The sequence below is a fragment of the Pedobacter miscanthi genome, from assembly GCF_032678605.1.
Lineage (GTDB): Bacteria > Bacteroidota > Bacteroidia > Sphingobacteriales > Sphingobacteriaceae > Pedobacter > Pedobacter miscanthi_A.
The window spans coordinates 173,015-288,357 of record NZ_JAVTSU010000008.1 but is presented as its reverse complement, the minus strand read 5'-3'; the positions used below and the strand labels follow the sequence as shown (position 1 = coordinate 288,357).

The window sequence follows — 115,343 nt, the reverse complement described above, 5'->3', positions numbered from 1 at the left end:
GATTCCGGTATTTTTTCTAATATAACCAGGGAAACCAAAACGCTCAAAATCGTTCAGGTCAGTAAATTCCCATGGGTGGAAATAAATATTCAGGTATTTATCTTTTTTATATGTCCAGCTGGCCAGTGTTTTATAAATACTTAACGGTAAATTATGGAACGATAGCCAAAATAATGGAAACCTTACGAGTGGACTTACCGATGCGGGAATCTGCAAAACATTGTCTTTAATAAAATGCGTTCTGGAGATGTTAAAATTATTATACCTACCGGGTAAATAGGTTGGGTTAATCGAGGTATTATAAGTATATCCAGCTTTTTCTATTTCTTTTTCATCCACAGGCATCATCCTCGCCATGCGGTAACCGGTAATTTCTTTGCCCGATAGCTCTTCGAGTTTGAGCTTCGATTGGCGTAAATGCTCGGGTTTAAAATCAGAATGATAATAACCATGTGAGGCCAGTTCGTGACCGGTTTCTGTAATGCGTTTAATCAGATCAGGGATATTTTCGGCAAAAGTTACAGTACAAAAAAACGTAGCTTTTACCTGGTATTTATCCAGAAGATCTAAAATAGCAATGGTACCAGCCCTCGATATGGCAATCTGATCTTCAAAAGAAATAATTTTTCCATATTCAAAAGGCATATCAAATTCTTCGATATCAAAACTTAACAGTACCATTTTTATTGAGGTTGAATATTGGTTGAACGGATGATGTAATTAGGACGGTTTTTAGACTGCATGAACATTTTACCCACATAAATACCTATAATGCCTAAAATAATAAGCTGTAGGCCTCCAAAAAAGACAATAGTCATAATTACCGATGCCCAGCCAGAAACCTCTACGTGGTTTACAAATGCATAAATAATGTAAGGTATATAAAGTACCGATGCAAATGAGAGGATGAAACCAAGATAAACAGCAGAATACAGTGGTTTTATACTAAAAGAGGTAACACCATGCAAGGCAAGCCTCAGCATTTTTTTAAAGGTGTATTTGCTTTGTCCCGAAAAACGTGCAGCAGGATTGTACCGGATGGCAAACTGTTTAAAACCAAGCCATTTCACCAAACCACGCAAAAAAGGTTCGTTTTCGTGGAAATTCCTGAAAACACTCACTACTTTCTGGTCAAGCAAACGAAAATCGGCTGCTCCTGGCTCTAAATCGATATCAGATAACCAGTTTAGGGTTTTATAAAATAAGTTTGATGAGCTTCTTTTACCCTTTGACAGGTTTTTATCTTCTTCCCGTATGGTATAAACCACTTCAAATCCTTCCTGCCATTTCTGTAGCATTTCGGGGATCAATTCTGGCGGGTGTTGCATATCGCAATCCATGGAAATTACGCAGTCTCCAAAAGCATGGTCCATACCTGCTTTTACAGCCAGTTGATGCCCAAAATTTTTAGAAAACTCGAGAAAGAAAATGTTATCAGCTTTTGCCGCATAATCTTTTATTTTTTCAAGGGTATGATCGGCACTTCCATCATCAACCAGGATAATTTCGTAACGGTAATCGATCGTAGAAAAAACATGCTTAATGCTTTCGGCAATTACGAAAACATTATCGGCTTCATTGTAGGCAGGTATTACTATAGAAACTAGTTTATTCATTAATCGGCAATCAAATAAGATTCAAAATCTTCTTTCATCATTTGATAAATTATGGTTAGCCAAATGATTACGCAAGGTAGGGCTTTAAGCGAATATAGACGAATAAATTCTTTAACAGCCCTTGGGAAAATGTCGGTTGGTGATAAGCTGGTGAGTATAAAAGCGAAAATAAATAAAGCAATTATCCACCCTTTTTTAGGGTTTTGCTGCACTATAAACCAGATGGCCACCCCTGCAAAAGCAATGATGTAGGTTGGCGATTCTGATCCACTGCTAAATATTACCGTAAAAATAAGTGTAGAGGCCAGCAGCATAAGCCTAAACCCTAGATGTTTGTATTGGTTGATGCGGGTATAAGGCAAACCGAACAATATTAAACCACCCAATAAAAATGGCATGTTCGGAATGTTAATATTGCCTGTAGCCCTTCGTACAATTCCCATTAAAGAAATATCCTGAAAAGATGTTAATGAGGCATTCAGGTCATTTTTATGTGCCAAAGAGTGGTACCAATCACTGTAAGACTGGATCACAAATGCCGGAGAGGAAATCACCATAGGCAACGCAAATAACAGTGCGAATGCGATAAAGCAGCCAAGAATGAATTTTACTTTGTTTTTGGTAAAAAAGAAAAAGGCCAGCCCAACAATTCCGTAAAGTTTTACTAAGGTACCAAAAGCGATAAAAAAAGCCGACTGTACCTCTTTTTTCTTAATCAGGTAAGAAAAACTGAGTAATATGATTCCCGTTAACGCAATATTAAACTGGAAACTGAAAAGTGCAGTTAGCGCCTCATGCGCACAAATCCAGGCAATAATGGTTCTTTTATTAAGCGATATGGGCAGGCTGTAAATACCCCAAAGCAGTACGCACACATTGGCAATGTTCCAGAGAATACTGCCCAATCCATCGGGCAATAAGGCAAAAGGTGCAATAAAAACTGAAAATACAGGTCCGTAATGATTGCTGTCTAAATATTCTGGATAATTGTTATACAAATTTTGCAGATCCGTAGTATGCCAATATACATATTTAAAAATAAGGTAATTGTTGTAGGTATGATGGTGATATTGCTTAAAACCCGATACTATGGCCAGTATAAGGTAAATGGCAATGACACATTCCTTTTTTAAAAGAAACGAGAATACTTTGTTCGGATAAGCGTTTTTAAAATTGTTCATTATGATTAGTGCCGCTAATATAACCATTTTTACAGCTTGCTTAATCATCTATTCTTTTGAAGATTTCTTTTTTCAAAAGGATAGCAGGTGTACTTTAAGGTAGATCCGGGTTAAAACTTTTCACCTGTTTTTAAATCAGAAAGGTTAAAATTTTTGAACGAGCCGATTCCTGCGAAAACAATTTTAAAGCCCATCAATTTTCCAATCGGTGTATGGTATTTGGTTTTAAATATTTCCTTATTGTCGATAAAAACAATCACATGCTGATTTTCGATTCGTAATTTGACCCTACCTCCGCCTGTAAGATCATCACCAAACTTTCTCAAATCATCTTTTGCTCCACTTTTAGCTATTTCCGAAAATTTATAAGAAACCCAGGCCGTGCATTCAGGTTTAATAATACTTAGATAATGGCTGTCGTTTTCTCCGAATACAACGATATCAACCTGAGAGCAACGTACACCCGGGCGTTCTGCCGAGGTAGTAATGTCAGCATAAAATTCAAAATTATCGGCACTGATGTGTGTCGGTTTTACGTTGGCAAAAGAGACAAAGAATGTTTTACTGGTATCAATTCCTGCATCCAATAGCGCGCTCGTTGTTACATGCGAATCTAACGTATTCGTATGCTTTCTTAATATTGGATATACCCTCGTAGTATCGTGTTGCATTGTTGCAATAATATCCCAGCCTTTACTCTTCAGGTATACGTAAGCGGTATCTATAATGGTATTTTTATAATAAAGTATAGGAAAATATCTTCCAGGTGTTTCATAATAATGGTTAACAATGGTATCGCTAAAGTTAGATCGCTTTGGTTTGTTATCCGCAAAGTCTACCGTAAAATTAGCCCGGTCATCTGTAAGCTTTCCATTAACTTTAAGTTTAAAAATTGCTGAGTGTGGACTTTTCCCTTCAGGATTTAAACAGGTTAATTTAACATTGATAACCTCGTCTTTATGATTAATAAAAAAGCAGATCCCGATAACAGTCATTATAATTACCGATAACGCAAAATAGATATAGTTCTTTTTCTTATTGCTAGTTTCTTTTGGTTTCGAATCTACCTTAACTGGCGTGGCAGTTAAATCTGCTTTTTCGGTAAGGGGATGTAAAAGTTCAAATTCGTACCAATCCCTAAAACCAATAAATTGTGCAAGCGCATCCCTCGTTGCTTTTTGAGGATAATAACGGGTAGGTTTTTTAAGCTTACCGAAAACCCGTTTGAGTGTATTTTCACTTAAATGAACCTTCGTTTTCCGATATAATAATCCACTAAGTTTAATGTAATCGCTGTTTTTCCATTCCGAAATGCTTTTTTCACCAACCTGATCTGCTACTTTTTTACAACAGATATCCAGCTGTTTAAAAAACACAGAGTTTTCGGCCTGTACAAATTCACTATTCATTCGGTTTAAGTGGGTGATTATTAGTTTGTTGTCTTGTCAATAATATTGGTAAACATTTGTATAAATGGTTATCGTTTGGGGATCTGGATCATTGTCTAAGTTTAGGTTAGCAAATAAGTGAAGAAATATCACCGCTTGCAAAACAAACTAATTTCTATAAAACTAGCCAAATTTAATGAAAAAAAAACTACTCTTAATGGTGTTCTTTTTGTGTACTTACTATGCACTTAAGGCACAAACCAAACCGATTACCGGAAAAGTAATTGATGCAGGTACAAAAGAAAGTCTGATCGGGGTAACCCTAAGCATTCCCGGTACGAAAACAGGTACTACAACCGATGCTAACGGCCAGTTCAGTTTAAATGTTCCGGCTGGTACCAATAAACTGTTGGTTAGCTATATCGGCTATCAGGAACAAACTGTTTCGATTAGCGGAACAAACCTTGTGATTAGCTTAGCCGCCGACACCAAAACCCTGAATGATGTGGTGGTTGTAGGTTATGGTACACAGAAAAAGAAAGATTTAACCGGGGCAATAGCTACAGTTAGCGGGCAAGACATTACAAACCGTCAAACCTTGCAGGTATCAGAAGCTTTGCAGGGTGCAGTTCCTGGTGTAAGTGTTACCCGTAGCAGTTCGGCACCGGGGGCAGGCGCTACGGTACAAATTAGAGGGGTAACTACCCTTAATACCAATGGGCCTTTAGTGGTTGTTGATGGAATACCTGTGAGCAGTATGGATTTGGTTAACCCAAATGACATTGAATCATTAAGTGTATTAAAAGATGCCGCTTCGGCCGCAATTTATGGCTCCAGGGGTGCGGCAGGGGTAATTTTAATCACAACCAAACGTGGCGCTAACGGGGCGTCCAATATAGATTACAATTTTGAGTATGCCTTGCAAAAGCCAACGGCCCTGCCTGAATATGTAAATTCGCCCAAATATATGCGCTACTTTAACGAGCAGGCCGTTAATGATGGTGCTGCAACAGGCCCATATGCGCAGGATGCGATTGACAATTTCGAAAAGAACAAATTGGCTACTCCGGATAAATTTCCCTTTGCGGATACGGATTGGCAGGACTTAATTATGACCAATAAGTATGCACCAAGAAAACAACATGATTTGGTGTTTACTTCGGGAACCGAAAAGTTAAAAACAAAAGTTTCGTTGGGCTATCAGGATGTAGGGGCATTTTACGACAATTACAATTACGAACGTTATCAGTTCAGGGTAAATAACGACATTAAAATCAGTAATAAATTCACTGCAACTGCAGATTTGGCCTTTCGCCGATTAAACAACCTTGCTCCGGTGGATAACCCTTTTAGTGGACAAACCCCTATTTACGAAGCCAGGGTAATGCCCCCAATATATGCGGCTTATTACACAAATGGCGCTTATGCCCTTGCCAAAGATGGAAGAAATCCGTTGGCACAATTAAATGAGGGAGGCACCACTACTTCAAAATCTAACCAGCTTCAGGCTAGATTAGCATTAAACTTTAAACCCATTAACGATTTAACATTAACTGCGGTTGTTGCACCAACTTTCGATTTTAACAAGAGCAAAGCATTTTCAAAGAAAATTGCCTTTACGAACCCCGATGGTAGCCCAAGTGCCGCAAGCAATACATCGCTTACCACATTAGATGAGACCCGGGATGAAATTTATCAAATCACCGGGCAGTTTTTGGCTAATTATACCAAAACCTTTAACAGCAAACATCATTTTAGTGCTTTGGCAGGTTATGAAAGCATTTACTCCAATGCCGAATCGCTTAGCGCAGGCAGAGATGGTTTCCCGTTATTAGATTTTCCTTATTTAACGGTCGGTTCAACTGCATTACGCGATAATGCCGGTGGCGCAACCGAAGAAAGTTTACATTCGGTGTTTGGCCGGGTTGCTTACGATTATATGGGCAAGTATCTTTTTCAGGCAAATTTAAGGCTGGATCAATCTTCAAGATTTGCACCAGGTTTTAGAAGTGCAACTTACCCTTCGTTCTCAGCTGGCTGGGTGCTTTCAGAAGAAAATTTTATGAAAGAGGTAAAATGGGTTAATTTCTTAAAATTGAGGGCGTCGTATGGCGAGGTTGGTAACCAGCGGATAATTGATCGAAATAACAATAATGCACAGGTTTATTATCCTTATCAGGCCAATATCGATCTTCGAAATGTTTTATTCTACCAAAATGGTGTATTAGTTCCTTTAAGTTCTGGAAGCCAATCCGTTTATGCTGTAAGCAATATCAGATGGGAATCAACCCGTTCTACAGATGTAGGTTTGGATGCCACATTTTTAAACAACAGGCTAAATGTTACTGCTGATTATTTCAAAAAAAGCACAAAAGATATTTTATTGCAGTTAGACATCCCGTTAAATATGGGTTATAGTAAACCCCAACAAAATGCCGGAATACTTGATGTAAGTGGTTGGGAGTTAGGTTTAAACTGGAAAGATAAAATTAACGATTTTACCTATAGCGCTGGTTTTAACATTTCTGATGCTAAAAGTAAAATAAAAAACATGAGTGGTACACGCCAGGAAAGTGGCAGCACATTAGTTAACATGGAGGGAAGCCAGTTTAACGAATGGTATGGCTATCTGAGTACAGGTATTTACCAGACTGCCCCAGCAGCAGGTACCGCAAAAACCAGTGCAGCAGTAACTGCTGGCGATATTGGCTATAAAGATATAGATGGCAATGGAATCATTAATGCTGATGATAGGGTATTGTTAGGAGGCTCGTTGCCGCGTTACCAATACGGCGGTAATATAAATTTAGGTTATAAAGGCGTTGATTTTGGCATTACCTTTCAGGGAGTAGGTAAAAAATTAAGCCGGTTGAACAATGATATCGTTCGGCCTTTCCAAGAGCAGTTTGGTAATTTTCCAACTTATTTAGAGGGTAATTTTTGGAGCAAAACCAATACACCTGAGCAAAACTTAGCCGCAACCTTACCCCGGTTAACCAATACCAATGCCACTAATAACTATGCCTCATCAGATTTTTGGTTGTTCGATGGCTCTTACTTCAGGTTAAAAAATGTTACGCTTGGTTATACTTTTGATAAATTGAATATTTTTCAAAAAATAGGGCTTAAATCAGTGCGTGTATATGTTTCTGCTAACGATTTCTTAACCAGCAGTAAATATCCTAAATATGCCGATCCTGAATCTGGCAATGCAAACTATCCTATCGTTACTACATTTTTAAGTGGTATAAGCGTTAAATTTTAATCTATACAAAATGAATAAGACCATCATATATGCATTTTTGGCGATAGGCTTTGTTACTGCATCGTCATGCAAAAAACTTGATTTAACTGATCCCTCAAGTCCTTCAACAGGTAGCTTTTATGCTAATCAAAATGAGTTGGAGTTGGCGGTAAACGATTTATACCGTTTAGAGTTTTGGACTGCGCAAACGGCAACTACTATCTCCTCTACTACAGGAAAAGAGGTGCCTGCTGCATCGGTAGTAGAACTTACCGGTGCTTTTGAAGAATTTTTCTCTGATAATTGTTTTTATCGGGGTGGATCAGGCGGTAATCCGGTAATTGCAGGGAGTTTGGCTTCTGATAATGCCAATGTACAAGCCTATTATCTAAACTGTTACAAAGCTATTGCCAGGGCAAATGCCTTTTTGGAAAATAAAGATAAAGCTGCCGCCAACACACCTCCGGCAATAATGACCCGATTAGAAGCAGAAATGCGCTTGATCAGGGCTTACCAATATGCCAAATTAATAACCCACTTTGGCGATGTGCCTTTAAATATCAAAACTTTAACCATAGAAGAGGCTAAAAATGTAAATAAAACCAGCAAAGCTGATATTTATACTTTTTTAAAGGGTGAGTATGAGTTTGCCGCACAAAATTTGCCGCAAACGTATGGTACTGCCGTAAAAAGATTAACCAAAGGTGCAGCATTGGCTTTAGAAGCACGTACTGCTTTATATATGGGCGATTGGGAAACTGCCAGGGTAGCATCATTGGCGGTAATGAATTTAGCAGGAGGTTATACTTTGAATGCTTCTTACGATAACCTTTTCCAATTGGCCGGAGAGCAAAGTGCAGAAATTATATTCAGCATACCCAGAGATCAAACCCAACAGATATTTGGTGTACCCGATGATATTATAACACGTAATGCTGGCGGTTTTGGCGCTACTTTACCCACCCGCGAATTGGTTGATGCATTTGAATGTACAGATGGAAAACCAATTGACGAGTCTCCGTTATACAATCCATCAGATCCTTTCACCAACCGCGATCCACGATTAATTGCTACAATAGTACCTTTTTATAATAATACACCTTCAACTGTGGTGCCGCGTACGAGTTATTGGTTAGGTTATAATTATAACCCACATCCCGATTCGGCACAGGTATGGAGCAATAAGTTAGGCCGAAAAGTAACCAATAACGATACGCGTGCTGTCGCACCTTTTGCAAGTTTTACTGGTTTTGTATTTAAAAAAGGTGTATCGCAGAGTTGGTCTGATACACATAAAGAAGATAATGATGCCATTATTATCCGCTATGCAGAAATACTACTTACCTATGCGGAAGCAAAAATTGAACTGGGGCAGGCTGATGCTACCGTACTTGATGCCATTAACAAAGTTAGGGCCAGGGCTTATGGCGTACCGGTTACCCAAACCGCTGCTTATCCAGCAGTTACTACTTTAGATTTAACCCAGCTAAAAAATGTGGTAAGAAGAGAGCGTAGGGTAGAGTTTGCTTTTGAAGGCCTGCGTTACATGGATTTAATCAGATGGAAATTAGCAGAAAAAGCATTAACACGTCCCGTTATTGGCCTGCCAGATCCGGTAAACCAAAATAGAGCGAAATGGCCTTTCCCTGGCGTAACACCAATAGATGATGACGGTATTGCCGATTACAGTGGTTTTGGTGCAGATGTTAAAGTTTTATTTCAACGCAGCTTTGATAAATCCAAACAATACCTATGGCCCATTCCAGCTGTTGAAGTAAGGGCAAATCCAAAATTAACACAAAACCCAAATTATTAATACATAATAGCCGGAAGCATTTTCTTTCGGCTGTTTAAACTACATTTATGAAACTGAGATTAAAACTTGGTGCTATAATCAGCACCGCCATTTTTACTACACAACTGGCTTATACCCAAACAAAACCTTTACAGGTAAGTGGCATTTACCCGCATCTGGCCACTTTTAATGAAGGCTGGCCAAAAAATGAAAATCAGAATAACGGGTTTGGGCAAGGCTATGAAAACGGTATTGGCGCCATTACCCCCTGGGCTGGTCAACTTTGGCTGGTAACTTATTCACCACACCAGCCTAAAGGAAGTGCTGATAAATTATACAGTATTGATAAAGACCTCAATGTTACCATCCATCCAGAAAGCATTGGTGGTACTCCGGCAAACCGGATGATCCATAAAGAATCCAACCAGTTAATTACCAGTAATTATTTTATCGATGATAAGGGAAAAGTAAGGGTAATTCCGTTTTCAAAAATGGAAGGAAGGATGACGGCAAATGCTCGCCATTTAACAGATCCCGCCAATATGGTTTATTTCTATGATATGGAAGGAAAAGTTTATGAAGTAAATGTACATAGCCTCGCTGTAAACAAACTTTTCGAAAAACCAGTACCCGGATGGCATGGAAAAGGTGCTTATACTTCCCAGGGTTTATTTGTGGTAGCCAATAATGGAGAAGACGAAGTTTTTAAATGGACTAAGGATATGCTAAAGGTAGGTGATGTACCCAAAACGCCTGAAGAAAAAGGTGTTTTAGCAAGCTGGGACGGAAAAGACTGGAAAATAATTGAGCGTAAACAATTTACAGATGTAACAGGTCCGGGAGGCATTTATGGGGCACCGAATGATAAAAGTCCGCTTTGGAGCATTGGATGGGATAAACGCTCGGTCATTTTAAAGCTGTTAGATGGGGGGCAGTGGTATACTTATCGTTTACCAAAGGCCGCACATACTTATGATGGCATTGGAGGTTGGTATACCGAATGGCCACGTATCCGCGAAGTAGGTAATGGTAAAATGTTAATGGATATGCACGGCATGATGTACGATTTTCCTAAGGCCTTTTCCAGAAGTAACAGTGGTGGCATTTCTCCTTTAAATACACATTTACGTTACATCCCTGATTTTTGTAACTGGAATAATCAATTGGTTATCGCCACAGATGAAACTACCGTATTGCAAAATCCATTGGCCGGGCGATCGCAATCTAACCTATGGTTCGGGCAATTTGCCGACCTTAAAACCTGGGGCGCAGCAACAGGCTGGGGAGGGTCGTGGGAAAATGATGAGGTAAAAGCAAACACAGCGTCGGATGCATTTTTAGTAAATGGCTTTGATCGGAAAGTATTACACCTTAAAACTGATCAAGCAGCTTCCATCACCATAGAAATAGATAAAATAGGCAATAACAAATGGCAACCTTATAAAACCATCAAGCTAGTGGCCAATAAATACCAATATTTTATATTCCCTGCCGATTTTAAAGCTACCTGGGTCCGTTTTAAAACAAATGTAAATTGTACCGCAACAGCGTTTATGCATTTTACAGGAAAAACACAAGCTAAGCAAGAAACATTATTTAAGGCTTTAGCGAATATTGATGATAAAGGAACGATTAACGCTAATATCATACGTCCGGCTAATTTTAATAAAAATTTGCAGGTATTAAATACCAACCGTAATCAATATACTGAAATTGACGAAAAGTTAACAGCCGTAGCACCTGCAGTAGACAGTACGGCACAAATGTTACGGTTAGGTACATTAAAGAAAGGTTATACGGTTGATGATGCTTCCATCATTATTAAAGATAAAACCGGAACTTTTCGTTTGCCAAAAGGATCAGGCGAATATGAAAAAATGTCTTACCGCGATAGGCGTGAAATTGAATCAGAAAGATTTATGCTAAACATCTCCGGAACTTTTTATGAAGTAGGCAGAGAAAGCGGTTTTATTGCTTTGCGCCCGGTTACTACCCACAATAAAAAAATAGTAGATTTCTGTACCTGGAGGGGATTATTGGTGTTGAGTGGTACTAAAACAGACGCTAAACCTGATGCACAGTATTTTGGTAATGATACAAATGGTTTATGGTATGGCGGAGTTGATGATCTTTGGAAAATGGGTAAAGCTGTTGGACAGGGTGGGGTTTGGAAAAATACGGCTGTAAAAGCAAATGAACCATCACTTCCCTATATTATGACGGGTTACGATGGTAAAAAGGTTAGCTTAACGGCAGATAAAGATGTAGCCATTACCTTAGAGGTTGATTTCGATTTAACGGGCTTTCATCAATACAAAACATTCGCGATAAAAGCTGGTCAAACTATAGATTATACTTTCCCCGATGGTTTTAGTGCTCACTGGGTAAGAGCGATAAGCAATAAAGACTGCCAATCTACAGTAACATTTACGTATTTCTAAAAAGACTAAGTCAAAAATGTAGTTTATTAGGGTGATTATGAGTTTTTTATCCGTTCATAGTTTTGGATAAGCTTTGGACGGGGTCAAATTATAATTTCTCTGGCTTAGCTACTATCATTGTAACGCAATGAGATATTAGGGATATCTAATGTGCGAAGTTTAGGGATAACTAACGCAATCGATGCAGGGGCGCCTGCCCTTGCATTTGATTTAGCCTACATGATGAACCATAAATATCTAGTTAGTATTTATGAGGTTTAGTTGATTAGTATAAAGCCACTGTGTATAACACTGTGGTTTTCTTGTTTTAGCGCGCTTCATTCCAGTAATTATTTTCTGATCGAACATTGAAAAGGATTTAAGTTATGCCAGATATAAGAGCGCTATTTATTGACCGCCCTAATTCTCCTGAGATCAACTTACTTTCCAACAATTTAATGCTTATTCTGTACAGCCAGTTACCCATTAAATTAAAAAGGTATTATAAAATTGTTAAGTGTATCGATTTAGTAAAACCTTTTACTAACTTTAAGATACTGAACCAAATAGATCATCAATCTTCCTTAAAAACTATGAAAAAATTACAACTGCCACTTTTTGTGGCGCTGGTACTCACCTTTAGTGCCTGTAAAAAAGAAGAACAACTTAAAGAAAATTTCTCAAATCCGAATTTAAAAGATGGCACAAACCCTAACGCTCAACTGTTAAGTTTTTCATTAAACAACTGGATGAGTGTGGTAACCGATCAAACCAGTATTGCTGCCATCTCTATCCCGGGTACACACGATTCAGGTGCTACAATAGAACCTGTTGCAGGTACGGCTAAATGTCAGAATCTGAGTATTGCCGATCAGTTGAATGCGGGAGTTCGTTACCTCGATATCCGTTGCAGGCACATCGATAATGCTTTTGCCATTCACCATGGCGCCATTTACCAAAACCTCAATTTTAATGATGTGCTGAATGCCTGTATCAACTTTTTGAACAGTCACCCAACCGAAGCCATTATCATGAGTGTTAAAGAAGAGCATACATCCTCAAACAATACACGTTCATTTGAGCAGACTTTTGATGCCTATGTACAGCAAAATCCTGGTAAATGGGATTTGGGGAACAACATTCCAAACCTGGGCAGTATTCGTGGAAAAATCAGGTTGTTGAGGCGGTTTTCGGGTTCATCACCAAAAGGTATCGATGCTACTGCATGGGCCGATAATACCACTTTCGATATCAGCAATTCGGCAGCCAATTTAAAGGTTCAGGATTTTTACAATGTTAACGATGTAAATACCAAATGGACAAGAATTGAAACTTTATTAAATGAGGCAAAAAACGATACCTCAAACAAACTTTACCTTAACTATGCAAGCGGTTACAAAGCCGGTGTTTTCAGTATTCCGAGTATTACTACGGTTTCAAACGCTGTTAATCCAAAAATCACTACTTTTTTTACCAATAATACCCACGGTAAATTCGGTATTATCCCGCTTGATTTTGTTGATTCGGGCCGGAGCCAATTAATTGTAAATACAAATTTCTAATCCTAACCTCTTGATTTATTGGTTCAGGTAATGGCGGTACATCCAAAAAGGGTGTACCGTTCTGTTTTTGAGAATAAAAAAATATTAAATGGTAATTTAGTTGTGATAGCTAAAACATTAGCTGATATTTGAATATCAATTATTGCTATGGACATCAAAGATTTAACCAAAGTAGAAAACCAGCTGATGCAGGTACTCTGGAAATTGGAAAGGGCTTTTGTGAAAGAGATTATTCACGAACTTCCTGATCCTAAACCCGCCTACAGCACCGTTTCAACCATTATCAGGATATTGGAAAGCAAAGGGGTAATCGGTTACGAAGCCTTTGGCAAAACCCACCGTTATTACCCTTTAATCAGTCGTGAAGAATATATGCGCCACGAAGCGGATAAATTCCTGGGTAATTATTTTTCTAATTCTGTGCAGGATATGTTTTCTTTTTTCATCCGTGAAAAGAAAATCGACTTAAAAGACGCGGGTGAAATACTTAAAATGATCGATCAGATTAAAGATTAGGTTATGGCAGTATCATTTTATTTATTGTGGGCCAATGCATCGCTCATTATATTTTACCTGTTTTATCTGGTGCTTTTCAAAAAAGAAACATTTTTTGTCTTCAACAGAATCTACCTGCTTTCGGCAATAGTTTTATCGTTATTAATTCCCTTAATTGATTTGTCAAAAGTGATAAAGCTCCAAATGGTCGATATTGTGCTAGGAGATATTTCTACTGTAGCGAGCGGATATATTTCAACTGTTGCCAAACAAAAATTCGACTGGTTTTTGATGACTTATTGGAGTGGAGTAGTGCTTAGTGCTATAAATCTTTTGATCAAACTAATCGGGGTAAAAAAAGAGATCCATTCGCCAGAAAACGGTGCTGCTTTTTCTTTTTGGAGAACAAAAATAATCGATCCCGCTTTAAACGGAATAGAAGTGATTAATGCCCATGAATCTATACATGTGCGGCAGCTACATACCATTGATGTACTTTTAGTGGAACTGGTAGCTGTTTTTTTCTGGTTTAATCCTATTATTTATTTTTATAAAAAGAGTATAAAATTTATTCATGAGTACCTGGCTGATGAATATGCAGCAAGACTTTCAGGAAGCAAGAAGCAATACGCCATGACTCTTTTTTGTCAGAATTTTAAAGCAAATCCTAATCTTGCGAACACTTTTTTTACGCCGTCAGCGCTAAAAGCGAGAATAGCCATGTTGAACCAGAAAAGATCGGCAAAAAATGCTTTATGGAAATATGCATTGTGCCTACCGCTCATTTGCATGTTGATGTTATGCTCTTCATTTAGGGCAACGGATTTTTCTGTTTCCAGTAGTCCTGATCGATTGGCCAGTCTTCCGGGTGGTTTTCGTGCGTTTAGGTCTTACCTCATCAGTTCAACCAGGAAAATCAATGGCAAAAACGGAAAAGTAATTGTCAGTTTCATTGTAGAAACAGACGGAAGCATTACAGGCGAAAATATTGTAGAGGGATTGGATAAAGTAAGCAATGATGAAGCGATCCGCGTGATCCATCAGAGTCCTAAATGGGAACCCGCGATACAAAATGGAAAAAAAGTAAGATCATCTTATCGGATAGGAATCAATTTTTTAAACTGAAAATCAGTTATTTAAAACATTTGTAGATTTATATCTAATTATTTAGTTGAAATATCTAATTTATTAGTTGTTTGACTAATTAATTAGTTTTATGTTTGAATTATATTTTAATTCAAACATAATATGCTATTTTCAAAAACTAAATGTTTCAATTTCCTGATTTTTCTATTGCTTTTAAACCCCATTATCAGTTTCGGGCAATCACTTAATACACAGGTAAAAGGAACAGCTGCTGACGAAAACCGTTTGCCGCTTCCTTTTTCGCAGGTAAGCTTAAAACAGGGTACAGATTCCGTTACGGTACAAACGCTGTTATCTGATGAGAAAGGAAGCTTTCAGCTAACAGCACCTTTGGCAGGGAAGTATTTTGTGGAAGTAAAAATGATGGGCTATCATACCGGAAATTCAAAAGTTTTTGAAGTTTTAAATAAAGAAACGATAGATCTTGGCCTGCTACAGTTAAAGCCCCAAGCTAAACAACTTGGCACCGTTAATATTTCTGGTGTACTTCCTTTTGTAGAGCGCAAGGCCGATAAAATTGTTGTTAACCTGAACGGTCTTGGTGCCGGCGCACCAATTTTGGATGTGATGAACCAATTACCGGGTGTTACTGTTACGCCTGATGACCGCCTGAGTTTAAACGGAAGAAATGTACAAGTTTATATTGATGGAAAAGCAACAACACTTTCTGCAGATGCCCTTGCAGGTTTGTTAAAGGGAATATCATCTGCCTCCATCCAAAAAGTAGAACTTATTGCACAACCATCAGCCAAATATGATGCCGCCGGAAATGGAGGAATCATTAACATTATACGGAAGAAGAATTACAAAGCAGGTTTAAACGGGAATGTGTATGGTGGTGGGGGTAAAGGGCAGTTTGGTAAGGCCAATGGTGGAGTAAACCTGAACTATAAAGGCAAAGCTTATAACCTGTTGCTCAATATGGATTATAACTATAACCGCTATTTTAATAACAGCGATATTACTTCTACTTTTCTCAATCCCAATGGAAGCATTTCCGGCATCTCTGTTTCTAAGCTTACCAGTACAAGAAATAATACCATTTATACCCCAAATTTAGGCTTAGATCTTTATCTCTCCGAAAAAACTACGTTATCTGCTTCCATTAAACCGGGTTACCAACTTTTTGAAAAGGATGCCGAAGCCAATATCCGTTCTACTGGCCCATCAGGGAATTTTACAGCGGGATCTAATTTTCTTAACCTGGTACATACGCCATCTACGAATTTTTCTTCAGGAGTTCGTCTCCAACGGCAAATTGATACTGCAGGAAGAGAATTTAGCGCAGATTTTGATTATTACCGCTATAGTAATATTAATGAGCAGGATAACAGAACGATTGAATTATCCGAAAATGGGAATATGCTTGCCGAGACACCCAGTAAACTTAAACAGGATAGGGGATTTGATGTATATGCTGTAAAAATCGATTATACACATCCCATGGCAAAAGGTAAAGAGATCACCATGGGACTAAAATCTAGCTATGTGGTATCAGACAATTCAAATGAATCACTTATTGGTGTATCCGGTGGGATTGATCAATCAGATACATTTCTTTACCGTGAAAATATTTCGGCCGGCTACATTACCTATGGCCGAAACGCAAAGAAGTTTTCCTATCAAATCGGGCTTCGTGGCGAACATACCTGGGGTAAGGGTAACCAGCAAAATGGGATGGGGGCTATAGGCCGGAATTATTTTAATATTTTTCCATCATTTCATGGCGAATACAAAATTGCGAAAAACCATAGTTTATCATTAGGGCTTAATAAAAGGATCGAGCGACCGGGATACGAAAATTTAAATCCACTGGAACGCATTGTCAGTTCGAATAATCTGCAGCAAGGGAATCCGAATTTATTACCTGTGTACGCTTATAACGCCGATTTTTATTACAGTTACAAAAGTGATTTTTGGTTTGGCCTTACCTATAGTTTAAGCTTTGATGATTTTACTTCTATAAGTGTTCCACTTGGAAATGGAGTTGTATCAGTAAAGCCGGGCAATGCAGATTATTCAGGTTATAAATCGGCTCAGCTTGCATACAATAAGCAGGTATTGCCATACTTATTCACTTCTACCGTTCTTACCTTATCCCGAAGATCGTTTAAAGGTGAATTAAACGGAGAACTGTTACAAAATAATGGGATTACCGCCTTGTCTGCTACATCTTACAACAGCTTTTCATTAACAAAGAATTTTTCTCTATCGGTACTTTTCAACTACAGGGGTAAAAGTATGGAACGTAACATCATTAATAACCCATATACCTATCTTACAGCGGGAACACGTTACAGCTTTCTTGCTAAAAAGGCATACGTGCAGTTAAATTTTGTCGATATTTTTAAATCGTATAAAAATATATACCAGCAGAATAGCGGTCCAGTGCTTCAGCTTTGGCAAAATCAGTTCGAAACACGAATGGTTAAGCTAAACCTGAGTTATAGTTTTGGCGGAGCGATTAAAAACACCAAAAAAAGCAATAGTGCAGAAGACGAAAAAAAACGGACTAATATGAATGAAAATTAATAAATCTGTAGATTTTTTAATCGTACATTTTAACATGCACTTGTCGGTTTTTAACAATAACAGATTTTTTTAACGGTCTACCTTTGAGGTATAAATTTTTAAAGATATGTCAGCTATTAAACCAAAATCAGTTGCCGGAATTTCCATTCCAGATAGTGCCATTGCCAACCAGGCTACCGAACTTTTATTGGAACACGGAACCGAATTTATTTACAACCACTCTTTGCGTGTGTTTCTTTTCTCCGCCTTAAATGGAAAAAGAAATAACCTTAAATATGATGCTGAACTGTTGTATGTCAGCTCGGTATTTCATGATCTGGGCCTTACTAAGAAGTATAGCAGTGCAGATTTGCGTTTCGAGGTTGATGGTGCAAATGCGGCCAGGGATTTTTTAAAAAGCCATGGTTTGCCTGCAGCATCTTTACAACTGGTTTGGGATACCATTGCCCTGCATACCACCATTGGGATTGCCGAACATAAAGAAGCTGAGGTGGCATTAATGTACAGTGGCGTTGGTTTGGATGTAATGGGCGAAGGTTATGAAAATCTTTCAGCATCCAATCGATTGGAAATAATAGAGGCTTTTCCCAGGAACGATTTTAAGAAAAAGATTATCCCAACATTTTTTAGTGGTTTCGAACATAAAACTGAAACCACTTTTGGCAACATTAAGGCGGATGTATGTGCTTACATGATCCCAAATTTTCACCGTAAGAATTTTTGCGATTGTATTTTGCATTCACCCTGGAGTGAATAAATAAGTGTCGCCATTTCGACCGGAACTTTTTTAAGCAGACCGTCATCTCGATTGAAGCGTAGCGGAATGGAGAGATCTATATCGAGACAGATTTCTCGACTCCGTTGCATTTCCCTCGAAATGACGGGACTTTGGGATGCCTTTTTAAACCCCAATATTAACAAAGTGCAACCGGTAATCCTGAGGAGAAATAGCAGTATTTTTTTTAAAAAAATGGCTAAACTGATCCGGGGAGCTAAAATTAAGCTGATAGGCGATTTCTTTTACCGGTTTTGATGAAAATTGGAGTGCACGTTTGGCTTCAGCAATTAATTGACCGTTAATAAGGTCTTTGGCTCCTTTACCACTGCATTTTTTAGCGATTTCGGTTAATTTTCTGGCCGATATGCCCATTAAATCTGCATAATCTCCAACTTCATGCGAACTTTGATAATGCTGGCTGACTAATTCGATAAAATTACGGTAAAGTTTGTTTTCGTGGTGATCAATTCCGGCTGTTAATACGGCATTTACATTTGCAATTTTAATCATGATGATTTTCAGATAAGCCGCAAGGGCATCTAATTTATTCACATAATCTGCCGAAGTAAATTCATTATGCAAACTGCTAAACAGTGTAATTAACTGTTGATAATCATTTTCGTTTAAGGAAAGTTGCTGGTTGTTTGCCGCATTATTAAACAGTACTGCTTTACAGTTGTTGGCACTTGATGGGCTTCTTTCCCAAAAACAATCCCCGAAAAGCAATTCAAAACCCGAAAATTTAGTGTTTTCATTCAAACGGATAACCTGTCCTTTTGCCATTAAAAAGATTTCCCGGCCAGTTAACTGGAAAATCTGATCATCAATCTGAATTCCTCCTGAACCTTCTGACAGGAGTAAAATCCGGTGATAAGCCAGCCGATGTGCGCGTGTTTCTACACCAAAATGATCCTTAAAATGGTTAATAGAAAAGGAATCCTTTATTTCTTTTTCGAGTTTAACGTGCAACAACCCTTTTGTCATGATCTATACCGCATGATCCAAAGATAAATAATCCAATTTATTTATTATTAACACAGGCTTTAAATGGCAATTGGATGTTCGGTTGCTTTAAGCAATTCTTTGCTTCTAATTCGGCTTAAAGTTTCTAACCGCATGCCCAAATAACTGGCCAGGTAACGGAGCGGAAGTTTATTCAAATCGATTTTTTTGGTTTCGTCTAGTTTCCTGTACCTGCGCAGCGCATTAGGGATCCGGGCCAGGATTGATCTTTCGGAAGCCGCGTAATAGTGTAAGTCCAAAAGTTTTCTGCCAATAATATTGGCTTCTTCGAAATTGGTATAAGCATATTCAATCAAGGTATAAGGTACCCGGATCAGTTTACAATCTTCGAGTGCCTGTAAATACTCAACAGAGTGGTTTGGTTGAAGGTCAGGGTGACGAATGGCGCCAACAATATTGTTCCCGAAACAGAACCAGGTCGTAATATCTTTATCGCTATCTTTTATAAAGCCCCGCACAATACCGCTTACCACAAAATACAGTGCTGCATTACTATCAACCGGAGAAATAATATGTTTATTTTTCTTAACCGTTAAAAGTGTACACTGCTTTGCGTAATGCGCCGCAAGAATAGGAGAGATGGGATGATATTGCTCCATATATTTAATAAGAGGTTGAACAAAAGAGCTGCTGTCGGGATTGGGCACCATATCAAAAGGTTTAGGTCAAAAAAAGGGATCTTAGAATATATAATATACAGAAAAACTTGCATGCTTTGATAGCTATCTGTATTAATGGTTTAATATGCCGTTAATTTCATCAGGATATTCCTGTTAGGTTTAAATACATACGTTGAATTGGTGGAGAAGGTTTTCTGTGTATTTAACTATAAAATTGATTATGATATGCCAAAATGGAATTAAGCTTTTCATTTTGGTAGGGTATAGTTAAAATGATCATGATCCCGAAAAAAAAATAAAGGCCAAAGGTTTATTTAAAATGCGACTGACCTCCTGTTAAAGATTTGCGGTATCTGTTTTGTAATAGGCGCGGCATGAAATTTTAATCATCATGGATAACCAGATCATTTTTGTACGTATCGCCAATCATGGAGATGCACCTTACGCAGAAGAAATTATAACAGAAACAGAACAATCGGCCATTATACGTGGCTCAGGGATTGCCAAAAGAACGGCAGCGTCAGTAATTGAAAAAATGACAGCGGGTAAAGCTGTTATTGCCTTAACCAATACCGGAGAGTGGGTGGGTTTTTCTTACCTCGAAACCTGGGAAAATGGCCGCTTTGTTTCCAACTCAGGCTTAATTGTCGCCCCAAAATTCAGGAACTCAGGTGTAGCCAGATCAATTAAAGACAGGATCTTTAAAATGTCGAGAAGATTATACCCCAATTCAAAAATCTTTAGCATTACCTCTGGTCCGGCCATTATGCGGATGAATTCCAAACTAGGTTTTCTACCGGTCAGTTTTGCCGAGATCACACACGATGAGCATTTTTGGGAAGGCTGTAAAAGCTGTGTAAACTATGATATTCTGGAACGCAAGAAAAAATGTAACTGCCTTTGCACCGCCATGCTTTTCGATCCAGAATATTTTATAGATGCACAGCCGGTAGTGTATCAGCAAGCAGAAATTTACCAGGAAGTTGCCCATTCTTAATCACTAACCACCTCATCATGAATACCATTAGTAAAATGCACCTCACCGAAGGTCCTGATCTTAACCATTTATATCAGGAATCGGTCGAACTCCTTTCTACATTGATCACCATTCCTTCATTTAGCGGTGAGGAAAGGCGCACTGCCGACCATATTGAATCTTTCTTGAATCAACATGGTGTTAACACGTTAAGGAAGCACAACAATGTTTGGTGTTATAATAAATACATAGAGGCGTCAAAACCAACCATTCTTTTAAATTCCCACCACGATACGGTAAGGCCGAACGGCCAATATAGCCGTGATCCTTTTAGTCCAACAATTGAAAATGAAAAATTATATGGCCTGGGCAGTAATGATGCCGGCGGGCCGTTGGTATCGTTAATCGCTACATTCCTTTATTTTTTTGAGCGGAAAGATTTGCCTTTTAACCTATGTTTAGCTGCCACAGCTGAAGAAGAAACTTCTGGTGAGTTGGGTATCCGTGATATTTTGAACGACGTTAAAGAAATATCTTTTGCCATTGTTGGCGAACCCACCTGTATGCAAATGGCCATTGCCGAAAAAGGATCGATGGTGATCGACTGTATTGCTAAAGGCAGATCAGGCCATGCGGCGAGGGAAGAGGGAGATAATGCCATTTACCGTGCCTTAAAGGATATCGACTGGTTTAAAAGTTACTCATTTCCCATTATGGATGGTGAACCACAGCCTGTAAAGATGACGGTGACCGAAATTAATGCCGGGATTCAGCATAATATTGTTCCCGGCGAATGCAGTTTTACGGTTGATATTCGTTTCGACCATAATTATACTGAAAAAGAAATTGTAAATACCATCATCAACCATACTTCGAGTGATTTTACCTTGCGGCCGAACGTATTAAAACCTTCTTATATCGATATTCTGCATCCTTTGGTGGTTGCCGGACTTACACTGGGCAGGCAAACCTATCTTTCTCCAACAAGTTCCGATCAGGGCTGGCTGGATATGCCATCGGTTAAAATGGGCCCAGGCAATTCTGCACGATCGCACACGGCAGATGAGTTTATTGGTGTTGAGGAGATTGAAGAAGGCATTAATATTTATATTAGTTTGTTGGAGTCTTTGGATTTGGAGCAAGGTAAGTAGGTTTCATTCAACACCATCTGTCATTGGTAGCGCTTAGAATTTTGCAAATACATTGGAGGTTTAATGACAGTGCGTAGAATCGTCATTGCCAGCCCGACTGGCAATCGTAATGCCTTGGTAGGGGTTGCAGGTTGCATTAAGATTAGCTTCGCTGAGCACTTCGTGGTTCCCGCGCTGCGCGGGAATGACGACCATTCTTTAGAATCTGTCATTGATAATGCAGTAAAGAATCTCTAAGCGATGAAACACAGTATTCAATTACCCTACGTTCAAAGCTATAGGGTAATTTAAGCAATTCCTAATACAAAACAGATTCTTCACTGCGTTCAGAATGACAGTTACCTGGTCTTAGCGTCTCGCTAAGGCTAATTTTTTGCTACAGAAACTCCCTCTCTAAAACCCTCTCTAAAAGCGGCGTCCTCTCGATTGTAGCGCAGCGGAATGGAGAGATCTATCTTGAGATAGATTCCTCGACTTCGTTGCAGCCGACAGCCTGCCCCGATTTTCGACGAAACAATCTTACAACGATTTCTATTTTCAAACGCTTTAAGATTGTTTCGTCGTTCCTCCTCGCAATGACGAATTAAGTTTCCCCACAATGAAAAAAACCTTTCCAAAATGGAAGGGTTTTTTTATGTCTGAACTTAAATAAGAAAGATGTTTTTTATGTAATCATCTGTTTATTAATTAATTAAACTGTTATTTTCTTTTGTTGGTACAGGTTTGGCTAATGGCATACAAAATCATTAGAATCATGACCATACTACTTTTATTAATCCTCGCTCTGCTCTGCTGGGCTACTTACAAATCAATCGACTGGTTCGAAAAAATCTAACATTATGATCGCATTATTCATTATCGCCATCGCCGTATTTATTTATATGATCTACGTGCTGATCAAACCCGAAAAATTTTAATCTTTTCTCCTTAGTGGAGAGCAATTAACAAATCAAAAAATGAACACTGAATTAACAGGCATTATTGCCACCTTCCTGCTTACCCTGGTTATCGCAATACCATTGGGTAAATACCTGGCCAAGGTTTTTGCAGGAGAAAAAGTCTGGACAGATTTTTTAAAGCCATTGGAAACTGGTATTTATAAGCTTTCCGGAATTAACGTAAAAGAACAAATGAACTGGAAACAGCAGATGAAAGCCCTGCTTACCATTAATATATTGTGGTTGTTCTATGGCTTTTTCGTACTCATCTTTCAGGACAAACTTCCGTTTAATCCGGATGGAAACCCTGGGATGACACCTGATCTGGCCTTTAACACCATTATCAGCTTTGTTGCCAACTGTAACCTGCAGCATTATTCGGGCGAGAGTGGCGTAAGTTACCTCACCCAGCAGTTTGTACTGATGTTTCTTCAGTTTGTAAGCGCGGCAACAGGTATCGCTGCTGCAGTGGTATTCTTTAAAGCTTTTAGAGATAAAACAACTACCCAATTGGGTAACTTCTGGGAGTTTTTTGTAAAATCGATTACCCGTTTATTATTACCATTATCGCTTGTAATAGCCTTAATCTTAACTTTTAACGGCACACCTGCAAGTTACGAGGGTAAAGACAAATTTATTTCTTTACAGGGCGATACCGTAAATGTTTCGAGAGGCCCGGCAGCGCAAATGATTGCCATTAAACACTTAGGTACAAATGGTGGAGGCTATTTCGGCGCCAATTCGGCACACCCATTCGAAAATCCAAGTTACGTGACTAACATGACCGAAATTATTGCACAAACCATTATTCCATTGGCCATGGTGATTGCCTTCGGGTTTTTTATCCGCAGGAAAAAACTGGCCTGGACCATCTTCGGTGTAATGACGATTGGTTTCTTTATGTTGCTCCTGCCAACAATAAGCTCCGAATTGGGCGGTAATCCGGCTTTAGCTAAAATGGGTATCTCGCAAGCTACAGGTGCAATGGAAGGTAAGGAAGTACGTTTCGGCCCTGCAGCTACCGCTTACTGGAGTACCTTAACTACTGTAATTTCTACAGGCTCGGTAAACGGAATGCACGACAGTACGATGCCTTTAACCGGTTTATGGCAATTGTTGGCCATGATGATCAACTCGTTTTATGGCGGTTGTGGTGTAGGTTTATTAAACTACTTCATTTACCTGATTGTTGCCGTATTTATTTCGGGATTGATGGTGGGCAGAACGCCAGAGTTTCTTGGTCATAAAGTAGAGGCAAGGGAGATTAAAATCGCCGCCATTATTACGTTGTTAAGTCCGTTTTTAATCCTTGCCGGTACAGCCATTGCCAGTTATGTTTTTACCAGTCATGGCAATGCCGCCTGGGCTGTTCAGCCTAAAAACTGGCTCAATAACCCTGGTTTTCACGGATTTTCAGAAATGTTGTATGAGGTAACTTCATCCAATGCCAACAATGGTTCGGGCTTTGAAGGGCTTGGCGATAACAATATCTTCTGGAATTTATCAACCGGTATTGTGATTTTCCTTGGCCGTTTCTTACCGATTATCGGTCCGGTGGCGATTGCTGGATTATTAGGTGCCAAAAAATTCATCCCTGAATCGGCCGGTACACTTAAAACAGATACCAAAACCTTTGCCCTGATGACTTTTGCGGTAATCCTGGTATTAAACGCATTATCTTATTTCCCTGCACTGGCACTAGGCCCGTTAGCAGAATACTTTACCATGCTTAAATAAAAATACAAATGAAACCCAATAATAAATTGTTCGAACCTGCCTTGGTGCAGACCGCACTAAAACAATCTTTCATTAAACTTGATCCAAGGGCGATGGTTCGCAACCCGGTCATGTTTACCGTAGAGATCGGAACCCTGGTAATGGCTTACGTTACAGTATATTCTTTCAGCCATAGCGGTCAGGGATCGCCTTTATATAACTTCTTTATCTTTTTGGTGCTATTACTTACTGTGCTGTTTGCAAACTTTGCCGAGGCCATTGCCGAAGCAAGAGGTAAAGCACAGGCAGATAGTTTGCGTAAAACAAGAGAAGAAACACCTGCTAAAGTGCTTTTGGCAAACGGAACCATCGAGATCCGTTCATCTAACCAGTTAAAAAAAGGAGATATTTTTGTCTGCGAAACAGGTGACACCATCCCAACCGATGGAGAAATTATCGAAGGGATTGCCACTATTGACGAATCGGCCATCACTGGTGAATCTGCACCGGTAATCCGCGAATCGGGTGGTGATAAATCTTCGGTTACAGGCGGTACAAAAGTTTTATCTGATGAAATTAAAGTGCAGGTAAGCACAGCTCCGGGCGAAAGCTTTTTAGATAAAATGATTGCATTGGTTGAAGGTGCATCCCGTCAGAAAACACCGAATGAAATTGCCTTAACCATTTTGTTGGCTAGTTTTACCCTTGTATTTATCATTGTATGCGTAACCCTGAAACCTTTTGCCGATTACGCCAATACACCGATTACCATCGCTGCGTTGATTTCGTTATTTGTATGTTTAATTCCAACCACCATCGGCGGACTTTTATCTGCCATCGGTATCGCCGGGATGGACAGGGCATTAAGGGCCAATGTAATTACCAAATCGGGTAAAGCAGTAGAAACTGCCGGTGATATTGATGTACTGCTTTTAGATAAAACCGGAACCATCACCATCGGTAACCGTAAAGCAACCAATTTTTACCCAACTGCAGGTGTAAACATTAAAGCTTTTACCGAAGCCTGTGTATTAAGCTCTTTGGCGGATGAAACCCCGGAAGGAAAATCAATCATCGAGTTAGCTGCTGTGCAGGGTGGTAAATCTGCCGGAACACCAGAGGGATCTACATTTATTAAGTTTACTGCCGAGACCCGTTCGAGTGGGTTAGATACTGCTGATGGAAGAAGGATTAGAAAAGGAGCATTTGATTCGATCAGGAATATCGTACAAAAAGCAGGAAATAATTTCCCTTCCGATATCGAAAACCATGTAAAAAACATCGCTACCAATGGCGGTACCCCATTAGTGGTGTCTGAAAACGAAAAAGCGCTTGGCGTAATCGAATTGCAGGATATCATTAAACCGGGCATCAGTGAACGTTTCGAACGCCTGCGCAAAATGGGTGTAAAAACAGTAATGGTTACCGGTGATAATCCTTTAACCGCTAAATACATTGCTGAAAAAGCAGGTGTTGACGATTTTATCGCAGAGGCTAAACCCGAAGATAAAATGAACTACATTAAAGATGAGCAGGCGCTAGGTAAACTGGTGGCCATGATGGGCGATGGTACCAATGATGCCCCTGCTTTGGCACAGGCCGATGTTGGTGTAGCCATGAACAGCGGCACACAGGCTGCAAAAGAAGCCGGTAACATGGTGGATTTGGATAACGACCCTACCAAACTGATCGAAATTGTAGAAATCGGTAAACAATTGTTGATTACCCGAGGTACCCTCACCACTTTCTCTATCGCGAATGATGTGGCCAAGTATTTCGCCATCGTTCCTGCCTTGTTTATTGCGTCTATTCCTGCTTTGCAAAGCCTGAACATCATGGGCTTGCATTCTCCGGAATCAGCAATTATGTCGGCGGTGATTTTTAACGCCATCATTATCCCGATCCTGATTCCCCTTGCTTTAAAAGGTGTGGCCTATAAACCTATCGGTGCAACCGCTTTATTACGCCGTAACCTGTTTATTTATGGTATTGGTGGTGTAATAGCGCCATTTATAGGCATTAAAATAATCGATTTATTGGTCGGATTATTTGTGTAAAGAAAAATGTCATTCTGAGCGCAGCGAAGAATCTGTAAGCGATAGGGAAGTATCTAAAATCTGGCACTGCCTAATTGGTTAGAGATGCTTCGTGCCTCAGCATGATAGCAATGAAAAATTTAAAATAATAAAAAAATGAAAAAGTACATCATTCAATCCATCCGCTTAACACTTGTATTATTGGTGTTGTTATGCGTAGTATATCCTATTACTGTGGCCTTTATCGGTAAAATGTCTAAAGGAAATGGAGGAGGAGAAAAAATCACCAAAAACGGTAAAATTGTGGGCTATGCCTTATTGGGACAATCGTTTACCAAACCGCAATATTTTTGGGGAAGACCATCGGCAGTTGCCTACAATGCAGCAGGTTCGGCAGGTTCTAACAAAGGCCCATCTAACCCCGATTATTTAAAAGAGGTTCAAACCCGCATTGATACTTTATTGAAATACAATCCGGGCCTTAAAAAATCAGATATTCCTGCCGATATGGTTACTGCCTCAGGAAGCGGACTTGACCCTAATATTTCAGAACAAGGGGCAGCCATTCAGATCCAGAGAGTTGCTGCAGCCCGTAATATCGATGTGAAAAAGGTGAAGGAACTTGTTGCCATGAATACCCTTAAACCTTTCATGGGTGTATTTGGCCCTTCATCAGTAAATGTGCTGAAGTTAAACCTTGCGCTTGATAAGCTTTAATTGAAGCTTTTCCTCCCAAAGCCGTCATTGCGAAACCAATTTTTCATTGGTTGAAGCAATCTTTATAGAAAGCTTATGATAGCAAAAAAGATTGCTTCGTCATTCTTCCTCGCAATGACGACCGCGAGGGAGCTTTAACAAAAACAATTTCCCAAAAACAATAACAATAGCGATGCATTTGGTCCCTGTAACAAAAGAGAGCCTCATGCTTTGCCCAATACAAAACAATCAGATAAAATGAAAAAACTATTATTACTTGCCGCGGCACTTACAACAACAATCTTCGCGAAAGCGCAGGATGAACCTAAAATTAAAGTAAGCGGATACCTTGAGGCCTATTATGGATACGATTTTAATAAACCTGCTGATCATAATCGCCCTGGGTTTATTTATTCGCATAACCGAGCAAATGAGGTGAACCTGAACCTGGGTTTTATTAAGGCTGCTTACGATAGCGGAATGATCAGGGCCAACTTAGCTGTAATGGCCGGAACGTATACCAATGCCAATCTTGCTGCCGAACCTGGCGTTTTAAAAAATATTTTTGAGGCCAATGCAGGAGTAAAATTATCGAAAACAGAAAACCTATGGATTGATGCAGGAATTTTTTCGTCCCACATTGGTTTCGAAAGTGCCATTTCTAAAGATTGCTGGGTACTTACTCGGAACATTGCTTCAGAGAATACCCCTTATTACGAATCGGGTGCGAAAATTACTTATGGTACCAAGGATGGAAAATTTACGGCTACCGCATTGTATTTAAATGGGTGGCAGCGCATTACCCGCCAGAATGGTAACAATAAACCTGCCGGTGGACTACAATTAGCCTGGAAACCAACCAGTAAAATCACGGTAAACTATAGTAATTACCTGGGTACCGAAGGTGCTGATTCGGTTAGGGTAAACAGGTTTTACCATAATATTTATGGTATCTACCAGGTTACCGATAAATTTGGCGTAACCCTTGGTTTTGATTATGGAACCCAGCAAAAACAAAAAGGCAGCAGCGATAAAAATGAAGTCATTTCTCCGGTAGTCATTGCGCAATACAAATTTGCCACAAAATGGGCCGTTGCCGGTAGATTCGAATATTATGAAGACAAAAACGGAATTTTTATCGCCACCGGAACACCTCAGGGTTTCAAAACTAAAGGTTATTCGCTAAACCTTGATTACTCACCAATCACGAATGCAGTAATCAGGTTAGAAGCAAAAGCTTACGATAGCAAAGATAAAATATTTGCAAGGGAAGGTGCTGCGGTTAATGCCAATGCTAGCCTTACGGCAAATATAGCGGTATCTTTTTAGTTCCCCCAAGTTTTCGTCATTGCGAGAAGGCTTTTTCAGCCGACGAAGCAATCTTATAACGATCGCTATCTGGCGTGCGCATTAAGATTGCTTCGTGCCTCGCAATGATGACCCTTTTATTGATTTTGTCAATCGTAGCCTAGCGCAGTCGAGATGACGACACTTTATAAACAAGACTTTGTAAAAACCAATAAACAATGCATCCCTACATAGAAATCTTATTCAGTCTGTTTTTAGCATTCCTTGGCATGTTAATGATGAGAAAATTAAGCTCGTTAAACAATAGGCGAGCATATTCGGTAAAAAAAAGTTATGCCACAGAAAAATATTTTAAGCTGCTTTTTAACAGGATTTCCTTTAGATTTATGATGGTATTATTCACATTGGTGATGATTATTGCTATTACCCTTTTGATAGAAAACGGAATCATGAGCGTTAGCTGGTAAATACCATGGAAGAACAAAAAGAAGAATCGGTAAAGCATTTTTTGGATCTGGTGAAAAAATCCAGACGTGGGAAACTGAAAATTTATATCGGTATGAGTGCAGGTGTGGGTAAAACTTACCGCATGTTGCAAGAATCTCATGCATTGTCGCGCAACGGGGTGGATATATGCATTGGGTATGTAGAAACCCATAAAAGGGCAGAAACACATGCCTTGCTTGAAGGACTTCCGATTGTAGAACGCCGAAAGATCTTTTATCGCGGGAAGGAAATAGAAGAAATGGACCTGAAAGCGATTCTGAACCGCCACCCCGAAATTGTAATTGTTGATGAACTTGCGCATACCAATGCCGAAGGCAGCAAAAACAGCAAACGCTGGCAGGATGTTTTCGATCTGCTGGAAGCAGGCATCAGCGTAATTTCGGCCGTAAATATTCAGCATTTAGAAAGCATTAACGAAGAAATTGAACAGATTACCGGAATTGTAGTTACTGAACGCATTCCTGATAAAATTCTGGAACTTGCCGATGAAATTGTAAACATCGATCTTACTGCCGATGAACTGGTTACCCGTTTAAAGGAGGGTAAAATTTACGATCAATCGAAGATTGAGCGGGCATTGGGTAATTTTTTTCAGCCGGATAAAATCCTGCAGTTGCGCGAACTGGCCCTTAAAGAGGTGGTGCACCAGGTAGAACGGAAAATCCAGACTGAAATTCCAAAATCAATTAAACTCAGGCCCGAACGCTTTTTGGCTTGTATCTCTTCTAATGCAGAAACAGCGGGTGTGGTGATCCGCAAAACGGCAAGGCTTGCTTCTTATTACCGTTCGCCATGGATCGTATTGTACGTACAAAGCGATAGCGAAAGTATGGAACGCATTAAACTGGATAAGCAGCGCCACCTGATTAACCATTTTAAACTGGCTACCGAATTGGGTGCAGAGGTGATCAAAGTAAAAAGCAATGCCATTACGAAAACCATTATTGATATCGCCACTGAAAAAGAAATCACCACCATTTGCATCGGCAAGCCCCATCTTAATATTTTTCAGGTGATTTTGCGTACAGCCGTTTTTAATGGCCTGTTGAAAAACCTGGCCATGAAAGATATTGATTTAGTGATACTTTCTTAGAAGTTAATCATCATTGCCCCGATTGGGAAGCTTATGTTAATGTATTTTGCATTAAGATCCCCGCCTGCGCGAGGATGACGCAGGAGAGGATTATGCGCGGTCGTCATTCCCAACTTGATTGGGAATCTTAATGCTTTCGCTGATTTATTTGTTGCATTAAGATTCCCGCCTGCGCGGGAATAACGACCATTCTTTAGAATCTGTCATTGATAGCGCAGTTGAAGGATCTGCGCAACAATACAAAGATTCTTCACTGCGTTCAAAATGACAAACAGTTATAGTATCGACCGTACCAATCCTCCTTCTACCCTGATGGCTGCGCCATTGGTGCCGGAGGCTAAAGGGCTCGAATAAAAAGTTACTGCATTTGCAATTTCGCTTACATCCAAAAAGCGTTGTAATAATGAAGTTGGGCGCATATTTTTAAAGAAATCAGCCTCTACTTGTGCTACAGAAATATTTCCTTTTTTTGATAAATCCTCAATAAAAGCGCCAACGCCTTTTGATTTGGTCGGGCCAGGCAAAATGGAGTTAACGGTTACTTGTGTTCCTTTGGTGAGTTCTGCCAAACCGCGGCTAACGGCTAGTTGTGCTGTTTTAGTCATGCCGTAATGGATCATTTCATCAGGGATGAATACTGCAGATTCACTGGAAATGAAGATAATCCGCCCCCAATTTTTCGCTAACATTTTAGGGAATAACCCGCGCGACAAACGGATGCCGCTCATTACGTTTACTTCAAAAAACCTAAACCAGTCTTCATCGCTGATTTCTTCAAAAGCTTTTGGTTCAAAAATACCTGCATTATTAATCAGGATATCGATTTCAGGGAGTTGCGCAATCAGCTTGCTTACTTCTTCTGCATTCGAAAAATCGGCAGCTATACCCGAAACGGTTCCAATGCCTGCAATACCTTCCAAAATTTTTACAGCATCATCTACACTGCCTTGCGATCGGCCGTTGATGATTACGTTTACACCTTCTTTTAACAAACTTTCGGCAATTGCGAATCCAATACCTGCGGTAGAGCCACTTATAAAAGCTGTTTTATTCTTTAATTGTAAATCCATTTTTTGTTTTTTAATTCATGTTGATGATCAAACAGTATTGTCCTGAGGGATATACAAACTGAACAATTTTTCGACGAAAAAGTGTCATCAGAATATGCTAAAATAAATTACTGCCTCTATATAATCGGGGCATCATTTTTGAATAAACAGAGATTCGGAAAATAAAAATGAATCTAAAACGTAATCAACCCTAAAACCACTATGAAAAAAACTGCAATTGCCCTCCTACTTGGAGTGGCCCTGGTTTCTTGTAAAAGCAAGGAAAAGAAAACAGAAGAAAATCCTAAAGACAGTATTTCAAAAACAACAACTGTTGAACAACCGAAAATTAATGGAAGCGTTACCACCACAATTGTTAATTGGGATAGCATTCCCGAAGCAAAAGAAATTGGCAACTATCCATTTTTTAAGCCCTCTAAAGAATTTAAAATTTTAGATGAAAAAGACGGACTATCTGAAGTTTTTGAAAATGAAAAACTGGAGAACTATACAGGTAAGGATGTTTACACTGCAGAAGGAAAACTTGGTATATTGGTTTTTGAAAATGTAGATGGACAACATTTCAGCACAAGGTTATTTGAAAAAAATATTGAAGATTATATCGCTAAAATAGGTGCCAAACAATTATATAAAGGTAATTATCCGGCAAATGAAACAGCTAATGAGGCTTTAAGAAATAAACTGAAAGAAAATTTATGGAGCGGTAAGCACCGTACAACCGGTTTATCAGATGATGAACCTTTTGCCGTATATGCTTTTAAGAATAATGGTAAAAAATATGTGGTTAATGTACAGTTTAACTCTGCGCAGGGGGAAATTTTTATTATGGAGCTGAAAGAATAATAAACTGTTGTTAAAAAACAAAACAGACCTTGCTGATGCAAAGTCTGTTTTATTAACTGTTTTTCGGTAGGTGTTGTATTAAGAACAAGCTCCCGTGCATATTGTTTTAAAAATGTGAAATAAACCGCTGCTATTTTAGGCTGTTTCCAATTTAACCAAACGTCTGATCCTGCCAAAGCGTTTTTCAAGTTTTACAGCCTTTTCTTCCAATAATGGCTTGTTGATTAGTTTGCCACCTTTAAGTGTTGCACCTATTAAAATGCCACCAGAAATTAATACAAAATTTTTAATGATATACTGTCCCAGAAGCGTTGGAACCAGTACAGAATGATGAAAGGTTTCGTGCGGAAAAAAGATTAGTGGAAGAAATGTTCCGGCCATTTGCATGTACAACAAAATGAGGGTAAGTCTGAGCCATGCTTTAGTAATTAAGCCCAAGCCAATAATACATTCCCAAATGGCCAGTATGGGCATGGATGTGGATGGCTTTACCCATCCAAAAGTGAGTCTGAGGATAGTGCGGCCTGCAATTTCTTCAGCAGAACTCATGCCCGGAAAAAATTTAAGCACGCCAAACCAAATGAATATAATACCGAGGCAGATCCGCAAAATATTGATGCCGTTCCGTGCCTTCCAGGCCACAATTCTTGCTTCTGTTTTTCCGCTGATACTGAACATGTTTTTAGGTTTTAGTATCAATACATACGGGGATTAACGATGCATAGTTTACTTCAAAAAGGGGTTACTTACGCTTTTGGGATGTTAAAGCATGTCCATATCTTTTTTAGAAGCCTGGTTAAATTCTAAATCTTTGGTTAAATTTGTTAAAGATCTGTGGAGACACAGATCAGGGTACGCTAGTTGCCCTTGCTTAACTGATGATCGACCTTTTTGAGCAGATCGAAAATATCAAAAGGTTTGGCAATAAATTCTTCGGCCTTGCAATTGTGTCGCATTTCGCTGAGGCCTGCATGGGCACTCATCATCATAATGGGAATAAATTTGGTGGCTTCGTTGTTTTTCAGGTCATCGCAAACAGCTAAACCATTACCATCCGGAAGCCTTACATCCAGTAAGTATAAATCCTGCGATGCTTTATCTTCAAAAGCCATAAAGTCTTTCACATTTGAGAAACCATATACTTCATATTGTTCATCGGTCAGTATCATTTCGATAATCTCACGTATTCCCTCATCATCCTCCAATAAACATATCTTTTTTCCCATAATATAAAATTCCTTTACCCATTAAGTGATTAGCAATAAAACGTAACACTAAACAACGGATAAAGTTTTATATTGTTGATGTTTTACTAAACAAATAAAAAAACAGGGTCAAAAATGGTTTAAATCTGCTTTCTGATCCTCGATAAAGATTGTGGGGTTATGCCCAGGTAAGAAGCCGTATCGGTTAAGGAAACACGGCGGGCAATATCGGCCTGCCTCGTTATAAATAAACGGTATCTGTTGGTAGAATCCTGTCCTAAATAAGCATTCCGGACATTAATTTTATTGATCAGGGCTTGTTGGGTAATCTGATCGATTAGTGCCTGGAGATCGGGCACCTGTTGGTACAGGTTTAATAGCGCCACTCTGTTTATCTGCAATACTTCGCAACTGCAGGCCGCCTGGATCCATTCTTCTGCCGGCACCTGGTTATGAAAGCTGTTTAGTATCGTGCAAAACTGATTTTCTTTTAAAAAATAATGGGTTATTTCATTCCCTTTTTCATTGCGGATCACGATCCTGAGCACACCATCAACAATAAAAAAAAGCTCTTTATTAATCGTGCCCGGTCTGGAGAGTTCTTCTCCTTCTTTAAATATAACGGGTTTAAAAGCGGCTTCGATGTATTTTTCTGCCGCTGCTGAAAATGAATGGTGCTGTTTCAGGAAATGGATAAGTGAATTTGGCATTGCTATCGGTGGAACTGAATGGGACAAAAATATAAGCTGATCGATTTTACCAATTGGTAAGTAGATTGGCAACCAATATCCTAAAATTTGCATTCAAATTACAACATCATGAAAATAAAAGCAAATGAATTTACACTGGAAGGCAAAACAGTAATCATATTGGGCGGTAGCTCGGGTTTAGGATTGGCAACAGCAGAAGCCGCAGCGCATGAAGGTGCAAAGGTAGTTATCGTTTCTGGTAATCAAAACAGGATAAACGCAGCCTTAAAATCTCTGCCGGAGAATTGCAGTGGTCTTGCTGTAGATTTGGGTAAAGAAGAAAATATTAAACAGTTTTTTGATTCGGTTGCACCTTTCGATCACCTGGTATATACAGCGGGCGAAAACCTGACTTTGCATGCCATTGATGAAACTGATATTGAAGCTGCCCGTCAGTTTTTTAACTTAAGGTACTGGGGTGCTTTCGCTGCGGTTAAATATGCCTCGAAGAAAATTAAAGCGGGTGGTTCTATTAATTTAACTGGTGGAACGGCCAGTCCGAGGCCAGGCGCCGGTTGGGCCATAGCAGCCAGTATCTGTGCTGCAATGGAAGGTTTTACGCGGGCAATGGCGGTAGAACTGGCTCCCACGAGGGTAAATCTGGTAGCACCGGGTGTTGTTAAAACCAATTTATGGAACAGCATGAGCGAAGCAGACCGAAATAGCCTGTATACCAATGTTGGCGAAAGTTTGCCTGTAAAACGAGTAGGAGAGGCCAGTGATATTGCGCAAACCTTTTTATACACCATGAAACAGCAATACAGCACCGGACAGGTTATGTATGTTGATGGTGGTTCGGTACTGGTTTAACGTGTTCGGCAAGTAAAAAATCTTCATTTCGACCGCAGTGGAGAAATCTTTGAACTATGTCCGAAGATTTCTCCATTTCGCTACCGATAAAAATTGGTATAGGGTACAATATCGTGAGATAGCTATCTGATCGAAATGATGATTTATCGTCCAGTTTTAACCATTAACTAACTTGTCGTTTCACTGCCTTAAGCTGGGTAGCCAATAATACGCCACCGAGTGCTGCCGTTAAAAACACTCCTTCAAAAATCCATAAGCGTTTTTTCTTTTTTAAGCCTTTGTAAAAAGAATGTGCTGCAATAACACCAAGGCCAATAAATTCCATGTTTCTTTGCGTCCGTTTCGAAGGGTCTTTGCTCTTAATTAAAGCAATGCGCAGCAGTTCATCAATTAAACTGAGGTTTTTGGAAACACCTTTTCTAATCTGTTTTTTGCTTGCAGAAGCGCCTAGTTTTTTGGCTGCTGTTTGTAGTCCGGTAGTGGTAATTTCGTTAATTAAACGTGTTTTGGTCTCTTTTTTTTCCATATCGCTTTCCATTGGTACTATTATTTCAACTCAACTTCCGGGATATAGTTTTGATAAAATAAGAAAAATTGTGATTACTTCCTCCTTTCATTCTTGTAAATTGGTGTTGTATCAAGCGAAATTCAGGGTTTTTAACCACAGATGTACATAGATAAACACAGATTCTTATATCTGTGTGCATCCTTTTTTATCTCATGATAATCGGGACATGTAGTGGTTAAATTGACATTGAGCTATTATTAGTATTCAATTGGTTTCGGTTGCCGATAATGAACCTTTGTGGCGTAAACGAGAAAAATTTTATCCACCACCTTTTATCCGGTTCTGAATGTCATCATCGCCATTTTTACGCTCCTTTATATTGAAAGTATTGCCAAAACGGTAAGAAAAGGATAACATCACTCTTCTGCCATCAACATTTACATGGCTGTTCATATCGATGTTCTGATAACGGGTAAACTGTTTGTACTGGCTCGATTGAAAAATATCGTTTACCAACATTTTAAGGTTGGCTTTATCTTTGAACAGGTTTTTTTGAAATGCTGCCGATACGGAATGATATGCTTTTTCGGTAGAGATGCCGTAAACCGATTTCGAATTGAAATAGGCATTTAACTCCGCACTATATCCACTACCTAATTTAAACGAATTCTGCGTATTGATGGTAAAGCTGACCTGGCTGTTTTTAAATGCTCCGGATTCATCGCCGCCACGATATACATGATTATAAATGTTGGCAAAATTGGTGGCTGTCCACCAGTTAAAATAATTGGTTTGACCGGTAAAACTGATGCCATAATTTACCAGGCTTTTCAGGTTTTGCGGACGTTCGTAGGTGGTATTCAGGGTATCAATCTGGCCCGTTACCCAGGTAATTACACCAGTGGTGCGACTATAATTTAAAGCGGTGGTGTATTTGGCTTTAAAAACATGGCTTAAAACAATGTTCTGCGTAAGCTCTGGTGTGAGGTAAGGATTTCCTTCGTAATATAAAAGCGGATCTCTAAATACCCTGAAAGGATTTAAATCGCCATAATCCGGCCGTTGGATCCTCCTGCTATAAGCTAGCTGAAACTGGTTATTTTCTCCGGCAGTTTTGTTCAATGCCACATTGGGGAATAACTGAAAATAATTTCTTTTAAGTACAGCGCCTGTAGTTACCTGATTGCCTAAAGTGTGGGTATATTCTCCCCTCAAACCTAACTGTACAGTAAAGGTTTTAAACTCGCGGTTCAGGTTAAGGTAGGCTGCATGGATTTGCTCTTCGTATTTAAAATAATTGCTGCTGCTCGGATCGTAAACCCAGGCACCATCAGCTAAATTTTGATAAAGGAGGTTATTATCAGCATTAATGAAAGCACTTTTTATACCGCCGTCTATTTTTATGGCCTTCCCCGGTTGATCGCTATAATCTACCTTGGCCACATATACATCGGTTTTGGCCGGAACATAACCTTTTCTATTGCTGGTTTTGGCTGGTGTTGAGGCATTTGGCGCGGTATAGGTATCTAAATTTAATTTTGAAGTAAAACTGTTGCCTGCAAAATCTACATCCGCACTTAGTGTTCGGGCTTCCTTTTTAAACTTGCGCAGGTAATTAAGGTTATAGGTAATATTACTCCAGTTTTGCTGATCGTAATTGGTTGTCGCCATTTCCGATTGGATCACACCACTTTGGTTCTGCAAGATATTGCTGGTTTTACTATCATGAAGGTACTTGCCAATGTTTCCGTTGATTAAAAATCCGAGGGTGTTTTTTTGATCGATATCTACATCCATCCCTGCACGGAAATTGTTGGTATTTAAAGGTTCGTTGGTTTCGGTATGTTGATTGGAAATGCGGTCGTAATTGCCTGTTACAATGCCATTGGTATAAAAGCGCCGGCTAAAATCGAGGTATTCGGTTTCGCCACGGTAAGTGTAATTGTAACTTCCAAAAACATTAACACCAGCATTTTTATAGTTAAGACTGAAACCAGAGCCGTATCGTGCCTTCCTTCCTGCACCGCCATTAATACTAACCGAGCCATTTAAGCCTTTCATCTGGCTTTTCTTCATCACAATGTTAATGATGCCCGCATTACCCGCAGCATCGTATTTGGCAGAAGGATTGGCCATAATTTCTATTTTAGAAACAGAAGCCGAGTTTGTGCCTTTTAGCAATACAGCTAATTCGGCAGGCGAAAGGTAGGTGAGTTTTCCGTTGATCATAACATTTACACCGGTCCTCCCTTTTAACGAAATTTTGCCTTCATCATCAACTTTAATACCCGGCGCACGCTGCAACAATTCTAAGGCAGTATTACCTGCTGATAAAATGCTGTTTTCTACATTAATGGTCATTTTATCAATGCTTTGTTCAATTACTTTTTTCTGAACGGAAATATTTACGGAGTTTAAGGTTTGGGCATCCTCCATCAGTTTTAATTTGCCCAAAATCACCATACTGCGCTGCGCCGTGAGCTGGATAATATTGGTATGGTGGGTAATATAGCCCATGTTCGAAATTTTAATCCGGTATTTACCGTGTTGCAACGCAGGGAAAGAAAAACGACCTAAAGAATCGGTTAAAGTTCCTTTTATGCCCTTACCTTCTTCATTTTGCAACGCAACAGAGGCAAATTCAACAGGGCTGCCATTTTCCATTACCACGGTTCCATTAATTGCCGGATCGGATTGTGCGAAAACCTTATTGCTGGTTAAAAAGCAGAGTAAAAGCAAAAAAATATAAGGCAGTAGTTTACTAACATCAGGTTTTTTACCTGATGCAAGGGATATAAATTTGTACATAAATTATGCTTTTAAGGGTATAGGGATATTTTTCTGCCTGGGTTTCTTCTTCTTTTTGCCCCACCAGATGTAAAATCCGGTAATAGGCAGGCTGGCGCAGATTAAACTGGCAAAGAAGAAAACAATTTTGCTGGGTAAACCAGCAAATGCACCTACGTGCAGGCTGTAATTTAACTTTCTTACCTGATCGGAAAAGGCAAGTTGTGATAATGGTTTTCCGGCCGACTGCGTGAGCTGGAGGGTGGTGGGGTTAAAATATAAATCTCTCCAATAACCATTTATCATATCTGTACAGGCGTAAATTGCTTCGTCGGCTTCATCAGGAAAAGAGACAATGAGCTGATTTTTATTATAAAGTGCGATTGTATGCTGAACTTTTAACCAAACCAGGTCTACATTCGCTAACATGTTATGAGGTGCTGCATTAAAAACCTCGGTTTGCTGCCTACGCGGGTTGCCCATACCACCTGTTAACCAATACACACTTTTGTTAAACCAGCTAAAACTCATAATCAAGCCGGTTATGGCCATTAATAATGCAAAAAGGAGGGAATAAAAGCCCAATACATTATGCAGGTCGTAATTAACCCTTTTAAAACGGGCTTTCCACTTGATTTTAAAACTTTGATCTTTCCCGGTTTTGTTCCATTTTTTTGGCCACCACAATATTAAACCGGTAATGAGTAGAATAAAAAAAATAAAGGTGGCCCAGCCGATTACCTGTTTGCCAATTTTATCTGGGAGCCAAAGCCTCCGGTGCCCATCATCTATAAACTCGAAAAAATCCTCATGATGAACCAAAGCTGTAATTTTTGCAGTATAGGGATTTACATAAACAGTAGAATCAGCATTGATGGTAACTGCTGCAGATCTATTCTCGCCATGATACCAAACGGAGTGGATTTCTTTACCCGGCAACTGGTTTTTAACCGATTGGTAAATTTTAGAAGGTGGGAGTACAACTCCCCCTGCCGGCTTTTCAGCAAACAACCAGGGAGAGCTTAAACTTTTAATTTCCTGCTCAAAAACCAATATGCAACCTGTAATTCCTAAAACCACCACCACAATACCCGAGGCCAAACCAAGCCAGAGATGAAGCCAGGCATTTATTTTTTTTAAGGTTTTTTTAATCATATCAGTATGCTGGCCGAAAACTATTTGATTTTATCTAAACGCGAAATGGCATTAATACCTTCGAGTTTTAAACCTCTTTTAACAGCCTGCGTAGTGATGTTATATTCGTAAATGTAAAGTCCATCGGTAGTTTTAGCGCCAATATAAGCTACGTTTCCATCAACCAATACATTTTCTGAGTAACCACCGCTCACACTTTTTGGGATATTGATTTTGGTTTTGGTCTGGTTCACAACATCAACCACATAATAATCGGTAATGTATTTTGTGCTGTAGGCAGCAGAGCCATCGATCTGTGTTTTATCAAGAATTTTGGTAATGGCCTTTCCGTTGCCCAGGTAGTAAAAACCCAGTGCCTCTTCTTTCGTTCTGTCAGTAAGTTCGTAAAAATAAGAAGCATCAACCTTGGTACTTCCGCTGGTTACTTTATAAACACCGAATGGCTTATTTGTCATGGCAGTAGCCCAAATGGTAGGAGAATTTAAAAAATAGGCCGTTCCGTTATCGGTAAAGGCGCCTGGCGCATGCAGCGTATAATGACTTGGGAAATTAAAACGGGTATCGGTACTTACCACAATGTTGTTCATCGCCGGGAAATCCATCGAAGCCAGGTAGTTTTCGTTAATAGAAAGATCTGTAGCATTTGCATTTTTGGTATAGCTGATGTACAGTTTATTGCCTACAAATGTGGCACTGTTGCCCCAGTAGTAATAATCGCCTGTTGGTTTAGGAATATTAATGTTACCACTCGCGGTGAAAGTCATGGTTTCTACATTCAAAATGGCATACTCATATTGCAGACCAGAATTTACGCTAAAGAAAACAAGTGTTTTATCATCTTTCCATAAATAAAAACTCGACCAATAAGCCCAGCTGATCTGGGTAAACGGAATTTCTTTTACTACGCTTATATTTTTATTGTTTGAAGAGAATTTAACCAGATTACCGGCATCGTTGGTGGCATAATAAAAGCCGCCTTTGGTGGTTAATACGGTTAAGCTGGTTTCTACGCCATTACCGGCTGTGGTTACCGAACCCTCACTTAGTGATGGTGCGTGTAAAATATACATGGCAGAGGGTGTACCTGCCTGGGCTAAAATGCTGAAATCTTTGGTGCCTGTAGTGGGTTCTTCGGTTGGGGTACTGTCTTTTTTACAGGCCGAAAAGCCGGTAACTAAAAGCGTAAGTGCAAATAAAACGAATCGTTTCTGGTTTGTTTTTAACATGATTTTTATTGTTTTTATTGATTTTTATATTATTTGATGAAATATCTCAGTTTCATAAAAAACGATCTTCCGGGTTTCTGTAGCCTGAAATTATCGTAAGTCAGCTCGTTGGTTACATTGAACGATTCGGCAGAAATATTGTACCTGCCGTTTTTTATGGAGTAAGAAAGCGCAACATTATGAATGAGTTGGCTCGGGATTTTATTTTTGGATTCGATACTTCCCCTGCTCTCCCAGTTAAGGTAAAACCAGTTTACATATTGGGTTGAGAGGTTAAGCTGTAAGCGGGTATCTTTCCCCAGCAGGTCGTTTTTACCAATGCTGAAATTTGCATTTCCGTATAACCAGGGTTGGTTAGGGATACGATCGCCATAGGTCATATCTTTTAGGCCCGTACCCAGTTCGTATTCCTGTTTATTGATGGCGTTTTGATAGGTGGCATTTACGCTGAACTCGAACAGTTCGCTGTAATTATAGCGGATTTCGGCTTCTGCTCCGTTAATCTGCGCTTTACCTAAGTTGGTGTAATTAGAAAAAATGCCTCCTGTTGGAATAAAATAAATGAAATCTTTCGCATTGCGGAAAAAGTAAGAGCCCTCAATGGCAAATTTATGCTGGTTGATTTTAAAGCTGTAATAAGCACCAAGGTTGATGTTGTCGCTGTTCTCAGGTTTTAGGTTAACATTAGAAGCGATATCTATCCCGTTACCAAAAAGTTCATCCCCCTCTTGCAATCTGTAGGCATGTTCATAAGAAAATTTTAAGCCCAAAGCCTCTGTAATTTTATACCTCGTGGCCAGGCCATAGCCAAAATAGTTGTTGCTTAACTCTGAGTCTGATTTTACCCAGCTGTTTTCTTTGCTAAAATATACAGCATTGCGTACAAAGGCATTAAAATTATAATATTTGGCAAATGCAGTGGTGTTTAGCTTTTTATTAAACAGGTTGTTTTGAAAGGCAAAACCCAGCATATTTTTACTGATCGTATTCGGAACATCGAAGGCATTGTTTTTAACCACGCCAAGATCTTCGGTTGCACTCCGTCCAAAGTGGCTATAATTGTAATTCAGATTTAAGCTGTTATTGGCATCTAACCCGTAAGCAAAATTTGCACGGGCAATACCTGTCGTATTTTTATAGTGATAAATGCTCTTGATATCGTTCAGTTCGCCCTGGATGGGTTCGTACCTGCCTTTGCCACTCCAGCTGTAGAGGTAAGAAGAAGTATCGGCAACTTTAGAGCGGTTAATGGAATAAGAAGCCATCAGGTTTGCCGTTAATCCGTTTACCAGGAAATTCTGCTTTTTGTATTTAACAGAAGGCATTAAAAACTGCTCCCTGTTGTTTAGGGCGCCGTAAACCTTATTCTGGTTGGTTCCGGTTTGGATTTCCTTAAAAAGGTTGGAATATACCAATCCCAGGGTGATTTGATCGGCCCACGATTTATGGGTTAAACCAACATCAAATTGTCCCATTGTAGCGCGGTAAGCATTGTGGAAACGGCGTACATCACGTTCTACCAGTTCTCCATTTTCGACAACTTTTATGGCCGCATCGTATTGAGGGTTGCTACGCATTAAATAATCATTATCGGAATAATTATGGTAACCGTTAAAATTGAACATCAAACCTGTTTTCTCATCGGTAAAACGACCGGCTATGGCCGTGCGGCTGGTATTAAACGAGCCATAGCTGAAACTGGCATCCAGGTATTTTTTAGTGTGCTGATCGGTAATAATGTTCACTGCGCCACCCAGGGCATCTGCACCTAACTCTACCGGAACCACACCTTTGTACACCTCAATACGTTCGGCAAGGTTTACAGGGATGTTGTTTAAAGACATGGCACTGCCAAAACTTTCCATCGGAATACCATCCAGAAAGAAACGAATCTGCTTGCCCGATAAACCGTTAAGTGAAAAGTTAAAATCAGAACCCATACCACCCTGTTCGCGCACTTTTACACCAGTGCTTCTGTTCAGGACCTGGTTGAGATCGGTTGTGGTGTTCAGAAATAATTTGGTTTCAATACCGTTTACATTAAAGCCTGATTCTTTAAGTGCCGTGCTTTTTGTTTTGGCGGTGATGGCAACAGTACTTAAATGCTGTGGATTTTTGTCCAGTTTAAAATCCAGCTGCAATTGCTCGCCGCTTTTAAGATTGGCCTGTTTTGTACCGGCCACACTGCCCAGATATGAAATTACAATGGTGTAGTTTCCTGCTTTTAAACCTTTAAGATTATAAAAACCATCGGTATCGGTGGTGGTACCAATTTTAGTGTTTTTTATTAAGATTGATACGCCAGCCACCTTCCCGGTACTATCGGTAATGTAACCCGAAATCTGTGCACCCTGTTGTGCATAAACTGTGGCAGAAAAAAGTAGGAATAAGAATAGAAATTTTAAGCGATACATTATTTTAATCTTGTGCATTTACAGGGTAGTAGCACAATTCGCTTTTTCCCGAAGGTGGGAAATGCAAAAAAAGAAAATAAAGTTCTTTGTCATCCCCGACAAATCTATATTTATGATGCAACCTCTTAACCCAGGCCCATTAAAACTTGTGCTAGCGGGTGATTACAGCTTAGATGCTGTCATTTTGAGCCTGTCGAAACACCCTTAAAAGAGTATTTTTAAAAAGATCCTTCAGCAGCTACAAGGATGACAGTTATCTATCAATCCTTCAACCGGTCTATCCGCATAATAAAATCAGTATCTCCCCCCAATTGAAGACCTTTTTTTAGCGCTCCCGTTTTAATGTTGTACAACCAGATGTAGTTGCCTTCTTTGGTAGAATTTACTGAAATATATGCCGTATCCCCCTCCACAATTACACATTCCCTTCGGGTTCCTTTATCTAATGGCAGGTTAAGTTTGGTAACTGATTGCGTGACCAGATCGAGCACATAAAACTCAAAATGTGCCGTGCTGTAATGGTCGCCCAAACCTTTATACAAGTCTTTTCGCTCTGAGCGGATAATGGCTTTATTTCCACCTAAATACCACATTCCGTAGGCATGGTTTTGGATTTTGGAGTCTGAAATATTGAAGAAATAATTAGGATCGATCTTTTTCCCGCCAGCATTGATCTTAAATACTGCGGTTGGAAGATCAGGTCGGTTGCCTAAGGCAATGCCCGGGCACGATTGAAAGTAATAATCGCCTTTTTCATCTTTAAAATTATAAGATTGAATGGTGTTAATTCCACCAGGGTAAGTAGAACGCGTATCTTTTTGGGTGTTTATCAGATTCATCTTCGGGTAACCCAGCTCCGAAACATATAAGGTATCGCTGGTTAAATAATTAGAAACACTTTGCGCTACATGATAGGTATAGCCAACCAGGAGTGAGTTGCCTTTTTTTTCTACAAAACCGATAGAGAGTGTTGTGTATTTACCTGATGGTGCCGGAATTTCCATGTCACCCTTCGCAATGGTTTCCATCTTAGCCGTATTGATGAAATTGTATTTACTATGGTTATACCCTGAAAGATTTAAGCCACTTAACAATAAACTATCTTTTCCGATCCAGTTAAAATTTTCGATGCTGAAATCTTTAAGATCTAAAAAACCACCGGTAACCAGCTTTCCATTTTCCAGTTTAAATTTAGAGAAACGATTGCTTTTGCGGTTCAGGTGATAAAAAAAACCGTCTTTTACAAAAACATCCCGGTCCATATCTTTTGGGTCTAAATATATACCTGCAGTTTCTGGTTTTAATTCGCCGCTATCCAATGTATTACTGGTGAGCAGGTATTCCTTTCCATCTTTCGCCAAAATATATAAACTGTATTTAGCTCCCTTTTGATCTACTGGTTTTGTTTCCTTACAACCAAACAAGCAAAATAAAAAAAATACAGTGAAGAAAGATTTAATGGTACTATCGAGGTTCATGGTAGGATGGAGCGATTAAATATCAAACTGGGTAGAAAGCTGTTTCTGCATTACAGGTGGCAAATCCATTAAATTCCTTTCGCTGATTACGATGATACTTTTTACTCCTGTTTTATTTTTTAGTATAATGTAAGTTTGTCCTTTTAGTAAGGTTACTTTTTTATCTGTTCCTTCAAAAATGAGGTTGATATCTTTTTTAGGTGAAATCAGGATGCTTCCCGTCAGATCGATCATCCCATCATTGTTATTTATTTTGGCAATGGTATTTGGCCCGAGCGATACATTATACCCTGTAGCATCAATGTGTTTTACATGTAATGCAGAAGGATTATTTAGTTCTAAAAATTCAGTTTGTGTAGTGGACCTGTTAGAGAACAGGAAATAAATAACTGTAACGGCCAATGCAATAAACACCGAAGCAGCAATCGCACCTTTCCACATAAAATAAACATGACTTCTTTTGGGTAATGGTTTAACTGCCTTTGGTAAGGTTGTTTCAATTTCCTGCCACATTTCATGCTTAAGGCTGTTTTTATCCCGGGTAAGCATTGTGGTATCCAGGTCATCTACATCAGTATTAAATAGCCATTCTTCTACCATGCTGCGCTCCTCGGCAGTACAGGTATTGAGGTGGTATTTTTCTAAAAGTTCGTTACTAATGTTCATACGGGTAAATTGCCGTTAACAGAAATGCTTATCTGCAAACTTAATATAATTATTGCTTTTAATTAGAAGTAGCCTAAACACCGCTTTTCCGTAAGTGTGATGAATTAAAAAAATTAATAATTTGCCAAACCCATTTTAAGTTTGCCCATGGCTTTGGTAATGTGGTACTCCACAGCACGTTCGGAAATATATAACATATTGGCAATTTCTTTATTGCTCATTCCTTGTTCGCGGCTCATTTTATAAACCCTTTTGCACTGGCAGGGCAATGTATCGACCAACAGGTTTACTTTTTCTTTTAAACTATTAAAAAGTACCTGCTCTTCGGTGCAATTGCTTGATGCTGAGCAATCCATTACATGAAATTCGTTGTGTTTTTGCCTGCTAACCTTATTGCGGATATATTCGAAGGTTTTAAATTTGGCAGACCGAATGAGGTAATGTTCAATTTTTTCTATTTCAAGCTCCGCCCGTCGTTCCCAAAGGGATTTGAAAATCTCCTGTACCATGCCTTTTGCAGGTTCAACCTCTTTAATGTTATTGTAACAAACGGCAAATACCTTTTCCCAATATAAATCATAGGCCATTTCGAACGATTGTTTATCGATCTTAAATAATCCGCCCGAGAAAGGATGACCTGAAGCTTCCAAATAATAATCTGATGATTTGTTGCAAATATAGTTATTTAGATTGATTAAAAATAAGAGCGATTCTGATTTGTTTTTCGTCCTGTCTCGTTTAACCACAGAGGGCACAAAGAGAAAGGCGCATAGGGCACAGCGTTAAGAGCAGAATAAAATTTTATAGCTTATTAATCTATCCACGTTATCATCGGGCCCCGGTCTCCCGACTTCCGGACTTATCCCATCTAAAAATATTTTTTCTTCCTGCGTAGGGGTAAGTGTGTACTTCGTTGTCTCATTTTAAAATTAGACAGAAATGAAAACATCTTTAACACACATTAAAAACAGCTTAAGTGTAAATATCAACTTTAAAAAAGCATTACATGTTATAGCATTAGGCCTGGTAATATTGCTGAGCTCAAGTTTAACTATTTTTGCACAGGAAGGTAAAGCAGGTAAAGTAAATATTGGAATAATATATCCTGTAAGCACAAACGGAACACATGCAGCGCTGGATAGCAATGTATTTTCTTTAAATCTACTCGTTGGCGTTTCGGCAGCAGAAAAAGGACTTTCTTTTGCAGGTTTATCCAATATCATTCGCAAAAATGCAGGTGGAACACAGTTTGCAGGCTTTTCTAACCACATTGGTGGCAAGGCACAAGGCGCACAATTTGCTGGTTTTATCAATACGTACGGAGGAGGCAACGGAGCAGCTGTTGCAGGTTTTGCCAATATTGCGAAAGAAAACAGTGGTATGCAGATATCCGGATTTTTAAACTGGGCGGGTAAAAATGTTTCGGCGGTACAGATTGGTGGTTTTATGAACAAAGCGGCAGATGTAAAAGGATCACAAATTGCAGGTTTTATCAACATTGCTAAAAAAGTAAAGGGTGTTCAGCTTGCTGGTTTTATTAACATAGCCGACAGCAGCGATTATCCTATCGGGATCATAAACATTGTTAAAAATGGCGAAAAAAGTATTGCTTTAACCACCAATCAGAATTTAACCACAATGGCCACTTTCCGCTCTGGTGGTAAAGTATTGTATGGCATTATTGGTGCAGGCTATAATTTTAAAAACAAAGATGAGGTTTATGCCTTCGAAGCCGGTTTAGGTGCACATTTTTTCCAATCGGAACATTTTAGGTTAAATGCCGAACTTACAGGAGGTTCATTACAGGATTTTAAAAGGGGCAACTATTTTAAATCTACTTTCCAATTGATGCCGGCATTAAGAATAGGCCCTCACCTGGAGATATTTGCTGGTCCATCTTTCAACTTTATATCTACCAATACTGAAGAAGGCAAAACCTTACAAAAACACTATGTAAAAACCTGGGACAGGAAAGATAATACGCTGCACGGCATGTTCTTTGGTTATACCGGCGGTTTAGCAGTTAGTTTTTAAAGAAATGATAGAACGAATGAATTTTGAAAGTGAGAATGATTTTTGACTAGTCCATTTTAACACTCAATCATTCATTCAATCTCTCCTTCAACCATTATATTTGACTAGAAATAAACCATTGGAATTAACAGCAGTAGTTTCCGGAAAAATGCATCGGTATGATGATGATACGTCATTTGAACAATTGTTTAAAACGTATTACCATGCGCTGCATGCCTACGCCCAGGTAATTTTAAAAGATGAGGACCTGGCTGAAGAAATTGTACAGGGTATGTTTTTAAAGTTTTGGGAGAAAAGGCAAAACCTGCAGATACAATCCATAAAAGCCTACCTCTACAAATGTGTTTACAACGATAGTATCAATTACCTTAAACAGGAAAAAACCAAAAGCAAGTACCAGGAATTTACGATACATACCATGAATACTGAACATGAGCCCGCAGCTGCAAAAGTAGAACTCTCAGAATTGCAACAGCATTTAAGAATAGCCTTGAACCAACTGCCGGAGCAATGCCGCACCATTTTCCAGATGAGCAGGTTTGAGGAACTGAAATACCGCGAAATTGCCGATCATTTAGGCTTATCTGTAAAAACTGTAGAAAACCAAATGGGTAAAGCCTTAAAAATATTAAGATTGAAACTGGCAGATTTCCTGGTGTTTGCTTTACTTGGATTGTGGTATTATAAAGATTTTTTTAATTAGAAGAAGAAAGCGCATGACTGATGAATTATTGATCAAATTTCTTCTAAAAGAAAGCTCTGAGGAAGAAAACCAGCAGGTAAGAGATTGGCTGAAAGCTGCTGAAGGCAACCAGAAACATTTTACGCAGTTAGAAACCATCTGGCAGGTGAGTAACACCCTAAAAAGCGAAAATAAAAGAGATGTAGAGCTGGCATGGGAAAGTTTTAAAACAAAAAGGGAAAATTTACAACCACAAAATGAAAAAGTAAGAAGTTTAAATGTCCGTAATACCTGTTTCAGGGTAGCTGCCGTATTGTTTATTGCTGTGGGGGGTTGGTTGCTGTATAATTTATATGCAGCGAGAAATTACACCAAACTCACAGCCCATAACCAGGTGCGTACCGAAAGTTTACCAGATGGATCGGCACTTACGCTAAACAAACACAGCAAAATCAGCTATGCCGGTAATTTTAAAAGCAACAGGAAAATGAAGATGGAAGATGGTGATGTGTTTTTTGAAGTGGCTAAAGATAAAGCCCATCCCTTTGTAATCAATATCGATAAGGTAAGTGTAGAAGTGGTGGGTACCTCATTCAACATCAGGCACCTTAAAAACGATACCGAGGTAAATGTAGAAAGCGGCATTGTTAAAGTGCGCCTGGGTAATCAAGAAATTAAACTTCATAAAGGCGAAAAAGTTCTCATCACAGGTCATACCTATCAACTGGTAAAAGAGCAAAGTACCGATCAGCTATATAACTACTACCGCACTAACCTGTTTCAGGCGAACAATGTTTCCTTACCAAAATTAATTAAAGCTTTAAACGAAGCTTATCATACCAACATTGTTTTAGATGAAAAAGTAAAGGGATTAAGCATCAATACTGTTTTAAAATTTGGTTCCATTAATGAAAATTTACAGATAATCTGTGAAACCCTAAAATTAAAATTATCGCGTAACGGCAACAGCATTTTGCTGTCTTATAAAGATTAATGAAAATAAAACTGCTTTTTTTATTACTCTTTATTTCGGGTTTCTGTATTGCGCAGGTTAACACAACAGATTATCGGCGGAATTTATCAAAAGGGGTAAGTTTAACTGTCCGGCAGGAACGTGTAAGTAATGTTTTGCAGATGATTGGCAAGGCAGGTGGCTTCTATTTTTCTTACAATGGGGTTTTATTTAGGCAGGATAGTCTGGTAAACCTGAATGTGAAAAATATTCCGGTGCGCGAAGTGCTGGACCAGCTTTTTGATGGTAAGGTAGATTATAAAGAAAATGGAGAATATATTATCCTGCGTTATGCCGTAAATCATTTAACCATCGAGGCCGAACATATAGGAAGTGGAGATAATGAATATGCCATAAGTGGTTATGTGACTGATACCCGAACGGGGAATAAAATTAAACAAGCGAGTGTTTATGAAAAACGTTTACTTCAGGCGGCACTTACCGATAACAATGGATATTTTACCTTGCGTTTCAGGGGTGAGCATAGTGGCGTAATTTTAACGGCAAGTAAAGAAAGTTATCGCGATACTTCACTGGTTTTTTTGGCCGATATCAATATCAAACCCGGAAAATATGAAGACCCTGATCAAGAGCGTGGTGCATTTTTCTCCAATACTTTTGGAGGAAAGGGATTCTGGCGGTTTTTAGTTTCATCAAAACAGCGGATTCAGAACCTAAACATTCCCGATTTTTTTGCACAAACTCCTATTCAGGCTTCTTTTACGCCGGGTTTAAGTTCTCACGGAAGCATGAGTTCGAGCGTGATTAATAAAGTTTCTTTAAACGTCATCGGAGGTTATACCGCCGGAACAAATGGTTTCGAAATTGCCGGGGTATTTAATTTAACTAAAGGTGATATTCGGAAAATTCAAATGGCTGGGTTATTTAATGTGGTAGGTGGATCGGTAAAAGGCACACAGCTTTCGGGAGCATATAATGATATAAACCTGAATGTGGATGGCTTTCAGGTGGCAGGTTTATTAAATAGGGTAGAAGGAAAAGTAAGGGGTATACAAATGGCCGGTGTAGGGAACATTGCCGGAAAAGAGCTTAAGGGGGCACAAGTAGCAGGTTTGATTAACATGAGCAAAAATACCAGCGGGGTACAGCTGGCTGGTGTGCTTAATAAAAGTTCAGGCCATTTAAAAGGTGTTCAAATTTCAGGCTTGGTTAATTACGCTAAAAAAATGGATGGTTTTCAGTTTGGTGTGGTTAATCTGGCTGATTCATCCTCAGGTGTAAGCATCGGTTTAATCAATCTTTCTAATCATGGCTATCGTAAAATAAGTGTTTACACTAACGAAGTAGTAAATACTAACATCGCTTTTAAAAGCGGAAATGCAAACTTATACACGTTGCTGATTGTGGGCAAAAATTTTTCTGGTACTGCGCAGGTCCTCACTTATGGCTTAGGGCTTGGTCATGATTTTATATTGAACAAACGTTTCGCTATCGCAGCTGAAGGAACCATCCAGTCGATATATCTGGGCAATTTTGAAGAAGCAAATAATTTGTACAGGCTGCAGACACTTCTTCAGGTAAATGCTTTACCGCGGCTTGCTTTTTTTGCCGGACCTGCATACAATTATTATGTAAAAGGATCGTCTGATATCCCTTCGGGCGATAAGTATAAAAAAGAACTCGCACCAAAACAACATCACGATTTTAGCAATGGCGCACAGGGCTGGTTAGGCTGGAATTTAGGTGTTGCAGTTTCATTGTAGCGCGCTTTTAACCACGAAGTGCCATACAATAATTATTGCTGCTCTGCGTAAATCTTCCTGGATCTGCGGGGGAAATTTTTTGCATTTTTGTTCCCGCTGATTTCGCTGATCGCCGCAGAATGACATTCATTTCTGTGTTTAACCACTGAGAGGAACAGGATGCTTCGACTCCGCTATCAATGACAGATGCTAAAGAATGGTCGTCATTCCCGCGCAGGCGGGAATCTTAATGCAACCTGCAACCCCTACCAAGGCATTACGATTGCCAGTCGGGCTGGCAATGACGATTCTACGTACTGCCATTAAACCTCCAATGTATTTAAAAAATGCTAACCTCTACCATTGACAGCTTCTAATAAAATAATAGTCATCCCTGACCGAAACGGCGTGAATTGGAGAGATCGTTGAACCAAATCATTTGCAATCAAATTTATCTTCGGACCTCTGGCCCTGACTTTCGGACTATTTCATTATATTTGATAATAAGCTCACAATCCAAATATGTCGCAAAAATTAGAAGTATGGCAAAGAGGACCACTGCCTGATATCCATCCTTTATTGCAGCCAGTAGCACATGCGCTTTTGCAGGCAAGGGAAGAAATTGAGGAGTACATGTCTGAATTTCCGGTTGCATTGCTTTGGGAACGACCAGCGGGCATGGCTTCTACAGGTTTTCATCTTCAGCATTTAAGTGGCGTATTGGATAGGGTATTTACCTACGCCAGGGCAGAAGGTTTATCCGAATTTCAGTTTGCACAACTGGCTGAAGAGGGTAAGGACAGTGCGGAAGGTTATACTGTAGCCGATCTTGTAAACCGGTTCAATCGTCAGGTTGATGTTGCCATGGAGCAGTTAAAAAATACAGATATCAGTACATTGCCCGATTTTAGGGGGATTGGCCGCGCCAAACTTCCATCAACGGTAATTGGGTTACTTTTCCACGCTGCAGAACATACCATGCGCCATGTTGGCCAGCTGATGGTTACCGCTGTCGTAGTGAAAAAATAAAGCTTTTCTTTAACGCTGATTGACAGGCTCGGTAATTATCTTTGTACCTCCGACATCCAGCTTCAGCCTATTCCTTCTCACATCATCCCTCCTCCATTTTACATCTGGCCAAAATAATCTCCCTGTTCCATATCAGCCAATAATTCTATATGTGTTGGTTTCCAGTTTAAACTTTCCTGGGTAATTTTGCTCGATGCAGGACAATCCATACCTGCGAAACCACCTAACCAACCAAAATGTTCGGCTGCTTCTGCTGCAGGTACCGATATTATGGGCATGTTGAGCTGTTTACCAATCATTTCTGCAATGGCCTTGAGGGTAATTCCTTCTTCGGCCACACCATGGAACCTTGCGCCAGGTGTCGCATTTTCTAAGGCCAGGCGGTAAAGCACAGCGGTATCTAAACGGTGTACGGCCGACCAGCGGTTAAGCCCTTCGCCAATATAGGCTGATATGCCTTTTTCGCGGGCAAGCTTGATCAGCATTGGCACAAAACCATAATCGCCTTCTCCATGTACCGATGGTGATAAACGTACCACAGCTGCTCTTACGCCGAGTTGGGCTACGGCATCGGCTGTTTGCTCTGATACGCGGGGATGTACCGATGCACCAACCGCAGGAATTATATTTTCGGTAGCCAAACTGCCCGGACTTACCAATGCGGTACCCGAGGTTACAATAAACGGGCGGTTAGAATTTGCCAGTTCGGCACCAATTGTTTCAATGGCAATTTTATCTACCTCGCACATTTCTTTATAACGGGTAAAATCGTGGATAAAACCCGTATGGATGACACCATCGGTAGCGGCAGCACCACTACGCAGGCGCTCTAAATCAATAAGGTCTCCGCGATGCACTTCGGCACCAGCTGCAATTAAGGCATTGGCCGATGCATCCGAACGGGCCAAACCCAAAACCTGGTGGCCATTATTTATTAATTCTTTAACGACTTCGGAACCTACAAAACCAGTGGCTCCTGTTACAAATACACGCATGATTGATTTTTATTTAAAACAAATGATTTAATTTTTGAATGAAACAAATATCGGAAGTGTTCGGAAGAAGGATTTAGCCAAATCTGTTGATGTTGTAGCCAAAAACAGTGTTGATGTTTGGTTGCGGATTAATTTTTTGGAAAGCAAAAACAGCAGCTTTCAGGATATGCTAGTCCCGCTCCCGCTTCTGCCGATGAAATATCGGCATTTCGCTTCGATCGGGTTTAGGTGGCAGGGGAGGTGGTGCTCTTTAGGGTTTTAGTTGCATAAAAAGAACATAGAATCACCTGTTTTTAAAAATGCTTCTGCCTATATCTCCGAAATCAGCAGGAAACTAATATCCTTCCGCAAATTTATGTTGATTATCGCTGATGGAATTTGCTGCTGGTATTGGTCGCAAGAAATTTTGTTCTTAAACCTGATTGCAATGAAAGCCCGTAAGCGAGGTACGAGTGCGGACTTGGAATGAAAAGCAGGGAGAACAACTAAAAAAAACTACTGTCCAGGCTTTTCAAAATAAAATAATTATGCTAATGAATTTTCAGCATCCTCAACCACTAAACCCTCCGCTTGATGAATATGTGCCCGGTACATATTCCCCCAATCAGACATGGCGCTAAGCATATCTTTCATGGTACGCCCCAAATCTGTTAACTTATATTCTACCCTGGGTGGCACTTCGGGGAAAACCATGCGGCTAATGATCTGGTCTTTTTCCAATTCCCTAAGCTGTGCCACCAGCATCCTTTCGGATATTCCCTCAATATCTTTTTTTAATTCGCCATAACGCATCGTTCCATAAGACAGGCGACACAGGATTGCAGGTTTCCATCTGCCTCCGATTACGGCCAGTGAAGCAGACATGCCGCAGTTATCGATCATCATTTTTTCGTTCAATGCGTTGGTTGAAGTTTCTTTTCTCATTTCTAACTTTTTTGTTAGTACCTAACAATTTGTTGCCTACTCTCAAATATAAAGTATCTGTTTTAATTTAGCATAAAATTTAGAAATCAGATGAAAAAATTATCAAATAAAATAGCCCTGGTTACCGGTGGCAGCAGGGGTATAGGTGCCGCAATTGTAAAGAGATTAGCTGCCGAAGGTGCAAAAGTGGTATTTACTTACGCCAATTCGCCCGAAAAAGCAGAAGCAGTGGTAGCAGATGTTGAAGCCGCTGGTGGCGAAGCAATAGCCATAAAAGCCAGCAGTAAGGTGCCTGCCGAAGTAACCGCAGCAGTAAACAAAACAGTTTCCGATTTTGGACGTATCGATATCCTGATCAACAATGCAGGTATCTACATCGGTAAAGCTTTTGAGGAACATACGCTTGAAGATTATAACGATATTATGGCGGTTAACGTGCAGGCGGTTTTTGTGGCAGCTTTGGCTGCGGTAAAAGGCATGCCCGAAGGTGGCAGGATTATTACCATTGGCAGTAATATGGGTGATAATGCAGTTGGCCCTGAAACCACGCTGTATACCATGAGCAAATCGGCATTGCAAGGGTTTACCCGTGGTTTATCACGAGATTTAGGTGCAAAGAAAATTACAGTAAACCTGATTCAACCCGGACCAATTAATACCGATATGAACCCGGCCGATGCACCATTGGCAGATTTTTTAAGAACGCGCATGGCCTTACCAGAGTATGGTACGGTTGAGGATATTGCTTCTTTTGTAAACTTTATTGCAAGCGATGAAGCAAAATACATCACCGGTTCGTTTTTAACCATCGACGGCGGATTGAACGCTTAAAGAGAATCGATAACAGATTACCTTAAAAAAGTTGTCATTTCGATCTGATAGCTATTTAGATGAAGCGTAGCCCCGAACTTTCGGAACAGATTTATATAGATTTCCCGGCTGCGTTGCACTCCGCTCGAAATGACGACTTTTTTAAATAAAATACCATAGTTAGTTATGCCACCATAAACCACTTACCCACGGCTTCTTCAAGTCTGTTATAATCTGCTTCACTTTCCAAAACCCAGGCAACAATCCCATCAGGGCGGATCAATAATGCGCTTAAACCTAACTGGTTTTTTACACTACCAGCAATGTGTTTTAATTGATTATACTTAGCTGCTAACGTTTTATGTTGAACATCATTGTTAAAATCAAGCAGCATACCTTTACCATCATACATCAATTCTCCAATGGTACTGCCATTTTCAAATTCGAAATTAGGTGCGCTATAACCCACTAAAGGATGTTGATCGCCAAGATCGTAACGGGTAGAAACACCCCAAACACGTTCAGCCATATAGGTGGCGCCATCACGGGTATTCATCAATTCGCTAACAATGCTGTGCAGTGCCTTGGCCTGTAGGCTGGGTTTCATAATTTCTACCTGTGCCCGCGACCAATCCAGCACTTTTTCGCCAATCGGGTATCGTTCCGTATAATAACTGTCGAGTAGGCCTTCTGGCGCAATGTTATTAATTGTTGCGGCCAATTTCCAGCCCAGGTTCATGGCATCGCCCAAACCTAAATTAAGTCCTTGCCCGCCTAAAGGCGCATGGATGTGTGCAGCATCGCCAGCTAAAAATACCCTTCCAATACGGTAAGTAGTGGCTTGCCTTGCCCTATCGGTCCAGGTGGTGGCGGTATGCAAAGCCGTAAGCGTTACGTCGGTGCCCGAAACACGGCGCAAAACTTCCTGTAGATGTTCGAGTGTAATGGGCTGCTTCGAACCATGAAAAGCACCGCCATCAAAATCCTGAATGGCCATATAGCCCGGCTGCGACTGCATATACATACCTTTTTCGGTTACATTACGGCCGGGGCGGAGTCTTTCGGGATCTAAAATTTCTACTGTAGCCGTGTAGCCGGTAAATTCTGGTTCTGTACCGGCAAATTCAAAACCACCCGCTTTACGTACCATGCTCCGGGCCCCATCGCAACCCACCAGCCATTTGGAGGTAAAAGTTTCATCACCCGATTGTACGGTCACGCCATCAGCATGTTGATCGAAGTGGTGAATCGGATAACCGCGTTTAATGCTCACCCCCAAAGTTTCAGCACGGTGTGAAAAGATTGTTTCCAATTCTGCCATTTCGGAGATTAAACTGGTTTCAGTGGAGCTGGGTAATCTGTATTCCCATCGCGACCTGTCGATATTGCCTTCTAAAAAAGGAATACCGGCAAAATGCCCGGCCTGTTTTTGTGCACCATGTTTATTATTTTGATGCTGATGTGGATTTTTAAGTTGTTGGTGGATTTGGAGTTCGTGGAACAGCCCACGACGGTAAAGTGCTTCGATAGACGGGGCGGATAATCCGCGGATACCAAAAGGAAGTTGTTTTAGTGCGGAATGCGGATCTGTCGCTTTTTCGAGAATCAACACTGAACATTTGGCCAGGGCCAGCTCGCAAGCCAGAAATAGCCCCACAGGTCCTGCACCCGAAATAATAACATCGTAAAGTTTATGATTTTGTGCGGATGTTCCGCTGTTGCTTGTCGTATTCATATTTGAAAATAATTATGATACAAAATTGAGCAATACGGTTTGGTAAGGCTTGTACAAACACGACAATTGTAAGGTATGGGAAATTTAATTGGCGATAAAATCGCCATTTTCATCCCGGTTAAAAACCGGGACGATGGAAGTATAATTTATTTAAAAAAAGCGTATAGATTTCTCTCCCGAATATTCGGGACGATGCTTTATTTAAAATGACGAATTTAGTTGATCGCTATAAAAATCTCAACCTCAGCATGTTCACCATCCTGCGATTTTTCGCCGTAAACTTCCAGGTCGTAAGTGTATTTTCTGTTCAGTTCGCCATCGCTTTTCCAGATATCCATCCAGGTATTTACCACGGCATTGGGCATTGCTCCCTTAGCGGTGAACTTTTGAAAGTTTTCTGCCCCGAACTCACGACCGATCAATCCATCGGGAATGTTTTCGAGTGTAGAAACCGGAACGCCGATAATCGTTGTGTAGGCATCCGTATAATTGCTCACATAATCCGTATAAATGGTGATGATATCGTTGGAAACCTTGTTTGGTATTTTGTCGAAAATGTTTTCCGTATAAAATTGCGACCAGAGTTTGCCCAGATCTTCGGCCGATTGATTGTTTTGGTTGGTGGTGCGGGTAGAAATACCAATAATTTTGAAAGCGTCTCTCATAAGGTGTTTGCCGTTTAGGTAAAAAATAAACTTTTGTGCTTTTCAAAATTAATCAGGAATTACAAATAATAACAGGTTTTTATTTTTTATCCGTTTCAGTAAAAGCAAGTAAGTCATTCGCGTTTTGTTTGCCTTTTCTGGCGTTACGTGCAAAGGCGGCCGGAGTGGTGCCGCTGTAACGCTTAAATTCTCTGCTGAAGTGCGATTGATCGGTATAACCCAATTCATAAGCTAAACCAGCCAGGTTAACATCAGGTGTTGTCCATAGTCGGTTTCTTGCCTGTTCAAAGCGCATCAGGCCCGATACATCTTTAACAGTGTGGCCAGATGATTGTTTAAAGTTCCTTTCCAGTGTGCGCACGGTAACGTGTGCAGCCTCAGCTACTCCGCTAACCGGAAGATTACCCTTTGTTTGCTGCATGGCAATGCCCGCTTTATATAACATGCTGTCGGCAGCAACACCCGAAAGTGCTTCGAAGAAATATTGTTTTACCGCTTCGATTGCTTCTGCTATGTTACCTGCACTAATTAAACTGTTCAGATGGGGTTGCAGTTTTGCTATCGGATGTTCAAATACCTGTACACCTGATTTACCCGCAGGCAATCCGAGTAGATCGAACACCGTCCATGGAAAACACCTGATCCCAATGATTTCCAGTTGCCCTTTGGAAAAAAAATGAACCGGACGATTAAGTAAGCCCATTATAAAAGGTGAAGGCAATGGCTGTAAGCTCCCATTCTTTTCGATAGCGATATTCCCGAAATAGAAGATAATTTCTGCATAACCGTCGGGGATCACCTCATAACTGGATAATTCTTCGCCAGAAATTCTTTTGTTGTACCAAAAACATTTGATGGTATCCAGAAGGGCTTCGGGAGTTTCAAATTCCTGGTGTAACATGTTGAATGGTGGCATATTTAGAGGTTATGGCTATTCAAATTTAAGATGATCTATACAATGGTTGCGAATTAATTATTTCCTGCAAAAAAGATATTCCGGATAGCAATTATGAGGTTATAAATAATACTGTAAGATTTATTCACATTTAATTACAAATTCGGATCTGTGGATATTGGAACTGTGCTAATCTAAAAATAAAAATCAACAAATGTGATATGGATATTCAAGAGAAAAGCCGGTTGGGAAATGAAGATGATGAACAGGTTTCAACTGTTTTTTTGGTTTTATACCTGGCGAAAATAAACCGGATCTAAGAGGTGAGCAGGAGCAAAGGGAACCTGCAATTACCGGATTATCGCTGATTTTTATTGTTCTCGTTATTTTTAGTGCAGTTATACTCTATTGTGTAATAACAACGGCCTTACAAACTCCATTTAACATTAGCAGTACGGTAAAGCGTAATACCTTTTATTTTTTGCCACAGGGCTGGGCATTTTTTACAAGAGATTCAAGGGAGGAAAAACTTTGGGCCTATAAAAGAACCTATAACGGTTCGCTTGTTCCGTTAAGTCCGCCAGGAGGAAGTTTTACTTACCTGTTCGGAATTAACCGCGAAGGAAGAAAATTAACTGCTGAGTATAACCGGCTGCTTATTGGAGTTGATAGTGCTTTAGGCTTGCTTTCCTCGCTGGAGTTAAACCGGGTGCAGATTATGTGTATCTATTTCAGGTTTTTAATAAAAGAAACAATAACTTTTCCGAGCACTGCGTTTATAGGAAGTTCACCGTTAGTATAGGTTTTTAAATTTTCCTCCCTATCCAAAGGTGCATTTTTCAATACATGGTTCATACCTTGTATGGCAAAAAAAGATGCTTTTGAATTGGCTTTAGCTAATCGCTGGCCACTATCAGTACCGATTTGAAGATCGGTACCTCCACTGATAACAAGTATGGGCGCATTTATTTTTTTTATTTCAACTGCTGCGTGGTGCCGCATTGCTGAAATGAGGTATGCTTGCGTTGTCAGGCTAAACAGGTTTTGTATTGCCGGGCTAAGTTCGCCATGATAAAGATTTCCTTTCTTTAGGTTACTGATTATTGTTTTAGCGAGTTTTAAATCTGCAGTTTCCAAAGTTTTAGATAACTGGCCTTCAAGTACAGTTCCAAGATCAGTATCGTAACCGCTCAAACAGATCAGGCCAACCGGATGACTTTTAAGCGCGGAAGTAATGGCTATAGATGAACCCTCGCTGTGCCCCAGAACAATAACCTTTGAAAACCTTTCATCCTTTTTAAGTTGATCAACAAATGCAGAAGCATCATCAACATAGTTATCTACAACAATCTGATTATTGCCTAAAGCCTGTGCACTTTTTGCAACACCGCGTTTATCGTAGCGCAGGCTTGCTATTCCATTTGCAGCCAGGGTGTCGGCAAGCATTGCAAAAGAATTTGTAACTAAGGCATCACCCTGGTTCATATTCCTGTCTGTCGGGCCAGATCCACCTATCATTAACACAATGGGAACTTTTTCTGATGTTTTGGCAGGCAATAGTAAAGTGCCAAAAAGCATAGCTGGCGGTTCGCCTAAGGTATAATTATCAGGACTTGCTTTTCTGGCTGAGCCTGGTGCAGGGGTGGGTCTTGGTAACTGCCTTATGCCTGCAATTTGTCCGTCTTTTATCACCAGCAGGATATCCACCAGGGGGCGTTCGAATGTTAAGTTATACCTTTGCATTTCTGCACCAGCAGTAGATATATTCTTAGTATCGGTAATTTTTCCGAGCTGGTTCATTAACTGTCCGAAAAGATTATCACTCCCGTCTTTTCCAAGGGCTGATTTCATCTGTGGCGACATCATGTTGTAAAGCGAATCTTTTAAATTCTGGTTAAATGCGCCGGTAACTTGCTCAATAGTTATGCTGGTTTTTTGCTGGCCAACTGCGAAAAAAGAAATCAAAATGAAGAGAGGGATAAGCAGGTATTTTTTCATTGTTAAATGTTCTTAATATAAACCGATCAGGCGCATCTTTATGCGTTCCTAATGTAGCAAATTAATAAATCAATCATTTTTTTTCTATATAAAATTTTTTCTTTGTATGGATATTGATATAATTCAGGTTACTTTCTATCGCAAATACATCCGAATAAATAATCCTGATCAACTTTAAGTTATCTTCCCGGCATCAGCCCCTTTAATGGGGTTATCCGGTTCTTCTGGTTTGACGTTGGGGGTGAAGTTTGTCGATGGTTGACATAAATACGGCCAAACTAATAGGCTGTAAATATAAGTTTATTGGTCATTGTCCGCACCTGTTTTGCCAGCTCAAGTCCTGAGATTCTGGGCATATCGATGTCCATAAATATAAGGTCAACTTTGCCATGGTCGCCAAGTGTTCGCATCGCATTAACCGGATCGTTGTATGTACCAACCAGATTAGAAATCCGACGCCCCGCAGGTGGCAGACTTAAAGGGAGAAGAAATCTTCCGTGGTATCTATTTTGGAGAGGGAAAAGTAGCCACAACGTTAAAAGAGTGTCTACCAAACTTTTCTGAATGGCTAGAGGATCGTGATAAAAAACTGCTTTTCGATGCCGGGACTAGATTTATAAACCAAATAAACCAAAAGCATCCTGAGTTTTTCAATCATTTTGAAACCGAAATCAAGAGCGGTGATGTTGGCCGGGTTAAGGTTGCATTAATGGACGCAACAAAAGCTTTGCGCGAGGCTGCAGCATCAAACAGTGATATTGCCGATATCCAGGTGAATAAAGTGCAACAGGCAAAATTGTTAAAGCAAATGGGTGCCTATAATGTTAAAGGAATTAAGAAAGGGCAGTTAACTGCGCTATGGAGTAATATATATAAGGTCTTAACAACAGGTTAAGACCAAAAAAATACCTTAAAACTTTCGTTTTTGATAGGGCGTTCCTTCTCCATCTTCGCAATAACTTTTCAGGCTTAATAAAAACATGGCCCAGTTGTAATTGCACCACCGGTAAAATTCGGTCAGTTCGCGCCAATCAAAGTGTTTCAGTACAATTGCCGTTATTCCATCCTTTTCGGTAAGATCAAAGGAGATGCCGGTTCCTACCCATTCAGGATCTGTGGCGATACATTCCCAAAGTATCCTTTTGTTAGGCAATAATTCTAGCACTTTCATTTTTGTGGCGTAATCATCCCCGAAATCAAACTCATTTGTAAAACCCACTTCTGGTTTAACAATTAATTCCGTTGTCCAAACAGCCCCAAGCCCTTCTTGGGTACTTAATACTTTATAAACATCAGCAATGGGTGATTTGATGTAATTAATATGTTCGATTTTTTCCATTTTCCATTAAAACTTATCCTCGCTAAGATAACAAGTTCAATACTCAGTTTTGTTGGGCAGGCAGGACAATGAAAAGGGCAAACCGGACAATTAAAGCAGCCTTATTTATAGAGGTATTTGATCCAATAAATGGCTTGACTCACTACAAATAATGCCCAAACGATATAAAATGAATTTAAAAAGAACCTGTAATTTTTCGCTGTTAAAATACCCTCACCCCGTAATGAAGCCTTAATTTTTGTTTTCCAAAATGGCGTGAACATTAAAATGAGGGTTAAAAAGAATACGATTATTTGAAAATCGGTTGCCTTTTTATTAAAGCTAAATGCAGCCACGGCACCTACAGTGATTAAAAGCACCACCTGTAAAAAATAAAACAGCCATAATTTTACTTCTTCTACTTTTCTCACTTCCCATTCCTGATCAGAGTAATTTTCTTTTTTCATAATTAGTTTTTTAACTGTGTATCTTTAATTACTCCTGATCTGTTTTTGTTAACGTGATTTAGAAATAGAAATAAGGTATCATTTATATTTCAAATTTCTTTCCTTTAAAAGGGCCTCTAATTCTTTGTTTTTATATTTTGAATTATTTGCCAGTTTATAGGCGAAAAACAAAGGAATGAGGGTAAGAAACCCAAAAGTGTTTTTCATTACGCTGTAAAAGATAACCCCCAGCGAAAATCCAATCAATACCGCATTGGTTACAGCAGCGGTTTTCTGTTTTTTTGCTTCTTGCAGCAACTCCTCGTCTGTTAGTTCAGTTAGTTTTTTCTGTTCCATTAAAATATCCCGTTATTCTGATCTGTTATTATGGTTTTGCGCAAGGGCAACCAACGCTCAAATATATAAAATAGACGCTGCATTAGGGTTAAATTTAAACAAACTGATCGTTCATGTCGTGTAAATTATTTACTTCGACCAGCCAATAAAAAAGAAACTAGTTTTGTCATTAAACATGGTCGTAAAGGCTGATGAAGGCCTTTAAGGCAGGTGATGGTGGAACATCTTTCCTAAAAACCAAAAGTGTTCTCATCATACTCAATTCTTTTGGGATTGGAAAGGTTTTGATCTTCCTGTTGCCATAAAAGTTCGAAATAATATCGTAAGGTAAAAAGCTAAAACCAATGCCCGACTCAATAAAATTCACCACACCTTCAATGGAGTTCATCACCGTTTTATGGTATTGCGAAACACCTTTACTCACCAGCCACGAATCAAGCCTTGCCCTGAAAACGCAACCCTGGTCAAAAACAATAGCCTTTAACGGACTTCGTTTTAAAAGTTCATCGAGGCTCTTGCAATCAGCCGGTACAACAGCAACAATTTCTTCATCCTTTACTTTAAACTGTTCCAGTTCAGGGATATCCAGCGGTGCCGGAACAAATGCGGCATCCAGTCTGTAGTTCATTACGTCGCTGATCAGGGTAGAACGCATGGCCGATTTAAATTCCAGATCGATATAAGGGAATTTTAGAGCCAGCTCATTTACCAGTTCGGGGCCTTTGATGGCCATCATGGTTTCAAGTGTGCCGATTTTGATCTGTCCTTTTATAACTTCGTTTTTGCCAATAGAACGTTTTGCTTCATCAATTAAATGATTGAGCTGTTTGCTGTAGCGCATTAAAGTTTCGCCGGCAGCTGTAAGTTCTACCTTCCTGTTTGTGCGGTTAAACAATGGAACCCCAAATTCCTCTTCCAGGTTTTTTATACGGGCCGTTACATTAGATTGAACCGTAAACATGGCTTCTGCAGCTTTGGTAAAGCTTCCGTGGTGCGCCACCGCTTCGAATAAATTAAGATCGTTGGTATTCATTAATCATTTTTAGCGATTTTTTGTGGGTATTTAAATCGTTTTATGAGATTAAATGTACGGTCTATTTTTAAGAATAAAAAGCAGGAATAAAAAAAATGACGTTGTAAGTTTTTTATTTTGATCCTGGTGTTTTTAAGACAGAATATCAAACGATACTGATAGATTTAAAATAAAAAAGTCCATCTTTAGGTGAACTTTTAATTAATAATGTTTACTGAATAAATTTAGAACTTTTTTTACCTGCTTTGCCGTTATAGGTAAAATTTGCATACTATTTTAAGTTTACGAGGCGTGTGGTTGAGAATTTTTCAGTTTTCAATCATAACCACTAACTAATCGATGATGCATTATATCCAAAAAATTTCTTAAACGCATCCGAGAAATGAGATAAGCTTTCGAAGCCTACCTCGTCGAAAACAGAAACTGGTGTCCGATGTTGTTCTTTTATCAGGAAATGTGCCCGTTCAAGCCTTCGTTTTTTTATCCATCGCTCAGGAGTATCATTAAATGATTTTTTAAAATCGCGCTTAAATGTAGCAAGACTGCGACCACTTAACCGGGCAAACTGGGCAATGGGAACATTGTAAAGGTAGTTCTGCCCCATAAATGCTTCAATGTCAATTTTGAAAGGTTCCCTGAAATCAAAAAGCATATTTTTTAATCGCGAATTGTGGCGCAATACCAACTCAATCGCCTCATGTGTTTTTATTTCGGCCATGGTTGCTGTTAAGGGCATATCCGATTTAAAATAAGGAAGAACGGATTCAAAGTAACCTTTCAGGAAAGCATTCTGGCTCATGTTAATAACAGCATCTCCTGTGTATAAGCCATGCGCTATTTTATCCGTTTGCCCGCTATATTTTCTTAACGAATTTTGATCAAAAAAGACATTCAGCGATTGAAAAGGTGAGCCGTTTGCTGCGGGTTCTTTAATTGATTTTAATAATAAATTTTTTCGCAACAGGCCCACAGATCCCGGTCCATAGGTTAAAAAACCTTCATTATAATAAAAAGTAATGCTGCCGGTAATGATGTAAGACAAGACATGGTCCTGAACAATTGCCTCGCCACTTCTTTTTCTTTCAGAGGTGCAGCTATACAATATATTATGCTGTAATTCGTCGGCGGTCATATATTCAAAGATATGATTTTACCATAATTTATTTCATCTGGCTCATAATCATCCGGTCGAACATCGGGTCGCTCAGCCATTTTTTTGCGCCTAATATAATTCCGGCCATATAACCCTTTGCATAACGCGGTTTAGGCGATTTAACCTCAATCGAATTTTTGATTAATTCCGCAATCACTACAGGCGCTACATTGTTTACTTCGGATTTGGCAAAAACGCTTTTTGCTTTACTCGTCAACTCGCCGTAAGCGGTGTGTCCTGATCTTTTTTCGGCGCTGTCAAAAGCAATTCCTCCCCATTCCGTTTTTACACCTCCGGGTTCAATAATGATTACGTCTATACCGAAAGGTTTAACTTCCAGTCGCAGGCTATCGCTTAGCCCCTCTATGGCAAATTTACTGGCATGGTACCAACCGCCCAGTGGCGTAGCCATTTTGCCCCCAATAGAAGTGATATTTACAATTTTACCAAAATGCTGTTCACGCATGTAGGGCAATACCAGTTGGCATAATCGGGCCAGGCCAATTACATTCACTTCCAGCTGGTAACGGGCATCTTCCATTGGTACATCTTCAATAGCCCCATATGAGCCGAAACCTGCACTGTTTACTAGTATATCAATCCTGCCTTGTTCTGCAATGATCTGTTCCACAGCCTTAACCATTGATGTATCCTCGGCAACATCCATTGCTATGGTTTTAATGCCTGCATCTTTAAGTGTATTCATTTTATCGGTGCGGCGGGCAACTCCATAAACGGTGTAACCACTTTGGGCTAACAAACGGGCGGTTGCTGCCCCAATACCGGCAGACGCACCGGTTACTAATGCTACTTTTTTCATATTATTCATTTTTTGATTAATTATTATTCTATTTCTTGCTGAACCACAGTGTTTGGGATTTAAAGCATTAGCATGATCAAAACCTAATGCTTTTCTATTCTTGTTATTATGGTAAGTTGTTGGCTTTTCACTACCTGCTACCTGTAGTTGCAAACTATCGGGTGTGTTAATATTTGCCGAATCTCTGGTTATCAGGAGCGTTATTCGTGGTACATTTAGGTGCGTCAAACTGTCAGGAAGGAGGTTTTGTGGTAAATTGCTGCCTGTTGGCTTTAATTGCCTTTCTTTCTTACCTTCGTCTTCCACTTGCTTTTGCTGCATTTTTACCTGCTGCGTTTTACCGGTATCAATTTCATTTGTTTTAATCTTCGATGTTTGCAATGTTGCACCTTGAATGGCATGGTAATACTGCTCATTAAAACGCATAGAATATAACTCAAAGAGTGAGATGATAATTGCCAGGGCTAAAGTACCCAGTCCTGCGCCCATCCAAAATGAATTTCTGATTAAAAAAGAAAGCGTCAGGCCACTTAATCCCAATATGGCCCAAAAAATTCTGATACCGCGCCAGCCGCGGTGAGTCTTTTCAACTTTTGCCTTTTCTTGTTTTAAAAAGGCAGTCGGATCCTTTTGATACAATGCGATTTTTCCAGGCGTTGCTTTGCTGGTGTAAATGTGATCTGCCCCGCCTCCTATACCTAACAGCAGCCCAAACAAAAGCATGGGTATAGAAAAACCTTTAAGAAGCGATAGGGGAGAAGCCCATTTTAAAAATAATAAGCCACCAATTAACAGCAGCCCACCAATAATGGCACCCCAAAAACCATGTCTGGCTTCTCCATGGTAGTAGCTGATGATTGTTTGTAGTAAATCCATTGTTGTATATTTTTATAAAACAAAGGTCAACACTATACGGATGATTGATTTTAATGACAGGCTCAAATTGCTTTAATGAAAGGCTCATGTGTAGTTCTTATTTTATTGTAAGGATGTGTTTTAGCCATAGTTTAAGCCTTAAAGTAATTTGGCAACTATCTGATATAATGACAGTTGTTCGCTTTTGATTGGTTTTTTCAAAATTTAAGACTGATTTAACAGAAAGTACACCATGTAAATTTGACCCCAGCAACATCACAATTATAAACTTTTCTTTGCTGGAGGTGATATATTTGTTACGTTATCGTATTATATTTTATATATTTGAAACGTAAACATTATAATTATATGCGTAACAAAGAAGTTTTGACAAAAATTATCGAACAACTTTTCGAATTTGATAAACAATACCAGGGCGATGAAGATTATAGTATGAGCGATTTTATCGGTTATTTAAATGCAAATGAAGAAACCAAGCTGCATAGTGCCAGAGCGCTTGCGGGTAGTGAAGAAGAATGGGTGCGGAATAATCAAGATCAGAACACGGAGATCGCAAGAATGATTGTTTTTATTTATCGTTACGCCGTTGTATATTTTAAAAAAGGAATAAAAGAAAGTAATATCAATACACTGGACGAATTTTCATTTTTGATTGTCCTGATGACTTATCCATTCCTCACTAAAACAGAACTAATAACTAAGCTGATTATGGAGAAAACCTCTGGTATTGAGGTGATCAAAAGGTTGCTTAAACAAGAACTGATTCGTGAATTTGATAATCCAAATGACAAAAGGAGTATGATGGTCGCAATTACTGCCAAAGGTAAAAAGGAGTTAGCCGAATTATTACCTAAGATGGGTTTAGTAGGTAGCGTGGTTGTGGGGAACTTAACTGCTGCAGAAATTAGTTCTTTATCCTTTCTTTTGCACAAACTGGATTACCACCACCATGAAATATTTATAAACCACAGGGGTTTGAGTTTGGAAGAACTTAGCCAAAAATCAGCGTTCGCAAAAAAAGATGCTTAGTGGTGTTTATAAATAAGCCAATACTTTCTTCCAATAGAAAAATATAATTATAAAAAAGAGATGAATCCAAAAAAAAAGGTGCTAATATCTGGTGCGAGTATCGCAGGGCCAACTTTAGGCTTTTGGCTGACTAAATATGGTTTTGAAGTTACGATAGTTGAGCGTTCAACATCCTTGCGGTTAGGTGGCCAAAATCTTGATGTAAGAGGAGCTGGTCGTGCTATTGTAAGAATGATGGGCATTGAGAAGGAAATACTTGCGGCCAATACGGGGGAAATTGGATTACAGTTTGTAAATCGTGATAATGGTGTTGAAGCTGAATTTCCAGCAGGCAATGGCGATAGCTTTACCAGCGAAGCGGAAATACTCAGGGGCGATTTGGTCAACATCTTATATGAATGTACCAAAAATGAGGTAAAATATGTTTTTGGTAAGTATATCAACGCTATAAATCAAGCTAACAATAAAGTTGAGATTACATTTAACGACGATAAAGTCGAAGTGTTTGATTTATTGATTGCTGCTGACGGTGTGAGGTCTACAACAAGAAAATTAATTTTTGGAAACGAACCCGAATTAAAGTTTACAGGTCTTTATAATGCCTGGTTTACCATTCCCAGGATTGAAAGAGATACCAAATGGGCCCGTTGGTATACCGCGCCAAAATCGAGGGTTATGCTGCTCCGTCCTGACAATCACGGCACTATAAGAGCCTCTTTTAGCTTTCTTTCTGATGATAAAAGTTATATAAATCAATCCGATAGAGATAAGAAAAAAATATTAAAAGATAAGCTTACGGGGGCTGGCTGGGAAGAGGAGCGTCTCATGAAAGAAATAGATAATGATAATGAGGTTTACTTCGATGGGATTAGCCAGGTTCATGCCCCGCGATGGTTTGATGGCCGGGCGGGTATGATAGGTGATGCCGCTTATTGCCCAACACCTTTAACAGGTATGGGGACTACCTTAGCTATGGTAGGTGCATATTTGTTAGCTGGCGAACTTTTCCTTCATGATAAGCATGAAGAGGCGTTTTTAGCTTATGAAAAACGCATGCGCCCATTTGTGGAAAAAGTTCAGAAGCTGCCTCCGGGAGTACCCTGGCTTGCTCATCCTAAATCCAGCTTTGGGGTTAATTTAGTCAATACTGTGGCTGCAATTTTAGCAAGTCGTCCTGTAAATGCAATTAAGAGGTTTTTTAGCGGTAAAGAAAAAGACGTCACTAAAGATGATATTGAACTTCCTGAGTATGAGTAAACTGTTCGGAAAAAATCCGTTTATCGTAATATAATGGGAAATCTCCATGCAAATCTGGATATGCTTTCCTGATTTGTAAGAACGGATCAGGTGGAGCATCGTTTTATTTAAATACGTCAAGCTCACTGAAGGAGTTTTACTAATCCTGTATAAGGGGTAAAGATCGAAAATCTACGCCAATAGATGCGCCAATAGGTTGTAGATTTATCAAGCAAATTCTATGTAATGGCAGAGAAAAGGTTATATTTTAAATAAGCAGAAAATACTTTTATTGCGATAGAAAACTCACTCAATGCACCTTCAAACAAAAAAAGCCCATCTTTCGATGAGCTTTTAATCAGTAGAGTCAATCCGCGGAATGTCGACCTTTTATGAGCATTGTGAAGCCATCGTGAATTTTGAAAAAGTACTGGAAAACAAGGTAGCAGGACACAGGAAAAATTTGCCTACAATTGTTTTTCTAATTTCAAAATCTTTTCTTTAGTCTCACTTTCCGTTAGTTCTGTTTTTGTGTTTGATTTTAACAGATTTTCAAGTGCTATAATTTGGGCTTTTATTAATGCTTTTTCAGCATTTACTTTTTCATCCACATGAATACCAGTATGCTCCCAGTTCGTTTTTGTGACCGCATTTTTTTCAACTGATATTGGGATGAATAACTGATATTTTTTGCCAATAAAAAATACTTTTACTGGATTTGCTGCTCCATAGGTTTTATCTCCAATTACCTTTGCAATTTTATTTTGCTGTAAATTATATGCTAATGCTTCAGCGGCAGAAATGGTATTATTGTTTACAAGGAGGTATACTGGTTTATCTAAATACTTTTTGCCATTTACTTTTTTATATGTGTACTTCTCTTCGGTTTTATGATTATATCTGGTGTAAATCGTACTTAATTTAATTCTTTCATTAAAAAAATAACTTAAAAATAGCCTTACCATTTTGCCATCACCTCCTCGATTGTTCCTTAAATCTATAATCAAAGCATTTGTATTTGAAACAAAATTCATTGTAGCATCTAAAATTTGTTGAGCAGATTTATTTCCTTCTGGAAATCCGGTATATTCAATATAACCGATATTTCCGTCTAATCTCATCACTTTATCAAAACCATAATTCCACTGTTTATTTATAGCATCGTATTTTTTTAGCAATTCCTTTTCATTAACTGCTTTTTCTTCTTCTTTACCTGGACGGTATAATACATTGAAATGTAAATCATTTCCGTTTTTTGTTAAATATTTTGAAAGGGATTTTGCAAATTCTACATCAGTAAAATTGTCAAAAGTTTTAAGATCTATTTCTGATTTTAATTTTTTAGAAAGTTGATTTGCAACATCTTCAAAAATGTAATATTCATTAATTTTATCTGCTATTTCCAATATTTGTTTATTTCGTTCTGTAAAATCCTGGGCATTCGCTTTTGAGTTGAAGCAGATTACAACGTAGATTAATAATAGATTAAATACTTTTTTCATTTCTTAGATTTTACAATTAGTAATTATTTTATTTAATGTTTTTTCGAGTAAATTAATCTCTTCTAACGACAAACCATTTAGTGCTGTTTCTCTATTTATTTTTGCAATTGGGTTTATTAATTCCAGCGTTTTTTTTCCTTTTTCGGTTATTTCAAGATTAAATTTCCTCCTATCTTCTTTATGAATAGTTCTGTTCAGATAATCTTTTTTAACCATTAATTCTATCATTCTCGTGATGGATGCATTATCCTTAAACACAAGATTTGCCAATTCATTTTGAGAAATTTTGTCATCCTTGTTAAGGATTATTAAGACCAGACATTGATCTATTGTAATATCTTTTACAATTTTTGAGATATTCCTTTGTGATATTTTTCTATACTCCTTAATTGCTTGTTCAATTAAATAAAGTACTGTTGCTGTTGGGTTTTTGTTATTCATATCAATTATATTGATACAAATATAATTGATATATCAATATAAAACATAATAAAATGATTTTTTATTTTAAGCGCTTTCGCTTATGCACTGATGCTCATCTCATCTTAGCGAGACGCTAAGACGAAAGCTAACTAATTATAAATGTATCTAACCAAAAAAAGCCCATCTTATGATGAGCTTTTAATCAGTAGGGGCAATCCGCGGAAGTTCGAACTTTTATGAGCATTGTGAGGCTGTAGTCCATTTTGAAAATGTGCTGAAAAATAAAGTTGAAGGTCACTATCGAAAAAAGAAGTCTTATAATAAAAAGGAAGATTGATTGGATACTAAGAAAATTAGGATATTGTGTAAAAATCAACCAGGTGTTCACTGAAATATATATGCCGGCTTCCAAGGGATTTGATCAAATGCTAGAGCTCAAGAATTCTACTTGTTGTTGTCTCAATAATATTTTTGTTGATGAGGTTGTGGCAAAATTAGTTAATGAAGGTTGCTTTGTTCAGAAAGCTGTTTGGAAATTTTTTGACTGGATAGCCGACTTCCATATGTTTGCAATTTTAATTTTTAAATTCCAGTCATACTTTACTGTAACCTGGGATTCGTTATTTTCGTCTAGCAATTAATAGAAAGCGAGAAATTATATAACAAATTCATAAAATTATATAAAGTTCTTGCAACAGAAAAAGGTTTCTTGCGAACGTGAAAGTCATTGCAATTTTTTTGGTAATCTGCATGAGCCTGATTTCAGTTGTTACTGGAACAGTACAGGCTATGCAATACGATAAAGAGCCAAAATGTTGTATGCAATCAGGTATGGCTAAGCCATGCAAGTCGCACAAAAGCGATAAAGCAATGGGCATGTGTTTGACTAAACTATGCTGCAATGTGCCAGGATTTACCATAAACAAAGTGATTCAAATAGTGCCAACGGTTCCTATAGAAGTTAAAAATTGTTCAATTAATCTGGCGCGTAAAAGCACAATTGACTTTTCATTCCCTTTCTGGCACCCTCCGAAAGTAGTGTTGATATAAATAAACTAAAATTAACGCCGGTTTTTTTATCACAACAATAAAATATTCAAATGAAAAAGTTTCTTATCATCACATCAATGATGTTGATCAGTCTATCCACATATACGTTTGCAGGCAATACACCATGTTGCAATCGTAAAATGAACAATTGCAACAAATGCTCAAAATCCTGTACAAAAGGTATATGTGAAGATTATTGCAGTAAACAGTGCAAAGACATTGGTGGATGCAAAAAATGTAAATAATTACAAAGCCGGGAACTTTTCCCGGCTTTGCTGTTTATGAAGGGTTGTAGCCAAATGATGTGATCAAACCATTTTGCTCTGGTATTAGCAGCTTTGTTCTAGAGAAAGATAAATACTTGGTAAATAACTAAATTTGAGCTACCAGCCGATAAAAAACAACAACATGGAACACACCTATAAAATAACCGGAATGAGCTGTCAGGGCTGCCGGACCAAAGTTGAAAATGCGCTGAATGGCATTGATGGCATTTCCGCAAAGGTATCCCTGGAGCCGGCTGAAGCCATCATTACAATGGAAAAGCATATCCCAACAGAGAAATTGCAGGAGGCGCTGTCTGCCGCCGGACATTACGGCATTGAAATGGGTGGTCAAGAAAAACATGTTATAAAAGCGGTTGAACATATAGATCATTACCATCGTGGATTATCCCATGGACAAAATTCCAGCGCTCAAAAGCTTGGTAAAAATGGAGCTGAAGGGTTATTTTATTGTCCGATGCACTGCGAAGGCGATAAGACCTATGATAAGCCGGGGCATTGCCCCGTATGCGGGATAGACCTGGTAAAACAACCTGTAAAGAAAGTCTCTTCACAGTTTACGTGTCCTATGCATCCCGAGATTATCAGGGATAAACCGGGCGCATGCACAATCTGCGGCATGGACCTAATCCCATTGGGGGTAGATATTGAAGAGGAAGATAAAACTTATGAAACCCTGCTCAAAAAATTCCGGGTAGCCACAATTTTTACCATACCCATTTTTGTTATAGCCATGACTGAAATGATTCCAAATAATCCTTTGTTTGATCTATTGGAACTTAAGTACTGGAACTGGGTTCAGTTCGCGCTTTCTATTCCCGTAGTTTTTTATGCTACCTGGATGTTCTTTCAGCGGGCATGGCAATCTATAATAACCTGGAAACTGAATATGTTTACCCTGATAGGAATTGGTGCAGGAGTTGCCTGGGTTTTTAGCCTTGTCGCACTTCTTTTTCCTGATTTTTTCCCTGATCAGTTTAAAACACATCATGGTACTGTTTTTGTTTATTTTGAGGCGGCGACCGTGATCCTGACCTTGGTATTGCTTGGCCAGCTTTTGGAAGCCAGGGCACATGGCAAAACCAACAGCGCCATTAAGGAGCTGCTGAAGCTAGCCCCGAATACAGCAACAAAAGTGGTCGGGGATAAGGAAATATCAGTATCTATTGATGATATCCAGAAAGGAGATCTGCTGAGGGTTAAGCCAGGTGAAAAAATCCCGGTAGACGGGAGTATCAAAACTGGGGAAGCTGTAATCGATGAATCCATGATTTCCGGTGAACCCGTTCCCGTGGAGAAGAATATCGGGGACAAGGTAAGTTCGGGCACGATCAATGGAAATAAAACCTTTGTGATGCTTGCAGAGAAGGTGGGTTCAGAAACGCTTTTGTCGCAGATCATAGAAATGGTGAATTCGGCCAGCCGCTCAAAAGCGCCCATACAAAAAATGGCGGATAAAATTTCAGGTTATTTCGTGCCTGTTGTGGTATTGATTTCCATCGCAACGTTCATAGTGTGGTCAGTATACGGCCCTGATCCAGCCTACGTTTATGCTTTTGTAAATGCAATCGCGGTATTGATTATTGCATGTCCATGTGCTCTGGGCCTTGCAACCCCAATGTCGGTAATGGTCGGAGTAGGTAAGGGTGCTCAGTCTGGGATACTGATCAAGAATGCCGAGTCCCTTGAGAAAATGAATGCGATTGATGTAGTGGTCATCGATAAGACCGGTACGGTAACCGAAGGTAAACCTTCGGTAGAAAAGGTGGTCAGTGCAGATCCGGATTTTACAGAGCGGGATGTTCTTGAAAAAATTGTGGCTTTGAACAGCAGCAGCGAACATCCATTGGCTCAGGCAACTTTGCGTTATGGGGAAGAAAACAAGATAGATGTTAAACCTATATCAAACTTTGAGGCGATCACGGGAAAGGGAGTAATAGGTAGTTTGAAGGCTGAAAAACTGGCTTTAGGGAACCAAAAATTAATGGAACATGTTAAAGCGGCAATTGATCCTGAATTAGAGGAACAGGTTAGGGCCACTCAAAAGCAGGGTAAAACCGTTTCTTATTTAGCTGTAGGAAATAAAGCTGTCGGATTTGTTGTGATTTCTGATAAGATCAAGCCTTCCAGTGCAGATGCAATCCGAAAACTGCAAAATGAGGGAGTCGAGGTAATCATGTTTACAGGCGATAATGAGGATACTGCAAGGGCAGTAAGCGAAACCCTGAGATTGGACGGTTTCAAAGCTCAGATGCTGCCAGAGGATAAGCTCAATGAAATAAAAAACCTACAGGCCCAAGGCAAAAACGTAGCTATGGCAGGCGATGGTATCAATGATGCGCCTGCACTTTCTCAGGCTGATATCGGCATTGCGATGGGCACGGGAACGGATGTAGCCATCCAGAGTGCAGCCATCACATTGGTGAAGGGCGATTTAAATGGAATCGCAAAAGCAAGGTTGTTAAGCCATAAAGTCATGGCTAATATAAAAGGAAACCTGTTTTTTGCCCTGGGATACAATGTATTCGGCATTCCGATAGCGGCAGGTATTTTATATCCGTTTTTTGGGATTTTACTTTCTCCTATGATAGCTGCACTAGCTATGAGCTTTAGCTCAGTTTCTGTTATCTTGAATTCCCTGAGATTGAGAAAAGCAAAAATTGACTGATCTTTTTTGCCCGCAAAGAAAAATTTAGTTGTTATTAATGGCGTGATAGAAGATCGTAGAATAGATGAAATCATCGCCGACGGAGCAAAACCAGCTTTCTACATTTCGCTGATAGCAATGATACTCTTTTTAAATATAACAATCTGGTAGGATAACTTAGCCTGCTTTGGAAATTCTTTTAGAACATTTAAATTCTTGGAAATAAAATAAAATGTAAACTAGCCTTTATAAAGATTGGAATATCAAACCCGCTAAAGTTGGCAGGTTTGATATTTTAGGCCAGTTATCGTTTTGATCTTCAGGCAGATCTAGGGGCATAAATTATAATGCAGGCACCAATGAGCGCTATTGTTGCTCCGATAATGTCCCATTTATCCGGCCTGAACCCATCGACTTTCCATGCCCACAATAAGGCAAGTACAATAAACACTCCACCATAAGTGGCATAAACCCTCCCGAAATTAGCCGTCTGCCACGTAGCAACTACACCGTAGGCGATCAGGATCAAGCCACCGATCAGTCCGTACCACATAGGTTTTCCCTCCTTCAGCCATAGCCAGATAAGGTAACCGCCACCAATTTCACAAAGTCCGGCCAGCACAAAAATGGCCAATGATCTGATTATATCCATGTATTCTTTTGTTGCCTATTTACTCGTTTTGTTTTTTGCCCTGGCCACGGTGCAGCCGATTGCTTTTGTTGAACTCACTGTTAGCGCTTTCCCTGCATTCAATGATTTAATGGCATCTTCAACATAGTGGGTGCGGCTTGCATTTGCTTCCTGCGGATCGTCATCAAGAGCGCCGGTATATTCAATGATCAAGCCCTTATCGGTTTTTCTCGCCAGAAAAAGGTGCGGGGTTTTGGCAGCACCATAGAGATTGGTGATCTTTTGGCTTGGATCAAACAGGTAGGGGAAAGTATATTTCTTTGCGGTAGCTCTTTCCTGCATTTTATCAAAACTATCTCCCTTTGAGATTTCAGGGTCGTTAGGGTTAACGGCAATCACGGGATATCCCAGTGGCGTTGATATTGAGTTGAGGGCAATGATCCTTTGCTCATAGGCCTGCGCATACGGGCAGGTATTACAGGTAAAAACGATTACAAAACCCTTGGCTTTTGGAAAGTCACCAAAGCTGGCCAGCTTACCGTCTATGTTTTTAAGTTTGATATCAGGGGCTTTACTGCCTACCGGTAAGGTATTGATCTGTGCAGTTGCAGAAAGTGAGACAACTGCAAGCAGGAGAATAATGTAATTTTTCATGATTATTTATTTTGTTTATAGAAATCTATTAATTCCGGATAGGTAAATTCCTGTTCTTTGAATACCCGTTTGTTTTTTGTTTTATTGACCAGTAAAGTGGCAGGTAGGGCCCCAGACCATTGCTTATCTATTCTTTCGATGTATCGCTGCTGGTCGGCCTCATCCAGCAGGTAAACTTCGTTTTTTAGTTTCAAGCGTTTTACCAAGGGAACAACTGCGCTTTTCAGTTTAGATTTGAAGTCCAGGCTCACCAGCAGTACTTTGACCTTGCTTTCTTTTAGGGACTGGCCCAGCTTCTCAAAATGCGGAAGCTCTTTCAGGCAGGGCATGCACCAGCTTGCCCAGAAGTTTACGATATAAACAGTGTCTTTTCCCTTTTCAAAGCGCTGCTCCAGCCCATCCAATTTCAGAAAACTGACGGTCTGGCTTTTTGCCGGAGAGCAAAAACAGACGATCAATAACAGCCAAAGAAACAACAATTTTCCCATGTACAAATCTATTTAGAATTTATGAGGTTTATAGCCCAAGCTCGGTGGCGATAAATTCTTTCGCCCCCTTATTTCCTGTAATGCTGAAGGTTATCGTGCCTTTATTGACAACTGCAATATTGAAGTTGAAAAAATCGCAGCACATGCGCTCACTTTTAATGAACTCGGTCAACATATCCAGGGTCTCATCTTTTCCGTTGAAAACATAACTATAACCGTTTTCCAGTTCTATTTTTTTAGTAAAGTTATCTTTTAGGTTCTTGATAACGGTGGCTTTACGTTCCTGCAATTCCGGAGTTGTCAGCTTACAGCCCATCACCGTGTCTTTTTGGTTTTCCATCATTAAAGTTTTTTGTGTTTTGGATGATGGCGTGGGTTCCGCTTTTTGCTGCGCCTGCGCATAAGGGGCAATAAGCAACGCCATAGCGGTCAGTATTATGCTAATTTTCATACTTTCATTTTCGGTTGAATTGTCAGCCTTGCAACCACAGTTGTCGCCACAGTTTACAGGCTTGCGTTTTGAGCTGTTCAAGTCATACAGAAAAGCCGCCCCACCGAGCAGAACCAGTATAAACCCTGTTTTTTCCAGATAGAAGCTCAAAGCCGAAACCGATGCCATCCCGATGGAAGCTGCAATCATAGGAAGCAGACAGCAGACCGAACATAAACCGATACGAACAAATCCCATTTTCTTGAACATTGATATCATGAGCAATTGAATTTTTTTCATCACGTTTATTAAATACATTTACAAATATAAACCGTGGAGTATAGTCCACTGTCAAGAGAAATTTTATAATAATTATGCTGATAGGTGAATTGGTAACAAAAACAGGTCTTTCCAGGGATACAATCCGTTTTTATGAAAAGCAGGGCCTGATCGCGGTGGACAGAAAACAACGCCGGGACAATAATTATAAAGAGTACTCCGAAGAAGTATTGGAAAAACTGCTAACCATCAAGCGGCTGAAGAATTTTGGTTTTACACTGAATGAATCTGCTGAAGTGCTGGGCATGATCGAAGTCAAAGAAGCTACCTGTAGCAACGTGAGCGATATGATCGATAAAAAAGTTGCACTGCTGGACGCTAAGATTATGGACATGATCTCCTTAAGAAACCAGCTGATCGCTGGCGTGAAAAAATGTGTAGACTGCTGTACCCCTGAAACACCTGAAGACAACTGCCCGATCCTGGTCTCCGACAGCTTTCTTGACCAATAACATCCTATCTGAAGTTCAATCATTCAGAAATTTCTGAATGGTATTGTTTTTTTGAAATACTTATCGTAATATTGCGATATAAAATTATGGGACTTACAAGATCAGAAATATTCACCGACGAGCAGAACCAGCTTTCCACATTGCTGAAAGCAATTGCGCATCCTGCCCGCATCGCCATCCTGCAAAGAATCCTTATATCCAATACCTGTATCTGCGGGGATCTGGTAGAGGAACTGGGCTTAGCCCAGGCAACCATTTCGCAACACCTTAAGGAACTCAAAACAGCCGGGATCATTCAGGGAACGATCGAAGGCGTGAGTGTCTGCTATTGTATCAACCCTAAAACCTGGAAATTATTGGAAAAACGGTTGGGCACATTCTTTGGCTCGTACAAAGGTGAAACCAGCTGCTGTTAACCTTTTTTTATCTATATCAATCGTTAAATTGCAATATTATGAACAATACGGAACTGACCAACTGGCAAACATTTAAAGCCACATTAAAACAACATCCAGATTTAACCTTACAGTTCCAATATGCGGAAGGTAAATGGGTAGACGCTTCATACCATATTACCGAAATCAAACAGGCACCGATCGTATCTGTGGATTGCGGAGGAAAAATGAATACCTGGACAGAAATTATCGTACAGCTTTGGGAGCCATCTGTACAAGACAGCGAAAGAGCCATGCAGGTTGGCAAAGCCTTGTCAATTGTAAGTCTGGTAGAAAAATCTTTACCACTTAACCCACTGGGAACTGTTAAGATAGAGTTTGGAAATTCACAGTTTGATACCAGACAGATGTATCCCGGCGAATTTTTGATCGAGGGCGATAACCTGATCGTTAACCTTATCCCTGATTTTACGCAGTGTAAAGCAATCGAACGTGGTGGAAGTTGTGGAACAACAGCAACTGGCGAAGAATGCTGCGCACCAGCGGTGAAAGAAGAAAAACCAAAATTACAGATGGTAAACCTTGCTGGGGCGGGACAGTCCTGTGAACCCGGTTCGGGCTGCTGCTAATCAGCGTATGGAAATTATAGAATTACTCCCCTTGCACTGGGAAGAGGTTAGAATTATTTATCTACAAGGTATCGCCACTAAGCAGGCTACCTTTCAGACCGATGCCCCTGCATGGGAAGAATGGGACAATGGCCACCTGGCTGGTCTCCGCTATGTCGCTATCATTGATGGCAACGTGGCAGGCTGGGCAGCTTCAACCTCTGTTTCAGGCAGATGTGTCTATGCAGGGGTAACAGAAGTGAGCGTCTATATACATGAAGCTTTTCGGGGCAAGGGGGTAGGTAAGGCGCTATTGCAAAATCTGGTCACAGAAAGTGAGGCCAGTAACATCTGGACGCTGCAATCAGGCATCTTTCCTGAAAATACGGCCAGTATCGCCCTCCACGAAAAGCTCGGTTTTAGAAAAATCGGTTATCGCGAAAAGATCGGCAAGATGGACGGGGTATGGCGGGATACAGTGCTGATGGAACGAAGAAGTAAAATAACAGGACAAGAATAAAAACATGAAAAAAATATTAGTACTCTGTACAGGAAACAGCTGCAGAAGCCAGCTGGCAGAAGGTTATTTAAGGCATTTTGCCGGAAACAATGCAGAGATCTACAGCGCAGGGATTGAAACACATGGCGTAAATCCAAAAGCTATCGCAGTCATGGCTGAAGATCATATCGATATTTCGGGGCATACCTCGAACAATGTGGATGAATATGCCGGAATTGATTTTGATGCAGTGATCACCGTTTGCGATAATGCGAATGAAGCCTGCCCTTTCTTTCCGGGCAAGGTAGACCGCTTCCACCAGAATTTCCCTGACCCTGCAAAGGCAACAGGAACCCCCGAAGAAGTGATGGACGAATTCAGAAGGGTCCGCGAGCTGATCAAAGCCTATTCAGCAGATTTTGTAAACCAGTATATAAAGAGATAAACCATGAGTGCAAACAATTGTGCCCCCGTTGCAGAACGAAAAAAACTGGGATTTCTTGACCGTTACCTGACCCTATGGATCTTTATGGCAATGGCAATCGGGGTTGGTGTCGGCTATTTTATCCCATCATCTTCCGGCTTTATCAATTCCTTTTCCAGCGGTACAACCAACATCCCATTGGCCCTCGGCCTGATTCTGATGATGTACCCGCCACTTGCCAAAGTAAAATATGAAAAGATGGGCGAAGTATTTAAGGATACCAAAGTGTTGAGCGTTTCCCTGGTACTGAACTGGGTAATCGGCCCTTTGTTGATGTTCTTTCTGGCCATTACTTTTTTAAGAGACTATCCTGAATATATGGTTGGCCTGATCCTGATCGGTCTTGCCCGTTGTATCGCCATGGTGGTGGTATGGAACGAACTGGCAGAAGGTAACCGCGAATATGCCGCTGGCCTGATCGCATTGAACAGCATTTTCCAGGTATTGTTATACAGCGTGTTTGCCTATATATTCATTACCGTATTGCCGCCTTTCTTTGGCCTGAAAAGCCTTGAGGTAAATATAACCATCGGTGAGATCGCAAAAAGCGTGGGCATTTATTTAGGATTGCCATTTGCAATGGGTGTTATCAGCAGATATGCACTGATCAAACTCAAAGGTGAAAACTGGTTCCAGAAAAGGTTTATACCATTTATATCTCCTATAACCCTGATCGCTTTGCTGTTTACCATTGTCATTATGTTCAGCCTGAAAGGTAACCTGATCGTACAGATACCAATGGACGTGGTTCGTATTGCCATACCGCTGGTGATCTATTTCTCTATCATGTTCATCGTCAGCTTTTTTGCAGGCAGGTATTTCGGGGCAGATTATTCTAGAAGTACCTCTATTGCCTTTACTGCCACTGGGAACAATTTTGAACTGGCGATCGCCGTTGCCATTGGTGTGTTTGGAATCAATTCGGGACAGGCCTTTGCCGGGGTAATTGGGCCTTTGGTGGAAGTTCCTGCATTGATTGCCCTGGTGAACCTGGCCTTCTGGTTCAGGAAAAGATATTATACCACAACAGAGGCTACTAACTAACAAACAATTCTAAACACCTTTTCAGATATGAAAATTGCATTATTTTCTGACGTCCATGCCAATTTCCCCGCTTTTGAAGCCATGCTGCAAGATATGGACAGCCAAAAGCCCGATGCCGTATATTGCCTGGGGGATCTTGTAGGCTACCATATCTATCCCAATGAAGTCATTGATGAAATCCGCAGACGAGGGATTGCAACCTTAAAAGGCAACCATGACGAAAAAGTTGAAAATATCATTACCACTCCTGAAAGTTTAAATGAACCGGGCAAAAAATATGCTTATCACCTGATTCCTGAGGATAACAGGGAATATCTGACAACACTTCCGGCACATATCAGGTTAGAATATAAACTGAACGGTGAAAAACTAAACCTTGTTTTCGCACACGGCAGTACCAGGAGCATAGATGAATATATCCTGATAGACACAGATGCAGACTATGTTTTGGAAATGCTTAAAGAAGCTGAGGCAGATCTGCTTTTTGTCGGGCACTCGCACAAACCCTATCATAGAATCCTGGAAACGCCCGATGGACGGTTCAAACATGTGATCAACCTGGGATCCGCCGGAAAGCCTAAAGACGGTCACCCAAGGGGTTGTTACGTTATAGTCCATTTAAATGAAGGCAGTTCCTCAACCGATAAAAATAGTATCGAAATTGAATTCAGACGTGTTGAATACGATGTGGAAGCATCCGCCACAGCCATTATAAACAGCCCCCTGCCCAAAGAATTTGCTGATGCTTTGAGGCTTGCAAAATAATCCCAATCAAATGGACAATCAAATTTGAGGGTACCATGCTCTTATTCTTTATTTACATGCTTTGCAACCGGTAATATCAGATATTAACCGCGCGGGTGTCAGTAAATTTTATACTTTTACACCGTGAAATTCATTGCCCTGGTTTTATCTCTCATCATATTTACGCTAACCGCGGTACCATGCTGTGCTTTAGCGCGAGAAGATAGCCATGCACTCAAAACCGATAAAGCGGAAAAACATGCCTGCAGTGAACATAATGATAATTGCTGCAAAGGCTGTTCACCGTTTTATTTCTGCGGTAACTGTATCGGCTTTACCATCACTACACGTACAACGATTGTTTTTGCGGTCCAGCTCTTACCTGTTCAGCACAATACGGCTTATATTCCACTTGAACTCCAGGCTATTTCTATTTCCATCTGGCAGCCGCCCAAACTTTCGTAGTTTATTTTCCTATTGTCCTAAACGGACATATTTATCGAAATCATTATTTAAAGATCATTATGAAAAGAACGATTGTGGCCTTGGCTATACTGTTGTCTACAGTTACCGCCTTTGCCCAAAATACATATAAAGCCGTCATCAAAGACGCAAAGACAAATCAGGTACTTCCAGGAGCTACATTAAAAGTGCTTGGAACGACCATTGGCACTAAATCAGATAGTGCAGGTACTGCTAGTATTAGTGGAATACCTTCAGGTAAACAGATCATTCAGTTTAGTTATGTAGGCTACCAGACTAAAACAGATACGCTGACCTTTCCCCTTATTGAAACCAATGTTTTGATTGTTTTACTTACTGCCGCTGAAGAAGACGAGGACCTGGAGGATGTAGTGATATCAGCTACAAGGAGCAGCCGTACCATTGATAATATTCCTACACGGGTCGAGGTCATCGCCGGGGAAGAACTGGATGAAAAGGGAAATATGAAACCTGGCGACATCCGCATGATGCTGGCAGAAAGTACGGGCATCCAGACCCAACAGACTTCTGCGACCAGCGGAAACTCCAGTATCCGCATACAGGGACTGGACGGAAAATATACCCAGATCATTAGGGACGGTTTTCCGTTATACTCTGGTTTCTCTGGTGGATTGGGCCTGCTTCAGATTGCCCCATTGGATTTGCAGCAGGTAGAGGTGATCAAAGGTTCATCGTCCACCCTTTACGGTGGTGGAGCAATTGCTGGACTGGTAAATCTGGTTTCTAAAAAACCGACGGAAGCGCGCCAGCTTAATTTTCTTTTGAACGGTACTTCTGCTTTAGGGTTGGATGCCAGTGGTTTTTATGGGCAGAAATTTGATAAAATAGGTATCACGGTCTACGGTGCATATAACAAAGGGACGGCCTATGATCCTTCAGATGTTGGCTTAACGGCTATCCCCAAGTTTGACCGTTTCACCCTGAACCCCAAGTTATTTTTTTATTTCAATGATGCGACTACGCTTTCGGCAGGAATCAACGCTACAACTGAAAAACGGATCGGTGGCGACCTGGAATATGTGAAGGGAAATGGCAGTGCTGCCCATTCTTATTTTGAGGAGAATAAAACCGGGCGTTACAGTTCTCAGGTTGAATTGGATCATAAACTGAGTGAAAAGGAAAAGCTGGTTATCCGCAATTCAGTGAGCTATTACGACCGGAGTATCGGATTGCCAAATTACCTGTTTTCAGGCGTTCAGGTTTCTACTTATAGCGAGGCCAATTATAGCCGTAACGGCGAAAAAGCTGACTGGGTGTTGGGGATAAACTTTCTGACCGACAATTTTAAGGAAGACCGGAACAGTAGCAATGCACTCAGAAGTTACAATTATAATACCATAGGAGCATTTGCACAAAACACCTGGAACCTATCTGAAAAAATTAGTCTTGAATCAGGAGTAAGGGGAGATTACCACAATGAATATGGATTTTTCTTCTTACCAAGAATTTCCGGATTGTGGAAGATCAATGAACATTTTTCTACCCGCTTAGGCGGTGGTTTAGGTTATAAGGCGCCAACAGTATTTACCGAAGATGCTGAACGGATCCAGTTCAGAGATGTAGCGCCTTTGGATGTGGCAAATACAAAAGCGGAACGCTCTTATGGTGCCAACTATGATGTGAACTACCGTACCTCTCTGTTTGGCGGAAAGCTAGGATTCAGCATCAACCAGATGTTTTTTTATACCCGAATCAATAACCCGATATTGTTGACGGCCTCTAGTGGTAGCAATCTCACCTATGTACAACCGAAAGGCGATTTAGATACAAGAGGAATGGAAACTAATGCCAAAGTAACCTATGGTGATTTTAAACTTTTTATAGGTTATACGCTAGCTGATGTGAACCAGCACACGGGAAGCACCAGTACAAGTTATCCGCTGGTTTCAAAACACAGGTTAAATAATGTACTGATGTATGAGATTGAAGATAAATGGAAGATCGGTGCAGAGGCATACTATTTCAGCAAACAGTTGCTAAATGATGGTGCCACTGGTAAAAGCTATTGGACCGCCGGTCTGATGGCAGAAAAGCTTTGGGAACGGTTTTCAATTTTTGTGAATTTTGAGAATTTAACGGACACCAGGCAGACCAGCTTTGATTCGATATATACAGGAAGCATTACAAGTCCTGTTTTCAGGGACATCTATGCTCCTGTCGATGGGTTTGTGATAAACGGAGGGATAAAATTCAAACTTTAAACCTGGGGTAATTGACCTTTCTGTGTAGTTAATTCACATTTTAGCCGGGCCAGGGATTTGATATTTAAAAAATCCCTGGCCGGCTGATTTGAAACTGTCATCGCGGTTAAAAGCCATGTTCCATCAGAAGAGTCTATGCTGGCCGATAGGTCAGTTGTGTAAGGTTGAAGGTTACCCCTGGACTTGTCTCATCAATAAATGAAAGCTTCCTTCCCTTTTTACCCAGATTATATGAAGTTTTTTGGTTTGGGCAAAGGAGGTTTCCGGTTGCTTGTTCAAGTAGTGAAACTTTTGAATGATGGGTTGAAACCGGTAGGCTATGTTTATTTTTATTAAAAAGTATTAAATTTTTTCAAACCAGGACTAAAAAAAATTGTTCTTAAATAAATTTATATATTTGGTAAAATTTTGAAAGTGAAAATATCCAGTTTGTTTCTCTGCTTCATTATCGTAATACTCAGCTGCATTCCATGCGCTGACGTATTGGCTATGGGTAAGTCACAGGGGGGACCATTAACTGAAAAAAGCATAACAACACATTCTACAGAAAAAGAACGCAGTGATTTCTGTTCACCGTTCTGCGTTTGCTCGTGCTGTAACACCACTTCTGAAGTTATTTCTTCAACACCTCTTGTGGTAATCTCAAAACCAATAAGCTCAGAATATAATGAAGCTTACATGGGTGAGGTTATCTCTTTACCATTATCTGTTTGGCAGCCGCCTAAATTAAGTTAAAAATCGATCTTCATTTCGATGCTATGTTTTTGCCCGTAATCCATACGAGGCTACGCTGTGCATTGATCTGGCTTTTTTATTTTTTACTTAATTAAACAAATAATGCTGAAAAAAATTATTCAGTTTTCAATAGCGAACAAGCTTGTAATAGCCCTGTTCACTTTGGGGCTGATCGCATGGGGCGTATATTCCCTGAGACAACTTCCCATTGATGCCGTTCCCGATATCACCAATAATCAGGTTCAGGTCATAACCCTTAGCCCATCCCTTGCTACCCAGGAGGTAGAAAGGCTTATTTCCTATCCTGTAGAACAGACCATGTCCACCATACCTGAAATAGAGCAGGTACGCTCCATTTCAAGGTTCGGACTATCGGTTGTAACCATCGTATTCCATGATGATGTTGACATCTACTGGGCGCGGCAACAAGTAAACGAAAAGCTTGCCGAGGCCAAGAATAACATCCCATCAGGACTTGGTAATCCGGAAATATCCCCCATATCAACAGGTCTTGGGGAGATATACCAGTATGTAATCCATGCAAAGCCCGGATTCGAAAAGAAATTCAATGCACGCGAGCTGCGCAGCATCCAGGACTGGATCGTAAGGAGACAGCTCCTTGGTACGCCGGGCATTGCAGAGGTCAACAGTTTCGGTGGCCTTTTAAAGCAGTATGAGATTGCGCTTGATCCCGATAAACTGCGGAGCCTGAACCTGAGCATCAGCGATGTTTTCGCTGCCCTGGAACAGAATAACCAGAACACGGGGGGCGCCTATATAGACAAAAAGCCCAATGCCTATTTTATCAGGAGCGAAGGCCTGGTCGGCAATCTTGATGACATCAATAAGATCGTTGTCAAAAACAATGCGAACGGAATCCCGGTGCTTATCCACGATATCGCCACTGTACAGATCGGTAGTTCCATCCGTTATGGCGCACTTACACGTGCAACAAAGGATGGAGAAGGTGAGGCTGTTGGCGGTATAGTAATGATGCTGAAAGGCGCAAATGCCAATAACGTGGTAAAACAGGTAAAGGCCAAGATAGACAGAATCAGTAAAACTCTACCGAAGGGGGTAACCATTGAGCCGTTCTTAGATAGAAGTGCGCTTGTTGATCGTGCCATGGGTACAGTTGCCAAGAACCTGATCGAGGGCGCCCTGATTGTTATTTTTGTCCTGGTTCTTTTTCTTGGGAATTTTAGGGCCGGGCTGGTTGTTGCCTCAGTGATTCCGCTAGCTATGCTTTTTGCGATTTCCCTGATGAACCTTTTTGGCGTATCGGGAAACCTGATGAGTCTTGGCGCGATAGATTTCGGACTTATCGTCGACGGGGCGGTAATTATTGTGGAAGCCACAATGCACATCCTCTCTGGGAATAAGCTTGGCCGAGCCTACTCGCAGGCCGAAATGGATGAGCAGGTTGAGAAGTCCGCCGTCCGCATGATGAGTGCCGCTGCATTTGGACAGATCATTATCCTGATCGTTTATCTTCCCATCCTTGCCCTTGTAGGTATTGAAGGCAAGATGTTCGGTCCTATGGCACAAACCGTTTCCTTTGCCATATTGGGGGCCTTTATTTTGTCCCTTACCTATGTTCCTATGGTTTCCTCGCTTTTCTTAAGCAAAAAAGTTGCGCACAAAAAGAATTTTTCAGATCGGATGATGGATTTTTTCCAGCGCCGTTACACTCCAATGATCAAGTCTGCACTCAATAAAAGAGTAATTGTTGTGGCATCATCGGTTGTTCTTCTGGCCATCAGTGTTTTTATCTTTACCCGGATGGGGGGAGAATTCATTCCCACCTTGGAGGAAGGTGATTTTGCGGTAGAAACCAGGCTACTTACCGGCAGTTCCCTTTCCCAGACTATTGATAAGGTAAATCAGGCTTCAAAAATCCTTGTAGAAAAATTTCCAGAGGTGAAAGAAGTAATTGGTAAGGTTGGTGCTGCCGAGATTCCTACCGATCCCATGCCAATGGAAGCATGTGATCTGACCATAATACTCAAAGATAAAAAAGACTGGACCACTACCCATGATAGGGAAGAACTGGCCGAGATGATGAGTAAGGCACTTGAAGAAGTTCCCGGCGTGAGCTTCGGTTTTTCACAACCAATCCAATTACGCTCAAATGAACTTATCTCGGGAGTTAGACAGGATATTGGGATCAAAGTTTTCGGAGATGACCTCGAATCCCTTACCAGTATCTCCCAAAAGATCGGGAAAATTGTTTCGGGGGTAGAGGGCGCAAAAGATCTCTATCTGGAACAGGCAACCGGTCTGCCGCAGATTGTGGTAAAGATCAACCGTGACAGGATTGCACAATATGGATTGAGCATAGGAACGGTTAACCAGGCACTCAATACTGCTTTTGCAGGACAGTCTGCGGGGCTGGTATACGAGGGAGAGCAGCGTTACGATATCATTGTTCGCCTTTCCCAACAGAACCGCCAGGGTATTGATGATGTTAAAAATGTCTATGTGACTGCCCCGAACGGCAATCAGGTTCCCCTTGACCAACTTGCTGACATAGAGTTTAAGATAGGCCCTAACCAGATTCAACGTGAGGATACCAAACGGCGCATCATAGTGGGGCTGAATGTCCGTGGGCGTGATATCCAGAGTGTAGTAACAGAGATCGAGCAGAAAATAAACGAACAGATCAAAATGCCCGCAGGATATTACATTACCTATGGAGGGCAGTTCGAAAACTTAAAAGAGGCGACACAAAGGCTCTCTATTGCCGTTCCGGTTGCACTTTTACTGATATTGCTATTGCTGTATTTCTCATTTGGATCTGTAAAACAGTCGATACTGATTTTTTCTGCTATTCCGATGGCCGCAATCGGCGGAATATTTGCATTAATCCTAAGGGGAATGCCTTTCAGCATTTCCGCCGGTGTTGGATTTATTGCATTATTCGGGGTAGCCGTGCTCAACGGAATCGTACTGATTACCGAATTCAACAGATTGAAAAAAATGGATAAATATAGTATAAGGGACATTGTCCTCAAGGGAACTGCTATCCGTCTGAGACCTGTACTGATGACCGCAACTGTAGCCTCTCTTGGGTTCCTTCCAATGGCAATATCCAGTGCAGCAGGCGCTGAGGTGCAGAAACCACTAGCAACCGTAGTAATCGGGGGACTGATTACTTCCACCATATTAACCTTAATCGTACTTCCAGTGCTATATACTTATTTTGAAGGTTGGAAAAGCAAAAAAACTGCCCTTCCAACAACTGTAGTTACCCTAGCGGTGTTTTTTGGACTTTTCATTTTATCGGGACAGGCCCAGGCGCAGACGGTTCCCACCAAGGGTATGAGCCTTGAGCAGGCTTTGAGCACAGCATTGAGTAATAACCAGGCTGTGAAGTCCTCCACCCTGCAGATTGGCAGGCAACAGGCGCTAAGGGGATCTTCAACAGATCTGGGAAAGACCAGCTTTGAGGTGCAGTACGGACAGATGAATACCATCAAACGCGACAATAACTTTTCGGCTTCTCAGAACATACCCTATCCGGGTCTGTTCAAAAGTCAGCGCAACTTGTATGATGCGCAGATCAGGGGAGCTGAAATCGGCCTTCAGGTAACACAGAGAGAACTTTCCTATCAGGTGAAAAGCGTTTACGCCCAGTTGGGCTATTTCATTGCCCTTCAAAAGCTTTACAAAAGCCAGGACAGTGTTTACAGTAACTTTCTGAAGGCCGCCTCATTGAGGTACCAGGCCGGAGAGACCAACCTGCTTGAAAAAACTACCGCCGAAACTCAGTATAATGAGGTTCGCAACCAGATGAGCAAGAACGAAGCTGATATCCTCGCCTATACCGCCGAACTTAAGCGTTTGCTGAATACCAGAGAACAGATCAGTATCATGAACGCGGAATTTGGCCAGGTAGTCTGGAATGTTAGCCAGACTGATACCGTTACATCAGAAAATCCAATTCTTGCGCTGCAGGCCCAGCAGATAGATATTGCCGACAAGACGGTAAGGCTCGAGCGCTCACGCTCCGGCCCCGATTTCAGTATCGGCTATTTCAACCAGTCTATTATCGGAGCACAGAATGTTGGCGGTCAGGATCTTTATTTTAATGGAGGCAAACGTTTTCAGGGGGTTTCCGCAGGGATCTCCATACCGCTTTTCTTTAAGCCTTTCTCCTCAAGGATAAAAGCGGCAAAGATAGATAAGCAGGTAGCCGAAAGCGATTTTATCCTTTCCCAGACAGATCTTCGAGGAAGGTATGAGCAGGCCTTCCAGGACCTTCAGAAAAATTCCAGAAGTATCGCCTATTACAAGAACAGTGCCCTACCGAATGCCAACCTGATCCTAAAGCAGTCCCAGATTGCATTTCAGGCAGGGGAGATCGGCTATGTAGAATATCTGCAGGCTCTGCGTACCTACTCTGATATCCGCTTCAGCTATCTGGAGGCCATCAACCAATATAATCAATCAGTATACACATTACAGTACCTAAAAGGTCAATAACAATATAAAAATGAAAAAAATATTTAAAGCCCTCAGCCGATTATCTTACATAGGGGCACTGGCAGTAGTGCTTTCTTCCTGCGGCAGCAAGGAAAAAGATGGCGCTGGAACAGAAGCCCCTGCAGACAGCACGGCCACCGAGGAAAGCAACTCAGTAGAGCTCAGCCAGTCGCAGTTCAAGTCTGTAGGGATAGAGCTGGGAAGTCCCGAGCTCCGTGCACTCAGCGGTATGCTGAAAGTAAACGGCTTTATCGACGTGCCACCACAGAACCTGGTGAGCATTACCACTCAGATGGGCGGCATTGTAAAATCCACCCCGCTGTTACAGGGTACAAAGGTGAGCAAAGGTCAGGTTATTGCCATACTCCAGAATCAGGAATATGTGCAGATGCAACAGGATTACCTGGAGAGCAAAAGCCAGCTTGAACTTTCGGATTCCGAATACAAAAGACAACAGACCCTTGCCCAGCAGAACGTTAATGCACAAAAAACACTCCAACAGGCCAAAGCAGCTTATCTGGGAAATCTTGCGAGGGAAAATGCACTAAAACAACGTCTTCAACTGATCAATATCAATCCGTCCTCGCTAAACGCCGGCAATATCCGTAGCCAGATAAATATCTACTCGCCGATCAATGGCTATGTAACCAAGGTTAACGTAAATACGGGCAAATTTGTGGCCCCCAATGATGCAATGTTCGAGATCGTAAACAGTTCGAATCTCCACGTTGAGCTCAACGTTTTCGAAAAAGATGCACAGAAGGTAAAAAAAGGACAGAAGGTGCTTTTTTCACTCACCAATGATTCAACCCAGCGGACTGCTGTCGTACAGCTGGTAGGCGGTGAGATCAATGCCGATAAGACCGTGACCGTTCATGCTATTGCCCAGGGAAGCGCCGGGTTTATCCCCGGTACCTACCTTAAGGCTTTCATCGAAACAGGTGCCGTGCAGGTAATGGCTTTGCCATCTGCAGCGGTTGTAGACTTTGAGGGCAAAAAATACATTTTCGTCCAGAACTCGGCGGAAAAAAAGGCAAAGGAACCAGCAAAAAACGAGTCCGGAAACAAAGAGGGCGCCACTGAGGGCGGCCATCATTTTGAAATGGTAGAGGTTACAACGGGTATATCCGATGGCGGTTATATAGAGGTAACTATTCCTTCGGGACGGGATTTTACAGGCAAGGTTGTACTTAAGGGCACTTATGATCTGCTGTCAAAAATGAAGAACAGCGAAGAAGAGTAAAGTCCCCACAAAGAATTTTTAGTACACACATTGAATAAAAGGTGCCTCGTTAGGGGGGCATCTTTTTTAAAAAAAGTGAACCCACACGGGCAGAGAATACAGATAAAGCGGTTGCCCTGAATATTCAACAAAAATCAATTTACCCCGATATGGAAAACAAGAAGAAAAAATCCGACACCAAATCATCTGCCAAAAAGCCTGTAGTCCGGAAGGAAGGCTCAGATTCCAAAGAAACAAAAGAAAAGCCGGTAAAGGAAGAAACCAAAACTTCTTCACAGCCCATTTCCGAAAAACCATCCAGGAAGGGAAAAGAAGCTGAAAAGGAGAAAGAGGCTCATCTTGACCATGCTGAAGAGGAAGGTCATGATCATGAACATGGCGGGATTTTCGGGAAGAACACGGAAATGATCTTCGCCTTTATCTGTGGCGCGGCGCTGGGGATAGGATTTGGAATTTCTTTCATAGACGGTGTTCCCGAATGGGCAAGCCTTGCACTCTACATAACAGCCTATTTCTTTGGCGGTTTCTTTACGGCCAAGGAAGCAGTTGAAACTATACTGAAAGGCGGCTTTGAGATCGACTTTCTGATGCTGGTCGCCGCAATCGGCGCAGCGATCCTGGGGTCCTGGGCCGAAGGCGCATTATTGCTCTTCCTGTTCAGTCTGGGGCATGCGATGGAACACTATGCTATGGGCAAGGCAAGAAAATCTATAGCTGCCCTTACCAGTCTGGCTCCCCCGACAGCCCTGGTTGTCCGGGATGGCAAGGAATCTGAGGTGCGCATCGAAGATCTTCAGCTTGGAGATGTCATTATCATCAAGCCCAACAGCAAGATTCCGGCAGACGGAGTGGTTGTAAAGGGTGAGGGCAGTGTCAACCAGGCTCCTATTACGGGTGAGAGTGTGCCAGTGGATAAATCACCCGTACCGGACGCATCAAAGGACTATTCTGCCGAAAAAACCATCAAGCCCCAGTTCCGTGTATTTGCCGGAACAATCAACGGAGCCTCGGTTCTGGAGGTTAAGGTAATCAGGGAAGCCAAGGATTCTACCATCTCACGCCTGATCAAAATGGTAAATGAGGCGGAAAAACAAAAATCCCCAACACAGCTATTTACCGACAGGTTCGAAAAGTATTTCGTTCCGGTTGTACTGGTTCTGGTGACCGCACTATGTTTTGCATTCCTGGTTATTGATGAGCCGTTTAGCAAAAGTTTCTACCGCGCGATGTCCGTACTGGTTGCTGCCAGCCCATGCGCTTTGGCGATTTCTACCCCAAGCGCAGTACTTAGCGGTATTGCAAGGGCTGCACGTGGCGGAGTCCTTATAAAGGGAGGGCGGCCACTGGAAGATCTGGGCGAACTCAACGCCATCGCGTTCGACAAGACCGGAACACTTACCGAAGGCAAGCCCCAGCTCACAAACGTGATTCCACTGAACGACATATCTGAAGAGGAACTAATGGGTATTGCTGTTGCCGTTGAAAAACTCAGCGACCACCCGCTGGCCGAAGCAATTGTAAAAGGCGCACTCGAAAAGATGAAGAAAAAATCCGTTCCTGAGGCACATAACGTGAAAGGCATTACCGGAAGAGGTGTTCAGGCTGAGGTCAACGGTAAAAAAGTATTCATTGGAAACAAGGCCCTTTTTGAAAAGGATGGAATACCCGAAGATATTCTCAAACAGGTTGAAGAGCTGGAAAAGGGCGGACATACTTCAATGCTTGTCAGGGTCGATAAAGATTTCATCGGCATTCTTTCCCTTATGGATGTTCCCCGTGAAGAGGCAAAACATGTGCTTAAAGAACTCGAAGAGCTGGGGATCAAAAAAATGATTATGCTCACCGGGGACAACCAACAGGTTGCAGAAGCGGTAGCCAAACAGATCGGTGTAACCGAGGCATGGGGCAACCTTATGCCGGAAGACAAAGTCAAGGCAGTACAGAAACTCGCCAAATCAGAAAAAATGGTTGCGATGGTGGGAGACGGCGTGAATGATGCCCCGGCCATGGCCAAAAGTACCGTAGGTATCGCTATGGGCGCTGCGGGATCTGATGTTGCTTTGGAAACAGCAGATATTGCCCTGATGGGCGATAAGCTGGAAAGCCTTCCCTTTGCCATCGGGCTTAGCCGTAAAGCCCGGGGCATCATTAAACAGAACCTCTGGATTTCCCTTGGTGTTGTCGCCGCACTTATTCCACTGACCATACTGGGTGTCGCTTCGATCGGACCGGCAGTAATCGCCCACGAGGGATCGACGCTGGTCGTAGTGTTTAATGCGCTGCGCTTACTTGCTTACGACAACGGACATAATAAAAAAGCACCGAAAAAGAGGAAAAAATAAGGCATGTTCAAAAATGTTAAAAAATTCCTGAAGGCCCTGGGGCCGGGCATCGTTGCTGGTGCGAGTGACGATGACCCATCAGGTATTTCCACCTATTCACAGGGCGGTGCAAAATATGGTCTGGCGGCGCTCTGGACAGTGATCATCACGATCCGCCTGCAGGCTGCGGTCCAGGATTGCGACCGTATCAGGCTGACCACAATGCTTAGGAAACACTATCCAAAATGGGTATTGTACCTGTTGATCATATTCAGCGTGCTGGCAATCGTCCTGAACATTGGTGCCGATATCGCTGATATGGACGCTGTGGAGCATCTCATATTTCCTGCCGTTCATGCAATTGTTTTTAGTGTGCTCTTTACCGGAGTACCTCTATTCTTCATCATCTATCTGCCTTACTCGACACTTGGCTCAGTTCTGAAATATCTGTTCCTGACCCCCATGGAGATTCTTATCGGCACATGCCTCGACCTCAATCTGGGGTGCCTTTCCTTTGGTGCCTATAGATTTTATTTAAGAAAGAATTATGCAGGCTAAACAACTTATTTCATTAAACATACTGCTGTTTGCAGCGTTTCCGGTCGTCTTACTTATAGTCGGTGGCATGATCGTAACCTGGAAAAAGCCGACGGCTGCTGTGCAGAGTACGATCCTCCACTTTGCTGCAGGGGTAGTTTTTTCAGTCGTGGCAGTCGAGCTTTTGCCAGATATGATTAGGATCCATGATACAACCGCGATAATTATAGGTTTTACCTTGGGTATTTCGGCCATGCTTCTGATCAAATGGTATACTGCCAGGCTTGAGCTCAAAATGGGCGGAACAAACGACAGCAAGCTGTTGCCTTGGGGAATGCTTATTGCGGTAGGCATTGACCTGCTCTTGGACGGTCTTCTTTTAGGGATAGGATTTGCAGCGGGATCAAAAGAAGGAACCCTGCTTGCACTGGCACTTGCGATGGAATGCCTTTCGCTGGGACTCGCAGTAGGTACCAGGCTGACCAAGCTTGGAAGTTCCAAAAGGAGGCTGATCAGGGTGCTCTCGCTATTTGGCCTGGTTTTTCTATTGGGAACAGGGGGAGGTTTTTTTATACTGCATTTTACAGGAGAAAAAGTACTGGAACTTGTGCTCTCATTTGGTAGCGCAGCCTTACTGTTTTTAGTTACCGAGGAACTTCTTGTCGAAGCCCATGAAGAAAAGGATTCTCCATTTTTTACCGCGGCTTTTTTCTTAGGATTTCTTCTGTTTATGGTTCTGGGGCTCATTATTTAATCTAAACCGATGAATATTATCACTAATATCAGTCAGCTCGATGCGCACCATAAACTTTACCTCTCCCTGGGTGTTGCTCTTGCCGTCCTTGGTATTTGCTATGCTATGGAACTGGAAACCTCTGTCAGGTGTATGGTTGCATGGCTAAGCTATGCAACAACCAGCATAGCGCTCGCATGGACAACCATTAGCTCCTCGCATCCCAGTCAGATAAAACACGATGCCCATGCTCAGGATTCCAGCAGGACGCTCATTTTTCTTTTTGCCATAGCCGCTGCATTCGCCAGTCTTTTTTCCATTATTATCCTTTTGCGTGAGAACTCGGAAAAGACCGATCAGGACCTTTTTATGACTATCGTTATTCCGTTGCTCTGCGTGGTTAGCTCATGGTGGCTGGTTCATACCGTCTTTACCATGCGATATGCACATTTCTATTACTGTGACATCGAGCATGAGAAGAAAGGAAAAATAGAAAAGCCCGGAGGACTGATCTTTCCGGGAGGAGAAGATCCCGATTATATGGATTTTGTCTATTTCGCTTTCGTGGTTGGAATGACTTTTCAGGTATCTGACGTAGAAATCTCCTCCAGACGGATCCGAAGGCTTGCATGGATGCACGGTGTGCTTTCATTTGCCTTTAATACAGTAATAGTTGCCCTGACAATCAATGTGCTCTCGGGCATGATCCAAAAATAATTTAATATAAAACTAAAAACCTATGGACTGGACACCAGAAAATTTTCCACTTGAGATGAAGGACCTTGACCCAAGGGTAAGGGAAAAAGCGATCGAGATCGCCAACGAACTTAGAATTACCAAAGAGGTAAGCGAGCTCAATATTGTTGAGGTCGCCATCAACAGGGCCCAGCAATGGTTTATCAGCCTGGAGGGATAATGGCAGTGCAAAGATTATCCCCTGATCACACAAAATATAATCCAAACCGCGGAAAGGTATCCACAAGGCTCCTGACCGATCTTAAAACATTGAATAAAATGCAGACCAAAAGAAACAACAGGCCCAGGCCTGCTGCTGCCAGGGGTGGGGGAACAGCTCCAAAAAAGAAAAAGGCCAAGGGGCCAAAGAAATCGGTTTTCCTGATGGTATTTTATTGGATACTGGCGCTGCTGCTGGCACTCGCCATTTATTTTAAAGCCAAACATTTCTATAATTCACATTGGGACAAGGATACCAACGAAAAAAACAACGATTCTGTTATCAACACCCCCGGATCTAAAAAATAAACCATGAAGCAGATTTTTATGAAAAGCCGATATAGTGTACTATATTCCTTTATCTTTTTCTTCATCTGTGTCTCGACCATGCTGAGGATCAGTTTTACTGCGATTTCGCTCGGAAAGGCGGGGCTGGGATTTGGAGAAATCCTCACCGCCTTTGCTAAAGGATTCGTCTTCGATCTTGGGGTGGCCACATATTTCAGTGTATTTTATGCACTTTACCTGCTCATCCTTCCCCAAAAATGGAACAAGACTGGATTTAACAAGGTGTTTACCCATATCCTTCTTTTTCTGATGGTCTTGATTTCGGTATTTTCTTTTTTCGCAGAATTTACTTTTTGGCGGGAATTTGAGAGCCGTTTTAACTTTATAGCAGTAGATTATCTGGTCTATACTTATGAGGTTGTGCACAACATCAACGAGTCCTATCCGCTGCCGCTTTTGATTTCAGCTGTTGTCATCATCTCCCTTTTATGGAAATATCTTATGAAAGGGGCGTTCAGGAAGAGCTTCGAGTCTGCTACACCTTTTGCCCGTCGATCGGTAAATACAGCCCTGATCATTCTGACAGCAATATTCTATACGATCGAGATAGATAACTCCTGGGGGGATAAAAGCGGTAACCGTTATGCGGCAGAAATTTCCAAAGCAGGGATATATTCTTTCGTAGCGGCCTTCAAGGCGAATGAACTTAGCTACGATCAGTTTTATCCGATGCTCACAAATCAGCTTGCCTTCAATTTGGTAAGAAAAGAACTCTCCTCTCCCTCTAGCAGGTTTATTTTCAAAGGTACTTCGGTACGTAGATCGGTTCTGGCCGGTAATGGCCAGACGAAACCCAATGTCATCATGGTGGTCATGGAGAGTTTCAGCGCTGATTATATGGGCACTTTTGGCAATACACAAAAACTGACACCTGTTCTGGATTCGCTGGCCAAAGAGAGCATCCTATTTGAGCGCATGTATGCAACAGGCACCCGTACCGTGCGAGGGATGGAGGCGCTTTCCCTCGCCGTTCCGCCAACACCGGGGAACAGTATTGTAAGGAGGAGCAATAATGCAAACCTGAGCACAATAGGCAGTATTTTTTCCAAACGTGGGTATTCCACAGGCTTTTTTTATGGCGGGGACGGTTACTTTGACAATATGAACCAGTTTTTCGGCAGCAATGGCTATGACATAACAGATAGGGGAAGGAAGCTCACAATGGGCGATGCCTATCTGGGAAAGCGGACCATCCTGACCGATAGCGAAGTGAGCTTTGAAAATGCCTGGGGCGTATCGGACGGGGATCTTTTCGCTGCGGTAATACGTGATGCGGATAAAAGGCACTCGTTAAAGAAGCCTTTCTACGATTTTGTCATGACCACTTCCAACCATCGGCCCTTTACCTATCTCAAAGGAAAGATAGATATCCTACCAGGCACGGGAAGAGAGGGCGCAGTAAAATATACCGATTATGCCATTGGGGAATTTTTAAGACAGGTCCGGAAAAAGCCATGGTTCAGCAATACCGTGTTTATATTCGTTGCCGATCACTGCTCGGAAAGCGCGGGAAAGAACGAGATTGATATCTCCCGTTACCATATCCCGGCGATGATATACAACCTCAATGGACAGCCCCCTTCAATAATTCCCAGCCTTTGCTCACAGATAGATCTCTATCCAACCTTGTTCGGCCTGTTGAAATGGGACTTTGAGAGCAATAACTTCGGTATGGATGTTAGATCAGCCGGGTACCGTCCAAGGATCTTGCTAGGGACCTATCAAAAGCTCGGTTATCTCCGTAGCGACACCCTTGTGGTACTCAGTCCAAGGAAGCCTCCGCAGAGCTATCATTATGATTTCAAAACCAATACACAGACCTCGGCGAAATCTTCTGAAACACTTGGAAGGGAAGCCATTTCTTATTATCAGAGTGCCTATTATCTCTTTAGGACAGGCGGATTAAAAAAATAAGAATATTATGAATTATTATCAGTTATTATTGATCTGTGTGCTAGCGGGGTCTGTGATCCTGCTAACAGGTAAATACTTTTTTAAGCGCAGGCGCAGAAACATCTTCAGCATGCTTATTGGAGATGTTCAAGCTTATGTAAGCTATCTTTTTGAGGAGCACTGGCAGACTGACCTGGCATACCACGATCTGGATCATACCAGACTTGTGGTCAAAAGGACCCAGGAAATCGCTTCCAATTTTCGCCTGGATGACCTTCACGAATTCATACTTTTCTCTGCCGCATGGTTTCATGATACCGGGCAGCTGACTGGGCCTCCTGCCGGCCATGAGCATCGAAGCGTGCGACTGATGGAAGAGTTTCTTTCAGATAAAGGGATTGCACCGGATATCATTTCCGCCATTGGCCGCTGCATACTCTCCACCTCCATTCCGCATAGCCCTAAGAATATCCTTGAAGAAATTATCTGTGATGCGGATACCTATAACCTGGGCAATGAGGAATTTCTCATAACCGATGCAAAGGTTGCGCGCGAAATGCACAAAAGGGCAGGTGTGGACCTAAGCTATTGGGATAAAAAAACACTTGCATTTCTATCTGCACACCGTTTTTTTACGCCTTATTGCAAGTCTATGCTCTCGCAGGGAAAGCAAAATAATATCTTTCTGGTGAAAGAGCGCATAAAAAATAAACCAAACTAAAAAGACCAAATGGATCTGGACAACGAATGGAATATACTTCTTAGGCTTCTTGTCGCATTTTAAAAATAGGTTGACACCCCGAACTGCACCGCTCCGGTTCTGGCAGGCGGGTTTCCAAGGATATCCTTCTGCCACTGTTTTCGGTAGGAAAACCTCAGCACGGTTTGTTGCCTTGGCCTGAAACTGATGCCGGGCATTACACTGAAAAGCTCATCACCAATATTCCCGCCGGTCTCCCTGAACTTTCCCACATTCCAGTCCACATACTCTACCCTGCAGGCTAAACTTATAACAGAATGCTGCCAGCCCAGAATCGTTCTTTTGATCACAGGCTGAACTATATCCATATATCCGCCCATCTGACGGCTCCCGAACTGCTGGGAATAGGTGTCGGGAACATCGACCTTGATCCACGCCCATTCTGCAGTGATAAAGGTCTTAAGTTTGGGAAGTGTAGTGTTAAAGTCTATGGCGAAAACATTTAACCTGCGTTTGTCATCGATAACAATCCCGTCCGACTGCCATTTATTGTAAACACCTCCCATATAGGATACGCCGAGTTCGCCTATATTGTTCCTGCGTACCGCAACCTTTCCCGTTAGAAGCGGCTGCCCGCTTGCAATTTCTTCAAACCTTTCCGGATTCCTTTTTGAAGCAGCCAGAGAGGTTCTATTTTCAGGGTTTGCAATAATGGAATCGTCAAAGCTGCTTGTGGCATATAACTCGTAGCCCAGCATCCAGTCACCACTATAGTTCTTGCCATAAATCCCGAATCCTGCACTGCTCCAGGTTGCAGGCAGCATCTGTGTCATGGCGATCGGACGGTCGGTGAATTCCCATTTAGGACCGTCATGGTTCTGGTTGAATGCACCAATGGGATTCAATATCATTCCACCCCTTAAATTAAGCAAGGGGTGCAGTTCCAGATCCAGCGCAGCAAATTCAACCGCTATTTCTTTTTCAGCAGGTTCAAATTCGATCTCGGAAAGGAACTTGATGCGCTTGGAAATGGTTGAGGCTACAAATAGCGTCATCCTTCTGAACTGGAACTGCTGTCCTTCAGAGATCCCATCGGTACCCTGATACTGCCAGTTAGCTTCCATGTATCCGCCCACCGACACCGGAAGTTTTCCCACGGCAATAAAAGGCCGTTCATAAACTGCATCCATATTGAGCGAGTTTTTTGCGGTATCACCGGGTTTGGCCCTTAAAAGTTTCGGGTCGATCTGGGCAAAAGCCATCTGACCGATACCAATAGATATGATTAGCGTAAAGAGTTTTTTCATACTGCCTTTAGTGAAATTTTGATCCTGGTTTTTTCTATGGTGATGGGGAAGGTTCTTAAGTTTGCTTCTGCCGGACCATTTGTCATTCTGCCCTTATTATCAAACTCACTTCCATGGGCCGGACATTGAAGTCTGTCTCCGAAAGCCTGGAGCTCGGTTCCCTGGTGGGTGCACTGCATCCACAGTGCAGAATAATTCAGTTCATCATGCCGGTATATACAGATTGGATATCGGAGCAGGTCATTGCTGACTACAATGTATCTTTTGAACTGGACATTTTTTCCCTGTCTGAGCTCAAAGTCCTTCATTTCTACGACCAGGTTATCCCCTGCAATCTCGCCCGTCGCCGGCACCAGGCTGCTGCATCCACTGATCAACGTGGTGATCCCAAGGCCTCCAAGGCAGGCCATTCCACAGCCTTTTATAAAATCTTTTCTTTTCATTTCTATAGTGATTCTAAAAATCTGAGCATCGCGTTTTTTTCTGCCCCTGACAGCTGGTTGAACCTGTTGCGGCTTGCAGATGCCTCTCCTCCATGAAGGGTTACCGCCTCTTCGATGCTTTTTGCCCTTCCATCATGCAGCAGATGATAAGATCCCCCCTGTGAATTTATCGAGAGTCCCAGTCCCCATAGGGGCGGGGTTCTCCATTCGAAGGTTTTTGCCGATCCTTCCGTGTAACCATCATCCAGGCCAGGTCCCATATCATGGAGCAACAGGTCGGTATAGGGGTGAAATTCTTTGTTGGACAGAGCATCCACTGGGGAAAAACCTGTTTTTAGGGTAGGCTTGTGACAGCTTGAACAGTTGATCTTTTCGAACAGTTTCCTGCCGGTTTCAACTTCCGCATTCCCCGCATCGCGCTGTATGGGCGCTTTTAGAGCCTGTAGATAAAACACCACGTTATTCACTGTAAGTGTGGGGATTTCAGGATCAATCGCCATCCGTGTATATGCATCAATGGGGTCAAAGCTTGAAGTGATCCCGATATCCTGGTTGTAGGCATTCACGGTCTGATGGAGCAGGTTATATGCTGCCGCCTTTTTCCCAAAACGATGGATATATTTTCCGTTCAGTGCAATAGCATTGTTAAGGGCCTGAACATACGCGGGAAGTATTGCATAGTTTGGGACACCAGAAATGCCGTCGTTATCCAGATCCTGGGGGTCAGCCATAGATAGTATATCTGCATCGGCTACCAGTTCGAGAAAGCCAAGGCCGGTATTGGCAGGCGGTGTAAATTTTGAAAAGGTGGCCCCTGCTGGGATTTGCTCAGGTTGGTATCCGGGAATAGCCCTGTTCTGCAGTTGTGGGCCTCCCTGGTTCAAAAATTTATTGCCTGTTTCATCGGTCTGCCCGAAACGAACCAACGTCGTAAAGGGATGGCCTTTGCCGTCACCCGCATGGCAGCTTCCGCAGCTGGTCGCAACAAAGCCAGGACCAAGACCATTCTCAGGGGTAAATATCTCATTGTTGAAGGCTGCATCTCCCAAAGCGAACCGTCTGAGCTGTTCATAGCTGAGTCCTTCTACCGGGCCATCAAGAATTTCATCCTCTTTTGGAGAAGAAGGGATTATCTTCTCACAGGACACCATTATAGCAACCAGGCTCATAAGTGAAAGCATGACAATGGGTAATCTTTTCTGCATGTTATCTGATTTTTTTGTAAATCTAATAATAAAAATAGAAAAGACTAAAAATAAATTTAGATTTATCTAAATTTATTTTTAGATTGATTTTAATGATTGTGAATTATAATGCACTACTACTAAAATGAGCTGCTTTTTTAACAAGAGCACGGAATGCAATATTATAAATCGAAACAATAAATCATCGATCACTTTCAAATCAGGAACTTGACAGGATAGGGTATTTTGTTGGCGGATGCTACCGTTTATCCTTTGTAAACAGACGTAATAAGGCAAGGCAATGGTGCCGAGATTCGGAATTTTAAAATTCTTTTTGAATTTTGGTTGAAAAGTTTGGTTTTAGGGCTGGAATACGGTTATCCTAGATAAAAAACAATACTCGGGATATTTGCCCCAAAAAAAAAATACAAGAGTAAATACCTAAAACCTCGAGGTTATGCCTTTATCTTTTGGATGAAGCCAAAAAATTAAAACCAAAATTGCTTTTTTAAATTGTGCCCATGGCTTAAAATATATACTAGTCTAAAATATTGATGTTAGAATATCGGATTAGTTATCTTTATTTCGACAAAAAAGTGGCTCCCATCTCCTGGATCCTATTCAATTTTGAATCTGTAAGGGTAGTTATATTCAAGTCTTGTTAAAATATTGACTAATCCTCCATGAAAACCTTGGGGTAACTCTCCATCTTTCTGAAGGTTATAGGTAGAAATAGTAAGTGTGAAACCATTCATGACAATGTCTATCTTCGCTGGGTCTTGCTTTTTGTGGATGTTTCCATGCTTGAAAAGGTTTTTCGCTAGGGTAAGTAACATCAATGGTATGAGTCTGTATTCTCGGGCAGCTTTAGAGTGAGTGAATTCTACGAAAACCCTCTCCTTAAATCTTAATTTATAAATCCTGATAAGGGATTCTAATTGCAATATTTCCTCAATACGAAATGGCTGTTGATTGATGTGACTTGAATTAACCGCAAATCGGATTAGTCCAGAAAGATCAATTATCGCCCGAGCTGCACTAGCTGGGCATTTCGGCAAAAATGGCCAGCCGTTCCGCGTTCAAACTGTCACCCCATTTCGCTTTAAATTCACTACGGAATTAGTTGGTCAAAGCTACCGAAATCTCTAGATATAGCCTATAGTCAAAATTTTCAAAAAATGAATATTCTTGGCTTTTGATCGTTAAATACACATACATAAATCTTGAATGTTATGAAATCAGCTTATCTATATGTTCGTGTAAGTACTGACGAACAAAAAAGAAGAGGCTACTCACTCCCAGAACAGGAAGATCGATTGATAAAATACTGCGAATCGAACAACATCTATGTAAAGGGAATCTGTAGGGAGGACTACTCTGCAAAAGACTTCAATAGACCAGAATGGAAAAAGCTAGTTTCCGAATTGAGAAAAGGCAGGGGAAAAGAAGAAAATAATATCATTTTCATCAAATGGGATAGGTTCAGCCGTAATATCCAGTATGCTTACGAGATGCTGGGCATTCTCAGAAAGCTCAATGTGTCGGCAATGGCCATAGATCAGCAAATAGACCTATCCGTTCCAGAGAGTTCTGTAATGTTGGCCATTTACCTCTCAGTCCCAGAGGCGGAAAACACGAGACGTGCGATGAATACCTTAAATGGTATTAGAAAGGCTAAGGAAATGGGCAGGTATCCCAATAAAGCTCCCGTGGGATACGTGAACACGGCATCGTTGGATGGCCGCAAGATTATAGTGCCCAAACAACCTGAAAGTGGAATTATAAGATGGGTATTCCTTCAGCTTGCGAAAAATATCTATAAGATCGGGCACTTAAGCGAGATGGCAATGAACAAGGGTCTAAGAAGTACACCCTCAAATTTTTCCAAACTTATACGTAACCCAGTTTATTGTGGCCTGATTCCGCTTAAGGTAGGAAATGGGGAGACTGTTATGATAAAAGGGATACATGAGCCACTGATACCCGAATCCCTTTTTTACGAGGTGCAGGATGTCATCAATACCAAAAGAAAGGTCAGTACGATAAGGACCGATTTCAGGTCCACTTTTTTTCTTACGGGTTTTTTGATCTGTCCGCTATGCGGCAAGAGGCTTACGGGAAGTTTTTCCCAAGGCAATACTCGAATATATGCCTATTATCATTGCCGCAAGGGGTGTAGGGCAAGGGTAAGGGCGGATAAGCTAAATGATAGCTATAGGGACCAGCTCCAGAAATTACAATTATCGGAAATGGTAGGTGATCTGTTCGTTACCATTCTTGCAGACTGGAATGTTGATACTCAAAAGACGGGATTTCTTTACGAAAGACAAGCACTTCGGCGTCAGTTAGTCGAGCAGGAGACAATGCTATCCAGAGCGAGGAAACTATTTGTGGAGAACATATTGAAATACGACGACTTTAGCGAAATGAAAAATGAATTTCGAAGGATTACTGAGGTTATAAAGAAAGAGCTTTGTGACGTTGCCATCAAACTAAAGACAATCGAAGAGCAACGGAGGCTTGGCTTTCGGACTTCGATAGATGTATTTCGGGGCTTTGATAATCTCGATACAGCGGATAAAAAGCAATTGGTCAGCTTATTTCCTCCAGTTGGAATAGACTTGAATAAAAGCGAGGTGTCTTTAGGCCATGATGTTGCGCTTTCGAAGGTAGTGGTTTATAAATAGCATAATAGGGAAATCAGATGGATTTTATAGACAGAAAGGTTTCGGGAAGTAATGCCATTGCGTTGCTTGCCAAAAATGGAATAGAGGTTGATGATGAAGAGGCTGCGGTAATACTGAGTTTTTTATACCTCATTGCCAAGATCCATAACACAAAATTGGTACTGGAGGATGTTGAGATCGGTAAGGAAAAGTCGAACACGTCAAATAGTTACCTGGCGTAGCCTTAATACGTTTTTTTAGGCCCAAATTTGTTTTGGTATAGATTAGCTGGTTGGAAACTGTCGAACCGGTAATGGGAGGGGTACAACTAATTGTTGTATAGTGGTTTATGGGTATAAAAAAAGGAAACAACAAAGATATGCTGTTTCCTTAAGGTAGCGGGGAGCAGGATCGAACTGCCGACCTCAGGGTTATGAATCCTGCGCTCTAACCATCTGAGCTACCCCGCCGGGTCAAATATTTACTTATAACGTAAATATTAATATGGTTATTTTTAAGAGTTGCAAATATAGAATAAATATACATTTTAATAAAAAGAAATGTAAAAAATACTTTAACGCATTGTTGCTCAGTAAAATTAAATGGTTTTGACTGCTTTATATTGGGTGTATACATTATAAATATTGGTTGCTTTAAGTAAAAAGCCGCCTTGAAAACGGTATAATTTCCATAGTCTGCTTAAATAGATAGATGAATGTGATGAAATATGATTGATTCGGAGTCAATTAACCGATTAAGCTGTTTGGAGTTTTGGGTTGGGCGTTTGGAGTCACTCTGAAGCCCACAGTCCGAAGTCTTTAACCAATTAACCAATTTCAACGATGAATTATTCTAAGTAGATTGCTTCGGCTCGCTCAGTTCCGGCCTTTCAATGACAAACGCACGTAGGGACCAATAAACCAATGGCAAATAAACCAAACTATGAACTAATAAACCAAACTGTTGCAGATGTAGAATAAATTACCTTTCTTTAGAAAAATAATATTAAAAAATCCGGAAATTATCCTGGTAGTGTACTAACATGGCAGAAAAGAAAAAATTTACACTCGAGTACGAAGTTAGATCGTCGCCAAGAATATTGTATAGTTTTATTAGCGAACCTAATGGCTTGTCGCAATGGTTTGCTGATGATGTAAATTTCCGCGATCAGGTATATACTTTTACCTGGGATGATGAGCAGTTAAAGGCGAAACTGGTTTCGGTAAAAGAAAATAAACTGGTTAAGTTTAAATGGCTGGATGATGAACCTCAATGTTACTTTGAGATGGAAATTGTACAGGATGAATTGACCAATGATGTAGCTCTTTCCATTACCGATTTTACTACTGATGAGCTGCTTGCAGAGAAAAAATTAATCTGGGACAATCAAATTGATTACCTGATTAGTGTTTTGGGTGCATAATATTATCGCCGCATTGTTTACCTTTGTAAGGTGAAAAAAATACATCTTCTATTAATAAAAGCATTTGTGAAGCCATTCATAGCAACATTTTTTGTTATGATGTTTATCCTGTTGATGTTTTTTCTATTTAAATGGATTGATGATTTAATTGGCAAGGGCTTTGAATGGTACACCATTTTGGAGCTGATGTATTATGCCTCGGCCGCAAACGTATCTATGGCGCTGCCACTCTCGGTATTACTTTCTTCAATTATGACATTTGGTACACTGGGCGAAAATTATGAACTGGTGGCTATTAAATCGGCCGGTATTTCATTGCAAAAAGCCATGAGGCCATTGTTTGTGGTGATTCTGATGCTCACTATAGCGTCATTCTTTTTTGCCAATTACATGCTGCCTAAAGCCAATTTAAAATTTGGCTCCCTCTTGTACGATATCCGGAATAAAAAACTTTCTTTCCTGATTAAACCGGGTGTTTTTAATAACGCCATTCCGGGTTATGCCATTCGTGTAGATTCTAAAGAAGAAGACGGTACGCTGCATAACATCATGATTTATGACCATCGGGAAAATAACGGTATTCCAAAAATTATCCTGGCCAAAGAAGGGAAAATGAGCAAAACTGCCGATGGAAAATTCCTTCAGCTTAACCTTAAAAACGGAATCCAGTACGAAGAGCAGTCCTCAAAAAATGGTATGTATAACCCAAGGCAGGTGTTTACGCGCAACCGTTTTAAAGAAACCTGGCCACGTTTCGATATGTCATCATTCGATCCCAATACCACCGATCCGAATGCCTTTGGCAACAGCACACCGATGCTCAATTTAAAAGGTATTGTAAAAAAACGCGATTCGCTTACCAAACAACTTGATACCCTGCATATCAAAACCATCGCTAACCTTACCAGTAACTTTAAGCAGTTTAATACCGCTGTTGGCTATACCAAATTAAAAGTGGTACCTAAAAAAATTGATGATGTAATGCTGAAAAGCATTCCCAACGGATCGCGGAAACAGGCGCTTGATAATGCAACCAATATCGTGGCCAATATTATGCAGCATGTACCCAACTGGGGTCCACGTCAAACCGATTTAAAGGGTGAAATTATTTTTGCCACGGTAGAATACCAGCGTAAATTTACCCTTGCGGCTTCCTGTATCCTGCTTTTCTTTATTGGGGCACCACTAGGGGCGATTATCAGGAAAGGTGGAATGGGTTTACCGGTTGTGGTGGCCATTTGTTTCTTTCTGGTCTACCATATCATTACCACTGTGGCCGAAAAATCAGCCCGTGAGGGAAACCTTAACCCTATATTTGGCATGTGGATCGCTGTAATTGTACTGTCGCCACTTGCTGCTTTTTTAACCTATAAAGCTACTGTAGATTCGGCGCTTTTTGATGTGAATTATTACAAACAGCTCATCGTTAAAGTGTTTAAAAAGAGAGAAAAATAAGGGTCGTTTCCTTTACTTACAGATGATATATTAATCCAAATAATGCGCCATAAGGTTGTACATTTGTACAGGTTATTGCAGTTGTGTAAAAGCTGTTTTAATGTGCCTTACGCATGCTTTGCCTCATAATGCTTATAAAATGCAAACGAAATTAAACACAATAGAAGAAGCCATCGCAGATATAAAAGCTGGTAAAGTTATTATTGTTGTAGATGATGAGAATAGAGAGAACGAAGGTGATTTCTTAACTGCTGCCGAAAATGCAACACCTGAGATTATCAACTTTATGGCCACTTACGGTCGCGGTTTAATCTGTGCGCCCTTAACAGAAGAACGCTGCAAAGAATTAAACCTGAACCTCATGGTAGGTAAAAATACTGCAGCTTACGAAACCAATTTCACCGTTTCAGTAGATCTTGTAGGTCATGGTTGCACCACAGGGATCTCGGCGAGCGACCGTTCTAAAACGATGCTGGCGCTGGTGAATCCTAAAACTGATCCTGAAGAACTGGGCAGGCCTGGACACATTTTTCCTTTAATTGCCAAAGATGGTGGTGTAATCCGCCGTGCAGGTCATACCGAAGCTGCTGTAGATTTAGCACGTTTAGCCGGAATGAAACCAGCAGGTTTATTGGTAGAAATTTTAAAGGAAGATGGCGAAATGGCCCGACTTCCTGATCTGTTTAAAATAGCTGAACAACATCAGTTAAAAATTATATCGATCGAAGACCTGATTGCTTACCGTTTAAAAATAGACAGCCTGATTAAACAGGAAGTAACCATTGATTTACCAACGGCCTGGGGTGATTTTAAAATGACCGCTTATACCCAACTGGATAACAATGCTACACACTTAGCCATTTCTAAGGGTACCTGGACAGCAGACGAACCTATTTTGGCGCGTGTGCACAGTTCATGCGTAACCGGCGATATTTTCGGTTCATGCCGGTGCGACTGCGGACCTCAACTGCACAAGGCTCTGGAAATGATCGAAAAAGAAGGTAAAGGTATTGTGGTATATATGAATCAAGAGGGCAGAGGCATCGGACTGATCAATAAATTACGTTCATACAACCTGCAGGATGCCGGTTTTGATACCGTAGAAGCAAATATTAAGTTAGGTTTTAAAGGTGATGAACGTGATTATGGCGTAGGGGCACAAATCCTCCGTTCAGAAGGGGTAAGCAAAATGCGCCTGATGAGCAACAACCCAACTAAAAGGGCTGGTTTAATCGGCTATGGTTTAGAAGTGGTAGAAAATATTCCGATCGAAATTGCCAGTAACAAACATAACGAGCGTTACTTAGCTACCAAAAGAGATAAAATGGGGCATTCGATTATGAAAGGATAACGTTGAGTTTAGAGTTAGGCGTTTGGAGTTAAGAGTTTCCAGGCATTGAGTCTAATTACATAAAGCCAGTAAGTGAATTGATATTCAGTTACTGGCTTTTTTATTTAATTTATAGTTAAGTGCATAAATCTGCTAGCACAATTTGTCATGCTGAACGGAGTGAAGGATTTGTTTATAATGAGCACTGCACTCAATCTAATAACTTTATCAGTTTGTGGAGTATTAGAATTCAGCGGTTCTTAGGTTAGAGATGCTTCAAGCGTTCAGAATGATGGTTATTCAGCAATTAACCGATTAACCCTAACTAATGAACCAATGACTAATGAACTACCAAACCTCTTTACCTCTTTTGATTCCCTTTGCTCTGATTAATAATCGCTTCCTTGCTAATCGATTTATTTGTTTTAACAGGCGTCTGGCTTTGCTTGCGTTTTAAATTACGGCGGTAAGCACCAGAAATTTTCTGGATAAACTCTTTAAACGTATCAAACTGTTGCGTATACAACAAACCAAACGAAGTCACATTCGCCGTCGGACTGATTCCACTGTTTAAGAAAATACTTTGTTGGGTAGGTGGTTTATTGGCTGCCTTAATGGTTAAACTACCATCTTTCCTCAGTAAAAATAATGCCTCAACTTCTCTACCTACATTGTTATCGCCGAAATTGATTAAGGTGAAATCATTCACACTGTTCCGATCTACAATACCTGCATTGATGATTAAACGATCGTTAAAGAATTTGAATGATGCATTTGCCTCACTTAATGAGCGCACGTTTAAATCTACAAAGTTTAAATTTAACGATGATAACACGTTGTTAAACTGGTTAAATACCAGTTCTGTTGCCGTACTGGTTGCGGTAGAGCTCAACTGGTTTCCAATCGATTCGCCACCATTACCCGGTGCAAAACTCCTCCTGATGATTAAACTGAAAGCCTGTAAATTCAGGTTATTCTGATCGCTGAAATAGGTTTGTAACTCTTCCTTGATGGAGGGCTGCGAAGGGAAATTGATGTCAAGCTTAATGTCCGGTTTTAAAAGTAAGCCTGTTAATCCCATCTCTACCTCTGTATTTACGCGTTGGTTGGCATTACTACTCGCATCACGATTGGCAGCCTTATACAAGTCGTTTAAACTCGCCCTCAGTGCATATACCGCCTTTAAATTAATCTGCGCAGCTGTTGGGTTACCTGTCCAGCGGATAGTTCCACCCTGCCTGATATCAAATTTCTTGTTGATGACCTCCTGCGCCGTAAAATCGAAACTTCCGGTTTCAATAATGTAATCACCCGACATCTCGAAATCGCCAAAACTATTAATGTTTAGGTTCAGTTCCGCATTACCTTTTCCACTTAAGTTACCCAAAGTGGTATAAATATTGGCGGTAGTATTCGGATCGATGGTCAGTTTAAAAGTAAGCGTTAAACCATCGAAATTGGTTTTTTTCTTCACCACCACACTCGAATCGCGACTAACAAAATTAATAAAATCTTTATCCGATATGGTTTCAGAACTGTTTAGAGGTAGGTTGAAAATCGTTCCTTTTTCTGTTTTTGCTTTAATATCGATTTTCATCTTATTCGTTGGCCCTGTAAAGGTAAATACCCCAGTACCATAAGCCCGCCCATAATAAACCGAATTGTCTTTAGCCGTCGTATTCAGGGCCATTAAATTATTGGCTTCAAGCTTTACATTTAAAGTAGGGTAATTGATGTCGTTTAAATCGACAGTACCTTCTTTTACGGTAGCCTCGTGGCCTTCCAGATCGTTTAATGTAAAGTTATCTAATTTGATTACACTATTGTTTACCTCCACCTTATCGGTAATTACATAGGTGGTTTTCAGGTAGTTTACCATCAGCTGTCCCTTGTCTAGGGCTACACTTCCGTTAATCTCTGGTTTATCGAATTTTCCTTTTACCGTTAAATCTGCAGAGATATTACCTTTTAAATTCGATACCAACTCTTTAACAAATGGTTCTAAGATGGTCAGTTTACTCTCGCTCATCTTCAGTCCGAGGTCTATTTCTTTCTCTTTCAGATCGAGGTTTCCGGTCAGTTTAAAAGTCTCAGAATCGTCTGCCACCACACGGGTAAATACATTAATTTTTTTGCTCTCATTATTGTAAGAAGAAGTATCCGTTAACGTTCCAATGTAGATGTCGTTAAAGTTTAGCGAATCGATTTTTAAATCATCAGTAACCCTTGGGGCTTTTAATATGCCATACAAATCGGTTGTACCGTTCAGGTTTCCACCCAGTTTAACACCAAAACCTTTGGTAAAAGGATTAAGTGTTTTAAGGTTAAAATCTTTAAAGCCTATGCTGATCAGATCTTTTGGGTCATCTGATACCAATCCATCAATAATCAGTTGTTGTTTCCCGTTGGTAAGATCGAAATTGCTGATTTCCGTTTTGCCATTGTTCAGTACAATCCGCACCTTCTCCTGGATACGCCACTCTTCGTTGTTGATTTTCAGGATGGATGGCAAGAGGCTTAACCTCGCAGTAGTATCTACATTTTTGGTAAATTCTACCAAACCGTTTAAATCGAGCTGATTTGCCTCGTCAGCGTTCGACATTTTAACGTTAAAAGCCAGACTATCATTCCGCAGGATATTCGAAATATTCACGTCTTTGATAAACAAACTGTCGTTAATCTGTACACGATCGGAAGTTACAATCAACTGAAGCTGCTGTGTGGTGGTGTTCTCATCCAGGATGATATTGTTTACCACAATGCCATTGTACTTCAGTTTCTTTACAAAGCCATTTAGGGTAGCCTTATTGTTCCTCGAATCGAAATCGCCGGTTACCGTTGCGCCCTCTTCAAGTTCTAAACCCGGTGCAAAAAGCTGTGCCAGCGGTTCGAACTTTTTAACCATCAGGTTAAATTCGAAAATCTGATTTTTGTATTTAATAATATCTGCCTGCAAGGAAGGGATATAGGTTTTGGCAATGGCTTTGTAATAGGATACAATAGAGTTTAAATCGTACTCACCCTTAATGCTGGCATCTAAAATATCCGAGCGGATATCAAGCACTCGGTTGGTGCCTGTACCATTAGCCGTTAACTGCACCGAATCTACACTGTAAATACCTTTATGATTTTGCAATCTTACTTCCTGAATCAATAATTTACCAGAAATGTTGTTGAGGTTAGTGCCCGAAAAATTGGTGGTAAATTTGGCATCCACCATCAGCGAATCTTTCAGCAGTTTTAAAGCCTTTAGTTTCGCTTTAGAAATGGTTGCACTAAAATTGAATACCGGCAATTTTGGGTTCAGGTTTACACCGCCATCAAATACCAGTTTAACATTACGGTCGTTAATGCTCAGTTTGCCATCAAAATATTTTTTATCAAAAGTGCCGTCTATTTTTACATTGTGATAGCGGTAATTGTTAAAGTCGATATAATCTACATCGCCATTAATTTTTTCGGTTAAATTTTTCAGTTCCGTTCCGCGGCCCTTAACATTTAGTGAAGAACTGATGCGTCCTAAACTCTTTTCATCAAGCAGGTTACCGATATTGAAGTCGTAAGTTTTTACATTTCCAGTGTACGATGGCACATCATTTTTGTCTAGCTTCATGTTCACGTCCGAAACAATACGGCCTAGCCTGGTTTTAAATTCGCCATAAGCGATAAAATCATTCTGAAAGCCTGTGAAACTCCCGTTGAAGTTGATGTTGCCGAATTTGTTGACAATAGCGGGTATCATTTTCTTTTTGCTATTGGTAATGCCGCCCAGTACCTCGTCTAAATCGGTTTTATTGGTGCCGGCCATTTCAATGTTCAGGTCCATAAAAGTTTCCCTCCATTTTGGTAGTCCCTTTAAAATAAAATCACCTTTAATGTGTGTAGCCTTTCCGGTTCTTAAAGATAGTTTTTTGGCTTTAAGGTTGTTCACCAAACCGGTAATCTGTCCGTCTACATCCAAATCCAGTTTCATCGTGTTCAGTTCAGGCGCAAAAAAGGCCACATCACGCGAAGTAATGTGACTATCCTTAAAAATAGCCTTCATCCGTACATTATCCACATAATGGTTAAAGTCTCTGTAACTTTTAAACCGCATCTGGTAATAATCCGTTAATCGGCTCTGGTTGGTTTCAAGCAACAGGTTTTTCAATTCAATCGCATTGCTGTCGATGGTAGTTTGTGCAGTAAGGTTTTTTAAATAAAATCCGCTACGCTCCCTGAACGTTAAATTTTTGATATTGGTTTTAATCAGGTGGTTTTTCATATCCAGGCCTTCAAAAATCCCGCTCAGTTGTTTTACATCAACATTATCGAAGTTTACACTGCTGCCTTGAACAGTATCCTTTGCTGCGAAATTTTTATACCTGAAAGCAAATTTGTTTAAAATGAGCCGGCCAAGTTTTACATCATAAGGCTTACTTTTCTTTTTCTTTACAGTGGGTTTACCAGAATCGAAGTAATCAATGATGAAATCGAGATTAGAAGACTTATCTTTGAAATCTTTTAGGAAAAACCGCCCGTTATTGATTTGTATGGTATTGACATCGATAATCTTTTTATCAATCGATAATTGATTGATATCGACCATAAATTGAGGCGTGCTCAGTAAAGTGTCTTTTTGTAAATCCAAAACCAGTAAATCTTCCAATACGATAGATTTGAAAGGTTTGATGTAAAGGCTCTTGATTGATATGGTGGTTTTAAGCTCTTTTGATAAATATGCGGCAGCTTTCTGAGCAAAATAAGTTTGAACAGGCTTAAATTGCAGAGAAAAAATAACAAGCGCGAGCAGCAAAATTATTGATGCGATTACCCAAAGGAGTATTTTAAATAGTTTTTTAATAATTTTGCAGCTTAAATATAAATAATTTGTCTGTTATACTTGCTATTGAGTCTTCTTGCGATGATACATCCGTTGCTATTTGTAACAACGGCAAAATTACTGCCAATGTTATTGCAAACCAAACAATTCATCAAAATTATGGTGGTGTAATCCCTGAATTAGCATCAAGGGTACATCAACAAAATATTGTGCCTGCCGTACAACAGGCGCTGATTGATGCCAAAGTTACAAAACAGGACATTAATGCCGTTGCTTTTACTCGTGGTCCCGGCCTTTTAGGCTCATTATTAGTTGGTGTTTCTTTTGCAAAATCTTTTGCTTTAGCCTTAAATATACCTTTAATTTCTGTCAATCACATGCATGCGCATATTTTGGCCCATTTTATCGACGATCCGAAACCGAATTTTCCTTTCTTATGTCTTACCGTTTCGGGCGGGCATACGCAAATTGTATTGGTGAAAGATTATTTCGATATGGAAATTGTGGGCGAAACCCTCGATGATGCCGCAGGAGAGGCTTTCGATAAAACAGCTAAGTTGCTGGCTTTGCCTTATCCGGGTGGTCCGCTGATTGATAAACATGCAAAATTGGGTAATCCTTTAGCTTTTAAATTTGCCGAGCCGCAAATCGCCGATTTAAATTTTAGTTTTAGTGGTTTTAAAACCTCTATTCTTTATTTCATCAGGAAACAGGAAAAAGATAACCCTGATTTTATTGCTGAAAATCTAGATGATATTTGCGCATCGGTTCAGCATAGCATTGTTCAAATTTTGTTGAATAAATTAAAGAAAGCTGCAAAGCAATATAACATTAAGGAAGTTGCAATAGCCGGTGGTGTTTCGGCAAACTCTGGTTTAAGAAACGGATTACAGCAAACCGCGGAGGAATTAGGCTGGAATATTTATATACCCGCCTTTCAATATTGTACCGATAATGCAGGGATGATTGCTATTGCAGGTTACCAGAAATACCTTAAACAGGATTTCGTTGGGCAGGACGTTTCGCCAATGGCACGAATGGAGTTTTAAGTTGGGTTAATTGGTTCATTAGGCATTAGTTTACTGGTCATTTGTTCTCACCAGGTCCTTAATGCGAAGCGGCTTTTTCAGCAGCGAAGCAATCCTATTACGGGAGAATCGAGAATAGGTAAATCAGCGCGTAGAAAGATCCTGAACCAAGTTCAGAATGACAGGGGAGAAGGGCAAAAAAGAGGGGAAAAGAATGGTGGATGCCTCTCTTTGTTTTGCGTGAATCTGTGGCTAAAATAAAATACCGGCAGATAAAACTGCCAATAAATCTTCCGACTTCGGGAACCCGACATCGGACTAAAAATAACTATAAATTAAACTATATATGACTGGAGCATCGTTAATATTCTGGATTGTTTGTGCGGTACCGCTTATCGCCATCATTTACTGGTTGATCAGGAAAGATAAAGATAAGCTTAAAGGAAGTTGGGGCGTGATAATTTTAGGGGCCCTTGTTATTGCTGCACTTTTAGTGATTGTATATGTTACTAAAGATTTTGATACCGTTTTTAGCCAAAATTAATCTGTCTGTTTTAACTCTTATTTAGACCTATCCATTTAGTAGTGTCTATTTTCTATCTTTGCCGCTGAATTACACACGCATCAATTCTCGTAATCGGTTTACAAAAAAATGTCAATGGCATAAATAATGGGGGCTGTAAAAGCTTATCATTTATTCAGTTTTGCAGGAATTTACCAGGTTAAAAAAAATATTAAACTTAGCCTGGGGATTGATAATATTTTTAACCAGGATTATTTTCCTGCAAGGGTACAATGGTTTATGCAACCTGGTTTCTACTCAAAAGGAAGAGGTACTTCTGTAAATTTTGGAATCTCGGTTAGTTATTAAATCAGATTTAAAAAGCAAAAAAGCGTCCCAATTTTGTATTGAGACGCTTTTTTTATTATTTAATTGATCTGATTAATTCTCAAATTAAACTGATCTGATTATTTTTCAGCCAATTTCTCGCCGGTAACTTCGGCTTTAATTTTTATTTCCAGTTCTTCAGCCAGTTCAGGATTATCGCTCAACAACTGTTTTACGGCATCTCTACCCTGACCCAATTTGGTATCTCCGTAAGAGTACCACGATCCTGCTTTTTTGATGATTCCGAAGTCAACACCTAAATCTACAATCTCTCCGTTTTTAGAAATTCCTTCGCCAAACATGACATCAAATTCTGCAATACGGAAAGGCGGAGCCACTTTATTTTTAACAATTTTTACTTTAACGCGGTTACCTGACACTTCATCAGAATCTTTAATCTGCGAAATACGACGGATATCTAAACGTACTGATGCGTAGAATTTTAACGCGTTACCACCAGTTGTGGTTTCAGGGTTACCGAACATTACACCAATTTTATCACGTAACTGGTTAATGAAGATACAGCAACATCCGGTTTTCGAAATTGTTCCGGTTAATTTACGTAAAGCCTGACTCATTAAACGGGCATGTAAACCCATTTTACTGTCACCCATTTCGCCTTCAATCTCACTTTTAGGAACCAAAGCGGCCACAGAGTCAATTACAATTACATCAATGGCACCAGAACGGATTAAGTTATCGGCAATTTCTAAAGCCTGCTCACCATTATCCGGCTGAGAAATTAAAAGGTTATCGGTATCTACACCTAATTTTTTTGCATAAAACTGGTCGAAAGCATGCTCTGCATCGATGAACGCTGCAATGCCACCTTTTTTCTGTGCTTCGGCAATAATGTGTGTGGCCAAAGTTGTTTTACCAGAAGATTCAGGGCCATAAATTTCGATTACACGACCTTTCGGGATACCGCCAATGCCTAAAGCGATATCTAAACTGATTGATCCTGTAGAAATAAAATCTATCGGTTCAATAGCAGAATCGCCAAGTTTCATGATGGTACCTTTACCGTATGATTTCTCTAGTTTATCTAAAGTTAGCTGTAAAGCTTTTAATTTATCTGGATTTGCAGTGCTCATTTCTTTTTTCATTGATTGCGTAAATATAATCGATTATCGGCTAATATGTTCAATTGTTGATATTTATAATGCTAATATATTTAGCTAAGTTAAGAGTTTTTTAGCTAATGTCAATAGTAAATTCAAAATAATTTTTTAAGCTTTTAATTTATCCCGTTCATTTTGTGCGGTTAAGCGTTCGAAATACCTGCACATGTAAGTAATTTCGCAGATATCACACTTGGGGCTTCTGGCCACACAAACATAACGCCCGTGCAAAATCAGCCAGTGGTGTGCAATATGGATATCGTGTTCAGGTAGATGTTTAACGAGGTCTTTTTCTACCGCTAAAGGGGTTTTGCCATTGGTTAATCCCAAACGGTTGGCTACGCGGAAAACATGGGTATCTACCGCCATTGCAGGTGCATTATAAATCACTGAAGCAATTACATTAGCGGTTTTGCGACCAACACCCGGCATTTTCTGCAGGTCGTCAATTCCTGATGGTACCAC

The 115,343-nt window shown here is 40.6% G+C and carries 101 protein-coding genes and 1 tRNA gene (2 of these 102 running past the window's edge); 58 read left to right on the top strand and 44 right to left on the bottom strand.

Annotated features, from left to right (window positions below; all coding sequences use genetic code 11):
* From R2R28_RS14255 to R2R28_RS14240, 4 genes are all read right to left on the bottom strand, one after another.
* Positions 1-681, bottom strand: partial view of a polysaccharide deacetylase family protein gene (locus R2R28_RS14255; RefSeq protein WP_316826354.1) — the 5' portion only. It extends 96 nt beyond the left edge of the window; only the first 681 of its 777 coding nucleotides appear in the window; the start codon lies at positions 679-681; its stop codon lies beyond the left edge, outside the window.
* A 2-nt stretch (positions 682-683) separates the two neighbouring features.
* Complete coding sequence (locus tag R2R28_RS14250) at positions 684-1,616, bottom strand: glycosyltransferase family 2 protein (protein ID WP_316826353.1); 933 nt, start codon at positions 1,614-1,616, stop codon at positions 684-686.
* Entirely contained in the window at positions 1,616-2,797 is a 1,182-nt protein-coding gene (locus R2R28_RS14245) for a glycosyltransferase family 87 protein (RefSeq protein WP_316826352.1), read from the bottom strand. Before R2R28_RS14245 ends, R2R28_RS14250 begins: the two co-directional genes overlap by 1 nt.
* A 110-nt stretch (positions 2,798-2,907) precedes the next feature.
* Positions 2,908-4,206, bottom strand: coding sequence for a hypothetical protein (locus R2R28_RS14240; protein ID WP_316826351.1), 1,299 nt, complete (start codon positions 4,204-4,206; stop codon positions 2,908-2,910).
* Positions 4,207-4,381: 175 nt separating this feature from the next.
* Between R2R28_RS14240 and R2R28_RS14235 the strand changes: the two genes are divergently transcribed.
* From R2R28_RS14235 to R2R28_RS14200, 8 genes are all read left to right on the top strand, one after another.
* Positions 4,382-7,450 (top strand): TonB-dependent receptor, encoded by a 3,069-nt coding sequence (locus tag R2R28_RS14235; protein WP_316826350.1) that lies wholly within the window; start codon positions 4,382-4,384, stop codon positions 7,448-7,450.
* Between the two features lie 10 nt (positions 7,451-7,460).
* Complete coding sequence (locus R2R28_RS14230) at positions 7,461-9,245, top strand: RagB/SusD family nutrient uptake outer membrane protein (RefSeq protein ID WP_316826349.1); 1,785 nt, start codon at positions 7,461-7,463, stop codon at positions 9,243-9,245.
* Positions 9,246-9,292: 47 nt separating this feature from the next.
* Positions 9,293-11,665, top strand: coding sequence for a hypothetical protein (locus tag R2R28_RS14225; RefSeq protein WP_316826348.1), 2,373 nt, complete (start codon positions 9,293-9,295; stop codon positions 11,663-11,665).
* A gap of 572 nt (positions 11,666-12,237) precedes the next feature.
* A complete protein-coding gene (locus R2R28_RS14220) occupies positions 12,238-13,206 on the top strand; it encodes a phosphatidylinositol-specific phospholipase C (RefSeq protein ID WP_316826347.1) in 969 nt (322 codons plus the stop codon).
* Positions 13,207-13,353: 147 nt separating this feature from the next.
* Positions 13,354-13,722 carry a BlaI/MecI/CopY family transcriptional regulator gene (locus tag R2R28_RS14215; protein ID WP_316826346.1) on the top strand — a complete coding sequence of 123 codons (369 nt, stop codon included), beginning with the start codon at positions 13,354-13,356 and terminating at the stop codon, positions 13,720-13,722.
* Between the two features lie 3 nt (positions 13,723-13,725).
* Positions 13,726-14,826 (top strand): M56 family metallopeptidase, encoded by a 1,101-nt coding sequence (locus R2R28_RS14210; protein ID WP_316826345.1) that lies wholly within the window; start codon positions 13,726-13,728, stop codon positions 14,824-14,826.
* Positions 14,827-14,949: 123 nt separating this feature from the next.
* Positions 14,950-17,379 (top strand): outer membrane beta-barrel protein, encoded by a 2,430-nt coding sequence (locus R2R28_RS14205; protein ID WP_316826344.1) that lies wholly within the window; start codon positions 14,950-14,952, stop codon positions 17,377-17,379.
* Positions 17,380-17,485: 106 nt separating this feature from the next.
* Positions 17,486-18,136 (top strand): HD domain-containing protein, encoded by a 651-nt coding sequence (locus tag R2R28_RS14200; RefSeq protein ID WP_316826343.1) that lies wholly within the window; start codon positions 17,486-17,488, stop codon positions 18,134-18,136.
* Positions 18,137-18,280: 144 nt separating this feature from the next.
* Here R2R28_RS14200 and R2R28_RS14195 read toward each other — a convergent pair whose 3' ends face one another.
* Positions 18,281-19,141, bottom strand: coding sequence for a helix-turn-helix domain-containing protein (locus R2R28_RS14195; protein ID WP_316826342.1), 861 nt, complete (start codon positions 19,139-19,141; stop codon positions 18,281-18,283).
* Positions 19,142-19,200: 59 nt separating this feature from the next.
* Positions 19,201-19,779, bottom strand: a complete 579-nt coding sequence (locus R2R28_RS14190; protein ID WP_316826341.1) for a Crp/Fnr family transcriptional regulator — start codon at positions 19,777-19,779, stop codon at positions 19,201-19,203.
* Between the two features lie 412 nt (positions 19,780-20,191).
* Between R2R28_RS14190 and R2R28_RS14185 the strand changes: the two genes are divergently transcribed.
* From R2R28_RS14185 to R2R28_RS14150, 8 genes are all read left to right on the top strand, one after another.
* Positions 20,192-20,797: an N-acetyltransferase gene (locus R2R28_RS14185; RefSeq protein ID WP_316826340.1), complete on the top strand. Its 606-nt coding sequence runs from the start codon at positions 20,192-20,194 to the stop codon at positions 20,795-20,797.
* Positions 20,798-20,814: 17 nt separating this feature from the next.
* Entirely contained in the window at positions 20,815-21,927 is a 1,113-nt protein-coding gene (locus tag R2R28_RS14180; RefSeq protein ID WP_316826339.1) for a M20/M25/M40 family metallo-hydrolase, read from the top strand.
* Positions 21,928-22,766: 839 nt separating this feature from the next.
* Positions 22,767-22,844 (top strand): potassium-transporting ATPase subunit F, encoded by a 78-nt coding sequence (locus tag R2R28_RS14175; RefSeq protein WP_082035969.1) that lies wholly within the window; start codon positions 22,767-22,769, stop codon positions 22,842-22,844.
* A gap of 39 nt (positions 22,845-22,883) precedes the next feature.
* On the top strand, positions 22,884-24,602 hold the full coding sequence (kdpA, locus tag R2R28_RS14170) for a potassium-transporting ATPase subunit KdpA (RefSeq protein ID WP_316826338.1): 1,719 nt from the start codon (positions 22,884-22,886) through the stop codon (positions 24,600-24,602).
* 8 nt (positions 24,603-24,610) lie between these two features.
* Positions 24,611-26,638, top strand: a complete 2,028-nt coding sequence (gene kdpB / locus R2R28_RS14165; protein ID WP_316826337.1) for a potassium-transporting ATPase subunit KdpB — start codon at positions 24,611-24,613, stop codon at positions 26,636-26,638.
* A 135-nt stretch (positions 26,639-26,773) separates the two neighbouring features.
* On the top strand, positions 26,774-27,334 hold the full coding sequence (locus R2R28_RS14160; protein WP_316826336.1) for a K(+)-transporting ATPase subunit C: 561 nt from the start codon (positions 26,774-26,776) through the stop codon (positions 27,332-27,334).
* Positions 27,335-27,571: 237 nt separating this feature from the next.
* A complete protein-coding gene (locus R2R28_RS14155) occupies positions 27,572-28,642 on the top strand; it encodes a porin (RefSeq protein WP_316826335.1) in 1,071 nt (356 codons plus the stop codon).
* Between the two features lie 451 nt (positions 28,643-29,093).
* Positions 29,094-30,221: a sensor protein KdpD gene (locus tag R2R28_RS14150; protein ID WP_316826334.1), complete on the top strand. Its 1,128-nt coding sequence runs from the start codon at positions 29,094-29,096 to the stop codon at positions 30,219-30,221.
* Between the two features lie 275 nt (positions 30,222-30,496).
* Here R2R28_RS14150 and R2R28_RS14145 read toward each other — a convergent pair whose 3' ends face one another.
* Complete coding sequence (locus R2R28_RS14145) at positions 30,497-31,291, bottom strand: SDR family oxidoreductase (protein ID WP_316826333.1); 795 nt, start codon at positions 31,289-31,291, stop codon at positions 30,497-30,499.
* A gap of 201 nt (positions 31,292-31,492) precedes the next feature.
* On the opposite strand from R2R28_RS14145, the gene R2R28_RS14140 reads away from it, so the two are divergent.
* On the top strand, positions 31,493-32,134 hold the full coding sequence (locus R2R28_RS14140) for a hypothetical protein (protein WP_316826332.1): 642 nt from the start codon (positions 31,493-31,495) through the stop codon (positions 32,132-32,134).
* A gap of 135 nt (positions 32,135-32,269) precedes the next feature.
* Here R2R28_RS14140 and R2R28_RS14135 read toward each other — a convergent pair whose 3' ends face one another.
* From R2R28_RS14135 to R2R28_RS14125, 3 genes are all read right to left on the bottom strand, one after another.
* Positions 32,270-32,812: a DoxX family membrane protein gene (locus R2R28_RS14135; protein ID WP_316826331.1), complete on the bottom strand. Its 543-nt coding sequence runs from the start codon at positions 32,810-32,812 to the stop codon at positions 32,270-32,272.
* 179 nt (positions 32,813-32,991) lie between these two features.
* On the bottom strand, positions 32,992-33,360 hold the full coding sequence (locus R2R28_RS14130) for a PleD family two-component system response regulator (RefSeq protein ID WP_316826330.1): 369 nt from the start codon (positions 33,358-33,360) through the stop codon (positions 32,992-32,994).
* Positions 33,361-33,479: 119 nt separating this feature from the next.
* Positions 33,480-34,049, bottom strand: coding sequence for a Crp/Fnr family transcriptional regulator (locus tag R2R28_RS14125; protein ID WP_316826329.1), 570 nt, complete (start codon positions 34,047-34,049; stop codon positions 33,480-33,482).
* Positions 34,050-34,157: 108 nt separating this feature from the next.
* Here R2R28_RS14125 and R2R28_RS14120 point away from each other — a divergent pair, with 108 nt between their 5' ends.
* Entirely contained in the window at positions 34,158-34,898 is a 741-nt protein-coding gene (locus tag R2R28_RS14120; protein WP_316826328.1) for an SDR family oxidoreductase, read from the top strand.
* A 163-nt stretch (positions 34,899-35,061) separates the two neighbouring features.
* On the opposite strand, the gene R2R28_RS14115 is transcribed toward R2R28_RS14120, so the two are convergent.
* The 8 genes from R2R28_RS14115 to R2R28_RS14080 all read right to left on the bottom strand — a co-directional run bounded on the left by R2R28_RS14115 (position 35,062) and on the right by R2R28_RS14080 (position 45,782).
* Positions 35,062-35,424, bottom strand: coding sequence for a hypothetical protein (locus tag R2R28_RS14115; protein ID WP_316826327.1), 363 nt, complete (start codon positions 35,422-35,424; stop codon positions 35,062-35,064).
* A gap of 300 nt (positions 35,425-35,724) precedes the next feature.
* Positions 35,725-38,214: an outer membrane beta-barrel family protein gene (locus tag R2R28_RS14110; protein ID WP_316826326.1), complete on the bottom strand. Its 2,490-nt coding sequence runs from the start codon at positions 38,212-38,214 to the stop codon at positions 35,725-35,727.
* A 3-nt stretch (positions 38,215-38,217) separates the two neighbouring features.
* Positions 38,218-39,348, bottom strand: coding sequence for a PepSY-associated TM helix domain-containing protein (locus R2R28_RS14105; protein WP_316826325.1), 1,131 nt, complete (start codon positions 39,346-39,348; stop codon positions 38,218-38,220).
* 20 nt (positions 39,349-39,368) lie between these two features.
* A complete protein-coding gene (locus R2R28_RS14100; RefSeq protein WP_316826324.1) occupies positions 39,369-40,574 on the bottom strand; it encodes a hypothetical protein in 1,206 nt (401 codons plus the stop codon).
* 29 nt (positions 40,575-40,603) lie between these two features.
* Positions 40,604-42,988: a TonB-dependent receptor gene (locus R2R28_RS14095; protein WP_316826323.1), complete on the bottom strand. Its 2,385-nt coding sequence runs from the start codon at positions 42,986-42,988 to the stop codon at positions 40,604-40,606.
* A gap of 260 nt (positions 42,989-43,248) precedes the next feature.
* Positions 43,249-44,466, bottom strand: coding sequence for a DUF4374 domain-containing protein (locus R2R28_RS14090; RefSeq protein WP_316826322.1), 1,218 nt, complete (start codon positions 44,464-44,466; stop codon positions 43,249-43,251).
* A gap of 15 nt (positions 44,467-44,481) precedes the next feature.
* Positions 44,482-45,132 carry a hypothetical protein gene (locus R2R28_RS14085; protein ID WP_316826321.1) on the bottom strand — a complete coding sequence of 217 codons (651 nt, stop codon included), beginning with the start codon at positions 45,130-45,132 and terminating at the stop codon, positions 44,482-44,484.
* A 113-nt stretch (positions 45,133-45,245) separates the two neighbouring features.
* A complete protein-coding gene (locus R2R28_RS14080; RefSeq protein WP_316826320.1) occupies positions 45,246-45,782 on the bottom strand; it encodes a sigma-70 family RNA polymerase sigma factor in 537 nt (178 codons plus the stop codon).
* A 289-nt stretch (positions 45,783-46,071) separates the two neighbouring features.
* On the opposite strand from R2R28_RS14080, the gene R2R28_RS14075 reads away from it, so the two are divergent.
* The 5 genes from R2R28_RS14075 (at position 46,072) to R2R28_RS14055 (ending at position 51,592) form a co-directional block, all read left to right on the top strand.
* Positions 46,072-47,166: a hypothetical protein gene (locus tag R2R28_RS14075; protein WP_316826319.1), complete on the top strand. Its 1,095-nt coding sequence runs from the start codon at positions 46,072-46,074 to the stop codon at positions 47,164-47,166.
* A 100-nt stretch (positions 47,167-47,266) separates the two neighbouring features.
* The gene (locus R2R28_RS14070) at positions 47,267-47,869 is read left to right on the top strand and encodes an RNA polymerase sigma-70 factor (protein ID WP_316826318.1); all 603 of its coding nucleotides are present in this window, start codon (positions 47,267-47,269) and stop codon (positions 47,867-47,869) included.
* 13 nt (positions 47,870-47,882) lie between these two features.
* Positions 47,883-48,842: a FecR family protein gene (locus tag R2R28_RS14065; protein ID WP_316826317.1), complete on the top strand. Its 960-nt coding sequence runs from the start codon at positions 47,883-47,885 to the stop codon at positions 48,840-48,842.
* Complete coding sequence (locus R2R28_RS14060) at positions 48,842-50,584, top strand: STN and carboxypeptidase regulatory-like domain-containing protein (protein ID WP_316826316.1); 1,743 nt, start codon at positions 48,842-48,844, stop codon at positions 50,582-50,584. Before R2R28_RS14065 ends, R2R28_RS14060 begins: the two co-directional genes overlap by 1 nt.
* 501 nt (positions 50,585-51,085) lie before the next feature.
* Positions 51,086-51,592 (top strand): DinB family protein, encoded by a 507-nt coding sequence (locus tag R2R28_RS14055; RefSeq protein WP_316826315.1) that lies wholly within the window; start codon positions 51,086-51,088, stop codon positions 51,590-51,592.
* A gap of 98 nt (positions 51,593-51,690) precedes the next feature.
* On the opposite strand, the gene R2R28_RS14050 is transcribed toward R2R28_RS14055, so the two are convergent.
* Both R2R28_RS14050 and R2R28_RS14045 read right to left on the bottom strand, forming a co-directional pair.
* Positions 51,691-52,587: an SDR family oxidoreductase gene (locus R2R28_RS14050; protein WP_316826314.1), complete on the bottom strand. Its 897-nt coding sequence runs from the start codon at positions 52,585-52,587 to the stop codon at positions 51,691-51,693.
* 525 nt (positions 52,588-53,112) lie between these two features.
* On the bottom strand, positions 53,113-53,511 hold the full coding sequence (locus tag R2R28_RS14045; protein WP_316826313.1) for a helix-turn-helix domain-containing protein: 399 nt from the start codon (positions 53,509-53,511) through the stop codon (positions 53,113-53,115).
* Positions 53,512-53,601: 90 nt separating this feature from the next.
* Between R2R28_RS14045 and R2R28_RS14040 the strand changes: the two genes are divergently transcribed.
* Positions 53,602-54,342: an SDR family NAD(P)-dependent oxidoreductase gene (locus tag R2R28_RS14040; RefSeq protein WP_316826312.1), complete on the top strand. Its 741-nt coding sequence runs from the start codon at positions 53,602-53,604 to the stop codon at positions 54,340-54,342.
* Positions 54,343-54,505: 163 nt separating this feature from the next.
* Here R2R28_RS14040 and R2R28_RS14035 read toward each other — a convergent pair whose 3' ends face one another.
* The 3 genes from R2R28_RS14035 to R2R28_RS14025 all read right to left on the bottom strand — a co-directional run bounded on the left by R2R28_RS14035 (position 54,506) and on the right by R2R28_RS14025 (position 57,637).
* Positions 54,506-56,056, bottom strand: coding sequence for an FAD-dependent monooxygenase (locus R2R28_RS14035; protein ID WP_316826311.1), 1,551 nt, complete (start codon positions 56,054-56,056; stop codon positions 54,506-54,508).
* A 215-nt stretch (positions 56,057-56,271) separates the two neighbouring features.
* Positions 56,272-56,721 carry a GyrI-like domain-containing protein gene (locus tag R2R28_RS14030; protein ID WP_316826310.1) on the bottom strand — a complete coding sequence of 150 codons (450 nt, stop codon included), beginning with the start codon at positions 56,719-56,721 and terminating at the stop codon, positions 56,272-56,274.
* Positions 56,722-56,800: 79 nt separating this feature from the next.
* Positions 56,801-57,637: a helix-turn-helix domain-containing protein gene (locus R2R28_RS14025; RefSeq protein WP_316826309.1), complete on the bottom strand. Its 837-nt coding sequence runs from the start codon at positions 57,635-57,637 to the stop codon at positions 56,801-56,803.
* 271 nt (positions 57,638-57,908) lie between these two features.
* On the opposite strand from R2R28_RS14025, the gene R2R28_RS29185 reads away from it, so the two are divergent.
* On the top strand, positions 57,909-58,418 hold the full coding sequence (locus R2R28_RS29185; RefSeq protein ID WP_410479179.1) for a hypothetical protein: 510 nt from the start codon (positions 57,909-57,911) through the stop codon (positions 58,416-58,418).
* Here the strand turns inward: R2R28_RS29185 and R2R28_RS14020 are convergent.
* Positions 58,343-59,614, bottom strand: a complete 1,272-nt coding sequence (locus R2R28_RS14020; RefSeq protein WP_316826308.1) for a serine aminopeptidase domain-containing protein — start codon at positions 59,612-59,614, stop codon at positions 58,343-58,345. The genes R2R28_RS29185 and R2R28_RS14020 overlap by 76 nt on opposite strands.
* A 278-nt stretch (positions 59,615-59,892) precedes the next feature.
* Positions 59,893-60,147, bottom strand: coding sequence for a response regulator (locus R2R28_RS29180; RefSeq protein ID WP_410479175.1), 255 nt, complete (start codon positions 60,145-60,147; stop codon positions 59,893-59,895).
* Here R2R28_RS29180 and R2R28_RS14015 point away from each other — a divergent pair.
* Entirely contained in the window at positions 60,081-60,509 is a 429-nt protein-coding gene (locus tag R2R28_RS14015) for a hypothetical protein (RefSeq protein ID WP_316826307.1), read from the top strand. The genes R2R28_RS29180 and R2R28_RS14015 overlap by 67 nt on opposite strands.
* 15 nt (positions 60,510-60,524) lie before the next feature.
* Here the strand turns inward: R2R28_RS14015 and R2R28_RS14010 are convergent, their stop codons facing one another.
* The 6 genes from R2R28_RS14010 to R2R28_RS13985 all read right to left on the bottom strand — a co-directional run bounded on the left by R2R28_RS14010 (position 60,525) and on the right by R2R28_RS13985 (position 65,617).
* The gene (locus tag R2R28_RS14010) at positions 60,525-60,953 is read right to left on the bottom strand and encodes an SRPBCC domain-containing protein (protein WP_316826306.1); all 429 of its coding nucleotides are present in this window, start codon (positions 60,951-60,953) and stop codon (positions 60,525-60,527) included.
* 101 nt (positions 60,954-61,054) lie between these two features.
* The gene (locus tag R2R28_RS14005; RefSeq protein ID WP_316826305.1) at positions 61,055-61,399 is read right to left on the bottom strand and encodes a hypothetical protein; all 345 of its coding nucleotides are present in this window, start codon (positions 61,397-61,399) and stop codon (positions 61,055-61,057) included.
* Between the two features lie 78 nt (positions 61,400-61,477).
* Positions 61,478-61,735 (bottom strand): hypothetical protein, encoded by a 258-nt coding sequence (locus R2R28_RS14000; RefSeq protein WP_316826304.1) that lies wholly within the window; start codon positions 61,733-61,735, stop codon positions 61,478-61,480.
* Positions 61,736-61,904: 169 nt separating this feature from the next.
* On the bottom strand, positions 61,905-62,768 hold the full coding sequence (locus R2R28_RS13995) for a LysR family transcriptional regulator (RefSeq protein ID WP_316826303.1): 864 nt from the start codon (positions 62,766-62,768) through the stop codon (positions 61,905-61,907).
* A 328-nt stretch (positions 62,769-63,096) separates the two neighbouring features.
* Entirely contained in the window at positions 63,097-63,900 is an 804-nt protein-coding gene (locus tag R2R28_RS13990; RefSeq protein WP_316826302.1) for an AraC family transcriptional regulator, read from the bottom strand.
* A 28-nt stretch (positions 63,901-63,928) separates the two neighbouring features.
* Positions 63,929-65,617: an oxidoreductase gene (locus R2R28_RS13985; protein WP_316826301.1), complete on the bottom strand. Its 1,689-nt coding sequence runs from the start codon at positions 65,615-65,617 to the stop codon at positions 63,929-63,931.
* Positions 65,618-65,965: 348 nt separating this feature from the next.
* Between R2R28_RS13985 and R2R28_RS13980 the strand changes: the two genes are divergently transcribed.
* Together R2R28_RS13980 and R2R28_RS13975 are read left to right on the top strand one after the other, a co-directional pair.
* Positions 65,966-66,646 carry a MarR family winged helix-turn-helix transcriptional regulator gene (locus tag R2R28_RS13980; protein ID WP_316826300.1) on the top strand — a complete coding sequence of 227 codons (681 nt, stop codon included), beginning with the start codon at positions 65,966-65,968 and terminating at the stop codon, positions 66,644-66,646.
* Between the two features lie 60 nt (positions 66,647-66,706).
* On the top strand, positions 66,707-67,903 hold the full coding sequence (locus tag R2R28_RS13975; protein WP_316826299.1) for an FAD-dependent monooxygenase: 1,197 nt from the start codon (positions 66,707-66,709) through the stop codon (positions 67,901-67,903).
* Positions 67,904-68,349: 446 nt separating this feature from the next.
* Here R2R28_RS13975 and R2R28_RS13970 read toward each other — a convergent pair whose 3' ends face one another.
* Both R2R28_RS13970 and R2R28_RS13965 read right to left on the bottom strand, forming a co-directional pair.
* Positions 68,350-69,384: a S41 family peptidase gene (locus tag R2R28_RS13970; RefSeq protein ID WP_316826298.1), complete on the bottom strand. Its 1,035-nt coding sequence runs from the start codon at positions 69,382-69,384 to the stop codon at positions 68,350-68,352.
* A gap of 3 nt (positions 69,385-69,387) precedes the next feature.
* Complete coding sequence (locus tag R2R28_RS13965) at positions 69,388-69,825, bottom strand: MarR family winged helix-turn-helix transcriptional regulator (protein WP_316826297.1); 438 nt, start codon at positions 69,823-69,825, stop codon at positions 69,388-69,390.
* 732 nt (positions 69,826-70,557) lie between these two features.
* Between R2R28_RS13965 and R2R28_RS13960 the strand changes: the two genes are divergently transcribed.
* Together R2R28_RS13960 and R2R28_RS13955 are read left to right on the top strand one after the other, a co-directional pair.
* Positions 70,558-70,857, top strand: coding sequence for a hypothetical protein (locus R2R28_RS13960; RefSeq protein ID WP_316826296.1), 300 nt, complete (start codon positions 70,558-70,560; stop codon positions 70,855-70,857).
* A gap of 408 nt (positions 70,858-71,265) precedes the next feature.
* The gene (locus R2R28_RS13955) at positions 71,266-73,809 is read left to right on the top strand and encodes a heavy metal translocating P-type ATPase (protein WP_316826295.1); all 2,544 of its coding nucleotides are present in this window, start codon (positions 71,266-71,268) and stop codon (positions 73,807-73,809) included.
* Between the two features lie 298 nt (positions 73,810-74,107).
* Here the strand turns inward: R2R28_RS13955 and R2R28_RS13950 are convergent, their stop codons facing one another.
* From R2R28_RS13950 to R2R28_RS13935, 4 genes are read right to left on the bottom strand one after another with little or no spacing between them, the layout of a single operon-like run.
* Positions 74,108-74,440: a YnfA family protein gene (locus R2R28_RS13950; RefSeq protein WP_265836279.1), complete on the bottom strand. Its 333-nt coding sequence runs from the start codon at positions 74,438-74,440 to the stop codon at positions 74,108-74,110.
* A gap of 15 nt (positions 74,441-74,455) precedes the next feature.
* Positions 74,456-75,073, bottom strand: coding sequence for a thioredoxin family protein (locus tag R2R28_RS13945; protein ID WP_316826294.1), 618 nt, complete (start codon positions 75,071-75,073; stop codon positions 74,456-74,458).
* A gap of 2 nt (positions 75,074-75,075) precedes the next feature.
* On the bottom strand, positions 75,076-75,561 hold the full coding sequence (locus R2R28_RS13940) for a TlpA disulfide reductase family protein (RefSeq protein ID WP_265836281.1): 486 nt from the start codon (positions 75,559-75,561) through the stop codon (positions 75,076-75,078).
* Between the two features lie 28 nt (positions 75,562-75,589).
* Complete coding sequence (locus R2R28_RS13935) at positions 75,590-76,291, bottom strand: hypothetical protein (RefSeq protein ID WP_316826293.1); 702 nt, start codon at positions 76,289-76,291, stop codon at positions 75,590-75,592.
* Positions 76,292-76,365: 74 nt separating this feature from the next.
* Between R2R28_RS13935 and R2R28_RS13930 the strand changes: the two genes are divergently transcribed.
* The 20 genes from R2R28_RS13930 to R2R28_RS13840 all read left to right on the top strand — a co-directional run bounded on the left by R2R28_RS13930 (position 76,366) and on the right by R2R28_RS13840 (position 97,231).
* Positions 76,366-76,782 carry a MerR family transcriptional regulator gene (locus R2R28_RS13930; protein WP_265836283.1) on the top strand — a complete coding sequence of 139 codons (417 nt, stop codon included), beginning with the start codon at positions 76,366-76,368 and terminating at the stop codon, positions 76,780-76,782.
* An 86-nt stretch (positions 76,783-76,868) separates the two neighbouring features.
* On the top strand, positions 76,869-77,198 hold the full coding sequence (locus R2R28_RS13925; RefSeq protein ID WP_316826292.1) for a metalloregulator ArsR/SmtB family transcription factor: 330 nt from the start codon (positions 76,869-76,871) through the stop codon (positions 77,196-77,198).
* A gap of 38 nt (positions 77,199-77,236) precedes the next feature.
* A complete protein-coding gene (locus R2R28_RS13920; protein ID WP_316826291.1) occupies positions 77,237-77,806 on the top strand; it encodes a DUF6428 family protein in 570 nt (189 codons plus the stop codon).
* Between the two features lie 7 nt (positions 77,807-77,813).
* Positions 77,814-78,305: an N-acetyltransferase family protein gene (locus R2R28_RS13915; protein WP_316826290.1), complete on the top strand. Its 492-nt coding sequence runs from the start codon at positions 77,814-77,816 to the stop codon at positions 78,303-78,305.
* Positions 78,306-78,309: 4 nt separating this feature from the next.
* A complete protein-coding gene (locus R2R28_RS13910) occupies positions 78,310-78,729 on the top strand; it encodes an arsenate reductase ArsC (protein WP_316826289.1) in 420 nt (139 codons plus the stop codon).
* A 3-nt stretch (positions 78,730-78,732) separates the two neighbouring features.
* Complete coding sequence (gene arsB / locus R2R28_RS13905; RefSeq protein ID WP_265836288.1) at positions 78,733-79,812, top strand: ACR3 family arsenite efflux transporter; 1,080 nt, start codon at positions 78,733-78,735, stop codon at positions 79,810-79,812.
* A gap of 27 nt (positions 79,813-79,839) precedes the next feature.
* On the top strand, positions 79,840-80,577 hold the full coding sequence (locus tag R2R28_RS13900; protein ID WP_316826288.1) for a metallophosphoesterase family protein: 738 nt from the start codon (positions 79,840-79,842) through the stop codon (positions 80,575-80,577).
* Positions 80,578-80,700: 123 nt separating this feature from the next.
* Positions 80,701-81,021 carry a DUF6660 family protein gene (locus R2R28_RS13895; RefSeq protein ID WP_316826287.1) on the top strand — a complete coding sequence of 107 codons (321 nt, stop codon included), beginning with the start codon at positions 80,701-80,703 and terminating at the stop codon, positions 81,019-81,021.
* Positions 81,022-81,080: 59 nt separating this feature from the next.
* Positions 81,081-83,261 (top strand): TonB-dependent receptor, encoded by a 2,181-nt coding sequence (locus R2R28_RS13890; RefSeq protein WP_316826286.1) that lies wholly within the window; start codon positions 81,081-81,083, stop codon positions 83,259-83,261.
* Between the two features lie 414 nt (positions 83,262-83,675).
* Positions 83,676-83,996 (top strand): DUF6660 family protein, encoded by a 321-nt coding sequence (locus tag R2R28_RS29175; RefSeq protein ID WP_410479178.1) that lies wholly within the window; start codon positions 83,676-83,678, stop codon positions 83,994-83,996.
* A gap of 102 nt (positions 83,997-84,098) precedes the next feature.
* A complete protein-coding gene (locus tag R2R28_RS13885) occupies positions 84,099-88,481 on the top strand; it encodes a CusA/CzcA family heavy metal efflux RND transporter (RefSeq protein WP_316826285.1) in 4,383 nt (1,460 codons plus the stop codon).
* A 10-nt stretch (positions 88,482-88,491) separates the two neighbouring features.
* Positions 88,492-89,724: an efflux RND transporter periplasmic adaptor subunit gene (locus R2R28_RS13880; protein WP_316826284.1), complete on the top strand. Its 1,233-nt coding sequence runs from the start codon at positions 88,492-88,494 to the stop codon at positions 89,722-89,724.
* A gap of 149 nt (positions 89,725-89,873) precedes the next feature.
* The gene (locus tag R2R28_RS13875) at positions 89,874-92,066 is read left to right on the top strand and encodes a heavy metal translocating P-type ATPase (protein WP_316826283.1); all 2,193 of its coding nucleotides are present in this window, start codon (positions 89,874-89,876) and stop codon (positions 92,064-92,066) included.
* A 3-nt stretch (positions 92,067-92,069) separates the two neighbouring features.
* The gene (locus R2R28_RS13870; protein ID WP_316826282.1) at positions 92,070-92,603 is read left to right on the top strand and encodes a divalent metal cation transporter; all 534 of its coding nucleotides are present in this window, start codon (positions 92,070-92,072) and stop codon (positions 92,601-92,603) included.
* Positions 92,593-93,336: a transporter gene (locus R2R28_RS13865; RefSeq protein WP_316826281.1), complete on the top strand. Its 744-nt coding sequence runs from the start codon at positions 92,593-92,595 to the stop codon at positions 93,334-93,336. The genes R2R28_RS13870 and R2R28_RS13865 overlap by 11 nt, the downstream gene beginning before the upstream one ends.
* A gap of 9 nt (positions 93,337-93,345) precedes the next feature.
* Complete coding sequence (locus tag R2R28_RS13860; protein WP_316826280.1) at positions 93,346-94,032, top strand: DUF1345 domain-containing protein; 687 nt, start codon at positions 93,346-93,348, stop codon at positions 94,030-94,032.
* 22 nt (positions 94,033-94,054) lie between these two features.
* Entirely contained in the window at positions 94,055-94,231 is a 177-nt protein-coding gene (locus tag R2R28_RS13855; protein ID WP_167398035.1) for a hypothetical protein, read from the top strand.
* A 98-nt stretch (positions 94,232-94,329) separates the two neighbouring features.
* Entirely contained in the window at positions 94,330-94,578 is a 249-nt protein-coding gene (locus tag R2R28_RS13850; protein ID WP_316826279.1) for a hypothetical protein, read from the top strand.
* Positions 94,579-94,581: 3 nt separating this feature from the next.
* Entirely contained in the window at positions 94,582-96,531 is a 1,950-nt protein-coding gene (locus R2R28_RS13845; protein ID WP_316826278.1) for an LTA synthase family protein, read from the top strand.
* Between the two features lie 7 nt (positions 96,532-96,538).
* On the top strand, positions 96,539-97,231 hold the full coding sequence (locus R2R28_RS13840) for a metal-dependent phosphohydrolase (RefSeq protein WP_316826277.1): 693 nt from the start codon (positions 96,539-96,541) through the stop codon (positions 97,229-97,231).
* 59 nt (positions 97,232-97,290) lie between these two features.
* Here R2R28_RS13840 and R2R28_RS13835 read toward each other — a convergent pair whose 3' ends face one another.
* From R2R28_RS13835 to R2R28_RS13825, 3 genes are read right to left on the bottom strand one after another with little or no spacing between them, the layout of a single operon-like run.
* The gene (locus R2R28_RS13835; protein ID WP_316826276.1) at positions 97,291-98,517 is read right to left on the bottom strand and encodes a hypothetical protein; all 1,227 of its coding nucleotides are present in this window, start codon (positions 98,515-98,517) and stop codon (positions 97,291-97,293) included.
* Complete coding sequence (locus R2R28_RS13830) at positions 98,514-98,960, bottom strand: ubiquinol-cytochrome c reductase iron-sulfur subunit (protein ID WP_090985871.1); 447 nt, start codon at positions 98,958-98,960, stop codon at positions 98,514-98,516. The genes R2R28_RS13835 and R2R28_RS13830 overlap by 4 nt, the downstream gene beginning before the upstream one ends.
* A 2-nt stretch (positions 98,961-98,962) precedes the next feature.
* Complete coding sequence (locus R2R28_RS13825; RefSeq protein ID WP_316826275.1) at positions 98,963-100,165, bottom strand: di-heme oxidoredictase family protein; 1,203 nt, start codon at positions 100,163-100,165, stop codon at positions 98,963-98,965.
* A 1,211-nt stretch (positions 100,166-101,376) separates the two neighbouring features.
* Here R2R28_RS13825 and R2R28_RS13820 point away from each other — a divergent pair.
* Both R2R28_RS13820 and R2R28_RS13815 read left to right on the top strand, forming a co-directional pair.
* Positions 101,377-102,831, top strand: coding sequence for a recombinase family protein (locus R2R28_RS13820; protein ID WP_316826274.1), 1,455 nt, complete (start codon positions 101,377-101,379; stop codon positions 102,829-102,831).
* A gap of 17 nt (positions 102,832-102,848) precedes the next feature.
* A complete protein-coding gene (locus tag R2R28_RS13815; RefSeq protein ID WP_316826273.1) occupies positions 102,849-103,052 on the top strand; it encodes a hypothetical protein in 204 nt (67 codons plus the stop codon).
* 154 nt (positions 103,053-103,206) lie between these two features.
* Here R2R28_RS13815 and R2R28_RS13810 read toward each other — a convergent pair.
* Positions 103,207-103,280, bottom strand: a tRNA-Met gene (locus tag R2R28_RS13810).
* A gap of 572 nt (positions 103,281-103,852) precedes the next feature.
* On the opposite strand from R2R28_RS13810, the gene R2R28_RS13805 reads away from it, so the two are divergent.
* From R2R28_RS13805 to R2R28_RS13795, 3 genes are all read left to right on the top strand, one after another.
* On the top strand, positions 103,853-104,233 hold the full coding sequence (locus R2R28_RS13805) for an START-like domain-containing protein (RefSeq protein WP_025146797.1): 381 nt from the start codon (positions 103,853-103,855) through the stop codon (positions 104,231-104,233).
* Between the two features lie 30 nt (positions 104,234-104,263).
* The gene (locus R2R28_RS13800; RefSeq protein WP_316826272.1) at positions 104,264-105,688 is read left to right on the top strand and encodes an LptF/LptG family permease; all 1,425 of its coding nucleotides are present in this window, start codon (positions 104,264-104,266) and stop codon (positions 105,686-105,688) included.
* A gap of 139 nt (positions 105,689-105,827) precedes the next feature.
* Positions 105,828-107,039 (top strand): bifunctional 3,4-dihydroxy-2-butanone-4-phosphate synthase/GTP cyclohydrolase II, encoded by a 1,212-nt coding sequence (locus R2R28_RS13795; RefSeq protein WP_316826271.1) that lies wholly within the window; start codon positions 105,828-105,830, stop codon positions 107,037-107,039.
* Between the two features lie 340 nt (positions 107,040-107,379).
* Here R2R28_RS13795 and R2R28_RS13790 read toward each other — a convergent pair whose 3' ends face one another.
* On the bottom strand, positions 107,380-111,813 hold the full coding sequence (locus tag R2R28_RS13790; protein WP_316826270.1) for a translocation/assembly module TamB domain-containing protein: 4,434 nt from the start codon (positions 111,811-111,813) through the stop codon (positions 107,380-107,382).
* A gap of 74 nt (positions 111,814-111,887) precedes the next feature.
* Between R2R28_RS13790 and tsaD the strand changes: the two genes are divergently transcribed.
* From tsaD to R2R28_RS13775, 3 genes are all read left to right on the top strand, one after another.
* Positions 111,888-112,889 (top strand): tRNA (adenosine(37)-N6)-threonylcarbamoyltransferase complex transferase subunit TsaD, encoded by a 1,002-nt coding sequence (gene tsaD / locus R2R28_RS13785; protein ID WP_316826269.1) that lies wholly within the window; start codon positions 111,888-111,890, stop codon positions 112,887-112,889.
* A gap of 325 nt (positions 112,890-113,214) precedes the next feature.
* Positions 113,215-113,412: a hypothetical protein gene (locus R2R28_RS13780; RefSeq protein WP_316826268.1), complete on the top strand. Its 198-nt coding sequence runs from the start codon at positions 113,215-113,217 to the stop codon at positions 113,410-113,412.
* Between the two features lie 126 nt (positions 113,413-113,538).
* Positions 113,539-113,739 (top strand): hypothetical protein, encoded by a 201-nt coding sequence (locus tag R2R28_RS13775; protein WP_316826267.1) that lies wholly within the window; start codon positions 113,539-113,541, stop codon positions 113,737-113,739.
* 98 nt (positions 113,740-113,837) lie between these two features.
* Here R2R28_RS13775 and recA read toward each other — a convergent pair whose 3' ends face one another.
* The gene (recA, locus tag R2R28_RS13770; RefSeq protein WP_121283406.1) at positions 113,838-114,851 is read right to left on the bottom strand and encodes a recombinase RecA; all 1,014 of its coding nucleotides are present in this window, start codon (positions 114,849-114,851) and stop codon (positions 113,838-113,840) included.
* A 135-nt stretch (positions 114,852-114,986) separates the two neighbouring features.
* Positions 114,987-115,343 carry the 3' portion of an endonuclease III gene (nth, locus tag R2R28_RS13765; RefSeq protein ID WP_316826266.1) on the bottom strand. 309 nt of this gene lie beyond the right edge of the window, so 357 of the gene's 666 nt are visible here — the last part of the coding sequence; its start codon lies beyond the right edge, outside the window; the stop codon is at positions 114,987-114,989.

Excerpts from the sequence above, each read along its gene's own strand:
- R2R28_RS13915 (WP_316826290.1), top strand. The coding sequence starts at position 77,814 with ATGGAAATTATAGAATTACTCCCCTTGCACTGGGAAGAGGTTAGAATT.
- R2R28_RS13780 (WP_316826268.1), top strand. The coding sequence starts at position 113,215 with ATGACTGGAGCATCGTTAATATTCTGGATTGTTTGTGCGGTACCGCTT.
- R2R28_RS14210 (WP_316826345.1), top strand. The coding sequence starts at position 13,726 with ATGGCAGTATCATTTTATTTATTGTGGGCCAATGCATCGCTCATTATA.
- R2R28_RS13870 (WP_316826282.1), top strand. The coding sequence starts at position 92,070 with ATGTTCAAAAATGTTAAAAAATTCCTGAAGGCCCTGGGGCCGGGCATC.
- R2R28_RS14100 (WP_316826324.1), bottom strand. The coding sequence starts at position 40,574 with ATGTTAAAAACAAACCAGAAACGATTCGTTTTATTTGCACTTACGCTT.
- R2R28_RS14075 (WP_316826319.1), top strand. The coding sequence starts at position 46,072 with ATGAAAACATCTTTAACACACATTAAAAACAGCTTAAGTGTAAATATC.
- R2R28_RS14085 (WP_316826321.1), bottom strand. The coding sequence starts at position 45,132 with ATGAACATTAGTAACGAACTTTTAGAAAAATACCACCTCAATACCTGT.
- R2R28_RS14240 (WP_316826351.1), bottom strand. The coding sequence starts at position 4,206 with ATGAATAGTGAATTTGTACAGGCCGAAAACTCTGTGTTTTTTAAACAG.
- R2R28_RS14045 (WP_316826313.1), bottom strand. The coding sequence starts at position 53,511 with ATGAGAAAAGAAACTTCAACCAACGCATTGAACGAAAAAATGATGATC.
- R2R28_RS13970 (WP_316826298.1), bottom strand. The coding sequence starts at position 69,384 with ATGAAAAAAGTATTTAATCTATTATTAATCTACGTTGTAATCTGCTTC.
- R2R28_RS13910 (WP_316826289.1), top strand. The coding sequence starts at position 78,310 with ATGAAAAAAATATTAGTACTCTGTACAGGAAACAGCTGCAGAAGCCAG.
- R2R28_RS13850 (WP_316826279.1), top strand. The coding sequence starts at position 94,330 with ATGCAGACCAAAAGAAACAACAGGCCCAGGCCTGCTGCTGCCAGGGGT.
- R2R28_RS13775 (WP_316826267.1), top strand. The coding sequence starts at position 113,539 with ATGGGGGCTGTAAAAGCTTATCATTTATTCAGTTTTGCAGGAATTTAC.
- R2R28_RS13855 (WP_167398035.1), top strand. The coding sequence starts at position 94,055 with ATGGACTGGACACCAGAAAATTTTCCACTTGAGATGAAGGACCTTGAC.
- R2R28_RS13860 (WP_316826280.1), top strand. The coding sequence starts at position 93,346 with ATGAATATTATCACTAATATCAGTCAGCTCGATGCGCACCATAAACTT.
- R2R28_RS14120 (WP_316826328.1), top strand. The coding sequence starts at position 34,158 with ATGAAAATAAAAGCAAATGAATTTACACTGGAAGGCAAAACAGTAATC.
- R2R28_RS14140 (WP_316826332.1), top strand. The coding sequence starts at position 31,493 with ATGAAAAAAACTGCAATTGCCCTCCTACTTGGAGTGGCCCTGGTTTCT.
- R2R28_RS14250 (WP_316826353.1), bottom strand. The coding sequence starts at position 1,616 with ATGAATAAACTAGTTTCTATAGTAATACCTGCCTACAATGAAGCCGAT.
- R2R28_RS14110 (WP_316826326.1), bottom strand. The coding sequence starts at position 38,214 with ATGTACAAATTTATATCCCTTGCATCAGGTAAAAAACCTGATGTTAGT.
- R2R28_RS14155 (WP_316826335.1), top strand. The coding sequence starts at position 27,572 with ATGAAAAAACTATTATTACTTGCCGCGGCACTTACAACAACAATCTTC.
- R2R28_RS14150 (WP_316826334.1), top strand. The coding sequence starts at position 29,094 with ATGGAAGAACAAAAAGAAGAATCGGTAAAGCATTTTTTGGATCTGGTG.
- R2R28_RS14130 (WP_316826330.1), bottom strand. The coding sequence starts at position 33,360 with ATGGGAAAAAAGATATGTTTATTGGAGGATGATGAGGGAATACGTGAG.
- R2R28_RS13930 (WP_265836283.1), top strand. The coding sequence starts at position 76,366 with ATGCTGATAGGTGAATTGGTAACAAAAACAGGTCTTTCCAGGGATACA.
- arsB (WP_265836288.1), top strand. The coding sequence starts at position 78,733 with ATGAGTGCAAACAATTGTGCCCCCGTTGCAGAACGAAAAAAACTGGGA.
- R2R28_RS13885 (WP_316826285.1), top strand. The coding sequence starts at position 84,099 with ATGCTGAAAAAAATTATTCAGTTTTCAATAGCGAACAAGCTTGTAATA.
- R2R28_RS13955 (WP_316826295.1), top strand. The coding sequence starts at position 71,266 with ATGGAACACACCTATAAAATAACCGGAATGAGCTGTCAGGGCTGCCGG.
- R2R28_RS13815 (WP_316826273.1), top strand. The coding sequence starts at position 102,849 with ATGGATTTTATAGACAGAAAGGTTTCGGGAAGTAATGCCATTGCGTTG.
- R2R28_RS13995 (WP_316826303.1), bottom strand. The coding sequence starts at position 62,768 with ATGAATACCAACGATCTTAATTTATTCGAAGCGGTGGCGCACCACGGA.
- R2R28_RS13840 (WP_316826277.1), top strand. The coding sequence starts at position 96,539 with ATGAATTATTATCAGTTATTATTGATCTGTGTGCTAGCGGGGTCTGTG.
- R2R28_RS14185 (WP_316826340.1), top strand. The coding sequence starts at position 20,192 with ATGGATAACCAGATCATTTTTGTACGTATCGCCAATCATGGAGATGCA.
- R2R28_RS14060 (WP_316826316.1), top strand. The coding sequence starts at position 48,842 with ATGAAAATAAAACTGCTTTTTTTATTACTCTTTATTTCGGGTTTCTGT.
- R2R28_RS13965 (WP_316826297.1), bottom strand. The coding sequence starts at position 69,825 with ATGAATAACAAAAACCCAACAGCAACAGTACTTTATTTAATTGAACAA.
- R2R28_RS13985 (WP_316826301.1), bottom strand. The coding sequence starts at position 65,617 with ATGGATTTACTACAAACAATCATCAGCTACTACCATGGAGAAGCCAGA.
- R2R28_RS14005 (WP_316826305.1), bottom strand. The coding sequence starts at position 61,399 with ATGAAAAAAGAAAATTACTCTGATCAGGAATGGGAAGTGAGAAAAGTA.
- R2R28_RS14195 (WP_316826342.1), bottom strand. The coding sequence starts at position 19,141 with ATGACAAAAGGGTTGTTGCACGTTAAACTCGAAAAAGAAATAAAGGAT.
- R2R28_RS13925 (WP_316826292.1), top strand. The coding sequence starts at position 76,869 with ATGGGACTTACAAGATCAGAAATATTCACCGACGAGCAGAACCAGCTT.
- R2R28_RS14145 (WP_316826333.1), bottom strand. The coding sequence starts at position 31,291 with ATGGATTTACAATTAAAGAATAAAACAGCTTTTATAAGTGGCTCTACC.
- R2R28_RS13975 (WP_316826299.1), top strand. The coding sequence starts at position 66,707 with ATGAATCCAAAAAAAAAGGTGCTAATATCTGGTGCGAGTATCGCAGGG.
- R2R28_RS13835 (WP_316826276.1), bottom strand. The coding sequence starts at position 98,517 with ATGAAAAAACTCTTTACGCTAATCATATCTATTGGTATCGGTCAGATG.
- R2R28_RS14025 (WP_316826309.1), bottom strand. The coding sequence starts at position 57,637 with ATGCCACCATTCAACATGTTACACCAGGAATTTGAAACTCCCGAAGCC.
- R2R28_RS14235 (WP_316826350.1), top strand. The coding sequence starts at position 4,382 with ATGAAAAAAAAACTACTCTTAATGGTGTTCTTTTTGTGTACTTACTAT.
- R2R28_RS14180 (WP_316826339.1), top strand. The coding sequence starts at position 20,815 with ATGAATACCATTAGTAAAATGCACCTCACCGAAGGTCCTGATCTTAAC.
- R2R28_RS13880 (WP_316826284.1), top strand. The coding sequence starts at position 88,492 with ATGAAAAAAATATTTAAAGCCCTCAGCCGATTATCTTACATAGGGGCA.
- R2R28_RS13950 (WP_265836279.1), bottom strand. The coding sequence starts at position 74,440 with ATGGATATAATCAGATCATTGGCCATTTTTGTGCTGGCCGGACTTTGT.
- R2R28_RS13960 (WP_316826296.1), top strand. The coding sequence starts at position 70,558 with ATGAGCCTGATTTCAGTTGTTACTGGAACAGTACAGGCTATGCAATAC.
- R2R28_RS13940 (WP_265836281.1), bottom strand. The coding sequence starts at position 75,561 with ATGGGAAAATTGTTGTTTCTTTGGCTGTTATTGATCGTCTGTTTTTGC.
- R2R28_RS14200 (WP_316826343.1), top strand. The coding sequence starts at position 17,486 with ATGTCAGCTATTAAACCAAAATCAGTTGCCGGAATTTCCATTCCAGAT.
- R2R28_RS14035 (WP_316826311.1), bottom strand. The coding sequence starts at position 56,056 with ATGAATACGACAAGCAACAGCGGAACATCCGCACAAAATCATAAACTT.
- R2R28_RS14090 (WP_316826322.1), bottom strand. The coding sequence starts at position 44,466 with ATGAACCTCGATAGTACCATTAAATCTTTCTTCACTGTATTTTTTTTA.
- R2R28_RS14190 (WP_316826341.1), bottom strand. The coding sequence starts at position 19,779 with ATGGAGCAATATCATCCCATCTCTCCTATTCTTGCGGCGCATTACGCA.
- R2R28_RS13980 (WP_316826300.1), top strand. The coding sequence starts at position 65,966 with ATGCGTAACAAAGAAGTTTTGACAAAAATTATCGAACAACTTTTCGAA.
- kdpA (WP_316826338.1), top strand. The coding sequence starts at position 22,884 with ATGAACACTGAATTAACAGGCATTATTGCCACCTTCCTGCTTACCCTG.
- R2R28_RS14000 (WP_316826304.1), bottom strand. The coding sequence starts at position 61,735 with ATGGAACAGAAAAAACTAACTGAACTAACAGACGAGGAGTTGCTGCAA.
- R2R28_RS14230 (WP_316826349.1), top strand. The coding sequence starts at position 7,461 with ATGAATAAGACCATCATATATGCATTTTTGGCGATAGGCTTTGTTACT.
- R2R28_RS14055 (WP_316826315.1), top strand. The coding sequence starts at position 51,086 with ATGTCGCAAAAATTAGAAGTATGGCAAAGAGGACCACTGCCTGATATC.
- R2R28_RS13820 (WP_316826274.1), top strand. The coding sequence starts at position 101,377 with ATGAAATCAGCTTATCTATATGTTCGTGTAAGTACTGACGAACAAAAA.
- R2R28_RS13805 (WP_025146797.1), top strand. The coding sequence starts at position 103,853 with ATGGCAGAAAAGAAAAAATTTACACTCGAGTACGAAGTTAGATCGTCG.
- R2R28_RS14220 (WP_316826347.1), top strand. The coding sequence starts at position 12,238 with ATGAAAAAATTACAACTGCCACTTTTTGTGGCGCTGGTACTCACCTTT.
- R2R28_RS13845 (WP_316826278.1), top strand. The coding sequence starts at position 94,582 with ATGAAGCAGATTTTTATGAAAAGCCGATATAGTGTACTATATTCCTTT.
- R2R28_RS14115 (WP_316826327.1), bottom strand. The coding sequence starts at position 35,424 with ATGGAAAAAAAAGAGACCAAAACACGTTTAATTAACGAAATTACCACT.
- recA (WP_121283406.1), bottom strand. The coding sequence starts at position 114,851 with ATGAGCACTGCAAATCCAGATAAATTAAAAGCTTTACAGCTAACTTTA.
- R2R28_RS14010 (WP_316826306.1), bottom strand. The coding sequence starts at position 60,953 with ATGGAAAAAATCGAACATATTAATTACATCAAATCACCCATTGCTGAT.
- R2R28_RS13900 (WP_316826288.1), top strand. The coding sequence starts at position 79,840 with ATGAAAATTGCATTATTTTCTGACGTCCATGCCAATTTCCCCGCTTTT.
- R2R28_RS13875 (WP_316826283.1), top strand. The coding sequence starts at position 89,874 with ATGGAAAACAAGAAGAAAAAATCCGACACCAAATCATCTGCCAAAAAG.
- R2R28_RS13890 (WP_316826286.1), top strand. The coding sequence starts at position 81,081 with ATGAAAAGAACGATTGTGGCCTTGGCTATACTGTTGTCTACAGTTACC.
- R2R28_RS14175 (WP_082035969.1), top strand. The coding sequence starts at position 22,767 with ATGATCGCATTATTCATTATCGCCATCGCCGTATTTATTTATATGATC.
- R2R28_RS14030 (WP_316826310.1), bottom strand. The coding sequence starts at position 56,721 with ATGAGAGACGCTTTCAAAATTATTGGTATTTCTACCCGCACCACCAAC.
- R2R28_RS14020 (WP_316826308.1), bottom strand. The coding sequence starts at position 59,614 with ATGAAAAAATACCTGCTTATCCCTCTCTTCATTTTGATTTCTTTTTTC.
- R2R28_RS14245 (WP_316826352.1), bottom strand. The coding sequence starts at position 2,797 with ATGAACAATTTTAAAAACGCTTATCCGAACAAAGTATTCTCGTTTCTT.
- R2R28_RS13945 (WP_316826294.1), bottom strand. The coding sequence starts at position 75,073 with ATGAAAAATTACATTATTCTCCTGCTTGCAGTTGTCTCACTTTCTGCA.
- R2R28_RS14205 (WP_316826344.1), top strand. The coding sequence starts at position 14,950 with ATGCTATTTTCAAAAACTAAATGTTTCAATTTCCTGATTTTTCTATTG.
- R2R28_RS14215 (WP_316826346.1), top strand. The coding sequence starts at position 13,354 with ATGGACATCAAAGATTTAACCAAAGTAGAAAACCAGCTGATGCAGGTA.
- R2R28_RS14050 (WP_316826314.1), bottom strand. The coding sequence starts at position 52,587 with ATGCGTGTATTTGTAACAGGAGCCACTGGTTTTGTAGGTTCCGAAGTC.
- R2R28_RS13825 (WP_316826275.1), bottom strand. The coding sequence starts at position 100,165 with ATGCAGAAAAGATTACCCATTGTCATGCTTTCACTTATGAGCCTGGTT.
- R2R28_RS13935 (WP_316826293.1), bottom strand. The coding sequence starts at position 76,291 with ATGAAAAAAATTCAATTGCTCATGATATCAATGTTCAAGAAAATGGGA.
- R2R28_RS14135 (WP_316826331.1), bottom strand. The coding sequence starts at position 32,812 with ATGTTCAGTATCAGCGGAAAAACAGAAGCAAGAATTGTGGCCTGGAAG.
- R2R28_RS14065 (WP_316826317.1), top strand. The coding sequence starts at position 47,883 with ATGACTGATGAATTATTGATCAAATTTCTTCTAAAAGAAAGCTCTGAG.
- R2R28_RS13865 (WP_316826281.1), top strand. The coding sequence starts at position 92,593 with ATGCAGGCTAAACAACTTATTTCATTAAACATACTGCTGTTTGCAGCG.
- R2R28_RS13830 (WP_090985871.1), bottom strand. The coding sequence starts at position 98,960 with ATGAAAAGAAAAGATTTTATAAAAGGCTGTGGAATGGCCTGCCTTGGA.
- R2R28_RS14105 (WP_316826325.1), bottom strand. The coding sequence starts at position 39,348 with ATGATTAAAAAAACCTTAAAAAAAATAAATGCCTGGCTTCATCTCTGG.
- kdpB (WP_316826337.1), top strand. The coding sequence starts at position 24,611 with ATGAAACCCAATAATAAATTGTTCGAACCTGCCTTGGTGCAGACCGCA.
- R2R28_RS13795 (WP_316826271.1), top strand. The coding sequence starts at position 105,828 with ATGCAAACGAAATTAAACACAATAGAAGAAGCCATCGCAGATATAAAA.
- R2R28_RS14225 (WP_316826348.1), top strand. The coding sequence starts at position 9,293 with ATGAAACTGAGATTAAAACTTGGTGCTATAATCAGCACCGCCATTTTT.
- R2R28_RS14095 (WP_316826323.1), bottom strand. The coding sequence starts at position 42,988 with ATGTATCGCTTAAAATTTCTATTCTTATTCCTACTTTTTTCTGCCACA.
- R2R28_RS13920 (WP_316826291.1), top strand. The coding sequence starts at position 77,237 with ATGAACAATACGGAACTGACCAACTGGCAAACATTTAAAGCCACATTA.
- R2R28_RS14125 (WP_316826329.1), bottom strand. The coding sequence starts at position 34,049 with ATGCCAAATTCACTTATCCATTTCCTGAAACAGCACCATTCATTTTCA.
- R2R28_RS14040 (WP_316826312.1), top strand. The coding sequence starts at position 53,602 with ATGAAAAAATTATCAAATAAAATAGCCCTGGTTACCGGTGGCAGCAGG.
- R2R28_RS14160 (WP_316826336.1), top strand. The coding sequence starts at position 26,774 with ATGAAAAAGTACATCATTCAATCCATCCGCTTAACACTTGTATTATTG.
- R2R28_RS13990 (WP_316826302.1), bottom strand. The coding sequence starts at position 63,900 with ATGACCGCCGACGAATTACAGCATAATATATTGTATAGCTGCACCTCT.